A 93,940-nucleotide genomic window follows, 5' to 3' on the forward strand; every position below is an offset into this window, starting at 1 on the left:
ACCGACCACGCGCCGGGTTCCACCTGGTTCGCCGCACCGGAACCGTGGGTGGACGGCTGGCTGACCAAGACGGACCTGAAGGTGGCCGCCGCCGGGAGCTCGGTGAGGGAGCTCGACTGCATCGGCAGGGAACGACGGCTCACCGCCCGCGAAGGCAAGGTCAAGGTCCGGCTGGACGGCGCCCCGCGTATCTACTTCGGTCTGACGGCGACCCCTGACCAACTGCCCTGAGGCCGAACTCTCCCCTGCCCTGGGGTGCAGAGAGCGCCGGCCATCCGCGACCTGCGCCTGTGCCGTTGATCCCGAACTCCCGCGCCACCGACGCGACCGTCCAGCCCCATGCGGACGGCTTCTTCCTTGAACTCCTGCGAGAACTGGACGGAATCCATCCCGAACGCGCAGTGGATCAGACGTGACGCGGATATTGCCTGCCGCTGCGCGTCGCTAGGCTCATCCGCGCCTCATACCGTGAGGCGGAAATCGACGCAGGATGTGCACGACGTCCGCGATCAGGGCCGGACACGTTGTCTCCACCGCGCGGCGGACCCGCCCTTCCGAGCGAGGCGACACGGGCGGTTCCTCTGAGACCGAGTCGCTCCTCTCCTGCGGGCGAGATCGCTTGACACACCTCTGTCCGGCCAATTGGGTAGGTCCAGCCACGGGAGCTGGGGGATCAAGACCATGAATGAATTGAGATCACAGAGCTTGGGAAGCCTCCCGAGTCCATCGGCACCGGCCTTGATATTCAAAGGCGACGTAGAGGAAATGCGAGCGCAGGTCTCGCAGAACTTCTCGCCGCACGGTCTCAAGGTCATCAAAAGCCATTCGAACGGTGGCCGGTACAGGCTTCTGCACCGCGGGAACATCGTCCTGCACACACTGGCGTACGGGGCCGAAATCCGGGTCGAAGTACCAGCGCTGCCCGACTTCTACAACATTCACGTGCCGTTGACCGGTGGTGGAAGATTGACGGTCGGCCGCCAGGACGTTGCCGCACCACTTACCATCATCGGCCCTCGGCAGCGCATCGACATGAACTGGAGCGTCGATCACGATGTCATGATCATCCAGATTCCTGAGGTGCTTGTCGATCGCCTCCTTGAGGATCGGCTCGGTGACGCCCCGAAAAAAGATATGCACTTCGAGCCGCAAGTCGTCGATGAGAGCCCTCTGGGTCGAGCACTCACCGCACTTTCCCTCCCCGCTACGGCAGGAATACCGTTCCCCTTTGCAGCCTCATCTCTCGCCGAACACCATTTCGAGCAGTTTTTGCTGCACACCATGCTCGGCTCACAGCCCCATACCTACTCTGCCGACCTCGACGGGCCCAGTGCCCCGTCGACCTCCGCAGCGCTTCGACGCGCACGCCACTTCTGCGAAGAACACGCCGCTGAGCCGATCACTCTAGGAGACATCGCCACTGCGGCCAGGGTGAGCGTCCGTACCCTTCAGGCGGGCTTCCGCGAACACCTGCAGACAACACCCATGGCCTATCTGCGCAATGTACGGCTGGCCCGGGCGCACGCCGATCTTGTCCACATGGCAGAGACAGGCAGCCAGACCACTGTTACAGAGGTGGCGCTCCGCTGGGGTTTCGTGCATCTGAGCCGGTTCGCCTCCCTCTACCGCCAGACCTACGGTCACGCGCCTTCCGCCACACGTCGAGGACGATAGTGAAGGCGATGCTTGAGGCTGCGAGACGCGTCCGACCGGTTGAAGGGTGAGGGCGTCGTCCGCCATGAGGTCCTGGTGCTCGCCACTGTTCGCGCGGGCTCCGCGCGATGACGATCGTCCGGTATCCGGATCGCGCCGCAGGCCGTTCGCTTACCGGATAGTCCGGCATTCCACCTCTCCGTACGATCCACTGCAGGAGACCGAGAGACACGAGCATCAGGAGGAAAAGTGCGCAAGAGCGTTCTCGCCCTGGCCGCGACTTTGGCGTTCACCGGGGCTGGACTCGCGTTCGCCGCCGCTCCGGCGAGCGCCGAGAACCGCGACTTCTCAGTCGGGAACCGCGACTTCTCAGTCGGGAACCGCGACTTCTCAGTCGGGAACCGCGACTTCTCGGTCGGGAACCGGGATTTCTGAATAGGCAACAGCGAAGCTCCGGTCGCCGACCAGGGATGACGGCCGGCGAGCCCCACGGCTCGCCGCGCTCACGCAGCTCGAGTTGGTCAGCCCGCCAGAGTCCGGCCTCGGTCAGCGGTACCGGCACGCCGTGCCGCAGCCGTCCGCTGCGGGCTCGCTCACAGTAGGCACGGTTGAAGGCGGCGTACGACAGGTCCGGTTCGGCGCCCTGACCGGGCGGACCTGAGCTGGGCTTTGGCGGCTCTTGCGGTGCCAGGTGGCCTGCGGAACCTCAGCCGCCTGGCACGCCTTGCGCCGTCGGGGCCGCCGTCCGGGCCGCTGGAGGAACCTCCAGCACATCACCGACGACCCCAACGCAATCGGCGGCCCGAAAGCCGTCGCTGGGTCTCCAGTAGCCACAGCGCTCCCACTTGCTCATCGGCCGGCATTATGCCGCGTCTGTTCAGATGCATATGGGTCAGGCTGCGGACCACGCCGATATTGTCGGCCAAATCTGAGAGGCTGTCCGCCGTGCGGGTTTCGTACAACCCTCGAATGTGCGTGAGCCAGGGCGCTTGCCCCTCCGTCAGCAAGTTCATGAGCTCCTTGCGGGCCTCATGCGCACCTCGTCGTGACACCTTCCGAGCCGGCAGCCCCGCGCTCATACGGGTCAGCACCTCAGTGACGACATCAGTAGGAGCGCGCAAAGAGCCGAGATAGAGATGGGTCAAGGCGGCCGCCAGCAGGGCCCTGTCCTGTTGTGACTGCCGGAGCGGCCGGAGGCAGGCGAGTGCGGATCTGCTGTCTTCGCAGAAGGAGCGTTCGCAGGCGGCCAGGCCTTCAGCACCCCCATATCGGCGGGTCTCCGGGCGGTAGGGCTCAATGGAGAAGGTGGTCACGAGGTCCTTTCCGGCCAGTACCCGAAGCACCTGACTCATTTCGATGACATTCGTGTCTTCGCTCCGGATCCTGATTCGGAGATGCCGGACGGGATCGTCGTACCGGACGAAGAACCACTGCGCCTTCCGGCGCTCAAGATGGTTACCGAGGACACGGATCACCTCGTCCTCGTCATCGGGATCAGCGACGATGTGGAAGGCCCACCACCGGTCGCCAGGAAGGTGCACGACCGGCTCGGTCACCTGGGAGACGTCCGCCGGTATGCGGGGATGTTCCGTGTTGACCATGGTGGCGACGAATTCGACGGGGCGGTCAGCCATCTCGCTGACAAAGGACTCCTCGACCCATTCGCGTCCACGGCGCCTTTCGTCCGCGAGGAGGTCCCGGTGCAGGGGGTTTTCAAGGTCGAGCAGAAGCCGGGTATCGCCTTCCCCGACATGCACGTACCTGGGCATCGCCGGACCGCCGAGCGCTGCGTCGATCCGCCACCTGGCCGGGGAGATGATCAGATCGCCGATCTCCACCCGCGGCAGTGCACTGTTCGTCGCGGGCAGGGCACCCCAGTCCCAGCCGGGTACGGCAGTGCCGAAGGTGGACACCCGATGGGCGAAATCCAGTAGTGGGGGCGCATCGCCGGTATTGGCCAGGTGGTGGGTACGTGCGACGACCTTGCGCCCGTCAGTCCGCGACCGCAGGTACGGCACGCCATCCGAGACACCGACCACCAGGTCGGCGGGTCGTGTCACGGGCCGTTCCGCGGTTGAGGGAGCCGACGACCAGGCGAGCAGCCCTTCGTAGGGAGAACAGCCGGTGGCGAGGTTGCGCAAAGCGTCCTGCCAATAGTCGATGGCCAGGAAAAGCGCCTCCGAGCCCTCATGACGCACCGCCGCCGCGACATGTTCCTCAACACGCGGGTCCAGTCCGGCGAAGCGTGAAAAGGCCCGGCCGCCGGGGCCGGCCAATCCTCGTGGCCCCAGCACCCAGCCCGGGTCCCGTGGATCGCCAGTCTTGGTTCGTTGGACGAAGACGTCGTACGACACGGCAGCCCGGCTCAGCACAGGCAGGGTGGCGACGTCCTTCGGAACGATCGAGACCCTGTTCGCTGCCGCACGCCGGATCAGGGCAGCCCGGAGCGCTGTCAGCCGCGGGGAATCGGCCACGCCTGGTGCCGGTGGCCCTTCCTCGTCCAGCACTCGCTCAAGGGGGACCTCCTCATGCCCGGAACGTCGTGCGAACCTCTCTGCGAAGTCGGCGATCCACCGGTCCGGCTCTTGCGCCATGGCCAACCGCAGGAGGATCGGCATGGCCGCGAGCAAGGCGTGCTTCAGGGCGTTCGGCGCTCGGCCGTCCACGGACATGGCCAGATCCATGGCCAGGCACGCGCGGGCATCCCGCCACTCAAAGACCTCAGTCGCCTTCTTGACCGCGTCGATCCCCTCCCCGAGAGGATATTGCTCGAGCTGACGCAGCAGGGGAACCCGATAGCCCAACTCATGTGGCGCAGGCCGACGTGCAGAGCTCACCAGCAGCCCGGCCTCCCGCAGCCGGCCGACAAAAGCGCGAGGATCGAGGATCCCTGGGTCCGTGATGTGAACCAGTTCGGCAACAGAGTCGATGTCACGTGGCTCGGTGCAGTAGCCGCAGATCGTGTCGACGACGGGCAGCCGTCGTACCGAACGCATGGTCACGTTGTTACCGGGCGGTGCGAACAGGATCCGCCGAGCGGTCACCCGCCGGCTCGGGTTCACCTCGACCGTGGCAGCGGTGCTGTCAGCGAGACGGCACGCCACGGTGGCGTCCAACCTGACCCTCTTGGTGAAGGCGCGGGGGCGGATCTCGCCCTGGCCCGCGCCCCAGGTGGTGAAGCCCGTGGCGGCGAACAGACCGAAGGGCGTGGGACGATGGCTCATACGGTTGACGTACTTGAGGAAGGTCCGCTGCATGCGCTGCCGGGCCTCGGGATCAGGCTGCCAGGCTCCCGACGCATAGAGATCCAGGCGGCTCGCGAAGCGCGGGTTGGCCACCCAGACAGCCTCGGCCAGGACGGCGTTCGACCACAGCCGGATGATGGGATCCCCCTCGTGACTGTGGTCCGGCAGGTCGTACGGCAGGACGGGCATGCGGACCATCACGAGCGGCAGCGCCGACCACGCTTCCTGCTCAGGCATTCGGCGTGTGCTCCAGGCTGCTGCCGGTGTCCCAGACACGCCACAGCCTTGCGTAAATGTCGTCGCGGCGGAGCAGCTCGTCATGGGAGCCCACTTCAGCGATACGGCCGCCCGACATGGCGATGATCAGGTCCGCCTGGGCGGCCGTGTCCAGCTTGTGAGCGATCTGGATGACCGTGTGGCCATGAAGTGAGCGGCGGAGCACGTCGTCCAGCCGCCGCTGCGTCGTTCTGGGGAGCGCGGAGGTGGCCTCGTCGAGAATGAGGATCGCCGGGGGATTCAGCAGGATTCGAGCCAAGGCGAGTTGCTGCGACTCCGCTGGAGTCGGGACATACGCCTCTTCTCCCAGCTCGGCGTCGATGCCTCCGTCCAACTGCGAGATCCAGGACATCGCGCCGGTGGCCTCCAAAGCGGCGGTCACCTGCTCGTCGGTGGCTGCAGGCATGAACAGGCGTAGGTTGGCCGCGGCGCTCCGTTTGAAGACGTGGTCCTCCTGAGTGACCAGCGCGATGTGACGGCGCAGAACGTTTGGCGGAAAACTGGCGATGTCGGTGCCGCCGACAAGTATGCGTCCCTGTGACGCGGGCTGGACTCCGGCCATGAGCAGAGCCAGGGTGGTTTTGCCTGCCCCCGACGGGCCCACGATGGCCGTTCTCGTGCCGTGTCCGATGCGCAGGTGGGCGTCTTCGACCACGGGATGGCCCGGCTTGTACGCGAAGGTCACGCCTTCCACCACTACCGATCGGTCGACCGGTTCGGGGCCGGACTTCTCGATCTCCCACGGTGTCTCGGGCACTCCGACGATTCTGGCCAGCCCGGCTGAGCCGCTCTGAAACTCGTCGAACCAGTCGGCGAGGTCGTCGAGCGGCCCGATCAGGGCTTGCGTGTAGAGGACAACGGTTGTCACCTCACCGACGTCCGCCAGCCCGATGCCGACCATCCACGCCCCGACGCCGGCGGTGACGACCAAGGGCAGGAAATAGCCGATCTGTACGAGGGGAAACCACCGGGCCGACAGATCAACAGGGGTGACAGAAGCGTCCCTGGCCTCGGCCACGCCGGAAGCGATCAGTCGACCACGCCGGCCGCCAAGGTCGAACGCCTCTACCACCTGTGCGCCCTGCGCGGTCTCCAGCACCAGGGTCGACAGCCGTGACTGGGCGGCGAGTTCGTCCTGGTAGGCCTTCCGGAGCCGCTTGGCGTACCTGCGGGTCGCCACCACGATGATCGGAACACCGACCAGCACCGTCCAGCCCAGGAGAGGGTTGGCCACGAAGGAAGCAGTGACCGTGAGCACCAGCGTGAGCAGCGCGGCCACCGTCTCCGGCAACCCGGATCTCACGACCTCATGGATGACCTCCATGTCGTTGGTGGACCGGGAGAGGATCTCACCCGTTCCCACGCTCTCGACCCGCTGCAACGGCATCCGCAGTACGCGGCTGACGAACGTCTCGCGCAGGTCGGCGAACACTCTCTCGCCCAGCCTGAAGGCCGACTTCCTGGCGAAGAACACCAGGACGCCCTGGAGCAGGACACACGCCGCGATTCCCGCGACGGCGAGGTCAAGGGGAAATCCTGGCGACCTGTGCGCGATGCTGCCGACGACATCGCCAAGGAGCATCGGCGGTACCAGCCCGACCGCTACCGCCACAAGGTAGAGGCAGACGACGGCGCCCAGGGTGCCGCGGTTGGACCTCAGCAGCCGCAGGACTTCGGCGCGGATCCTCGCGTTGTCGGCTGTCGGCAGGGTGGCGTCAGACATCCTGGATCTCCCGTGCGACTACGGCTCGGTAGGTCTTGCAGGTCGTCAGCAGCTGACGGTGGGTCCCGCTGACGAGGTCGCGTCCCAGGTAGAGCACCCGATCGGCGAGCTCCAGGAACGCCGGGCTCCGGGTCAGCACCACGGTGCCCGACTTCTGCCGGAAGGAGCGCAGGCGCGACGCGACCTCCTGCTCGGTGGCGCTGTCCAGCGCCTCTGTCGGCCGTACCATGACCAGATAGGGGCTCTGACGTGCGAGAGCGGAGGCGAGGGCCAGCCGTTGGCGCTGACCGCCCGACAGATTGCGTGCACGCGGTCCCACCGTCAGGTCCAGGCCTTCGGAGCTCATGGTCAGCAGGTCGTCGCAGACGGCTGTGCGCAGGGCCTCCAGCACTTCGTCATCACTGAGGCCACCGGCCGATTCGACGGCCTCACGGATGGTTCCGGAGAAGAGGAACGGCTGCGCGCCGTGATAGAGCACCGTCTTGCGTACGTCGGAGCGAGGGGCTTCGGCCAGTGCGGTGCCGCCGATCGAGGCTCGCCAGGCGGGATCATCGGCTCGCAGCCCCGCCAGGTGTTCCGCGATCCGCGTCTCGTCGGCCGGCGATTCGGGAACGACGACGACCAGCTCTCCCGGTCGGACCACGATCCCCGTGCGAGGTGTGGTCAGTTCACCCGTGAGCACGCCCGGTTCGTCTACGGGAAGCTGCTCCCGGTCGGGGCCTCCCAGGCAGGCGTTGTAATTCTCTGTCGCGACCAATGCCCCGGCCCGGGTCCTCACGAAGTCTGCGACCGATCCAACGGGCTCGACCAGGAACACCGCCGCGGCACAGAACGCGACCAGTGCGCCTGGTTCGATCTCGCCGCTCAGCGCCAGTCGTCCGCCGGCCCAGGTGACCAGGATGAGCAGCAGGTTCGGCAGGAAGACAGCGGAGGCCGACAACAGCGCTTGGGTGCCCCCCACCGCGACGCCCGCTCGGAGTGTCTGCTTCGACACGACTCGGTAGTGCTCCTCGAAGGTGGCCTGCGCCCCGAGACCACGGAGCACCCGCAGCCCTCCCGCGAGGTCGACCCCCAGCTCGTTCAGCGTGCCGAGGAGTTTCCTGTGGGCCCGCTGCCGGCCCTCCAGCGGCACCGCGATCCTTGTGGTGAGGAGGGAGACGAGCACGACGCCCAGCAGGACGGCCCCGCCGAGCGCCGGGGACTCCGCGAGCAGGTACGTGGCGATCACCGCCATCGCGGCGATCGAACCGAGCAGCCGTGCGATGGCATTCGGGAAGCCTCCGATCGCGTCGGTGTCGGAGTTGACCGAGGTGCCCAGCTCGCCCGTGGAGCCCTGCACGCCTCTGGTGACCCGATCGCCCAGACGGGCCTTCAAGTCGAATGACACCCGGATCTTCAACTTGGCCGCCACGACATAACGGGTGATCGATGCCGCGATGGTGACCGCCGCCAGCGTCGCCAGGAGCGCAATCGAGCCCACCAGGCCGGAGGTCGGGTCGATCAGAATCGCGAGAATTCTGCCCAGCGACCATGGGATCAACGCTTCCGCGCCCCACTGCACCATGGCCAGCCCGACGAGAAGGCCGACTGTCCTCTTGTTCTCCCGAATGGGGTCCGACAGCGCAAGGTGGTTCACGGCTGCTCCTCGGCATCCGCCTCAGGGGGTAGGAGGGGGATCTCCTTCACGTCCGGATAAAGCGCTCGCAGGGCATCCATTCCAGCGACGCGGCCGATCTCGGCGAGGATGTCGGCTGCGGCGTCGAGGAACGGTCCCCTTCGTGATCCCGCGGCGAATTTGAGCAGACCGCGCGGCCGGCTGACACGCGGGATGACCGCGTCGAACCGGTGCGATCGGAAACCGAAGCTCGCGCCGTGGACGAGCCGGATTCCTCGGGTGGCGGCCGCGTGGCGCAGCACACCCAGGACGAACCCATGGTTGGCGACGCTGTCCTCGGCGCTGTCCTCGGCCAATTCGATGATGACGAACGGGGCGTCGCGGATGATGTCGTTCTCCGAGGCGAGCGAGGGATGAACCACCGAGCTGAACACGCCGCTGACCGTTGCCAGCCTCTCGGCGACATACCGATTGTTGGCGTACACCTGGCCCGCGTGCCGTCGATGCCAGGCCGGGCGGAACAGGAAGGGAGCGTCCAGCGCCGCGATATCGGCGGCGCTCGGCCCGGCGCCGGTCACCCCACGTACCAGCCGCAGCACCTTCGCCAGTTCGCCCGCCCGCGGCACCCCACCGACCATCCCTTGGTGATGGAGGACATTGGCGACGCCGAGATTGGCCAGTTCCAGCCCCTGCTGGTCGAGTTTGAGCGCCGAGCGCACCTCGATGAACGTGACAGCGTCACGACCCGCCATCGCTTCCAGCACCTGCCGCATCGGCCAGGCCGGGGAGATCAGCGTGGTATCCGCGATCACCACCCGGGGGCGAGCCGGATCTTCCGCCCAGGCGCGCAGCCACCGCCGCAGCGGCAGAACATCCAGAGTGCGGCTGTAACGAACCGGCTCGACAAGGAGGACGTCGGCGCCGGAAAACGATGCCGGGTCCGTCAACGCCGACGGCGGGATCTTCTCGTGAGAGACGGCGGAAGACGCAAGATACTCCAGGAGGAGATCGGTTTCGAAGTAGTCACCCCAGTATGCGATTTTCAACGGGTGTGCCTCGGTCGGATGCATCATATGAATGAGCGATTGCAGCACATGGGTGAGTGCGGCCATTCCGCTGGAGAAAGCCACGCTCTCCAGCGCCCATCCGGTGGGAACATGCTCCGCCACGGCAGCAGCCAGCCGTGCCTCCAGGTGAGAAGCCGTCATGTTCCGTTCATAGCTGTGGTCGAGCTCGCACCCGCTGGGCAGTACCGTCCGGAGCATCGTGTCGGGCGAGCGGAATCTCTGCTCGCTCATCGCGTGAGCGCGTCTCAGCAATAGCGACCTGAGTGTCTCCGCGGCTCGGTCGAGCTCGTGCTCGGCCAAGAGGCCCCGAGTGACGTCGACGCCCGCGAGCCGGTGGTGAAGCGACCGCCAGTCCGGCAGATCCTCGTAAGGCAGCTCCATTATCTCCCGGACAAGCTCGGCGAGCAGGTTCTGCTCAACCACCAAGAAATCATCCATCAATCCTGCTCGATGATAAAGAGGCGTGCCCTGCCGCCGTGGCGGCAGGGCACGCCGGAAGGAGTCAGTTGGTCTTCGGCTTGTTCATCGCCAGGATCGTGAGGTCGTCGCGGATCTCACGGATCTCGGTGCCGACCACGGGGGTCTCCCGGATGTCGAGCGATTCCACATCGGCGAACAAGTCGGCCAGATCCCGTTCGAGCAGCTCAATCGCATTCATTTGGCTCCCCTTTCTTGGCTAACCCGTGGCGGACGCCGCGGGTCGTCTGTAAGCGGACGAGGCGTAACTCCCTTCATGGCCGGCAAGCGCGGAGCCGTCGGGCAGAACGACGGCTCCGAGAGCGTCGTGCGCCCTGTCCAGCCAGTGGAGGAAGGCCAGCCCGTCCTCGCCGAGTTCGGTCCGGGCGCCATCGCCGTGCAGGCCTCGCCTGAACTCACGCGCCCGCGCCCATGCGACCGCGGTTCTGTGCAGAATCTCCGGGTCCGGTTCGACATAAGAGCGACGGCGGGTCAGCAACGCCAGGTAGAGCAGAGTTTGGTGCACGTACACGTGGTAGGCGCTGATGGCGCGATCGGCGCTGAACTGGCGGACCCTCAGTTCGTCCCCGCTCCAGGGAATGGGAGTGGTGTGACTCTCCGCGTCCACGTAGCCTGGCCGGAAGATCGTGCGGGCAAGCCCGATGTCGAAGAGCTTCTGGTGGAGCGATTCATGCAGGATCGACTCGGCTGCATCGTAGACATTCCGCAGCGCGGACACATTGACGAAAATCAGCTTGGGCGTCTGGGCGAAGTGCCCGCTGATGATCGCTCCGGTGATCGGCACGAGACCGTAGGCGCACCGCAGGACGTCGGGAGCGACCACGGGCAGAGCTTCGGCGAGCAGGTCCATCGCGTGGTCAGCGGCCCGCTCCAGGTCGTCTCCGACCTCAACGGCTGCCACCAGAAGGTTTTCGCCGTCCGCGACGGTTTGCGCGTTCCAACGGGACAGGACCTCCTCGCCGGCGCACGTGCCCCGCATGGCGCGGCATACGCGAGGACGGAAATGCCTGGACCGCGACTCGTCGACGGTGAGCTGCCCGTCGCTGCCGCTTGCGATGATCAGGAAATCGTTGATGGCCGCGTGAGCGGCTTCCGTCCGCCCGGCTTGGAATTCGCGGAGCGCGATATCCAGAGCACCCCGGCGCAGGGCCTCAAGCTGAGGGGCCGCACAGGCGTTGAGCGCCTCCCGATCGAGCTGCATCACATCGGCGCACAGTCTGCCGAGCCCTCGGTAATAAACGTCGGCCGTCTGGTCGGCGTTGTCGCCATCGCCGAACATTCCTGTGCCCAGGCGGCTCTCCACCTCCGAAACCGTTGTCTCCGCCTCGACGGCCGATTGATGCACTGGGGTCGACGACACGGTATTACCCTTCCAGGGAAATCAGATCGTGGGCCGCGAGTTGGCGTAGTTGCTCGTTCACCAGGGCAATGCACTGATCGATGTTTACTGCGGGCATGATGTGAGAAACGCGCTGCGCTGTCGCCGCCACGGTCTGACCGTCGCAGATCTCCAGCAAATAGAGCTTGAATCTGTCGACGATCAATGTCGCGACGGGTTTGCGAACGAATATGAAGGCGCCCGTCAGATCGGCGAAGCGTTCCAACTCCCAGCCCATGGTCCGGCGAATAACAGAATCGGCCATGTGATTCCCGAAGGTCGCGGTTCGTCTCCGGCTACTGACCATAGCAATGTCGTCGATTGGCTGACAAGAGGATTTTCTGTTATCCACTCGGGCTTGTGAGTGGTCCATGCCGGGTTTGGATTGGACGCTCCTATTTTCATGGGATCATAAATATTGTGCGATATTGCTTATGGTTTGACCCGGATCTTTGTGATCAGGTCAGGCCTGAATCGGTCTTGATGTGCGGAGGGGGCTCGCTGTCCGCGTCATCAGGACGCCGGTCCGTGCGCCGCGAGCCAACGCGACAGCCGAGCGTTGGGTCGGCGCCGATCGGCTGCTGATCTATGGTGCAAGCCGGCTTCGCCGAGTTCCGCAGGCGTACGGGCGGCATGACACCCCAGGCCCGCCGCGTCGTCGTGAACCAGGCGACCCCGTCACGCGCCAGGCGGTCGCGCACCCGCGCCCACCCCGGCGGACCCGCGCCCTCCTCGCCCTACCGCGTGTCGTGCTCCGCCACCGGATCAGCGATGCCGACCGACCCGAGTGATGAGTTGTCGCGCTCGTACCCGTCACACCTACGACGGGACACGACGAGGCGGAAGGATGACGTGATGAGTGCGGACACGCGGCTGGAGGAGCTGGGCGTGAGCGGGCTGGGTGTGAGCGGTCTGGGCGAGGTCGACGAGCCGGCGTTCTCGGGGCTGGCGGAGCGGCACCGGCGGGAGCTGCACGTGCACTGCTACCGGATGCTCGGGTCGTTCGAGGACGCCGAGGACACCGTGCAGGAGACGTTCCTCCGTGCCTGGCGGCGGCGGGAGACCTTCGAGGGGCGGTCGACGTTCCGGGCCTGGCTGTACCGGATCGCCACCAACGCCTGCCTGGACCTGCTCGCCAAGTGCCGCCCGGAGCCTGCGACCGGCGGCGAGGTGCCGTGGCTGCAGCCCTACCCGGACCGGCTGCTCGACGAGCTGCCCGCGGGCGACGCGGACGAGCCGGAGGCCGTCGCCGTCGCGCGGGAGACGATCGAGCTGGCGTACCTGGTCGCAGTCCAGCACCTCGCGCCGCGCCCGCGGGCCGTGCTGATCCTGCGGGACGTGCTCGGCTGGCCGGCGAAGGACGTCGCGGAGCTCCTCGGGGACTCCGTCAACTCCGTGAACAGCGCGCTTCAGCGGGCCCGCGCCGGCATGCGGGAGCACCTGCCCGCCGAGCGGCAGGACTGGACCGGCGGCGAGGAGGACGCCGGGACGCGCGAGCTGGTGCGCCGCTATACCGACGCCAGCGTGGCCACGGACATCGACGGGCTCGCCGCACTGCTGCGTGACGACGTCCGCTGCTCGATGCCACCCACGCCGGGCCTGTACGTCGGCCGCGACGCGGTGGTGAACGACTGGGTCGAGAGCGGCTTCGAGGACATGAAGCACCTGCGCGCCGTCCTCACCTCCGTGAACCGGCAGCCCGCCGTCGCCTTCTACCTCTGGCGGAAGCGGGAGGGCGCGTACCTGCCGCTGACGATCGACGTCCTGCGCGTCACCGGCGGGGCGATCACCGAGATCGTCACGTTCCACGACGACCGGTTCCCGCGGCTCGGGCTGCCGGAGCGCCTGCCGGCGGACGGCACGGAGTAGTCCCGGTGCGGACGCTCGCGCTGCGCGGTGGCGCGCGTGTCGCGGTGGTCGCGGAGGAGTGGTACGACGCGTTCGGCGTCGTCACCCGCGGTCGGGTGCAGCTGGAGCTGCGCGACGGCGAGCCCGGGCCGGTCCTCGGACGCGGCGCCGGGTTCTGGCTCCGCGGCACCGGCGTCCGCGCCCTGCGGAACCCCGGCCGTCGCACGGCGAGGGTGCGCATCGTCATCCCCGGGGCCGGGACCGTCACGCCAGTTACCGAATGATGGAGGAACGACATGAACAGCATGAATGACACCGGGGACGTCGCAGGCCCGGCATCGGGCCGGACCAGCCGCACCCACCGACTCCGCGGGCTCGCCGGCACCGGCTTCGTCGCTGCGCTCGCAGCGATGGTGGCCACCACCCTCGCCGCCGCGCTCGCCCAGGCCGTTGGCGTCGGTTTCGAGGTCCCCGATGGTGGCGAGACGATCCCGTTGGCCGGGTTCGCCGTGGTGACCGGCTTCTTCTCGGTCGCGGGCATCGTCATTGCCGTCGCTCTGCTTCGCTGGAGCGCTCGCCCCGCCGAGCGGTTCGTGTGGACGGCGGTGTCGCTGACCGCGATCTCGTTGGTCCCGCCCTTCCTCTCCGGGGCGAACACCGCCACCATCACCGCCCTCCTCGGGCTACACCTCGTCCCTGCGACGGTGATGATCCCCATCCTGGCGCGCAGCCTCCGCACCCGGACCGATTGACGATCCCGCAACGGGACAACGCGCGGCGCGAGCGCCTTGGCGGACGTGGGACGACAAGAAGAGGAGGTATCACCTCCGGTGGCTGCAGCCGGGGCAGAGCTCCAAGACGTACTTCAAGGACGTGGACGCGTTAATGATCGACCATCACTGCGCCGTCAAATGGGGGACCCCCGCGGGGGTTGACACGACGCGCACCGGTGCCCAGGAGCTCACGGTTTGGCTGTTCCGTTGAGGGCCTTGCGGAGCAGGGTGGCCAGTTGGTCCTGTTCGCGGGAGCTCAGATTGGCGGTGGCGGAACGGGCGAACTCGAAGGACTCCTCGAAGGCGGCGTAGAGGGCGGTTCCGTCGGGGGTTCGGACGATCTGCCGGGAGCGGCGGTCGTCGGGGTGGGGGTGCCGGCGGACGAGATCGCGCGCCTCGAGCCTGCTGATGATCTGGGTGATGTTGGATGCGTCGCAGCCGAGTTCGTCGGCCAGTTCCCGCATCCCGATCTGCCGGGTGAGCCGCCCGAGCACACAGGCCTGCGCCACGCTCAGGCCGTGCTCCAGGGCGGCGGTTTCGTAGGCGCGGTCGTAGGCATCGACGAAGTCGAACATCGCCCGTTCGGCATCGGTCGAGGCGGTGACGGGCCCCGTGGGTACGGCCATAGGGCCACTCTACCAAGAACTTGATGCAATCAAGTATGTATGTCAGGGTAGATGCTTGAGTGAATCAAGTATCTACGGGAAGGGCATTCCGATGACGGTCACCAGGAGGGGACGGGCCCGGGCGTGGCACCTGACACGACGGCCGCAAGCGCAGGCGTCAGCAGACGACTTCGCGCTGGTCGAAGCCCGGATTCCCGAATTGGGGCCCGGACAGGTCCTGGTACGCAACACACACCTGTCGGTGGACCCGTACATGCGTGGCCGGATGGACGACCGCCCGTCCTACATCCCTCCGTTCCCGCTGAACGCGCCGCTGGAGGGGGGAGCGGTCGGCGTGGTCGTCGAGTCCCGCGCGGACGGCGTCAAGCCGGGCCAGGTGGTCGAGCACTTCCTGGGGCTGCGCGAGGCCACCGTGACCGATGCGGCCGGGGTCGTCCCGATCGACACCGGCGACCTGCCCGCCGAAACCTATCTCGGCGTGCTCGGTGTGACGGGCCTGACCGCATGGCTGGGCATCACCCAGGTGGCGTCGGTGCGATCCGGCGACACGGTGTTCGTCACGGGAGCGGCCGGGGCGGTCGGGAGCATCGCCGGTCAGATCGCCAGGCTGCGGGGAGCCAAGCGGGTGATCGGCAGCGCGGGATCGTCCGCCAAGGTACGCCATCTGGTGGACGACCTCGGTTTCGACACCGCCTTCGACTATCACGACGGTGCGGCCGGTGAGCACCTTGCACAGGCCGCGCCGGACGGCATCGACGTGGTGTTCGACAACGTCGGCGGTGCTCAGCTGGAGGCCGCGATCGACCGGCTGCGGGTCGGCGCCCGGCTGGCCCTGTGCGGGATGGCCAGCCAGTACGACGGCCGGGAGCCGCACGGCCTGCCGAACCTGTACCAGCTGGTCACCAAACGGGCGACCGCGCGCGGCTTCCTGGTCACCGATCACCAGGACCAGATGCCCGCCTTCCGCGCCGAGGTGGGTTCCTGGGTGCGCTCGGGTGAGATCGTCCACCGGCAGACGGTGCTGGACGGCATCGAGCGGGTGCCCGAAGCCCTGTTGAGCCTGCTGCACGGCGGAGCACCCACGATCGGCAAGGCCGTCGTCCGGCTTGAGGAGCAGGCATGACCCGTACAGTGCTGGTGACCGGAGCCCGAGGCAAGACAGGACGCGAGGTGACCGCCCGGCTACGCCGCTCCGGGATCCTCGTCCGCGCCGGGTCGTCGCAGCCCGCCAGGACGCCGGTCACCGGGACCGATCCGGTCCGGTTCGACTGGCACGACCAGGAGACCTGGCGCGAGGCGGCCACAGCCGTGGACGCGATCTACCTGATGCGCCCCGACCTTCCCGCCGCCCCCGAACTCGTCGCCGGCCTGATCGAGGTGAACCCGGACGCGCACGTCGTCCTCCTGTCCGAGCAGGGAGCCGAAACCCTCTCGCCGGACCACTGGGCGCGCCGGGTCGAGGACGCGGTGGTCACCCGGGCCGCTTCCTGGACACTGCTCCGTCCGTCCTGGTTCCACCAGGTCCTGACCGACCCTCGGTTCTACCGCGACGCCATACGGGACGACCACGTCCTGAGCCTGCCCTCGGGGGGTGCCCCGATCGCGTGGGTGGACGCACGCGACATCGCGGACATCGCCGTGGCCGTCCTCGGCGCGCCGGAGGAGCATCACGACCAGGCGTACACGATCACCGGTCCGGAGCCGGTGCCGGTCGCGTCCGTCGCGCAGGAGCTCTCCGCGCGCCTCGGCCACCGGATCCGTGTCGAGGACCCCGACCCGCAGGCGACCCTCCACGGCCTCGACCCCTGGACAGCGGACATTCTCGACGACCTCTACCGCCGCGTCCGACACGGTGGCTTCGGCGATCTCTCGGCGGCCGTGAAGCAGATCACCGGACGTGAGCCCACGTCGATACGCGAGTTCATCGACGCCCACCTCGACGGATGGAGGACAAGCCCGATGCCGGTCCCATAGCCGCGCGCCGGTCGGGGCTGGCACCAAGAACTCGGCGCCTGACAACGGGCTCGTCGTGATCAGGCGGCCTCAGGGGACACGACAACGGCCCCCCTCGCGCCGCGAGACGGCGTATTCGAGGGGCCGGCGCGTCCCTGCACCGCGGGCCTGGTCAGGCGCGCCGGTCTCGCGGGGGCTGGGCCGCTGATCGCCCAAGGTCGCGGTCCGTGTCGGCTGCACCGTCTACTGGCAAGGCCGATCGCAAGCCGCCATCAGCCGGCATGAAAGCGATCCGCCATACACAAGGCGTGCCCCACTCGACCACTGGTGCGAGGAGACTCCCATGCGTCGCGCGAAATTCACCGCTCTGATCGGCGCCGCGATTCTGGCGGCAGGACTCGTTCCCCTTACGGCGACGCCCGCCAACGCCATGCCCGCCGAATGGTTCCATCTCCGGGGCACCACGAAGGACAAGACCGCTCCCTTCGCCCTTCGCGCCATGGACGTGCAATGGGCCCCCGACGGCAAGATCACTGGATTGGTCCGGTTGAACGCGAGCACGTTCGCCAAGGATTCGCAGCTATGGAAGGTGAGATTTCCCAGTACCGGAAAAATTGGCGAGGTCAAACTCGAGAACAAACTGACGGGACGATGCATCCTGTTCGGCGGCGGGCGCATGCAGGACGGCGGGGGCACCGCGGCGGGCCTGGGGCCGTGCAGTAGCAACACCGTCTGGATGGCCATCCCGATGGGCCCCAACAGGTACGCCTTCCGCTCCCGCGCCAACGCCCCGGCCCACCCGATGTGTCTGAGCAAGAGCACGACGGGAAATCCGGAGTTCCTCAGACTCAAGGACTGCAGCGACAACCGCTTCACGCCCGAGATGGTCTGGGAGACGTACATACGGGGCTGACTGCCGTATCTCTCCGGCCGTCACCGCGACGACTACAGCAGACTGCTCCAGTACGACCAGAACCGGATGCCGATCAACGTGAGGACGGCCAGGTACCAGACCGTAAGCGTCACCGTGTGGTATTCAGTCAGCTTGCGCCTCGGCCCGCTCGACGCGCCACTGAGGTTGTGCAAGCTGACGTACCAGAAGATCGGCATGGTCACCGCCCAGACAACCATGCAGTACGGGCAGAGCGCGCCGATGACGTAGAGGCTCTGGAAGATCAACCAGTGGATGAAAACCGCCCCGGCGGTCACGCCGGCCTGCAGCCCGAGCCAGAACCAGCGGCGTGGACGTGCACCCGCCAGGAGTGCCGCCCCTACGGTGGTGACAACGGCGAACCCGGCCATGCCCAGCAGCGGGTTGGGAAAGCCGAACAGCTCTGCCTGTGGCGTACGCATGATCGAGCCGCAGGACAGGACCGGGTTGATGCTGCAGCTGGGCACGTAGGCCGGGTTCTTCAACAGCGCGATCTTCTCGACCGTCAGCACGAACGACGCCACGAACCCGATCAAGCCGCCGACCAGCAGAAGCCGAGGCAGGAGCCGGGGGAACGGATCGGTGGCCGCCCGCGGCTCGTCGAGCTTACTTGGCGAGCGCAGCATCGATGGCCGCCTTGAACTCGTCGGATGAGCGCGGTTCGATCTTCTTCTCGTTCAGGAAGAACGTGGGGGTGCCCTGGACTCCCAGAGCCTGCCCGTCGGCTGCGTCCTTCTTCACCCGGGCCAGCGTGGCCGGGTCGTCGTAGGCCTTGTCCCAGGCTGCCATGTCCAATCCCAGACGCTGAGCGAGCTGGCGGAAGAAAGGATCGGCCGCCACCTTCTTCTCAGCCCACTGGCTCTGGGTCTCGTACATCTGCTGGTACATGGGCTCGAACTTGCCCTGCTGAGCGGCCGCCTCGACCGCGCGGGCGGCCCGTTCGGCGTTGAAGTGACTGGCGATCGGGAAGTATCGCGCCACGAAGGTGACCTTCCCGGCGTACTGCTTCCGGATCTCCTCCACGGTCGGGAAGTACGCCTTGCACGCCTCACACTCGAAATCGAGGAACTCCACGAGCGTGACCTTGCCGTCAGGGGCGGTCTGCAGCTTGTGGCTGTCCTTGCGGACGAACTGGGTCTCACCTGCCGCCGGCTGCCCCGCCTGCTCGCCGGCGGCCTCCAGCCGGTTGATCAACACGAACGCGGCCACGACCATGACGAACACGCCGATCACCACGAGCGAGACCTTGAGATTGCGGCGGCGAGCGTCCTGCCGTCTACCCTCCTCCCGGGCTGCCTCTACCTTGGCGCGCCGGGTCTCGGTCCGCTCTTGCTCTCGCGACACCTGCGACTCCTCCCAACCACGTCCGATCGGCCCGGGGCGGCCGAAGTTCTACGCAGTGTAGAAGATGCGGGGATGCTCTCGGCATAAATCGCTTTGGGCTGCTGCTGGCTCGGCGTCAGCCGGGGCTTCGACGGTGATGGAAGCTCGATGGTCGGGCGGCGTCCGCTGCGGTCGGCTCACGACCTTATGGACGAGAGTTTCTCGCCGTACCGGTGGTATGGCGCGCAAGATGAGGTCAGACCTTCTCCTGATGGACAAGGTCCGACGGGCAGGGGAGTGCCGCTACTTCTTCTCTTGGAGGGTGACGGTGACCTCGTTGAGCTTGCCGTCCCTCATGTACGTGATCTTGACCTGTTGGCCCGGTTTGAAACCTCTCACCTGCCCCACCACTGTTTCCCCTGCGTCAACCGTCGTGTCGCCGATCTTGGTGATCAGGTCTCCCTGCTTCAGGCCCGCCTTGTCCGCCGGGCTCCCCGCGGTGATCTGCCCGATCAGGGCGCCGGGGACGTCGCCGGTCGCGTCGGTGACGCTCACGCCGAGGAAAGCATGGGTGACCTTGCCGTTGCCGATGAGCTGCTCGGAGACCTGCTTGGCGGTGTTGACCGGGATGGCGAAGCCGACGCCGCCGCCCGCGGCGTTCGAGGCGATCGCGGTGTTGATGCCGATCAGCTCGCCGGTGGCGTTCACCAGCGCGCCGCCGGAGTTGCCGGGGTTGATGGCGGCGTCGGTCTGGATGGCGCCGCCGATCGTGGTCCCAGCGCTCTGCGGCTGCTCCTGGCCCAAGCCCGGCGGGATCTGCTGCCGCTGGTCAGGACCGGTGGTGAGGGTACGGTCGAGCGCGCTGACGATGCCCGCCGTAACCGATCCGTCCAGCCCGAGCGGGCTTCCGATGGCCAGCACCGGGTCGCCGACCTTGAGCGTGGCGCTGTCACCGAGGGTGGCCTTGGCCAGCCCGGAGACGCCTGCGGCCCTGATGACGGCGAGGTCGGTGGCCGGGTCGGTGCCGACCACGCTGGCCTTGGCTGTCTTGCCGTCGCTGAACTTGACGGTCATCTGCCCGCCGCCCTGGCCGGCCCCTTCGACCACGTGATTGTTGGTGAGGATGAGCCCGTCCGGCGACAGCACCACGCCGGAGCCCTCGCCGCTCTGGCCCTGGATCATCACGACGGTCGGCTGCACCTTGGCCGCGACCTCGGCCACCGTGAGCTGGTCGGCGGCCGACTTGAAGACAGGACTCGGCGCGCCGGCGGTGGCCACCGGCTCGGGCCGGAACGCGTTGGCGACGACGGCGCCCACAACGCCGCCGCCGATGGCCATGGCGGCCAAGGCCAGCGCGGCGACGGCCCTTCGACCGACACCGAAACCGGGCTCATTCACGGGAGGCGGCGGCGGTGGCGGCTGCTCCATGACGATCGTGTCACGTCGGGGGAAGCCTCCGGCCACCGGCGGCGCACTGCCGAACTGACTCCACCCGCCGGTCCCCTGCTGATGGGGCTCGCTCACGTTCATCCGTCATCTCCTTGAGTCCCGATGCTCTCGAAGGGTGTCAGGAGCCGCATAAGAGGCGGTTAAGCCGATGATCCAGGTGAGACAGAGCCTCGGTAGCCGGTTACCAGCCGAGTTCGTCGCAGCCGGTGTGGTTGGCGGGTTCGACCTGGAGGGTGGCGTGGGCGACGCCATGGCGGCGCAGCAGCACGTCACGGGCCTGGTCCAGGACGGCGTGGTTACCGTTCTGGTCGATGGTGACGAGGTGGGCGGTGGCGACGTTCATGCCGGAGGTGAGGGTCCACAGGTGCAGGTCGTGGACGTCGCGTACACCGTCGATGGCGGCCAGGTCCTGCGCGACGGCGGTGGCGTCCATGCCCTCGGGTACGTGCTGGCCGAGCACGGCGAAGACCTGGCGGCCGAGCGAGATGGCGCGTACGGCGACGAAGACGCCGATGGCCAGGGCGACGACGGTGTCCCAGAACGTCTGGCCGGTGGCGGAGACGAGCCCGCCCGCGATGATGACGCCGACGGATCCGGCCGTGTCGGCGACGACCTCCAGGTAGGCGCCCTTGACGTTGAGGCTCTCGCCGGCGCCTGCGCGCAGCAGGAGCAGGGCGATGAGGTTGACGACCAGGCCGATGGCGCCGACGACGAGCATCGGGCCGGAGGAGACTTCGGCGGGTCCGCCGATCCGGCCGACGGCTTCGGCGACCACGTAGAGGGCGACCCCGAGCATCAGCACGACGGCCAGCAGGGACGCGAACACCTCGGCCCGGTACGAGCCATAGCTGCGGCGGCCTGTGGTGTCCGGCCGGGTGGCGATCCTGGTGGCGACCAGGGCCGCGCCGAGGGTGACGACGTCGGCGGCCATGTGCCCGGCGTCGGACATCAGTGCCAGCGAGCCGGAGATCAGGCCGTAGGCGAGTTCGACGACGAAGAAGGAGCCGATGAGTGCGAAGGAGACCGCCAGGCGCCAGCGGTGCCGGCTTCCCGCGTGCCCATGACCGTGTCCGGCGCCCATCAGGTGTTCCCGTCGCGTTCGGGGTGGATGGCGTCGGTGTGCTCGGTGTGGGCGAGAGCCAGGTCGAGCAGCATCCGTACGTGCGGGTCTTCCAGCCGGTAGTAGGCCATCCGGCCGGAACGGCGGGCGGCGACGATGCGGTGCGCGCGCAGCAGTCGCAGCGCGTGGGACACCGCGGACTCGCTCTGGCCGGTCACCGCGGCCAGGTCGCACACGCACAACTCGCCGTCCAGCAGGGCCACCAGCAGCCTCAACCGGTTCGGATCCGACAGCAGCCCGAAGATGTCCGCGGTGTCAGTGAGGTCCTCGGCGGCCGGCATCCGCTCGCAGACGGCGGACACCCTGTCTGCGTCGACCACCTTGACAGCACAGCCGTCCATCTTCAATATACGTTCATCTGAAGATTCGTTCATATAATCAAGATATGGCGTTGCCTGGATGCCGTGTCAAGAGCGTCCGCTTTGTCGGCTGATGTCGTGTAGGGCGACGTGACTACTATCGGGGGAACACGGCGGTGACGAGGCCGGCCCTGAGCGCGCTGGTGGCGCTGGCCATGACCCTTCTCGCCATCATGCTGCTCTCCCATGGGGTGCCTTCCGCGGATGATCCGTACGCTCCCGCGACTGCCGTGGCCGCGGACGAGACGGGCCACTGCGACCACTTCCCGACCTCGGAGGAGAAGTTCGGCCACGCCTGGGCCCTTGACCGCCAGCGGGCCGGCTGGCCCCTCGATGCGACGAGCCCGTCGGACGCCATGGTGCCGGAACCTGCGGCGCCGGCGCTCACCACCGCGGCGGAGGCCGAGGACCCGCCGTACGGGCTGCGCAGACAACCCAGCGGTGCGCTGCTCCAGGTGTTCCGCTGCTGATCGGGGTCGCCCGAGCGCGCGGAGCGGCCCCGTCTCGTACGACGCTGCCCGTCGCTCGGTCCGTGAACGTACGACCCCAACGGCACTGAACGCGCCGCATGGCGCGCAGGAGACATCTGACATGCAGTCCTTCATCGATCACGCACGAGCTTGTTCACCGGAGCCCAGCCGGGCGAGCTGTTCGAGCTGCGCACGGCCGGCGTTTCAGTGGTCGGCGTGGTTGTCGCTGACGGTCATCTCGTCGCGTGGCTGGGCGTGGTGGGTGGGGCCGTGGGGGTCGGCGCAGTGCGGTTCGAGGGGGCGTGGGGTGCCGTTGTCGTCGAAGGTGTGGCTGTCGGGTGTGGCGTGGTCGACCTGCAGGGTGGTGTGTTCGATGCCGTGGCTGTGGCGGAGGAGTTCTTCGACGGCCAGGCGGGCGGCGTGGCAGTCGGCGCCGGGGGTGACCAGGATGTGTGCCGAGAGGGCGGCGTATCCGGAGGTGACCTCCCAGATGTGGAGGTCGTGTACTTCGACGATGGTGTCGAGGGCGGCGATCTGGCGGCCGATCTGGGCGGGGTTCATGTCGGCCGGAGCGGCTTCCATGAAGACGCGTCCGGCGTCGCGGACGAGGCCCCATCCGGCTTTGAGCATGAGGGCGGCGACGATCAGGGCGGCGATGGCGTCGGCGCGGGTCCAGTCGGTGAGCCAGACGACGAGGCCGGCCAGGGTGGTGGCGATGAAGGCGTAGAGGTCGTTGAGGACGTGCTGGAAGGCGCCTTCGACGTTCAAGCTGGAACGGTTGGCCTTGGACAGCAGCCAGGTGGCGGCCACGTTGACGACGATGCCGGCCAATCCGGTGAACACCACGAACAGGCCCTCGACCTGGGGAGGCTCGATCAGACGGCGGATGCCCTCGAAGCTGAAGTAGGCCGCGAGCAGCAGCAGGGTGATGCCGTTGACCTGGGCTGAGATGATCTCGGCGCGTTTCAGCCCGTAGGTGAAGCCGCCGCGCGGTGGTCGGGCCGCGATGCGCATCGCGATCAGGGCCAGCACGATCGCCATCGCGTCGGTGAGCATGTGGCCGGCATCGGAGATCAGCGCCAGTGACTGGGCGATCACGCCGATCACGACCTCGACGGCCATGAAGCCGACGATCAATGCCAGCGCGCCGCCCAGATACCGGCGATCGGCATCCGCGCTGACCCCGTGCCCATGACCGTGACCGTGACCGTGACCGTGGACGTGGTCCTGTGGCTGGTCGTGCTCGTGATGTTCAGACATCTGCGGAGCTCCTCGGGGGGTGGGTGACGTGGGCGATGGCCAGTTGCAGGAGGTTGCGTACGTGGGCGTCGGTCAACCGGTAGTAAGCCGGCCGTCCGGCGCGGCGCGCCCGTACGATCCGATGGCCGCGCAACATCCGCAGCGCATGTGAGACCGCCGAGGTGTTGCGCCCGACGACGGCGGCCAGGTCTCGCACGCACAGCTCACCGGCTGCGGTGAGCGCCGCCGGCAACCGGATCCGGCCGGGATCGGCCAGTAGTGCCAGCAGGTGCCCCGCATCCTGCGCGATCGTCGATGAGGGCAGGACACAGCGGATCGCCTCGAGACGTTCGGCATCAACACCTGATGGGATGTTCATATATACAGATGCTCCCTGTCGTGGCGCGCCGGGTCAAGGCCTGTAGGGAGATCGCGCCGACGGGATTTCTACTCATGAATATCTGATCAGATGTTTAAACGCACTGTAATGAGTCAACTACATTGCGTAGAAGTTGCAGGCTGGACGGTCAGGGTCCGGCCTGTGCTGTACCAGGTTCACGCAACCCCCTACAGCCACGCGCACAGGAAGGGCTCACACAATGAGAAGTGTCCACACCGCCACCGCCACCGCCACCGCGATGATGGCCGTGACCGCTGGATGCCTGGCGCTGACCGGGCTGCCGGCCCAGGCCGCACCCCGGCGGAACGCGCGCGTCCTCGGGCACCTCCGCTCCGGTGATCGTGCCATCGCCGGATCCTGCGCCGGCAAGCGCGGCTGGCTGCGAGTCACCACCCCCGCCGGGGTACGCGGCTGGGCCTGGAACGGCTATCTGCGCAAGAGCACCACCGTCAGCCTGCGCTCCACCAAGTAGCGCTTCAACCACCGGCACGGGACCCGCATCCAGGCGGCACCAAGGCCTGGACTGCGGCCCGGGGCACTGCCACGACGAGCACGACGCCGCCCCGCACCAGCCGGTGATGCCGGCCTGCCGCCTGGCGGTCACACCGTTACCCCGCTCCCGCGGCTGATCCGTGGTCCTGGCGACAGGCGTCCATGGGCGGTGTTGCCAGGACCACTCCCGCCGCCCTGTCGAGTCATGGCTACGAGCCGACGGCGAAAGGTTTCACAGTCACCATGCATGCCGAGCACGACGAACACGACCACGGTCCTCACCTTCCGCACGGCCACGCAGCCCCCGACGGCGCCACCTCACCATCGCTTCAGGCGGTCATGTCCGGCCAGTTCGCCGTGCTGACCGCCGCCGCGGTGCACCACCAGGTCTTCACCGTGGTGCGGTTGCGCGGCGGCTACGACCTGGCCGAAGTGGATGCCTTCCTGTCCCGTGTGGAGACCACCCTCAGCCTGCTCTGGGGAGACAACGCCCAGCTGCGTGAGCGCCTGGCCGCCAACGCCGTCGCCCCGCCGGATGCGTCCGCCGGGGCGGAGGTGCTGGCCGCGGCGCACCGAAGTGCCGAGAAAACCATCACGGCCGCCCAGCGCGAAGCCCGCCAGATCATCGCCGCCGCCCACGCCGAAGCCGAGCAGAGGCGGCGCGAGGCCGCGGCGGCCGCCGACACGCTGACCCAGGCCGCCCGCCAGGCCATCGACGAACAGATCGACCGGCTCACGCTGGCCGTCACCGACCAGAGCAGGCACCTGGAGCACACCCTGCAGGGCCGGCTCGACGAGCTGCGTACCGTACTGGAAGATCTCACCACGCCCAGCCACGGCGTGCACGAAGCCTCACCCGCGCGGGCGGCCATGGCACCGCCCAGCACCGCCGGCAGCCTCCTCGGCCCCTGACAGACGTTCCGGGCGGAGGCCGTCCCACTCGATCTTGATGTACCGGTGCCGGCGCCCACCGCCGCCGCGGCACCGTGCGATCGCCGCAATGCCCGTACTTCGCAGGAAAGGCCGTGCCATGTTCGTGCCGCCCGGGGGACCGGCGCCCCTGCACACCCTGGCCCTGTACGACCTGGGCCCGAAAGATCCTCTGGACGTCGCCCTGCCGGCCTGGACCACGTGGGTTGCCGTCGTCCTGGTCGCGCTGTCCACGCTGGCCGGCGCCCACCTGGCCCGCCGCAACAGCGCGAAGATCAGCATCTGGCTGGCCATCGCCTCGGCTCTGATGCTCATCACCGCCCTGGTCGACCTGCTGCCCGACGCCTGGCAGGAAGCCGACGCCACCGGCGTGCCGATCTGGGTGGTGGGCCTGGCCGGGCTGTTCGGGTTCGCCGTCATCACCTTCTTCACCCGCAAAGGCTGCGGCCACAGCCACGACTCCGGCGCCGCCGCCGGGGGACGTCACGCGCCGGGCCTGCACCGCCGGATCAAGGAAGCGGTCAGCGCCGCGGTCTACGGCGGGGTCGGCACCGCCGCCGCGCTGTCCCTGCACCGCATGATCGAGGGCGCCACCCTGGCGCTGGTCTCCTCCGCCGTCGTGGTGGCCGCCCTGGTGATCCACTCGGCCAGCGAAGGGCTGGCCCTGACCGCCCTGCTCGACCTCGCCCGCAAGCCGGCGGTCCCCTGGCTGGCCCTGTCCTGCCTGGCCCCGGCCGCCGGTGTCGTCCTCGCCACCGTGGCGCCCCTGCCCGCCCAGAGCGTGCCGATCCTGCTCGGCATGGTCACCGGTGTGCTGCTGCGCACCGCGGTCATCGGGCTCACCATCGCCCGCGACAGCCGACGCCTGTCCCGGCGCCACCTCGTCATCGCCGCCACCGTCGTGGCGGGCGTCGGCGGCCTGCTGATCACCACACAAACCGTGCTCGCCGGCGGGTTGCCCCAGCCGATGGTCGCCGCCCCCGTCCCTCACTCCCGTGCACCCGGCCCGCCCACCGCACCGATCCGGCAGATGACGACGACCCAGCTACGCGCCGCCATCTCCGGCGGGCAACTCAGCCTCGAACAACTGCTCGCCCGCCGCGACCCGGCCACCATCAGCGCCGATGCCGCCACCCTGCTGCGCGCCCTGCCCGAGCACAGCCCCGAGCAGATCACCCAGACACTGCGCCAGGCCAAGATCGGCACCGGGACCGCCATCGGCGACCTCACCCTGCGCCAGCGCCATCTCCTGCTCAGCGCGCTGAGCGACGAGCCGGAGTCGCAGCATCGGTGAGGTGGGCAGCACGGCAGCCCGGTCCTACGACCAGCGCCCGTCCACTTCAGCTCACACACCACGATGCGGCAGGAGAGTGATGATGCAACTCGGCACTCTGGAGCGATCGATCATGCAAGCCCTGTGGGAGCATCCCGGGGGCGTCTTCGCCAACCACCTGGCGGCCATCCTGCCCTCCCAGCCGGCCACCACGACCGTGCTGACCGTCCTGGTACGCCTGTCACACAAAGGCATGGTCGCCCGCGAGCGCATCGGCCGCGCCCACCTCTACAAGGCCACCGCCACCAAGGACGCCTTCGCCGCCGAGGCCGCATGCCGCCCTCAACGAGGCCGGCGACCTGGAGGCGGCCGTGCAACGCTTCGTCGGCACCGTCACCCCGCAGGTGGCGGCAGCCTTGCTCGAAGCTCTCGGTGAACGCGACGGGTCCACGCCATGATCGCCTGGCTGGTTCCCCCTGGGCTCGCGCTTCTGCCGGTGGCGCTCGGTGACCGGGCCGCCCGCGCGCTGGCCGGCGCGCCCTGGACACATCGCTGTCCCCGTGCCGCACTCGTGCTCTGGCAGGCGGCCGGACTGGCGGCCGGACTGGGCGCGATCGGCCTCGGGCTGGTGGCCGCGGTCGCCCCTCTGGCCGCCGTCTTCCCCCACGGCGTGCACACCCTGGCCCGCCACCTCGTCACCGGCCACGGCCTCGACGGCCTCGGCCCACCGCAACTGCTCGCCCTGCTGCTGTCGACGGCCCTGCTGACCTGGCTGCTGGCGCACACCATCCACGCCACCACCCGCACCGCACACGAGCGGCGCCGCCAACGGCTGCTGATCGACATCGTCGCCGACCATCACCCCGACCATGACGTCTACGTCCTGCCCAGCAGCAAGAAGGTCGCCTACTGCGTGCCAGGCAGACACCGTCGCATCGTCGTAAGCCAGGGCACCCTGGACCTGCTCACCACCAGCGAGCTGCAGGCCGTGCTGTGCCATGAGCACGCCCACGCCCGTGGCCGCCACGACCTGGCGCTGCTGCCCTTCCTCGCCCTCACCCACGCCTTCCCCCGGCTGACCGCCGCGCACACCGCCTGCCGCGCGGTGGCCGTACTCCTGGAGATGATCGCCGACGACCACGCCCGCCAAGCCCACGGCGAGCTGCCGCTGGCCCGCGCCCTTGTCCGGATGGCCAGCCACGACGACGGTCCACAACCCGCCACCTTCGCCCTGACCGACATGGGCGCCGCCGAACGCCTCCAGCGCCTGCTGACGCAGCGCGAGCACACCCCATGGGTGCCCGCCACCGCCTACGCCATGGCCATGCTGCTGCTAAGCGGTCCGCTCGCGGTGCTACTGGCCCCGCTCATCTTCATCACCACCTGACAGGCCCGCCCGTCACCGTGAACACAGGCGCATACCGGCCGCTCAGCCCTTCGACCGGCGCTGGTGGCGGCGCGCCGGGTGGTGGCCGCCGCGCGGGTGGCGGATCCGGGCGGGCCGACGCCGTCGCCGGCGTCTTCCTCCCGAGGCCAGAAATGGGGCGATGCCCTGCGCCGGTAAGGTGGGATCGTGCCTGTCCGGTGGGATGCGTCATGAGCGGGAGAAACGCGGTCGCCGCGGTGCTGCCGAAACTTGTGCTCGTGGCCGCCGTGCTGCTGGGCGTCGGGCTCAGCTACGCCACCGGGCACTTCTGCGCGGCCTCCCATACCGCGGTCAGCGCCTGCGCCTCCGCGCCGGGTGCCGATCATCCTGGCATGAGCGCAGGCCACGCGTCGTCCGTCGGCGCCGATCACGGTCCTGTGGTGTTGTGCCTGGTTGCGCTGGCCGCGGTGGTCGTCGTGTTCGTGCTGGCCCTGTTCGGCCTCGGCCGGCCGAATGCCATCGGCGGCTCGGGCACGCATCGCCCGAGGGAACTGCCCGCGGTGCGCGGGTCGCCACTGCCGTACGCGCTCTCCCTCCGACGCGTCGCGGTTCTGCGGACATAGGAGTCCTCTGGGCCGGGCTGAGCCCGGCGTCAAGGATTCCCGTCCGTTTCGAACCGTGAGCGATTCATGACATCCATCGATCGACGGTTCTTCCTGCGTGCCGGCATGGCCGCCGTGGGAGGAGCCGTGTTGTCAGCGTGCTCGTCGAGCGAGAGCACCGCTTTTGTCCAACCTGGTGGGGCGCAGGTGCGGGCCGCCGAAGCCGCCCGGCGCCCTGGCTCCGTACGGGAGTTTCGGCTCCTCGCCCATGAGGGGCGGGCCGACCTCGGCGGGCCGACCGTGCGGACCTGGCTGTACGGCGATCGCCTGCCCGGCCAGGCGATCCGTGTCGCCAAGGGGGAGGTGGTCCGGGCCAGGCTCGTCAACCGGCTGCCGAAGGAGACGACCGTGCACTGGCACGGCCTGGCGTTGCGCAACGACGCCGACGGCGTGCCGGGCGTGACCCAACAGCCCGTTCCGTCCGGCGGCGAGCACCTCTACGAGTTCACCGCCGCCCATCCGGGGACCTACTGGTTCCATCCGCACCATGGCACGCAGCTCGACCGCGGCCTTTACGCGCCGCTGATCGTCGAGGACCCGGCCGAGCCGCTCGGCTACGACGAGGAATGGGTCGTCGTCCTGGATGACTGGATGGACGGCGTGACCGGCACCCCTGACGACGTGCTGGCGGAGCTGACCGCGATGGCGGGCATGACGACCGGTGGCGGCGGGCACGACGGCCACGGCGGCATGGCCATGCCCACGCCCACGCCCGCGCCGACCGCGTCGGCGAAGTGGCCGCACATGATGATGAACGCCGAGAGCGACCTGCTCGGCGGAGACGCCGGCGACGTCTACTACCCGCATTTCCTGATCAACGGGCGGGTGGCCGCCGCTCCGGAGACGTTCGCCGCCAAGCCGGGTGCCCGGGTGCGCATCAGGTTGATCAACGCGGGTGGCGACACCGCGTTCCGGGTGGCGCTGGGCGGCCACCGGCTGACCGTCACCCACGCCGACGGCTTCCCGGTGGAACCGGTGGAGACCGACGCGCTGCTGCTCGGCATGGGCGAACGCTACGACGTGCTGGTCACCCTCAAGGACGGCGCCTTTCCCCTGGTCGCGCTGGCGGAAGGCAAGCGGGGCCTGGCCCGTGCCCTGGTCCGCACCGCGAAGAGCGCCAGAACCCCGCAGGCGGATGCCCGGCCTGACGAGCTGAACAGCCGCATCGTCGGCTATGACCAGCTGAAACCCGCGCAGGACGTACGGCTGCCGCAGCGGGCCGCAGACCGGACGATCACCCTGAACCTCACCGGAAGCATGGCCAAGTACGACTGGGCCATCAACGGCAGGAAATACGACCCGAAGGTCATCGAGCCGATCAGGTCCGGGGAGCGGGTCAGGCTGTCGTTCGTCAATCAGAGCCTGATGTGGCACCCCATGCACCTGCACGGCCACACCTTCGCCCTGGCGCGGACCGGCCTCAGGAAGGACACCGCGATCGTGCTCCCGGGCGCGACCCTCGACGTCGACTTCGACGCCGACAACCCCGGCCTGTGGATGATCCACTGCCACAACGTCTACCACGCCGAGGCCGGGATGATGAGCCTGCTCGGCTACCAGGCCTGAAAGGACACGCGCGATGATCAAGAAACTGGGACTGGCGCTTGCCCTGGCCATCGGTCTGACGGCGTGCGGTGCCGGCGAACCGGCCGCCACCCCTTCCGCCCGGCCCTCCGACGTGGGGGTCGGGCACGTTCACGGCCTGGGGGTGGACCCCGCGACCGGCAAGACGTACGTCGCGGGCCACTTCGGCCTGTTCACCCTGGAGAACGGGAAGCTGGCCAGGGTGGGGGACCGGGACGCCGACCACATGGGTTTCACGGTCGCCGGCCCGAAGACCTTCTACGCCAGCGGGCACCCCGCCGCGGATGATGTCACCGCCGGCGAGCCGCCGCACCTCGGGCTGATCCGCTCCACCGACTCCGGTCTCACCTGGGAGCAGGTGGCGCTGGCGGGCAAGGCCGACTTCCACGCCCTGCAGGTCGCGGGGAAGACGGCCTACGGGTACGACAGCCAGACCGGCCAGATCTGGCGCGGGCAGGGGGCCGACCTCAAGCCGGCCGCCCGGCTTGACCTGCTCGACCTCGCCGCCGGAGCCGACGCGCCCGATCGCCTCTACGCCACGACGCCCGATGGCGTGAAGGTCAGCGGCGACTCCGGCAGGTCCTTCGAAGCGCTGAAGGGAGCCCCGCTGCTGTCGTTCCTGGACGTGGTCGGCAAGGATCGGCTGGTCGGCGTTGACCCGGGCGGCCAGGTGCAGGTCAGCGCCGACCGAGGAGCGACCTGGCAGCCGGCCGGGCGCCTGCCCATGCAGGCCGTCGCCTTCACCGCCGTATCCGCCGAGCGTCTCCTGGCCGCCGCCATGGACGGCACGGTCTACGAGTCGATGAACGGTGGCAAGGACTTCACGACCGTTCACCAGCCCTGACGAGGGGCGACGCTGCCCCGGATGCGATGTCAGCGGGCCGGCCGGGTCTTGTGGCAGGGAGATCAGCTGAGCGACCCTGCCGCAGGCCTGGCCGACGCCGCTCAGGCGCCTCGGCGGTCGTCTCCTCATCTCGCCACAGCGCGGGGCGTGGCGGGTGAGGGTGCCGGGGGTTCCGGCAGTTGGTCATGGTCCACCAGGCCGGTGGATTCCAGGTAGGTCATGTGGCGCATGACGAAGTTCATGCCTTCTCCGGCGAACTTCCTGATCTCGGAGTTACGGGTGCCCGCCCGCACCGCGGCCAGGGTGCTGAAGACCTTGCCGTGGGCGGCGCGCAGCAGGTTCGCGTAGTCCCGGTCGAAGGCGGGGCCGCTCTCCGCCGCCAGTTGGGCCATCCAGCTCTGCTGGTCGGCATTGGGTTCGTCGGGCAGCGCGACGCCCAGCTTCCTCGCGGTCTGGCGGGTCATCAGGTCCAGCTTCGCGTGTTCGTTCATGATCTGCCTGCCGACCTCCTTGACACGCTGGGACTTGGCGCGGGTTGCGGCGTACTCGCCTACGGGCATCTCCCACAGGCCCGCCTGCCGAACCTTGACGAGCAGATCACGGTCGGCTGCTGTGAGGGGGCCTGATGACGTCTGCGTGGCCGCGGTGGCGGCGGGATCGCTGTCCGGAGGCCGTTGTCGCCGATCTGCTCGCCGCCCGGTGCCCACGTGAGCGGCGGCTGTGCTCACCCCCTTGGCTTGGCGGAAACACGAGGATGGTGATGTTCGTCATCGTCGGCGTACCTCCACTTGACGCTTGTGGTTCCTTCGGAGGTACGCGAGCCTGACCCAACAAGTTCGACAACATGTAGAAGTTGTCATGAATGGTGCTGGCCGGCGTTGGCGCGCTACGGCTCTCCCTCGTACAGCGGCAGGACGACAACGAACCGGGCGCCGGGCCAGTGGTCGGCGACGGCCAGGGTGCCACGGTGAGCCATGGCGATCTCGCGGGACAGGGACAGGCCGAGGCCGCTGCCCTCCTTGTCCTTGGCCCGTGCGTCGTCCAGGCGGGTGAAGCGTTCGAAGATCCGCTCTCTGTCCTGCGGTGGGATGCCGTCGCCGTCGTCCGCCACGGTGACGATCACCTTGCGGTCCGCCACCTCGACCGAGAGGTCGATCCTGGTGGCGGCGTGCCGGGTGGCGTTGTCCAGGAGGTTCGTCAGCATGCGGTCGAGCTGGATCGGCGAGCCGTACACCGGGGCAGGCCTGCATGGGTTGATGACGATGAGAGCTCTGGAGCCTTCTCGGCGACGTACCTGCTCTTGGGCCACCCGGCACATGTCCACCACGCGGCGCTGCACGACCGCGTGGGCGTCCAGGCGGGCCAGCATCATGAGCTCGTCGATGATGCCGGTGAGGCGGTCGGCGGCGGCCAGCGCCTGCGTGCCCGTGGCCCGCCAGTCTGTTTCGTCCGGGTAGGCGCTGGCGACCTCCAGCTGGGTGTGCAGGGATGAAAGGGGGCTGCGCAGCTCGTGAGAGGCGTCGGCCACGAAGCGGCGCTGGGACTCGGCGGAGCGTTCGAGGCGGTCGAGCGTATGGTTCGTGGCGGCAGCCAGGTCGGCGATCTCGTCGCCGGTGTCGGGTACGGGTACGCGCCTGCTGAGGTCCTGGCCGGTGATCTCGGTCAGCTCCGCGCGGATGCGCTCGACCGGGCGCAGGGCGAGCCCGACCACCGCCCGCGTCGTCGCGCCGACGATCACCAGCGCCAGCGGCGTGCCCAGGAACACCAGCGCGTGAAGCCACGCCAGCGCCCGGTTGAGCTCGGCGAGCGAGGCCGCACCGTACACCGTGGCACGACCCTGCGGCATGTGCACAGGCCTGGCTACCACGAGGTACTCACCCCCGTCTTCTCCCTGGACGGGCGGCAGCCGACGCTCGGAGATGTGGATCTTCTCGCGCTTGTCCGCCTGGACGGTCATCACGGGCGAGGCCGCGTGCGGATCGGGGGAGGCGGCAAGCACTTTGCCGTCCTCGGAGACGACCTGCAGGAGATGCACGTGCGACGGCGTTTCCAGCTTCGCCGGAAGGCGGCTGGCTCGGGTTTGGTCGGCGACTTTGTGTACGGCCAGTTCCACCCTGGTATGCACGAGTTCGCGCAGGTAGGGCGGCACGGTGGCGAGGGTGATGGTGGACGTGACGGTGCAGACCAGCGCTGCTATCAAGATCGCGAGCGTGGTCACGCGCGCTCGGATCGAGCGCGGAAACAGTCGTGCCGCCATCCGATCCCCCGTGTCACTATCTGTGACACGTACCCGGAGAGGGGATTCGCAACAATAATGACCATTAATCTTTGCATATGCCGGATGACCGTTTGGTAGGGAAGGCTCCAGGAAAAGGGCGATTCGTGCATTTGGCCATCCCGGGATCGAGATTGTGCTGACGCCCAAAGGACCTTCTCTGTTGTGTAGATAATCCTTGCTGTTGACTGAACTGCGGGCATGGTGCCGGGCGTATCTCCCATCGATCGCTTGTGGGAGGGCTCGGCATGTCAGGTCCGTCGCGAGGTGTCATCGGCACTCTGGCCGCGCTCGTTCTGGTCGCCGGGTGCGGTTCGGAGGCCCGGCCCGAGGCTGCGGCGAGCCCGACGCCCGGCCTCTATCAGGAGGCCGCCCTGAGCGCCGAGGAACTCGCCGCGAAGGTCGGGTGCGAGCCTGCCATGCGGACCAAGGCGGCCGAGTTGCGCGAGGGGGTGTGCAGGACGGCTGACGGCAACTACGTGGTCACCAGCTTCACCACGGAGCAGGGCAGGCGGGACTGGCTGGACTACGCGCAGATGTACGGCGGCTCCCACCTCGTCGGACGCCGCTGGGTCGTCTCGGCCGCGCCAGCCGTTCTGGAGACGTTGCGCAGGACCTTGGGTGGCGAGCTGCAGACAGGCCGCAGCGCCGCTCCGTCCGGTGCTTGAGATCGGCCGCGCTCACTTCGGTGGGCGCCGGTACAGCCACGTCAGGCGCGGTCGAGGAACCACTTGAAGACGGTACGGGTCTGCGGCAGGCACAGCATGATGGTCAGGGTGAAGCAGCTCGTCGACCCAGGGGCGATCCGACGGCCACGGGAACGCGGGCCTGCCGGACACCGTCTCGTTCGAGGTCATGAAGCCGGACGCGCCGTTCCCTCGTCCTTTCCGGCCTCGGCGGGAGGCGCGTCCTGGCGGCCTTCGGCGGACCTGGCGCGGCTTTCGGAGCGCACCAGGGAGACGACGCCGGCGATGAATGCTCCGCCGACCACGAGGGGAGGCGTGAGGGCGGACACGATCTCGAACAAGGGATTTCTCACTTTCAGGCGTTTGGATTCGGCGGCGGGGCCCGCGACGCCATGTTGACGCCGACCAGGTTGAACAGCAGGGCGATTTCCGGTTGCGGCTCAGCCGAACATCGCGATCACGGTTACCGCCATGATCACGATCAGGGTCACGACGGCGCCGATGGCGAGGGCGATCTTCACGTTGGTCGTCATCTTCGGCTCACCGTTCCTGGGAACGCCTGTTCAGCCCGGCCAGGTAGTCGTTGTAGGCGGCCAGTTCCGCCTCGCCGCGGCGGTCGGCACGGCGGTCCAGCCGTCTGGATCGGCGGTGGTCGCTGAGCGCCCACTGGGCGGCGATGGTGATGACCACGATCATGGTGGGGATCTCGCCGAACGCCCATGCCATGCCCCCGGCGACGCTCTGGTCCTGCAGCACGCTCGCTCCCCAGGGGCGGGTCAGCTGGTCGTACCAGGACGAGGCGATCGACTTGCCCATCATCATCATCGAGATGCCGAAGAACGCGTGGAAGGGCATGGTCATCATGAGCGTGCCGAGCTTGGCGATGTACGGCAGGCGGCGCGGCGCCGGGTCCACCCCGATGACCACCCAGAAGAACAGCGTGCCGGACAGCAGGAAGTGCGTGTTCATGAGGATGTGGCCGACCGGCTGGCGCATGGCGGTCTCGAACAGCGAGGTGTAGTACAGCGCGTACGAGCCGCTGACGAAGACGACCAACGCGAATGCCGGGTGCGAGACGATCTCGGCGACGCGGCTGTGCAGTGCCGAGACGATCCACTCGCGTGGGCCGCGGTCGCCGCGCCGGGCGGCCGGTCTCAGCGCTCTGAGGGCCAGCGTCACCGGGGCGCCCAGGACCAGGAAGATCGGCGCCAGCATGGCCAGGCCCATGTGCTGGATCATGTGCATGCTGAAGAGCACGGGCGCGTACGTGGCGATCCCGCTCTGCGTGAGAACGACGATGAGAACGAGCCCGACCGCCCAGGCGATCGAGCGCCCCAGGGGCCAGGAGTCGCCTCGGCAGCGCAGGCGGACGACCCCCGCAGCGTATCCGGCGGCGCCGGCGAAGGTCAGCAGGGCGAAGAAGAGGTCCAGGCGCCACAGCGAGGCCAGGCGGGCCGTGGTGAGCTCGGGCGGCATCGCGTATCCCAGCAGGTCGCGAACCAGGTCGACGGGCAGCACGGTGGGCGGCGGCGAGGTCCGCGACAGGGCCACCGCCAGCCCGATGGCGGCGGCCATGACCACGACCTCGCCGGCCGCGAGCCGGATGAAGGCCCGTGGCCGGCCGGCGCTCAGGGCTGCCAGTGTGTGGCGGCGGTGCAGCCATCCGACTCCTCCGAGGATGACCAGGGTGGCCGCCTTGGCGAGGATGAGCAGCCCGTACGAAGAGGAGAACAGCTGCCCGATCTCGGTGAGGCGGGCCGCGGAGCCGGCCACGCCGCTGACCGCCACCCCTGCCAGGCACCACAGCGCCAGGCGGGAAAATCGTCCCGTGGCGAGCGCCAGATCGGCCCCGCCGCGCAGGGCGTGCACGGTGACCGCGGCCAGGCCGCCGACCCACAACGCCAGAGCCACCAGGTGCAGCCCCAGCCCGGTGATCGCCATCGAGTGGTTGGGGGAGCTGGCCGAGTGGCCGGTCAGTACGGGCGGAAGCAGCGTGAGCAGCGCGACGGCGAGCAGTCCGGCGGCGCCATGCGCGCTCGCCACCCCTCTGGCATATCCCGCGACGCAGCCCGACAGGATCAGCACCAGCAGCAGCATGGTGCCCTGCGGGATGGTGGTGACGAAGCTGACGATCACTGTGCCGCTCAGCCCCGTGACGGGCACCGCCAGGAGATCCGACAGCGTGAACAGCATGGTCAGCGCGGTCATCCCGGCCCAGGAAAGGGCGGCCCACGACGCCATGCGCGCGTATCCCCGCGCCTCGGGGGACAGCAGTCCCTTGGTGGAGGGGAGCAGGACGGTCGCCATGAGGAGCAGGCCCACCGTCGTCACGGCGGACAGGTCGGCGCCGAGCCTGGCGACCGGCAGTCCCCAGCGCGTGACGGTTCCGGCGTCGGGGAGTCCGGCGATCTCGACAGTGGTGGCGGCGCCGCCCACCACCAGGCCGGCGGCCAGGGCGGCCCCGGCGACGGCCGTCGCGGCGAGGAGCAGCCGGGATATGCGCGCGGTCAAACGAGTACTCCTTGAGGCAGGATTGTTCAGCCGGAGGCCGAGGGCGCGACTCCGCGCCGCACCTGCAAACTTCTACGTCAAGTAGAACTTCTATCGCATGTCGAATACAGAGGTTGTAAGAGTTCGCTATCGCATCGAGATGTGCACGTGGTCCTGGTGGTTGGCGGTGATGCCGCCGCGGTCGGACATGCTTCTCCAGCTGGAGCCCTGCCAGATGCGCTGCTTGTAGATCACGTACTTGATGCCCAGGCGGGAGGTGTTCTTGATCGCCCATGCCGCCAGGGCGTCGCCCTGGGCCGACTGGGCGGGGGAGGGCCACGTGCCGCCTCGCGTGATCATGAAGTCGCAGGCGCGTCCCTGCGGATGCTCGCCACCGTCCTGAAGCGAGCGGAAACACCCGATGCTGGGCAGCGTGAACCGGCGTTTCACCTGATCTCGCACCATCCGGGTGCGAGGGGTGATGTTGTCGGCGCCCGACGGCAGCTCCGGCACCCAGCTGCCGTCGGACCTGCGCACTCCCGGCGCGACCATGAGGCGGTCGATCCGGTCGGTGATCTGGGCGATGAGCTTGTCGGCCTTCTGTCGTTCCGCGCGCAGCCGGGTTCCGCGATCGCGCAGCTCACGCGTTCTCGCGGTGGCGGCCTCCTCGGCGCGTCGGCGAGCGTCGCGGGCGGTGGCGTACCGGCTGATGATCGCCTGCTGGTTCTGCACCTGCACCTGCAGGACCGCGGCCGCATGGAGAGCGGCGTGCGGTTCCTGGGCTCCCATCGGGACGCTCTGGCTCACCTGCGGACTCTGGTAGGCGAGCGCCACCAGTTCGGCGAGCTGCTCGCGGGTGGCGTCATAGTCGCCCTGCGCGGTCTTCAGCCGGGTCGCGGCCTCCTTCTCCGCGCGCCGGGCGGTGGCCAGGGCGGCCAGGTTGGCGTTGTAGCCGGCGGCGGCGCGGTCGAAGTCCTTCTGGAGCCGGCTCAGCTGCTTGCGTAGTTGCTCGGCGGTGGGCTTGGGCTCCGCGTGCGCCGGGAGCATGGCGAGCGTGGCGACAGTGAGGAACGAGGCGACCGTGCTATATGCGACCCTCAGCCATCCAGCCGTCACGCCTGCTCCCTCTCCAGCTTCTTCTATGCTCCGTAGAAGTATGGGGGAGTCTATGGGGCGAACCGGTGCTCAGGGGACGATTCCTTCGTACTTGAACCACCCGCGGTGACGACGCGTAGCTCTTGATGATCGGCGGACCGCGGGAGGGGACCAGGCCTGATGGGGCAGCTCGCTCAAGTCACATCCTCCACCGGCCCAAGGGGCGGTGCCGGGCGGCCGAGGAGGGTCTCCGGCCACCCGGAGGGCAGGCGCTCGACACGCCTGATCGTCCTGGTGTGCGGGGTGGTGGTCCTTCTGGCGATCGTCGCGGGGATCACGCTCTACCTGCTCCCCGGAAAAGACCCTTTGACGGTCACCGGGCCTTTCGGCGAGCAGCCGCAGGTGGCCTTCGCCGAGGGAGGGCAGCCGGGCGAGGACCTCAAGGCCGAGACCGTGATCGCGGGCAGAGGCGTGGCGGTGGCCCAGGGAGATCTGGCCGTCGTCCAGTTCGCCAGTTACACCTGGACCGGTACCTCTCACCGGGAGCTCGACAACAGCCATGACCGCGGCAAACCGGCGGTGATGCGGATCGGAGAGCTCATCCCCGGCCTGAACAAGAGCCTTCTCGGTAAGACGGTCGGCAGCCGGGTGGTGATGTCGATTCCTCCCAAGGACGGCTACGGCGCCGGCGGTAACGCGGAGACCGGGGTGACCGGCACGGACACGCTCATCTACGTTGTCGACCTGCTCGCCACGTATCCGAAGACCGCCTCCGCGCGTGGTCGCGCGCGCCCGGCCGGCCCGGCTCTTCCTCAGGTGACGGCAGGGCCGGCGGGTGGGGCTCCGGCGGTGGCGATCCCGGCGACGGATCCACCTGCCGAACTGCGGGCGGAGGCCTTGATCGAGGGAGACGGCCCGGCGATCCGCGCCGATCAGATGCTGGTCACCCACTATCAGGGGCAGATCTGGCGCAACGGCAAGGTCTTCGACTCCTCCTGGAACAGAGGAGAGGTGGCGCCGCTGTCATCGCTGACCGGCACGATTCCCGGCATCCTCGAAGGGCTGACCGGCAAGAAGGTCGGCAGCCGGGTGCTGCTGGTCATCCCACCCAAGGACGGGTACGGCAAGAAGGGCCCGGAGGCGGCGGGGATCAAGGACGACGACACTCTGGTCTTCGTCATCGACATCCTGGGCGCGTACTGACAACCCTCGGCAGGCACCCTGCAGCGCTGCCGAGCCGAACTGGGCTCGGCCGATGTCCGGCCAGCAGGTCCAAGGGCCGGCGGCACGCCATTCTCCTCGGCTGTTGAGGTCATTGACGTTCGGCGTGATGTTCGTAAGTCGTGATCGAAATGTACCGGTTGGGGGATCATGTCCGACCGTACGCTTCGACGGACGGGGAACAACGGGGAGGCATGCATGTCGTTCATGACGCGGATGGCGGCGGCGTTCAAGGGGGAGGTCAGGGCAGACGAGCTCGAGGCCTATCGCCGGGCGGGCGGGCTCGTCTACACCGAACTCGAGCGGGCCGAGGCGCTGCGCGCCCGGTTGGCCGTCGAAGGAGTGAACCTGTGGCACGGCCCGCAGGCCGCCGCCGGGCAGCTGCTGTGCACCTGGAACGCGTTCGTCCTGCAGGCCATCGGGGAGCACCTGCTCGACGCGGACTACGCCGCCGACCCGAGCACCGTCGGCTACGTGCCGCAGGTCACCGCTCTGCAGGTCGACGCCTGCTTCGCTCAGGTGGAGGGCTGGGTGTCACGGGCGCGCCAGGCCGCGGGCAACTCCCGCTACCTCGTGGAGAAAGAGGTGCTGCTCCCCGCCGACCTGCCCGAATGGGCCGAGGCCAGCCCGTGCCCGCTGCCGCACCTGCACGGCATGCTCGCCGCCTCGCGCGCCATCCGCCGCCACGCCGAGGTCGCGCTCGGCGTCTTCGAGCAGACCGTCGCCGACGCCGACAGGCACCGCTACGCACTGGAACGGCTGCGCCAGCTGGCCGCCGAGGCGGCGACGGCCGCCGACTACGCCGAAGGGCTGCTGGACGCCGACCCGGCGCCGCGCATGCACGAGGCCATCGAGCAGCGCCTGCAGCGCGCTCTGGAGATCTACTACCACCTCGGCCAACTCATCGCGATGCCCGGACTGATCGGCGGCTACAGGGGCCCCGGCGTACGGCAGGTCGTCCCGCCCGCCAACCTGAAAGTCGCCGACGTCCGCGACTTCGACCCCTGGTGCCTGACCGACCCGCAGAAGCGGAGCTTCTGGCAGGCCGATCCGCGGGCACGCCAGGCGATCAAGGAGATGTGGGAGTACGACCCAGCCCCCGCCCTCACCCTGCGCATCCAGGCCGAGATCGACGCCGCCCGGGAGAGCGGCGCAATCACCTTCGCCATCGACGCCCAGGGGAAACCGTTCGGCTGCTACTACTGCTGCCCCTGGTCCGCGATCTATCTGGTGCGCCGTCCGGTCGTCGTCGGCGGCCGCGCACTGCGTGCGATGCAGCAGTTCACGCTGGAGGTGTCGGCCGAGGACATGCCGAAGGGCGGCCCGTTCAAGCGCGAGATCATCGTCTCCTCCTTCAGGCCGACCAACCGGATCGACTACTGCGACCCGGACGGCCTGCACGGCGACTGAACCACCGAAGAGTCCGCCTCGCGCCGCGCATCGACCGCATCAGGCTCATGCGCGCGAGTTGGGACGCCCTACACGGTGATGCACACCACGGGAGCGATCAGCACGGCCACCGGCCCGCTGAGCAGCAGACCGGCTGCCGAGTAAGCCGCCGCAGGCACCCAATGAGACTGACGGCGCTCGCCGAGCAGCCGCTGCAGCCGTTCGACGACGCCCGCGTCCGCCAGGCCGAACGAGGCCAGGCCAGGGCCGGGCCCGCAGGTCGCCATGCGGACGAGCGCGCGGGCCAGCGGCAACTCGCCGTGCGCCCGGCTGGCGTGATCGTCGGCGATCATCTCCAGCAGTACGGCCACCGTCTGCCGTGCGGTCCGGGCGCAGGCCAGCCACGGGAACGCGTGCTCCAGCGCGACAAAGGGGAGCAGCGCCAGGTCGTGGTGGCCTCGGGCGTGTGCGCGCTCGTGCTCGAGAACCGTCTGGAGCTCCTGGCCGGTCAGCGAGTCCAGGGTGCCCTGGCTGAGCACGATGCGCCGATGCCTGCCGGGCACGCAGTAGGCGACGTGTTCGGCGACCGGCAGCACGTAGACGTCGTGGGCCGGGGAATGGTCGGCCACCACGTCGACCAGCAGGCGCTGGCGGCGGCGTTCGCGGATCGTCTTGGTGGTGGTGCGTACGGTGTGGATGAGCAGCCAGCTCATCAGGCCCGCCGACCAGGTCAGGGCCAGCAGGTGCATCGGCCCGAGTCCGTCGAGGCCGTGGCCGCTGACGATCTGGCGCGCCAGCGTGTGCGCCCCGTGCGGGAAGACCGCGGCCAGCGGCGCGACGGCGGCTACCAGCCCGAGACCGACCGCGCCCAGGCCGGCGGCGACTCCGATCGCCTGCCACAGCGCGAGCGCCGCGCGGGGGCAGCGGTGCGTCCAGGCCGCCCCGGCCAGCCTGCGCGCGGCCTGGTCGCCCAGCGCCAGCGGCAGCAGGGCGATTCCGGCCGCGATCAGCCAGGCGATCACGGCGCGGATCCGTCCCGCTCGCCCAGCGCCTCGCGCAAGGCGCTGGCCACCTCCGGCGTCACCGTGCCGACGAAGCGCTGCACGGCCGCCGCGACGTCACCGGCCTCGTCCAGGGCGGCGCGCATGGCCTCGGCGACGAAGGCGTCCTTGTCCGCGGTGGCCTTGTAGAGGTGTGCTCGCCCGATGCGTTCGCGGGAGACCATGCCCTTGTTCGAGAGCCGCATCAGGACGGTCAGCACCGTCGTGGTGGCGGGCTGGGACGGCAGGCCGGCTGCGAGGACGTGGGCGAACATGCCGTCCGGATGCTCCCACAGAGCTTCCATGACCGATCGCTCCAGATTGCCCAGCTGCACCGTGGCCCTCCTGCCGTGTTCTACTCCAGGTAGAAGGCTACCGTCCCCATGCCGTCCGTCGACGGGCAATCAAACAAGTGCCGCGTCGCGCCGGCAGCCAGGCGTGCAGCGGTCGGCGCCGCCGGTCGGCACGCGGGATCGGTGGCGCAGGCTTCTTCGTCCTCGTGATGCTGTGCGGTCATCGATGACTCCTCTCTCGGCGTATCAGCGGCTGCACAGGGTGACCGCCCAGCTCGAATAGCTGAGGCTGCGGTCGGTGATGATGCGGTCGACGCCATAGCCGGCCAGGCGCCGCCAGGCGGTGGGGGTGTTGGGAGTCCAGGCGTAAACGTGCACCCCGGCGGCGTGGTAGCTGTCCACCCACGAGCGGGACAGCTGGTCGTATCGGACGGAGACGAAGTCGTAGTGCTCGGCCTGGGCAGGGGGCGGCGTCGTGCTGGCCAGCAGCCCCTGGGCGACCGGCAGGAAGGAGACGCGGCTCAGCGCGGTGGGCAGGAACGAGGTCAGCGCGGTCCAGTCGTAGGCGCGATAGCGGTGATAGACGGCGGTGAGAGTGCGAGCGTCGGCGTCGTCCGGGACGCTCTTCAGCTCGATCAGCACCAGGTCGACGCGGCCGCGCAGCGCGTCCAGCACTTGCGCCAAGGCAGGTGGCGCGAGGCCGTCGCCACCGCGCAACGTGCGCAGCCGCGCCATGGACGAGGTGGCCACCAGACCGCTGCCGTTCGTGGTGCGATCCAGCGTGGCGTCGTGCATGAGGACGGGTTGGTGATCCCTGGTGAAGCGTATGTCTATCTCCACCTGCCGGGCATGGGCCGCCAGCGCCTGCCGTAGCGACGTGAGGGTGTTCTCCGACCCGGAGGGGGGATAGCCGCGGTGGGCGATCACTCCGGGTGCACGGCACTGCCCCGCCGCCCGGGCGGCGTCAGCCGGGACCGCCGTAGTGACGATCTGTATGACCGCGGTGAACGTGGCCACGAGGGCACGGCACCGCCCGTGTGCCAGGGGCGGGTGCCGTGGAAGCGGTGCCTCGAGGGTGCCGTCCCCGGTCGGCGGACGCCGGGGGCGGGGTGAGAGGCTCATCCGGCGCCGTTCCGGAGGCTGCCGACCACGGGTTTTGTGAGCGCGTAGCGGCACGACACGGTCGGAGGCTGGCGGGTGGGTACGGGGGTGGCGTCGGCCGGCAGGCTCGAAAGTGCCGGCCATCCGGTCGTCGCGGCCATCGCCAGTGCGGAGTTGCGGACGGTTCTCATGCGCTGCCCTTCCCGTGCACTTCTACGGAAAGTAGTTGACTCATTACGTTGAGTTTAAACATATGATTGAGTGTTCATATGTAGAAGGAAAGGCATGCGGGAAGTGTTGACGCGGAGCGCCTCGGCATGACCTGGCCATCACCCGTCATTCACCGTCGTCCAAGGAGCTCAGCGCATGTCTGATCGACACAGGCACCCGGAACAAGGGGTCGGACGGAACCACGGCCATGGCCACGGGCACGGCCACGGACATGCCGTCGATGCGCAGGCCGACCGGCGCTATCTGAGCGGCGCACTCGCTCTGATCGTCGGCTTCATGGCCGTCGAGGTCGTGATCGGCGTGATCGCCCAGTCACTGGCGCTGATCTCCGATGCCGGTCACATGCTCACCGACGCGATGGCGATCGTGCTGGCCCTGATCGCGATGCGCATCGCGGCCCGACCACCGCGCGGCGGCTTCACCTACGGGCTGAAACGCGCCGAGATCATCTCAGCCCAGGTCAACGGCATCACCCTGCTCCTGCTCGCGGCCTACTTCAGCTTCGAGGGCATCCGCCGTCTGATCGAGCCTCCCCAGGTCGAGGGCCTGTTCGTGGTGTTCACCGGATTGGCCGGCCTCGTCGTCTGGCTCACCGACTGGACCCGCGCCGACGCCATCGCCGCCCTGATCGTCGCCGCCCTGATGCTCAAGGCAGGTTGGGGCCTGGTCCGCGACGCCGGACGGGTGTTCATGGAAGCCGCTCCGGCCGGAGTGAACCCCACCCGGGTCGGCCGCCAGATCGCCGCCCTCGACACCGTGGTCGAGGTGCACGACCTCCACATCTGGGAGGTGACATCCGGATATGCCGCCCTGTCGGCCCACGTGCTGGTCACCCCGGGGGCCGACTGCCACGCCACGCGCCTCGCGGTCGAGAGCCTGCTGCAGGACCGGCACGGCATCGTGCACACCACCCTGCAGGTCGACCACGCCTCGCCCGGCAGCCACGCCTTCGACGACGACGGCGCCCTACGTCGGCTCGTACAGCACTGCGCCGACCCGCACGGCCCCACCCATCACGCCCGCCGACCTGATGAGACGGCCGGTGGTGACGATGGCGCGGCCGAGCCTGCGGCGCCGGCTTCCACCTGTCATGACCCGAACGTTCGGACATGAACTCCGTACTCGGGGGACACGCCACCGCGGCCCACCACCGCCCCGCGCAGGAGCCGCGGGCTCGGCCGTGACCGGTTGGCCAGGCTTGTTCCTGCGCGGCGTGTCATTGACATTTGTCGCAATGCCGACAAACTATTCATGTGAACGGTTCTTCAGATGATGGTGTGTTGGCAATAGACGGCTGCATGGTCAAGGTGGTCGACGGTGAACGGGTGGCCGCCGTGTACGAGCGGATGCCGGCCGCCGACGACCTCACTGACACCGCGGACATCTTCGGGCTGCTGTCGGATCCGAACCGGTTGAGGCTGCTGGTGGCCCTGCTGGACGGCGAGTTGTGCGTGTGCGACCTGGCCGCGGTGACCGGCCAGAGCGAGTCGGCCGTCTCCCATGCGTTGCGACTGCTGCGCGCGCACCGCATCGTCGCCGCCCGCCGTTCCGGCCGGATGGCCTACTACCGGCTGGAAGACCCGCACGTACGGATGCTGCTCGACCTGGCTCTCGCCCACACCGAGCACACCGACGCCATCCACCCCGAACGCGACGGGAACGCGTGATCGGCACCGGAGGGACAACCACTCCGGATCGAACCCGCGACCTGCCGCACCAGCCGGCACCTTCCCAAGGGGACGGGGCGGGGTCGTCCGTCTGACGGCCCCGCCTTCGTCCCTGGGCGGACGGAGCGGGCGGCGGAAGCGGCCGCTACCCCGCGTAGGTCTCGAACTCGGCGACCTTCGGCGTGCCCGCCGAGCTGGTGATCCTGAAGGTGATCTTGCTCAGTGAGGTCGGCGTGAAGGTGATGGCGCCCGCGCCGCTGCCGGACTTCAGGACCGCTCCGGTGCCGGCGTTGATGAGCTGCCAGGCTCCGATGCCGCCTTCGGAGCCTGACGCCTCACGGATGACGACCCTGGAGACCGTGGTGGCGGAGCCCCACTTGATCGAGATGTCACCGGTCGAGCCGGCCGGCGACCAGAAGGTGCTCATGTTGCCGTCCCGCACGTTGCCGTAGCTGGTCCCGTCGGCCTTGCTGGAGCCGTCGGAGCCGGCTCCGAGGCTGAGGTTGGGCCCGCCGGGCGAAGGGGTGGGTGACGGCGTGGGGCTGACGGTCGGCGTCGGTGTGGCCGTCGGTGTCTGCGGCGTGCAGCTGCCGTTCGACTCCTGCAGCCCCTTGTTGGCGCCGGCCGTCTGGAGGACGAGGCCCGGCACGCAGCTCGCCCCGTCGAGGCTGTAGGAGTAGGGGATGCTGACGGTGGTGTTGGATTGCGGGTTGGGTCCGGCGGGGTTGTTCTCGCTGCCCGGGGCGGACCAGGTCACGTTGTCGAAGATGTTGCCGCCGACCTGCCAGTAGCCGGCCTCGCTGGTGTAGAAGGTGCCCAGGACGTCCTTGGAGTTCTTGAAGTAGTTGTTCTCCACTTTGGCGCGGGCTCCGGCCCGGGAGTTGATACCCGACTCGTGGAGGCTCACGTAGGAGTTGTTGTAGATGTGGGCGATGCCGCCACGCAGCAGGGGTGTGCGGGAGTCGATGTTCTCGTACAGGTTGTGGTGGAAGGTGATGTAGCCGTTCGAGCGGTCGCTCTCGCTGGATCCGATGAGCCCGCCGCGGCCGGAGTTGCGCAGGATGCTGTAGGACAGGGTCACGTACTGGGTGTCGTTCTTCATGTCGAAGAGGCCGTCGAAGCCCTCTGCCTCCCCGCCCGAGGCCTCCAGGGTGACGTGATCGACCCAGACGTTGCGGACGCTGCTCTCCATGCCGATGGCGTCACCGCCGTTGGACGTGGGCGAGCCCGACTTCTTGACGTTGCGGACGGTCACGTTGCGGATGATGATGTTGCGGGCTTCGCGGATGTGGATGCCCAGCTGGTCGAAGACGGCCCCGCTGCCGACCCCGATGATCGTGACGTTGCTGATCTGCTTGAGTTCGATCACGTCGGCGGCGGTGTTGCAGCTTCCGCCCGAGACCTTGGTGGTGTTGCCGTGGTTGATGGTCCCTGAGACCTCGATGATGATCGGGGTGCTGCTGCTGGCCCGATTGCACAGGGCCGTGTGAATCGCGGTCCCCGTGGTGGCCCTCACCGTCTGCCCGCCCGCGCCACCGGTGGTTCCGCCGTTGACGCTCGCGTAGCCGCTGGCGCCGCCGGCCGCCGCTGATGCCTGCAGCATCGGCAAGGCCACACCGGCCGCGGCCGCGATGGCCACCGCGGCCAGCACCACCTGGAGTCGCAACGCGACTGCTCGTCTCATCCTCGGTTCACCTTCTCCTTCGAACAACGGGTGCGATCTTCTCTGCGCGGTCGCCGCCGCGGCATCGGGCTTGTTGCAGGGTCAGGCCGGCCGCTGGGGTCTGGTTCCGGCCTCCGACGAGAGGGCGGAGGCCGGCGGCCGCTCACATGAACGAACACCTCCGCGTTGGGGATGACCCACACCGTAGGAAAGCGCTTTCCGGGTGTCAATGCGGCGTGAAACTTTCAAGTCGCCACCCGGTGGCGCCTCACGAAGCTCTCGGCCGGCTGCGTCTGGCCCAGGAGCGGTGGGGGTTGAAGGCGCGTAGAACCGGCACAATCCGCATCGGTCAGGACCTCGTCGACGGTGCCGGGCAGGCCACGCTCCGCCTTACGGATCCTCAACGGATCCTCAACCAGTCGCGGCCTACCTTCATCAGCGCAAGGCCCGATCGACAGCGGAAGGGGCAGCGTCATGGCTTCGGCCACCAGAAGGCTCATCGCCTCCATCGGCATCACGGGCGCTTGATCCCGCGATCGTGCCCATATTCGCGCCCGGACCTCCGTACACGCAGCGGACCGAACGTCCCGCGCCGGCAGAGCGAGAGTTCCAGGCGGTCCCTCGTCCCTCTTTTACGCAGCGGAAGGTGTTACGCGATGGAAGGTCGCCGGCCGCAGGTCACGATCACTACGACGGCCGCCGTGGTGGGCGAGCGGCGGTGGCGGGCCCGGCTGTTGTGGCTGTCCATGGTGCTCGCGCCGGTCGTGGTGTCGGTGGCCGCCAACCAAGTGCTCAACGACGGCGTGTGGAGCGGCTCCTGGCTCGCCGGCACCATCGTGGCGGCGGTGGTGGCCGGGCTGGTCGTCGAACGGGCCGGGCGCGTACTCGCCCCCGCCTCCGGGACCGTCACCGAGACCATGCGGGAGCTCGCCCAGCTGGTCCACGAGCGGTGGAGCGACGAGGTGGTGACGCGTTCCCTCGGCGATCCGCCGATCCCGGTCTCCTGGCACATGACCCGCCGAACCAAGCTCATGGATCACCCGCATCTGATCGCCGACCGTGAGCCGGCGCTGTCGGGCCGATCGGACGACATCGCCGCGCTCGCCGTCGCCTTCCGCGCGCTGCGCCGTCGCCGCCTGGTCATCACCGGAGGCCGGGGCACAGGCAAGACCACCCTGGCCATCCAATTGATGCTGGAACTGATCCGCACGCGTGCTGACAACGACCCGGTTCCGGTGCTCCTGCCCGTCGCCGACTGGGACATCGAGGCCCACCCTCGGTTTCAGGATTGGGTGGCCGAGCGCGTGCGCACCGACTACGCCGCCTTGCGCACGCCGGGTAACCAGCAGGACGGCGCCGACATTCTGGCGGCCCGTGGCTCAATTCTGGCCATTCTCGACGGTCTCGACGAACTGCCCGAGCCCGCCCGCGCCAAGGTGATCGAGAAATTGTCCGACACGCTCATGGAACGCGATCAGGTGATCATCACGTCGCGTACCACCGAGTACGGCGACGCGGTCACCGCCGCGCGGCGCCCGCTCAAGGCCGCCGCCGTCATCGCGCCCAAGGCGCTGCTCCCCGACATCGTGGCGAACTACCTGAGCGCCGCGTTGCCCGCGCTTTCCTCGTCCTCGGCGTGGACCAAAGTCTTAAGCGCCCTCAGGGAGGGCTCCGCGCCGGCTCTGGCCGATGTCACCTCCACCGCCTTGGGCCTATGGCTGGTCCGGGCCGTCTACATCGACCAGCCGGACGCCGATCCGGCTCCGTTGGCGACCGAGTACGCCGACGACACGCGGGCCCTGCGCGCTCACCTGCTCGACAATGTCCTTGGTGCGCTGCTGAACGCACGCACCACGATCCGGCCTATGACATGGGATCCGGCCGGCATCACCGAATGGACAAAGCGGCTGGCACGCCTGCAGGCCGAATCCGGCGGTCATGACCTGGCCTGGTGGCGGCTGACCGACCAGGCACTGCCCGCCTCACGAACGCGGCGCGCACTCGCCCGTACCTGGATCGGCGGGTTGACCGGTCTGGTGTTCGCACTCCCGGCCGCGTTGACCGCCATGCTGACCTATGGGCCGGTCTTCGGCTCGGCCTTCGGCATCTTCTTCGGCCTGTCGGCGGTGCAGGCCGCCCGCACCCCCGACTTCGCTCCGCTACGCGTACGGCAACGGCTGCAGGACTTCACCCGCGGTCTGTTGTCCGACGTGCGAATGATCTTCGTCATCATGCCGGTCGGCCTCGGCCTGCCGGCGGTGGGCTACAACGCGTGGGTGCACGGCTGGAAGATGGGGCTGGCCACCCTGTTCTCAGCGCTTGGCATCGGCTGGGTGACGGTGCGGGTGTCGCGGCAGCAGGACAAGAAGCCCGCCCAGCCAGACGAGAATCGACTCCCGCCGTTCACCGCCGCCGTCACCCCGCAATCCACCTGGCGGGTCAACCGAAGCCTCGTGGGTCTGCAATTGATGAACGCACTTCTCCTGGGGGCGATCGTCGGCTTCGCAGTCGATTTCATGAACGAGGCGTCCATCGTGCCGCCTCACCCGTCCGCGGCCGTGGACATGGGGATGGGCATCATCTGCGGCATAGCATTCGGTCTGGTGACCAAACGCCAGCACATGTGGCTGATGTCCACCATCGCCCTGGCGCACCTTGGGCCATCGGGCCGGCTGCCGTTCCGCTTGATGCGCTTCCTGCACGATCTGCACCACCTGGGTGTCCTGCGGACCGTGGGGCCCTTCTACCAGTTCCGCCACGCCGAACTACAAGATCATCTAGCTGCCTCCAGCTTCACGCCGGGACATATGCGCGGCGTCGCCCCCTGATACGCTGTCAGGCATGATCCAGAAGTTCATCCGGCTTCGTAACAGCTGAAGCGGTCTGCCCGCCGGTCGTTCAGCGGCCGGCGCCAGTTGAGGCGATCCCGCAGACAGGTGCCGTGGCACAAGCGGCGCACCACCCGGGTTTCGCCCGCAGCCGACCGCCTGCTTCATTTCAGGGCTTGTCCTGCCGTGTTCTCGCCCGGCAGCCGCACGCCCGCCTTCGGCAACCCAGGCACGTTCGCCGTGCCTTCCATCGAAACGGACTGTTCTTCATGAGATCAAACTCCAACCGCTCGTCGTCGCCTACGTTCGTGCTGGTCCACGGCTCCGGCGCCAGTTCCTTCATGTGGGCTCCCGTCCAGCGCGAGCTGGCGTTGCTCGGTCACCGCAGCTTCGCCGTCGATCTGCCGGGACATGGCCTCGACGCGCAGTACCCGCTCGCCTACCAGGCCCCCCAGGACCTCGACACGTGGGCGGTCGAACCGTCCACGCTGGCCGGGGTCACCCTGCAGCACAACGTCGACGCAGTCGTCGACGTGGTCCGACGCGTGGCGGAGCACGGGCCCGTGGTGCTGGTGGCGGCCAGCCTCGGCGGCGTGACCATCACCGGCGTGGGCAACGCGATCCCCGAGCTGGTGAACCGGCTCGTCTACATCTCCGCCTGGTCGTGCGTGCAGCGCTCCAACCCGATCGAGTACATGCAGGAGCCCGAGTTCGCCGGCAACCTGATGGGCCCGCTGGCCGCGTTCAACGTCGGCGACCCCGCTCAGCTCGGTGTCGGCCGGGCCAATTACCGCACCGCGGATGTGGAACTGCTCGACGCGCTCAAGGCCGCGACCATGGCGGACGTCAGCGACGAGCGGTTCCGGGCCTTCCTCAACATCCTGCAGCCGGACGAATCGATCGCGGTGATGACGGCCGACGCCCGCGTCCAGGCCGGCACCTGGGGCACGATCGCCCGCACCTACATCCGCCTCACCGGCGACCGATCCCTCCCGATCGCCATGCAGGACCGGCTGATCGCCGAAGCGGACGCCCTGACGCCCGGCAACCCGTACGACGTGCACACGCTGGACACGTCACACGTGGGGTTCCTGTTCAGGGCCGATGAGGTGGCCGCCATTCTGGACAAGGCCGCAATCTAGCAAGGCCTGAGCTGCCCGAGCGGGCTCAATCACGCAGCAGGGCGCACAGCTCGTCTGTCGCGTCATCGAGCGAACCGGCGCCGTCGACCACCAGGTCGGCGGACTCCGGCGGCTCGTAGGCTTGGCCGAGGCCGGTCAGGTTCGGCAGCGTGCCGGCCTTCGCCTGGGCGTACAGGCCCTTCGGGTCCCGGCGCGCGCACACCTCGGCCGGGGTGTCCACCCAGACCTCGGCGAAGTCGCCCGGCTGGAACAGGCTCTTGGCCACCGCCCGATCCGTACGGAACGGCGAGACCAGCGCGACGATCACGATCAGCCCGGCGTCCAGCAGGATGCGGGCCAGTTCGGCGACCCGGCGCACGTTCTCCGCGCGATCCTCCGGGGTGAACCCGAGGTCCTTGTTCAGCCCGCTTCGGACGTTGTCGCCGTCGAGCACGTACGTGTGCAGCCCCATGGCGTGGAGCCGCCGCTCCAGCGCGTTGGCGATCGTCGACTTGCCGGCGCCCGGCAGGCCGGTCAGCCACAGCACCTTGGCCCGCTGCCCCTTCAGCCGCTGCCTGGCGTCGCGGTCGACGGTGTAGGCGTGTGGAACGACGTTGCGGCCCCGCCGCAGCGCGTGCCGGACCATGCCGGCCGCCACGGTCTCCTTGCTGACCCGGTCCACGAGCAGGAAGCTGCCCGTGTCCCGGCACGTCCGGTAGCCGTCCAGGCAGATCGGGGTGTCGGTGGTCAGTTCGACCGTGCCGATGTCGTTGAGGCCGAGCGTACGCGCGGCGAACTGCTTGCCGGACACCACGTCCATCCGGCCGCGCACGGTCGTGACCACGGCGGGCACGGTCCGCGACCCGGCCAGCAGCAGGTAGGAGCGGCCGTGCCGCACCGGCTCCTCGGCGGTCCAGACCAGCGTGGCGGAGTACGCCGAGGCCGGGGAGAGCCCGTCGCCGAGGGCGGCCGGCGTGGTCAGCAGGTCGCCGCGACGGACGTCGACGTCACCGGCCAGCGTCACCGTCACCGGGGTGCCGGGGGAGGCCCCGTAGAGGTCGCCGCCGCCGGGGCCGAGCACCCGGTCGATCCTCGACTCCATGCCGCTGCCGGCGACCGCGACGGTGTCGCCCGGTCGGACCGGGCCGCCGACCACCGTGCCCGCGAAACCGCGGAAGTCGTCCGCCCGGATCACGTACTGGACGGGCAGCCGGTAGCCGTCGGCGCCGTCCGGTCGCGGCGGGCCTGGCGGCTCCCAGGCGGACAGCGCGCCGAGCAGCGTCGGCCCGTCGTACCAGGGGAGGTTCGGCGACGGGTCGACGACGTTGTCCCCATCGAGTGCGCTGGCCGGGATCACGCTCGCCGCCATGTCGAGGCCGTTCGCCGCCGACAGCACCTCGCTCGCGAGCTGCTCGAACGCCGCCCGGTCGTAGCCCACCGCGTCGAGCTTGTTGACCACCGCGATGACGGCCCGCACGCCCATCAGCGCGCAGATCGCCAGGTGCCGATGGGTCTGCTCGCGGACCCCTTTGGTGGCGTCGACGAGTAACACGGCGACGTCCGCGGTGGAGGCCGCGACCGCCATGTTGCGGGTGTACTGCTCGTGTCCCGGCGCGTCGGCGATGATCACCCGGCGCCCGGACGGCAGGTCCAGGAAGAGGTGGGCGACGTCGATGGTGATGCCCTGCTCGTGCTCCGCCTCCAACCCGTCGGTCAGCAGCGAATAGTCGACCGCTCCGGCCGGAATCGTGGAACCGCCGCGCCTGGTCCGCCGCGCGTAGTCGAGCCGGTCCTCGGTGGCGCTGCCGGTGTTGGCGAGCAGCCGACCGATGAGGGTGGACTTGCCGTCGTCGACCGAGCCACAGGCGACCACTCGAAGCACCGAAATCATCAGAAATATCCCTCCGACTTCTTGCTCTCAATGGATGTGCCGCCCTCGCCGTCGATGAGCCGACCGGCGCGTTCGGACCTCCGGTCGAGCCGCATCTCGTCGATGACCTCGTCGAGGTTCTCGGCCTTCGACTCGACGGCCGCGGTCAGCGGGTAGCAGCCGAGGGTGCGGAAGCGTACCTGGCGCAGCAGCGGACGTTCGCCGGGCGACAGCGGGAAGCGCTCGTCGTCCACCATGATCAGCGATCCGTTCCGCTCGACGACCGGGCGTGGTGCGCTGAAGTACAGCGGCACCACGGGGATGCCCTCCCGCCTGATGTAGCGCCAGACGTCCAGCTCCGTCCAGTTCGACAGCGGGAACACCCGCATCGACTGGCCGTCGGCCAGCTCGGTGTTCGCCCACCACCAGAACTCCGGACGCTGCGAGCGCGGCTCCCAGCGATGGCCGGGCTCGCGCAGCGAGAAGATCCTTTCCTTCGCCCGCGACCGCTCCTCGTCGCGCCGCGCGCCGCCGATCGCCGCGTCGAACCCGCTGTCGTCGAGTGCCTGGCGCAGCGCGACGGTCTTCATGATCCGCGTGTACTCGTGCGCGCCGTGGGTGAACGGCGTGACCCGCTCCGGGTTGGTGTGCACCCGCAGGTCGAGCTCCAGCCGCCTGGCCGTGTCATCCCGGAAGGCGATCATCTCGCGGAACTTCCAGCGGGTGTCGATGTGCAGCACGGGAAACGGCATCCGGCCGGGCGCGAACGCCTTGGTCGCCAGGTGCAGCAGCACCGAGGAGTCCTTGCCGATCGAATACAGCAACACCGGCCGGCGAAAGGCCCCGGCGACCTCGCGCAGCACGTGGATCGCCTCGGCTTCGAGCATGTCCAGGACGTCTTCTTCGGCCACGTATCGGCCCTCCGTCGTCGCTAACCGTTCTTCGGTGGTCCGGCCGCCGGTCGCGGTGTCGAGCGACCTCAAGGGCGGCCGGCGGATCGGTCTCCTGATCCCCGCGGCCATGCCCTTCTATAGTAACCTATAAAAGCGTTATATCGGTTATTCGAGCCAGATCGGCGGTGCGGCGATGAATACCCTGACGGTCAAGGAGCTGTCCGAGAAGACCTGGGACGACTTCGAGGCGGTGCTCGGGACGAACGGAGGTGCCCGCGGGTGCTGGTGCATGCACTGGCGGCTGTCCATCGCGGAGTGGACGGAAGGAAAGGGCGAGGGAAACAAGCAGGCCATGAGACGTCTCGCCCGGCGCGAGCCGGTGCCCGGCGTCGTCGTCTACGAGAACGACACGCCGGTGGCATGGTGCTCGCTCGGGCCGCGTTCGTCGTTCCCGAGACTTGAGCGTTCGCCGCTGCTCGCGAACATCGACGACGAGCCCGTCTGCGCGATCACGTGCGTCTTCGTGCAGAGAAAACATCGCGGCTCCGGGCTGCTGCCGAACATTCTCGAAGCGGTCTGCGAGTACGCGGGCTCCGCGGGTTACACGACCGCCGAGGGCTATCCGATCGAACCTCGCGACGGCAAACGCGCGGGCGCGGACACGGCGATGACCGGGATAGCCAGCGCCTTCCTCGGCGCCGGATTCTCCGAGGTGGCCCGCCCGCGTGGCGATCGGCCGATCATGCGGCGCAAGCTCCGCGCCGCCGGATGAGGCGAGAAGCGATCAGTGGTGCGTTCGGCCCTGACGGTGGCGGCGCGCCTTCTCGCGATTGCCGCAGATGTTCATGCTGCACCAGCGGCGGCGTCCACCCCGCGAGGAATCCAGGAACAGCCAACCGCATCTCCCGCAGGCCCTGATCCGGTCGCGCGGAAGGGTGAACAGTGCCTGGACCACCAGCAAGGACAAGGCCGCGGGGATCGCTCCCGGCGCCGTCCAGTCCACGGTGAAGCGGTCGAGCGCGGCATCGATCTGCTGGACCTGCTCGGCCCGCACGCCCGTACCGGCCCGTTCGAGAAGCGCGCCGAAAGGTTCGGCCGGCACCGCCTCGCCGTGCGCGACCGCGCTGAACACGGCCCACGCCTGTTCGCGAACGGCCTGAACCTCCGGCACGAGGCCGCTCGCGGACGCCTCCGTCAAGGACGGCACCTCCTCGAACAGTCCCGCGGACGCGCACCACGTCAAGACGTCCGAGGGTGCTTTCAGCAGTTCTCCGTCCTCGGCCGGGTGTGTGCGATCGAAGACGGTGTTCGTGAGGTCCAGGACCGGGTGGCCGCCGATGAAGTGGGCGTCCTGCCAGGGTGACCGGGCCTTGGAAGCGAAAGTAACCATTATAAGTAGTATATATGGTTCTTGCTCGCAGGCCAGGGCACACCGGGAGTCCGACCTACGTGACCTCTCCCTTGAAGCGTTTCCGGAGAAGGACGGTCGCGATGACCGCCGCGACCGCGAACCCGACCGAGCACCAGAGAGACCAGCGCCAGCCCGCGAGGACGGCATCGGTTCCACCGGTGACCCTGGCGAAGTGGGCCGCCACCGACGTCACGACTCCGACGCCCACGGCCAGCCCCAGCTGCTGGGAGACGTTGATCAGAGCGCCGGCCGTGGCCCGTCGCCCCTCGTCGGCGCCGTTCGTGCCGGCGATGCTGGTCGTGATCAGCGCGAGGATGTGGCCGAAGGCGTTCACCGAGGTGCCGATCAGGACGAGAGCGAGTCCGTAACCTTCCGGCAGGCCCACCATGATCAGGATGCCGAACGTCTCGATGACGATTCCGGAAAGGAGAACGCGGTAAAGCCCGAAGCGCTCGACCAGCCTGCCCGCGTAGATTCCGGTGACGATCGCGATCGCGCCCGAGACCGCGAACGTCAAGCCGGTCGTGAGCGCGCCCAGACCGAGATGCGTCTGAAGGTAGAGGGTGAGAATGAACAGCATTCCGCCGTAGGAGCAGATCAGCAGGACGTTGACCAGGTTGGCCGCGCCGATGGCGGAGGTGCGGAAGATGGAGATCGGCACGAGGGCGCTGTCCCTCCGCGACTCCACCCAGACGAACAGGGCCACGGCAGGCGCCGCGATCCCGGCGGAGAGCAGGATCGGAGCCGACAGCCAGCCGTACTTCTCCCCGTCGGTGAGGGCGAACACCAGCGCGACCATGCCCGTGGTCGCCAAGGCGACCCCGATGAGATCGAGATGGCGGGATGCGTGCGTATCCCGGCTCTCATCGAGATAGGCCCTCGCGAGCAGACCGGCGACCAGGACGACGGGCACGTTGATCAGGAAGACGGACCGCCAGCCGGCGTACTCGGTGAGAACGCCCCCGAGCACCATGCCGGAGACGAACCCCGCCGACAGCGCCGACCCGTAGATGCCGAGAGCGCGTTCGCGTTGCGCTCCTTCCGGGACGGCCGCCTGGAGCAACCCCAGACCCGCCGGGGCGATGAACGCGGCGGCGACCCCCTGCAAGGCGCGGCCCGCGATGAGAGCCGCCGGCGACCAGGCGAGGCCCGCAAGGAGCGAAGCGAGAACGAAGCCGGCCATGCTCCAGATGAACACCCGCTTTCTCCCGAACAGATCGGCGATCCTTCCCCCGAGGAGGAGGAAGCCGCAGAAAGCGAGGGGATAGGCGGAAAGAACCCAGGCGATGCCGCCTCCGGTGAATTCCATGCCCTCGCGAATGCTCGGGGCGGCGACGTTGATGATCGAATAGTCAAGGGCGACCAGGAACTGGGTGCCGCAGATGACGGTGAGCTGCCAGAACTGCCGGGACTGGAATCTGCTCTCCACCCTTCCAGTCGCGTGCGACGATGCTTGGCTCATTTCACATCCCTTTCGCGGGAGTCGGGTCGAGGAACATCCGGTGAAGGTGCGTCACCGCGTCGAGTACGTCGTGCTCGGCGCAGGTGATGGAGATCCGCCGGGCATGGACGGTCATGTCCCGCACCGCGACGCCATGGGCCTTGAGCGTGTCGAGAAGGAGCCCCACCTGGGGATGGCGGGTACGGAACCCGCGGCCCACCAACGACACCTTCCCCACGGGCCCGGACCAGCGGCACCCGGTGAAGGCGTCGCGCAGGTCGGCGAGCACCCCGTCGACCTGGTCCCGGTCGGCGGCGTGCACGACGAACCGCAGCGAACACGGGGTGTCGGCGAAGCCGAGCAGGTCCACGTGCAGCAGCGGATCGGCCAGCGCGGCCGCGATCGCGGTCAGGGCGGCGGGGTCGACTCCGTCGAGCCGGCAGCGGAGCTGACCGGTGCGGTGGGCGACGCCGACGGCGGTGAACCGCTCGCCGTCGAGCGGCGCGGCCGAGCGCAGGCCGGTCACCCAGGTGCCGGCCGTCTCGGTCGTGCTGGATCGGACGTGAACGGGGACGCGATGGGTGCTGGCGTACTGCACGCTGGAGTGCGCGAGCACCGTGGCGCCGCCGGCGGCCAGCTCGGCCATGTCCTCGTAGGAGAGATGGTCCAGTTTGCGGGCGTCGGCGATGAGTCGCGGATCGGCGGTGAACACGCCCTCGACGTCGGTGAATATCTCGCACGCCTCGGCCCGCAGCGCCGCGGCCAGGGCCACGGCGGTGGTGTCGGAGCCGCCTCGGCTCAGCGTGGTGAGCTCGCCGCTGTCCGCGGCGATGCCCTGGAAACCGGTCACCACAGGGACATGGCCGGTCGCGACGCATTCGCGGATCCGCACCGGGTCGACGCTGACGATGCGTGCGCAGCCGTGCACTCCGTCGGTGATGATGCCGCCGTCACGCGCGCTGAACGACCGGGCAGGCACGCCCAGTTCGTGCAGCGCCAGGGCGAGCGCGGCCGCGGAGGCCTGCTCACCGGTGCTGAGCAGGAGGTCCAGCTCCCGGGCGTGTGGCGTGGCCGTGAGGTTACGCGCCAGGTCGAGCATGGTGTCGGTGGCGCTGCCCATCGCGGAGACCACGGCGACCACGGACCCGTCCGCGGCGGCTATGCGCTTCGCCGCGTGACTGATCTTGCTCACGTCACCCAGTGATGTTCCGCCGTACTTCTGTATCACCAGGTCCATCGGTCTACTCCTGCGCCACGTCGTCTTCCGCAGGCTTCCCGGCCGCCGTCATCACGTCCCCCGGCTTTCGCGGCGCAGCTGGGACGGCGTGCCGAGCCGCACCGATTCGGCCGCCGCCCGCCTGTAGTACAACTGCGCGTCGTTGTCGGACCGCATGCCCGCGGCGCCGTGGATCTGCATGGTCCGCGTCGTGACGGTGCGGGCCAGATCCGAGGCCGCCGCGAGGTTGGCCGCCGCGTGCGCGGCCGCGTCGCGGTCGTGCACCAGCAGGCGCGTCGCGTCGATGTGCATCGACAGCTCGCTGAGCCGGAACGCCAGCCCCTGGAACTTGCCGATGGGCTGGCCGAACTGGCGGCGCGTCCTGGCGTGGTCGACGGCGTGATCGAGCGCCGCCTGGGCAAGGCCCACCAGGTACGCCGCCTGGCGCACCCGCGCGCCGGCCAGCGCCGCCTCCCACTCGGCGGCGGAGCCGGCCCAGGCGGCCACGGGCGTGCCCGCGAACTCGACCTCGTACGCCTCGCCGCGGCTCGTCTCCTCGTACCGCCGCATCGTGATCGACGGATGGCCCGCACGTACGAGCGCCAGGCGCAGCCCGGCGACGTCGTCGACGCCGCCCACGACGAAGTGGTCCACTTCCGCCGCGAACCCGACGAAAGCCCGTCGCGCGGAGATCGCCCCGTCCTGATCGGACCACGGCTCGGCCGCGACCGCCAGCGCCACCGGCGCCTGGCCGAGGTCGCCGTCCCGCAGCAGCTCCCGAGCGGTGAGGGTGTCGAGCAGCGGCCCCTGATACAGCACCGAGCCGAGCAGTTCGGCCAGCCGTACGGTGTCGGAGGCGCGGAGCGCGCCGAGCCCGACCAGCCCCTCCCACACCATCGCGCGGATCTCGCGACTGTCGTCGCCTCCGCCCTCAGCGCGCGGCCGATCGGCCATCCGCCGCACCAGCGGCGCCAGATCCTCGTCGAAGAAGTCGGCGATCGCCGTGGTCTCCACCGCGGTCATGACGGCAACCCCAATTTCGATGTCGCGACAAAGAACAGCATGATCTCCGAAGAACCCTGGGCGAGCGTGAGCCCCGGAGCCTCCCGGAGCGCGGCGTCGAAGACGCCCTCGGCGATCGCGTCGGGATCGCGTGCGTCCAGCAGCGCTCGCGGCCCGAGTAGCTCGACCGCCGCCACCGACACTTCCTTGGCCGTCTCCGACGTGTACCACTTGGCGGTCGCCGAGTGCACCTCGTCGGGCCGCCCGTCGTGCAGGTTGGCCACGCACCGCCAGGCCAGCAGCCGCGCCGCGCGTACCCGCGTCTCCAACTGCACCAGCCGCTGCTCGCACCCGGGCGGCGCGTGCTCGCGCAGCGCGGCCAGCGTGCGCTCCGCCTTGGCGGAGTGGTCCAGCCCGGTGCGCTCCAGCGGAAGCACCTTGCCGAGCACCTGCCACCCGTCGTCGACCTCGCCGAGCACGTCCTCGCGCCCGACCCGGATCCCGTCGAGCGTGACCAGGTCGAACCGCTCCTCGGACAGGTTCCACACCGGCTCGATGACCACGCCCATGCTCTGCAGCGGGACCAGGAACAGCGTGATCCCGAAGAAGTTCACCGGGCCGGTCGACGTGCGGGCCGCGCACAGCGCGAAATCACTGTGCTGCGCCTTCATGTTGTAGATCTTCCGGCCGTACAGGCGCCAGCCGTCGCCGTCCGGCTCGGCGCGCGTGGCCAGCGACGCCAGGTCGGATCCGACCTCCGGCTCGCTGAACAGCACGTTGGCCGTGATCTCGCCGCGCGCGAGGCCCGGCAGGAGCCGTTCCTTCTGCTCCTGCGTGCCGAACAGGTGGATGGCCATCCCGACGATGTCGATGCCCAGGGAGTGCACGTTGTCGGGCACGCCGTGGCGGATCATCTCCTCGGTGAGGATCGCCTTCTCGACGATCGTGGCGTCCGCTCCGCCGTAACGCTCGGGCCAGTTGACCGCGAGCCAGCCGAGCTTGCCCAGCCGCTGGTGCACGTCGAGCAGCCCGCTCTCCTGTCCGTACGGCATCCGCCGGGACTGTGCGATCTCGGCGCGCACCGCGTCCTCGCACAGCAGCCTGCAGACCTCTTCCCGGAAGCCGTCCTGCTCCGGCGTGAAGGCCGGCATCATCGGACACTCACCTCGCTCAGTCTGTCGCGCATGGCTTCCGCCAGCGCTTCGATGTGTGGGGATTGCAGCATGGTGTAGTGGTCGCCCCGCACCACCTGGATCTCATCGGCGTAGGCCCGCCATCGGTCGAGCCGTCCTGGCTCCGAGTCCGCGGCGGACAGCAGCACCACCCGGCTGTCCACCCGCGACGGACGGAAGGCCAGGAGCGCGCGCACGTTCGCGGCGAACACCGGGAACCGCTCGGCCAGCTCGGCCTCGTCCGGCTCGGCGCCCATCGCCGCGACGTCGGCGGCGAACCACGCGCTCAGCTCGTCGTCGCCGGGACGGGATGGCGCGCCGTCCGGGATGGCGGTGTCGAGCACGAACGTCAGCGCGACATCGCCGTCCTGGCGCGCCATTTCGAGCGCCACCGCCCCGCCGACCGACCAGCCGCCCACGTGTAGCGGCCCGTCGGGCTGGACCTCGCGGACCGCGGCCAGATAGGTGGCCGCGAGGCCGGGCAGCCGCCGTTCCCCGATCGTGCCGCCGTGCAGGCCCGGATCCTCCAGCGCGTAGACGGGCCGGTCGTCGCCCAGCAGCGCGGCCAGCGCGGCGTAGGGCGCCACCGATCCGCCCGCCGCGTGCACGAGGAACAGCGGTGGCTTCGCGCCCGCGGGGCTGAGCGGCACCAGCGGGGACATCGTCCGGCCCTCCTGCGGGGCGGAAGCGAGGGCTTCCTCCCGTTTGTGCCGTAACCGTCGTTGCAGCAGCGCGTGTCGTTTCTCCTCCACCGTGGAGGGAGGCGGACCGGCCATCAGCCCGACTCCTTCAGCAGCCGATCGAGCTCGTCCTCGGGCAGGTCGGCGACCTGGGCCTCCAGCCGCGCCACCTCGTCCTCGCCCAGCAGCGCGCGCTGCGCATCGTCGATCTGGGCGGCGAACTGGCTGAGCAGCGGGTAGCTGAACAGCCGCCGCGGGTCGAGCGTCACCTGGAAGGTGTCGCGCACCCGCGAGATCATCTGCGTCACCTGCAGGGAGTTGCCGCCGAGGACGAAGAAGTTGTCCTGCGCTCCGATGCGGCCGGCGTCGAGGCTCAGCAGGCCCTGCCAGATCTCGGCCAGCCGGCGCTGCGTCTCGGTGGTCAGCTCGACCTGTCCCGCCTCGCCGTCGGGGCGAGGATCGGGCAACCGCGCGTGGTCCACCTTTCCGGTCGAGGTCAGCGGGAGCTGCTCCAGCTGTACGTAGTCGGTGGGCACCATGTGCAGGGGCAGCCGCCCGGCCAGGTGTTCGCGCAGCGCGTCCGGCTCGAACCCGCCGACCACGTACGCGGCCAGCCAGGCCGACGTCGTGCCCGCGTCGCGCACCGTCACGACGCACTGCTGCACGCCGTCGAAGCTCTCGATGGCGTGCTCGATCTCGCCGAGCTCCACGCGCAGCCCGCGCAGCTTCACCTGGCGGTCGACCCGGCCCAGGAACTCCAGATCGCCGTCGGCGTTCCAGCGCACCAGGTCGCCGGTGGCGTACATGCGCTCGCCCGGGGTGACGGCGAACGGGTCGGGCAGGAACTTCTCGGCGGTCTGGTCGGGCCGGCCGAGGTAGCCGATGGCCAGACCGGCGCCCGCCATGAACAGCTCCCCGGGAACGCCGACCGGCACGGGCCGCAGCCCCTTGTCCAGGACGTAGGCCCGCTGATTGGCCATCGCCCGGCCGATCGGCGGCGGCCCGTCCAGCGGCTCCGGCGGGCACAGGTAGTCCACGCACGTCACCGTGACCTCCGTCGGCCCGTATCCGTTGTGGAACTCGCGCCCCGGCTTGCGCCACCGGTTGACCAGATCGGGGCCGAACGGCTCCATACCGATGAAGCACACCCGCAGATCGTCCAGAGCGGACGGATCGAGCAGCCCCAGCACGGCCGGCGGGATGTCCACCATCGTCACCCGCTCGCGGGCCAGCAGCCGCTGCAACGCTTCGGGGTCGAGCAGTTCGGAGCGCGGCGCGCCGACGATGGTCCCGCCGGCGGTCAGCGTCGAGAACACGTCCGACACGCTCACGTCGAAGGCGGGGTTGGAGAACTGCAGGATCCGGTCGTCCGGCGTCACCGAGAACATCCGCCGGAAGGTGGTGCAGAAGTTCACCACCGCCCGGTGGGGGACCATGACCCCCTTGGGGGTGCCGGTCGAGCCCGAGGTGTAGATGACGTACGCCGTGTCCTCCCGCGCCACGTGCACCGAAGGCGGCGATGCCGGCCGACCGTCGAGCGCGTCCGTGTCCAGCAGGATCCGCCCCACGTCCGCGGGCACACGGTCGGCGAGATCCGACGTCGTCACCACCGCCGCCACGTCGGCGTCGCCGAGCTGGTAGGCCAGCCGCTCCGGCGGATACTGCGGGTCGAGCGGCAGCCACGCCCCGCCCGCCTTGAGCACGCCGAGTTCGGCGGCCGGCAGATCGAAGCCGCGATCGAGCAGTACCCCGACCACGCGCCCGGGCGTCACCTTGAACTCCTCGACGAGCGCGTGCGCCAGCCGGCTGGACCGCTCGTCCAGCTGCGCGTAGGTCAGGTCCTCGTCCGCGAAACGCATCGCGACCGCGTCGGGCGTCTCGGTCACACGCGCCGCGAACAGCTCGTGCAGCAGGCGCTCGTCGTGCTCGCCGGGCGCGGGATTCCATTCGGTGAGTACGCGCAGATATTCGCTGCTGGGCATGATGTCCAGCGCGTCCACCCGGGCGTCCGGCCTGGACAGAGCGTCGGACATGACCGTGGCGAAGTGTTCCACCAGCCGCTCGATGCGCTCGTGGTCGAACAGCTCGGAGGAGTATTCGATCCACACGCCCAAGCCGCCGTCCGGCAGGTCGTTGATCTGGAACGTGATGTCGAACCGGGTCGTCTCCGGCTGCGGGGTCAGCATCTCGACCTCTACGCCGGGCAGGCGCCAGCGCGCGATCATCGGCTCGGGCAGCAGCGTGAACAGGTGCGCGACCAGCGGATTCCGCCCCGGCAGCCGCTCCGGTTTGAGCTCCTCCACCAGGCGGCCGAACGGCACGTCCTGGTGGGCCATCGCCTCGAGGATGTTGTCGTTGGCGGCGTGCACCAGGTCGCGGAACACGGGGTTGCCCTCGAGATCGCCGCGGACCACCACCGTGTTGGCGAAGAACCCCATCATGGGTTCGATCTCCGAGCGCGTCCGCCCGGAAAGGACCGAGCCGAGCGCGATGTCCTGCTGGCCGGTGTAGCGGTTCACCAGGACCTGGTATCCGGCCATCGTCAGGGCGAGCAGGGAGACGCCCTCGGCCTTGGCCAGATTGCGGATCCCGCGTGCGAGGTCGTCGGGCAGGCGGGTCTCGTAGATACGGCCAGCGCCGGTGGGTGCCGACGGGCGCTGCCGGTCGGTACGCCACTCCAGCGGTTCCATCCCGTCCACTGCGGAGTGCCAGTAATCGATCTGCTTGGCCGGCTCCTCGCTGAGCAGCCAGAGTCGCTGCCACGCCGCGAAGTCGGCGGGCTGAAGGGTCAGCTCGGGGAACTCCGCGCCCTGCGGATCCGCGTAGCGGGCCGTCAGCTCCTCGGCGAACTGGCGCGAGGACCATCCGTCGATGACGATGTGATGCCAGACGATGGACAGCACGTGGTCCTCAGGGCCCAGGCGCAGCAGGGCGAACCGGTACGGCGGGCTGTTGCGCAGGTCGAACTCCTCGCGCACCTGCCCGTCGATCCAGTCCTGGACGGATTCCTCGGTCCCGTCGGTCACCGGCAGGTCCCACGTCTCGGGCGGCGGATCGACGGTCTGGAAGGGCACGCCGTGCTCGTCGCCGAACCGGGTGCGCAAGCTCTCGTGCCGCGCGACTATCCCGCGCAGCGCCTCGGAGAGGGCGGCCACGTCGAGCGGCCCGCGCACGCGCATCGCGAACGGCACGTTGTAGACCGGTGCGCCCGCGACCATCTGGTGCAGGAACCACAGGAACCGCTGCTGCTCGGCGATGGCCATCTTGCCCGTACGCGGGACGGCGACGATCCGCTCCCGCTCGGCCTTCTCCGCCACGCGCTGGCGGACCTTCATCTCCAGCAACGCGCGCCTGATGTCGGCGACGTTGCGTTCCTTCGGGGCAGACATGATCTCGGGTTCCTCCTTCACCGTCGCACGCTCAGCGGGCGCAGATCGGTCCACACCTGCGCGATGTGGGCCAGGCAATCGCTCTTGCCGCCCTCGGCTCCGGCCTCGCGCCAGCCGGTCGGAATCTCCCGGCCGGCGGGCCAGATCGAGTACTGGTCCTCGTGGTTGATCACCACGACGAATTTCTCTTCCATTCGCTTACCTTTCTTGAGGTACGAAGGCGGGAATGTCGGTCAGCTCGCTGAGGTAGCGATCGAGCGTCCTGAGCCCGTCCGCCGTCGGCCGCGCCAGCGAGACCGCGTGCCGGCTGAACCGCCGGGCGTCGAAGTGCCGGGAGCTGTCGGTGAACAGCTGGTCGAACTCGACCGGCGCCGCGTCACAGTCGCCGGCCGGGGGCGGCAGCAGCAGGCGCAGCCCGGCGAGCCTCTCGTCGGGCTCGGCGACGGCCTCCAGGCGATCGTGAAACTGCGCGTAGCCGACCCGGTCGAGCCCGCACCGGTCGGCGAGCACGCCGAACGCCTCGGCGAAGCGCAGCCTCGCCGGCCACAGCACGTGCATCGCGCCGTCGGGCACCTTGATGTCGCCGGTCGCGGCGCGTGCCACGAACTGGCCGACGACGTCCACCGGCGTCACGTCGGTCTCTGCTTCGGTCGGGAACACGCATCCGGTGCGCGCGCACGCGTACAACAGGTTGTGTGCCAGCGAATCCGGGTTGGCCACGCCTATCGCCTGGTGCGGCCAGATCTCGCCGAGGCGGTACACCACCGAGCTGACGCCCTGCCGGTGCGCGTCGGCGAGCAGGCTCTCCGCGACGTACTTCGATCTGTTGTAGCCGTCCGCGGCGACCTGGTCCGTCTCCGGGATCTGGTCCTCGGTGATGCGCGGGGCGGCCCTCCCGGCGGGCGGGAAGATGCTCAGGGTGGACAGGGCGTGCACGCGGGCGCCGCCTGAGGCGAGTTTGATGAGCTCCTGCACGCCGAGCACGTTGGCCGGGCGGTGGTCCAGATAGCCGGACAGGAAGTTCACCGCGCCCGCGGCGTTGACGACCCCGGACACGGCCGACGCGATCGCGTCGAATCGCCGCTGCGGCAGGCCGAGCAGCTCGCTGCCCAGGTCGCCGGGGACGACCTCGACCCGTCCGGTCTTGAGCGCCATGGGGAGCAGCTGCCAGGCGGAGGTCAGCCCGTACTGATCGAGGACCTCGGTCAGCCGCCGGGCACCGTCAGGGGGATCGGAGCACCGCACCAGGCAGATCAGCTCGGCGTTGGAGTGCATCAGCAACTCGGCGAAGATGTGCGCCCCGACGAACCCGGTCGCGCCGGTGAGCAGCAGCGTCTGCGGCGGGCGCCACGCCAGGTCGTGCTTGATGTAGGCAAGTTCGGCGCTGTCGTCGTCGATGCCCTTGGTCAGCCGCGCCGCCTGCGCGCGCACGGTCGAGGCGACGAGCAGATCCCTGGGGCGCACCGGCCTGCCCAGCCGCCGGCTGACCGCGGCGGTGAGCCGGTAGGCGATCAGCGAGGTGCCCCCGTAGTCGGAGAACGGGACGACCACCGAGACCTGTTCTTGCTCGAGGACTTCGCGCCACGCCGAGCAGACCAGCTCCTCCATCGGGTTGGCCGGCGGCTCGACGTGCTCTTCCGGGTCCGCCTGCCACGCGGACTCGGCCACGATGAGCGCGGCCAGTGCCTTGCGGTCCGCTTTGCCGTTGCGGTTGAGTGGAAGCGCTTCCAGCACCACGACTTTATGAGGGACCTGCTCGGCCGGCAGCTTCTCCGCCGCGTACCCGCGAAGCTCCTCCGCGGACGGCGAGTCGTCCGGCGAGCGCGGCGTGACGCAGCAGACCAGAGTGGATCGGGGCGCCTCACCGAGCACGACCGCCACCGCGCTGCCCACGAGCGGATGCTCGGCCAGGGCCGAGGCGACGTCGCCGAGCTCCACCCGCACCCCGCCGAGCTTGACCTGCTCGTCGAGCCGGCCGATGAAGTACAGCAGCCCGTCCTCGCCGACCCGCGCCAGGTCACCTGTCCGGTAGAGCTTCTTGCCCGGGATCTGGGGGAACGGGTTGGCCACGAACACCCGCGCGGTGCGCTCGGGATCGTCGAGGTAGCCCGCGCCGATGCACTCACCGCCGAGGTACAGCTCGCCGGGCGTGTTCACGGGGACGGGCCTGAGGTCGTCGTCGAGCACGATCGCGGCGGTGTTGTCGATGGCGCGACCGAGGGGGATCCGGTCCACGTCGGCGTCCGTGACCTCGTGGAACACCGACCCGATCGAGCACTCCGTCGGCCCGAACGTGTTGGTGACCTTGAGCTCGGGCAGCAGCGCGCGCAGCCGGTGCACCACGCCGGGGCCGGCCGCCTCTCCGCCGATCAGCATGCGCCGCAGGCTCGACGTCGCCTCCCGCAGATCCTCGCGCGCCTCCAGCAGCGACACGAACGCCGCGAGCACGGACGGCACGAAATCGGTCATCGTGACGCCGTGGCGGCCGATGGTCATCGCGGTCTCCTCAAGGTCGAGGATCCCGTCGCGGTGCGGCAGCACGACCTGCCCGCCGGACACCAGCGGCCACAACACCTGCCACATCGAGGAGTCGAACGTGGACCGGCTGTTCTGCAGCGTCACGTGATCGGCGCCGTCACCGAAGCGGCGCGACATCGTGGTCAACCTGTTGACCAGGCCGCGGTGGTGGTTGAGCGCGCATTTGGGCGTGCCGGTGGAGCCGGAGGTGTAGAACCCGTAAATCAGGTCTTCGGGTCGAGGTTCACGGCCGGCCGGCGGGGGTGTGCGGTCAGCCGGATCGTACGGCCGCTCCGCGCAGTCGACGATCACCGTCGGGAGGGACGAGTTCAGTTCGGCGACGGTCTCGACAGTCGACGGCGACGCCACGACGGCGGGCGGCGACAGCTCGGCCATGATCGCGTTGAGCCGGTCGATCGGCCAGGCCGGATCCAGCGGCACGAAGGCCGAGCCTGTTTTCAGCACCCCGAAGAGCGAGATCGGGAATTCGGGCCCGTCCGCGGCCAGCACGGGTATCAATTGCCGGGCCGGAACGCCGTTGCGGATCAGTCGATTGGCCGTGACGTCGGCCGCGGCATCGAGATCGGCATAGCTCATCGTGGTGTCCCGGTAGCGGACGGCGGGACGGTCCGGTGCGTTCTCTCTTTGCACGCGGAACAGGTCTAGGACCGTGCTTTGCCGGGGGAACGCATTCCGCGGTCCCAGGGATAAGTGAATGGCGGTCAGGGCTTGTTCGCTCAGGTGCGTCTGCTGATGGCGTGGCATCGTGCTCCCATAGTCGCGACCGGCAACAGATCCTCGGGTCAGGCAGATCGGTCACTATTCAGGTCTGTGAGTTTCAGGTAGCCAGGGCCGGGCCCTCGGAGGTTTTTCGGCGGCCGTTAACAGGTGGCTACGTATCACGCGAATTGCCAGATCCCGGCGAATGCGCGCTGATATGCCGTCGCATTACCGCGTCAGCGGCCTCGCCGGCATCGGCCGGCTGATCAGGCGTCGGAACCGGCCGGCTCGGCCGTGGCGACGCGCGCGGCGGTCCGCGGCCCGTACTGCACCGGCGCCGTCACGCCTTCCGGTGATGGCTCGGGAAAAGCGGCGGCCCCTTCGCGATCAGCGCGACAACGTGCCGAAACATGGGGGATGAGCTGGGGAATCGTGAAGCTGAGTGAACACGCGTTCCTCCCTCCACCGGACGTGGGTAACCGGTATTTGGCAGCTAATGGGTTACTGCTCATACTGGAACACGTGGCGAGGATTCGCAACCCCGGGGCGCCGCCACGGCCGGCGCAACCCGCCGCGCAGGGTGTTATGGCCTGCGGAAATGAGAGATTGCCCGAGAGGCATACCCGGCCTTACCCGGGCCGGCGCCCGCCAATCCACGGAAGCGTTCTCCGCGACGGGCTGTGCAACTCGAAGGACATTCTTCGAGGACATATCCGCTGGCCGCATCGGTATGACAGGTCAATTTCTAGATCATTGACGTGCCGGGTGTGAATACGCGCGGTCCGTGGGTAGGGTCGGTGGCGGTCGGCGTATAGAGTGCCGACATCGCCCCCGTCCACCAGCGTAAGGGGAAGGCTGTGCGGCAGGCCAATGGCAACGCACGCGTCGGATTATTCCAATCGGGCGGACTTTCCGCCCTCGCCGTCGGAGTCTGGCTTCACGAACGGTCCACTCCGACGAGGCACTATATCGCCGACATTGGTCAATCGGAGCGCGCGGAGATGGACGCGCTTGCCTCTTCGCTGCGAAGATCCGGGGACGAAGTAGTCGTCATGGATCTACGATCATCGATCGCCGCCGTGGCGTCGGATCTGCTGCGGTACCGGGCCCGCCACGACGGCGGCTACTGGAACACGACCGGTGCGGCGCGCTTCGTGCTCGTCAGCGAGCTCGCGCCGCGGATGCGGGCCGACGGATGCCGGACGTTCACGCACGGCTGCGTCGGCGGGGGCAACGACCAGCGCCGCTTCGCGCGTTACGGCGCCCAGGTCGCACCGGAGCTGTCCCTCATCGAGCCGTGGACGAATCCGCAGGCGCTCGAACGGTTCCCCGATCGCGAGGCCATGCTCGCGGCCGTCGCCGAGCACGGGCTGCATCTCGACCCGGGCAGCGGCGCCGAGCGGTCCACCGATGCCAACCTCGCCGGCATCTCGCACGAGTCGGCCGAGCTGGAAGACCTGGAGACGCCGGTCACCCGGCTCCAGCCGCGGTGGAGCAACTGGCCCGGGCAGAGCCCGGCCGAGCCCGAGACCGTCACAGTCACCTTCCTCGACGGACGGGTCGCCGACGTCAACGGCAGCGGCCCCGACCCGGTCGAGTGGATGACGCTGGCCAACGAGATCGGCGCGCGGCACGGTATCTGGCTCCGCGACGTGGTCGAGCGGCGCATCATCGGCACGGTCTGCCGGGGCATCTACGAGGCGCCCGGCCTGGAGCTGCTCGAACGCGCGTGGACCCGCATCCTGCAGGCCAGCCTCGATGCGGCGGGCCGCGAACTCTACGATCGGCTGGCCGCCGTCCTGGGCGCCGCCATGTATGAGGCGCGCTGGCTCGAGCCCGCCGCGCATGCCGCGCGAGACGGGATCGACCGGCTCGTCGGCGAGGTCGGCGGCAGCGTGACCCTGTCCGTCCACCGGGGCCTCGTCCAGGTCGAGCGGATGAAGGCCGCCGGCCCTGTGGCGCAGCAGACGCGGTTCGGTTCGGGCGGCAACCGCTGGAGCTAGGAAGTCGCCGTTCAGGCGTGAAAGGAGGAAGTGATGCGTGAGCGTCGATTCGGCCGGTTGGGCTGGATGGTCGGCGACGTGGGTTACGGGATGTGGGGCATAGCCGGCGGCGAGGGCGGATGGACCGGCGCCGACGACGAGACCGGCGACACCGCGCTGGACGAAGCCGTGCGGCTCGGGTGCGACTACTTCGACACCGCCTGGATCTACGGCCGCGGGCACAGCGAAAGGATGCTCGGGCAGCTGGTCAGGCGGCACCCGGACCGCCGCCTCCACATCGCGACCAAGCCGCCGCCGAAGGATCGCACCTGGCCGTCCACCCGCGACTCCAAACTGTCCGAGGTGTACCCGCCGGACCATCTCTGGGAATACCTGCACCGCAGCCTCGAAGGGCTGGGCACGCCGTCCGTCGACCTGTTCCAGTTCCATGTCTGGGAGGACGACTGGGCGCACGACGCGGCCTGGCAGGACACCGTCATCCAGATGAAGGAACGCGGGCTGATCAAAGGCGTCGGCATCAGCGTCAACCGATGGGAACCCTGGAACGTCCTGCGGACCCTGAACACCGGGCTGATCGACGCGGTGCAGGTCATCTACAACATCTTCGACCAGGCCCCCGAGGACGAACTGTTCCCGGCATGCCGCGAGCTGGACGTCGCGGTGATCGCACGGGTGCCCTTCGACGAAGGCACCCTCACCGGCACCCTCACCCGCCAGTCCCGCTGGCCCGAAGGCGACTGGCGCAACACCTACTTCGTACCCGAGAACCTCGTCGCGAGCGTGGAGCGGGCCGAGCGGCTGGCGCGGATCGTGCCCGAGGGCATGACCATGCCCGAACTCGCCCTGCGCTTCATCCTCCAGAACCCCGACGTCGCCACCGTGATCCCCGGCATGCGCAACCTCACGCACGTACGGACCAACATCGCCACCAGCGACGCCGAACCACTGAGCGAAGAGCTGATGGCGCAGTTGCGCGAACACCGCTGGGACCGCCGGCCCACGGCGTGGTCGCAATGAGCGCCGCGCCGAAGCCCATCCTGCTGTGGGCCGTGCCCCGATCGCGCTCCACCGCGTTCCTGCGCATCATGCTCGAGCGCGGCGATCTCGAGGTGGTCCACGAGCCGTTCTCGTATTTGCAGGTGGACGGTCACTTCGAGCTCACGGGCCGGCGCGTCACGTCGGCGGTCGAGCTGCTCGACGCGATGCTCGAGGTCAACGCCAAGGGGCGCCGGGTGTTCGCCAAGGACACCTCCGACTACACGTACGCGCCGCTGCTCGAAGACGGGCGCCTGTTCAGCGACGTCATCAACACGTTCATGATCCGGGAGCCGCGGAGCGCGATAGCCTCGCACTACGCCATCAACCCCGAGGCCACCCAGGACGAGTACGGGTTCGAATACCTGCACGCCATCTTCGACGCCGTGCGGTCGGCCACCGGCGAGGTCCCCCTGGTGATCGACGGCGACGATCTCGTGGCCGATCCGGAGGCGACGGTCCGGGCATACTGCGAGCGGGTCGGGCTCGAGTTCATGCCCGAGGCGATGCGCTGGGATCCCGGTCGACAGGCGAACTGGCAGCGTACGGACCGGTGGCACGCGGAGGTGGCCGAGAGCAGCGGGCTGGTGGCCAAGGCGCCCGGGCGGCGCGAGACGCCCGACACCAACGAGCACCTGCGCCGCATCGCCGAGCACCACCAACCGTTCTACGACGCGCTCGCCCGCCACCGCGTCTGTCCCCGCCGATAGCGTCGTCCGGCACGTGCCGGTGATCCGTTTGGCGGGTGGCGGCCGCACGCTGATCCTGGCCGACGCCTTCCCCGACGCCCTGGACCGGGCCGTCGCCGCCCTGCGCGCCGAAGGGTACGACGCCAAGGGGCACCTCACCGACGTCTCCGACGCCCGATCGGTGACCGAGCTCGCCGCCGCGGCGGCCGCCGGGGGACGCGTCGCCGCGGTCGTCCACACCGCCGGCGTCTCCGCGGCCACCTCGACGGTACAGAAGATCATGCAGGTGGACCTGGCCGGCACCGCGCACGTCATCGACGCGTTCGAGACGGTGGCCACGAGGGGGACCTCGCTGGTCTGCGTGGCCAGCATGGCGGGCCACTACGCGAGCCTGAGCCACGAGGACGAGCGGGCCCTCGCCACCGCGCCCACCGGCGACCTGCTCTCGCTCGACGTGATCGCCACGGTGGGGGAGGACGCGACGGCCGCGTACATCCTCGCCAAACGCGGCAACCAGGTCCGCGCCCAGGCCGCGGCCCTGGCGTGGAACCGGCGCGGCGCCCGCGTCAACACGGTCAGCCCCGGGGTGATCTCCACCGCGATGGCCAGGTCCGAAGCGGAGTCCTCCTCCGGCCACCACATGATGGCGATGCTGGACGCCTGCGGCGCCGGCCGAACCGGCACGCCCGCCGAGATCGCCGACGTGGTGGCCTTCCTGACCGGGCCGGGTGACGCTACGGTCCGGGTGGCGGGCCTCCTTGGGGGTCAGGAACTCGTCCGCTCGGCCGGGCCGCCGAGCTGAGCATGGGCGGCTGATCGGCTGCGTCGCCGGTACTCGGTGGGTGTCAGCCCGACCAGCGCACGGAAGCGGCGGGCGAAGTACGTCGGGTCGTCCCAGCCGACGGCGGCGCCGACCCGGGCGGTCGGCAGGGTCGAGTGTGCCAGCAACGTGGCGGCGCGCTCGGCCCGCAGCCGGGCCAGGAAGCCGAGCGGCGTCAGCCCGACGTACTGCCTGAACAGCCGTCCGAGATAGGCGGGATCCAGGTTGACCGACCGGGCCAGCTCGTCCAGCCGCCACGGATCGGCGGGCGCTGCCTCGAGCCGGGCGATGACGGCGGCGACGGCGGGATGGACGGTGGACTCGAGTGGCTGCCACTCGGGGTCGCGGCCGTCGGCCAGGACACCGAGCACGGTGACCAGCCGGCCCAGCACCCGGCCCGGCCGGCGCCGCTCGGCGGCGAGGTCCCGTTCGAGCAGGCCGATCTCCGCGATGGCCTCTTCGGCGGCGGCCGGATCGACGGTCGTGACCGCCACGCCGTGCGTGCCGGAGGCCACCGGGTCGGTCCACAGCATCCGGCGCAGCATCGGGATGTCGTACAGCGCCGCCAGTTCGCCCCGTAGCGCCTGGGCGGACAGGCAGCAGTTCGCGACGGTCAGGTCGGTGCAGTCGCAGAAGCCGTGCCACGCGCCGGGGCGGAGCACGACGACCTGCCCGCGCCGCAGCGGGTGCCCGCCCCGGCTGGTCATGTGCCGGCCGTGGCCGGTTCCGATCACGGCGATCTCGAGGAAGTCGTGCGCGTGCGGCTCGATGTCGGGGTTCAGGTGGTGGACACCTGCCAGGACCGGGCCTCCGGCGAACAGCGCGTGCTCGTGCAGCATGGCAGGCATGTCGGGATCGTACGACTAATCGCCGGGATCGGCCTAGCCCGTGGCGGCACGTCTCGACGAGGCTTGCGGTATCCCAACAGCAAGAAACCCTGGAGGTCAGCGATGGCAACGACCACGACCGAGCAGTTCGTCAGCGACGTCGGCGCCGATGGCCGGGTGCCGGACGAGCTGGTGGCGGCCTACAGCGAAAACGGTTTCGTCCGAGTGCGGGGCGTGCTCGAGCCCGGCCAGGTCGAGCGTTTCCGGGCCGGCGCCGAGGCGTTCCTGGAGGCGCACCGCGCGGAGAGCCTGGAGAAGCAGGGCACCTTCAGCCAGCTCGTCAACGTCTGGCAACGCGACCAGACGCTGCGGGAGCTCACGTTCGACCCGCGGATCGGCCGGATCGCCGAACAGCTCGCCGGGTTCTCGCTGCGGCTCTGGCACGACCAGATGCTGGTCAAGGAGCCGCACAACAACGCCGCCACGGAGTTCCACCAGGATCGTCCGTACTGGCCGCACACGGGGGACCGGCTTCCGCTGTCGGCGTGGATAGCGCTGGTGGACGTTCCTCCGGAGCGGGGCTGCATGACCTTCCTGCCCGGCACCCAGGATCGCGACGGCCTGCGTCCGCAGGACCTCCACGAAGAGGAGGACCTGTTCGAGGCGGACCCGTCCCTGCGCTGGATCCCCCGCGTCACCGTGCCGCTCCGCGCGGGCGACTGCACCTTCCACAGCGGCTACACCGGCCACATGGCGCTGCCCAACCGTACCGACCAGGCCCGGCTCGCGCACGTCACCATCTACATGGACGAGGCGACCCGCTACAGCGGGGCCGGGCACGTCGTGACCGATCCTCTCGGACTCGCCGCGGGCGAGCGGCTGGACGGTGGCACCTTCCCCCGCCCCTGGGCCTAGCCGACCGGTCCCTTCGGACCGCCAGGAGAGGCAGCGGCTCTCCGCGACAATCGGGAGGGCCGCTGCGCCTGAGCCCGGGATTGCGCTTTGGTCGCCGGGCGTCACACTGGTCGTCATGATGCGATCTTGCGCGGTCCTGGTCCTCATGGGACTGGTGGCCGGTACCGCACTGATCTCCTTCATCGTGTGGCCGGGCTGGGCGACGGTGCTGCCGTTCGCCGTGATCATCGGTCTCGGCTGGCTCCTGCCGCCGATCTGGAAGTGGTGGCGGATACGCAAGCTCGCCGCCACGGCCGACTCCCTGCGCGCCCCGTCCCAGGCCGACCCCGAGCGCTACCTGCCTCAGCTGGCCACCGCCCTGGACCAGCATGCCAGGGCCCTGCTCGGCGCGGGCCGGGTCGAACAGGCACTGAAGGCGAGCGCCGAACGGATCGGGCATCATCGCAGCCTGCTGGACAGCGCCCCCGACCGCCGCCGCGAGCGTCTCGACGGCTTCGCCGAGGCACTTGACGCACACCGGGGCATGCTCCAGCTGGCCGGACGGCCCCAGGAGGCCCTTGAGGTGAACGCCGAGGCCCTGCGGATCCGCAGGGAGGGCCTCGGCCAGTGGCGCGGGGGCCCCGACTACGAGCGTGACGTGGCCATGACCCTTGCCACCCGCGCAAGCCTGCTCAGCCTCGCTGCGCGGCACGACGAGGCCCTGGTGGCGAGCCAGGAGGCCCTGACGGCGTTACGTACGATCAGCGCGCGCGACGACCACCGCTACCTGCCCGCCCTGGCCGGCGTCCTGGACATCCGCGCCACCTGCGAGCTTGCCGCCGGTCGAGAGCAGGACGCACTCGCGGACGCGCAGGAGGCGGTCGAATGCTGCGAGCGGCTGATCAACCTGTACCGCGGTGAGTATCTCCACCTCCTGGCACGCGTCAGCGGCACCCACGCGAAGATCCTTTGCCGGACGGATCCTGACGAAGCGATCTCCAGCAGTGGGCGGATGGTCCAGGTGACGCAGTCAGCGGCCAGGCAGGACGCCCTGGCCTACACCCCGGCGCTGCTCTCGGCGCTCACGGCACACGCGCTCGTGCTGAGCGCCGCCGGCCGGCCGCGCGACGGCCGCCGCATCGCGCGCAAGGCGCTTGCCCTGTCCCGCCGCGCGGTCCCAGAGCTGCTCGTTCAGACGCGCCAGCAGCTGGCCGGCCCTGGTGCAGCCATTCCTTGACACGGCGCCCAGTAGATAGAGGCCGGCGAGACAACGAGACGATCAACGTCGAGTCAGGCGGCGAGGGCGATCGATAGGGTCGCCCCGGCCGGCCGCCGGCGGAGCGGCGGCCCGACAGTCCTGGGACAGGAGCGCCAATGAGCTGGACCTACGCGGGGCACTACCGGAATCATCCGGACGGCGCCGAGTCTCCCACCGCCTTCGCCGGTCGCGCCGTCGTCGATTTCGGGGGCGACGAACCGGACGGCCCGCAGTCCGACGAGGCCGTGGCCTGGAGGATCAGCATCGGCCCCCAGGCGGATGACGATTCAGGCGAAGAATGGGAAGTGCTGGCCGAGTTCGAGGGCGATCGCACCCATCCGATCTTCCGGGCGGTTTTCGAGGGTTTCCTCGACACGGTGCCGCCCGCCTCCGTCGAGGCGCTGGTGGTCGGGCGCTGGGGGCCTGAGCTGGAGGAGGACGAGGCGCCGATCCAGATCCTGTGCGAGGCGGCCGAACGGTTGACCGGGCTGAGGGCCATGTTCGTCGGCGAGCAGGCCGGCCTCGACCAGTGGTACGACGCCCACGTGGAGGAGCTGCTCGCCGCATATCCGCGGCTTGAGACGCTACGGGTGCGCGGCGGCATGGGCGACAGCACCGGCCTTCGCCGTCCGCTCACGCATGCGTCACTGCGACATCTGGCGATCGAGTCCGGCGCCCTGTCCCGCGAAACGGTGGTCGCGATCGCGGAGTCGGACCTTCCGGCCCTGGAGCACCTTGAGCTGTGGCTGGGCGACGAGCTCCATGGCGGGCCGACGATCGCCGATCTCGCGCCGATCCTCTCGGGCGCGCGGTGGCCGCGGCTGCGGTATCTGGGCCTGCGCAACGCCGAACTCGCGGATGAGACAGCCGCGGCGGTGGCGACGGCGCCGGTGGTGGCCAGGTTGGAGGTGCTGGACCTGTCGCTGGGCACGCTCAGTGACACCGGCGCGGAGGCGCTACTGACCGGTCAGCCGCTGACACACCTGCACAGACTCGACCTGCACCATCATTTCCTCTCCCCGCCGGCGCAGGCCCGCCTGATCAGTGAACTGCCCGGCATCGTCGACGTCTCCGACGGGCAGGGCGGCGACGCACCGCACCGGTACACAGCGGGCAACCGCCTATGAGATGGTGATCATCGGCCGCGCGGTCACGGGCATGCCGTCTCACGTGGAGATGGGCTGGGGGCGCCTGCCCAGTCCGGGAGCGGTTCACATCGCCTTCTCCACTCCTGCGGCAGGTGAGCGTTCTCGGCAACCGCGACGATGCCGCCGACGATCGCGCAGGTGGTGTCGACGTCCCCGCCGGCCGCCGCGGTGGTCCACATGGCCGCTTCGAAATCATGGCGTTCGCGAGCCGCCACCCAGAGGGTGAACGGGACCGTGTCGTGAGCGCTGACCTGTCGCCCGTTCCCGAGCATCCGGGCGGCGAGTACGGGGTCGCTGATGGTGAGGAGTTGCCGCGCCTCGGCGATACCGTCGTGGACCATGCTCGCGGGCACGTGCTCTCTGACCCGATCGAGGAAACGCCCGGGTGGGAGGCCGGGTTCGTTGACGGTCACGGCCGTGGCCACGGCAACGGCGATGGCGCCGGCCACCGCTTCCGGATGAGTGTGGGTGACCTGTGCCGACAGGACGGCCTGCCGGACCACCTGTGGCAGGTCGTCGGCGAACCAGCCGCCGAGCGGCGCCACGCGCATCGCGGCACCGTTGCCCCACGAGCCCTTGCCGTCGAAGAGCTCCGCGGAAAGCGTCCGCCAGTCGCCTCCTTCGCGGACCAGCCGAAGCATCCGGTTCGTCGCCGGGCCGTATCCGCGGTCGAAGTTATGACGGTGGGCGAAGCTCGCGGCGAGCTTGTCCTGATCGATGGCGCCGTGATCGGCCAGGACGCGATAGACGGAGCACGCCATCTCGGTGTCATCCGTCCACTGCCACGGGCCGGGTGGAAGGAGGCGGGAGGAGAGTGCGTGGTGGTTGGCGGGAACGAAGAACTGGGAACCGAAGGCGTCGCCGAGGGCCAAGCCGAGGAGAGAGGCGGTGGCCCGCGCAAGGAGTTGGACTGACATCACTCACATTGTGGGGTAAGTCAGCTCTCTCTACGCCGAGGGCTTCCCCGGCCGCGTAAACGCTGATCGGCATACCCGATGAGGGCCATCGGACGGTGGCCGGCCTGTCGTCGCACATTCGCCTGGCCGGGTGGCCGTCGTTCACCTTCCTCTACGTGTCGCCGCCCACGATGTCCGGGTGGGCGGAGCGAGGCATGCGCTCGCCTCATCAGGTGGAGGTGGAAAATCATGGCTTCAGCCGTTGTCGAGAGTGCTCAGCGCGTGCGCAGGCCCTGGTACCGGCAGCTGTACACGTGGGTGCTCGCCGGAATGGCCGCAGGCGTGATCGTCGGCCTGGTGGCACCTGGCTTCGCGACGTCGTTGGAGGTTCTGGGGGACACGTTCGTCGGGCTGTTGACGATGCTGCTGGGACCGATCGTCTTCTGCATGGTCGTCAGCGGCATCGCTGCCGTGAATCGGCTCCGGCACGTCGGCGCGATCGCGTTGCGTTCGATCGCGTACTTCGAGATCGTGACCACGCTGGCGCTGCTGCTCGGGCTCCTCGCCGTGAACCTGGTGCGCCCGGGTGACGGCCTGGCGGTGGACCCCGCCCAGCTTCAGCTCACCGACGAGGTGAGCGCGCGGGTTGACGCGGCGTCAGAGATGTCGTGGACCGACTACGTGCTGCAGATCTTCCCGAAGAACATCGTGGCGAGCTTCGCCGAAGGCGCGATTCTTCAGATTCTGTTCTTCGCCGTTCTGTTCGGCGTCGCCCTGGCCGTCCTCGGCGATCGGGCTCGGCCCGTGGCCCGGGCGGTCGATCGGATCGGCGAGGTCCTGTTCACGATCGTGCGACTCGTTACGTATGCCGCCCCCGTCGGCGTGTTCGGCGCGATGGCGTACACCGTGGGCCACTTCGGGGTGGCGACCATCGGCGCGCTGCTGAAGCTGATCGGCACCTTCTACGGCACCTCGATCGTGTTCGTGGTCGTCGTCCTCGGCGGCATCCTGCTGCTGGTACGGCTGAACCCGCTGCACACTTTCCGGTACTTCAAGGACGAGATCCTGCTGGCGCTGGGCGCGTCCTCCTCGGAAGCCGCGATCCCCGGTATCGTCGCCAAACTCACCCGCCTCGGCGTCGACAAGGGGACGGCGGGCATCACCGTCAGCGCGGGCTATTCGTTCAACCTCGACGGCACATGCATCTATCTCACGCTGACCAGCATGTTCATCGCCCAGGCGCTGGGGATCGACCTCGATCTCGGCCGGCAGCTGCTGCTCCTCGCGGTGATGTTGTTGTCGTCGAAGGGAACCGCGGGCGTGACCGGAGGCGGCTTCGTGATGCTGTCCACGACGGTGTCGGCGACGTCCGTCATCCCGGTCTCGGGTGTCATGCTCGTTTTCGGGATCGACCGATTCATGTCCGAGTGCCGCGCCGTCGTGAACTCGCTCGGCAACGCGGTGGCAGGTCTGGTGATCGCGCGCTGGCAAGGCGAGATCTCGTCGTCCGCCGCCAACGCCATCATGTCCGGGAAGTCCGCGCCTCCCGTCCCGCTGACATCCGAGCCGGAGAAGGTCAGCGGCCGATGACCGGCAAACTCAGCCTCCAACGGGTTCAGGTATTCGTGGCGATTGCCGATCACCGCGGTATCTCGGCGGCCGCGAGAGCGCTCGGCGTCGCGCAGTCGACCGTCTCGTCTCACCTTCAGCAGCTCGAAGGCGAGGTCGGTGCGGTGCTGGTCGACCGTTCCGCGCCGTCGCTCCGGCTCACCGAGGCCGGTGAGAAGCTCCTTGAGTACGGCCGTGGTCTGCTCGCCCTCGCGGACGAGGCGCTGGATCAGATCACGCGTGTACGACGGGCGCCGGTGGCCGGTGTCCTGGCCATCGGAGGCACGACCACTGCGACGGAGCGCCTGCTTCCACGGCTCCTGCGTTCCTTTCTGGACCGCTACCCGGACGTCGAGCTGGAACTCCACGTCGCGAACTCCTCGCTCATCACCCAGAAGGTGCTCTCCGGCGAGCTGCCTCTCGCGCTCGTCGCCGCTCAGAGCGAGCAGCCCTCTCTCAGCGCGACGGCAGCGGGAAGCGAGGAGCAGGTGGTCATCGTGGCCGGCGATCACCCGCTCGCCGGGCAGCGGGTGGAGCCGCGCCTGTTGCGCGGCACCCGCATCCTGCTCCGAGAGGAGGGGGCCACCACGCGCCAGTACCAGGTTGACATGGCGCGGAGGTGGGGAATCCCACGCACCCATGCCGGCACGATCGCCGGCACGAGCGCGATCGTCGCCGCGGTGGCCCAGGGCCTCGGCCTGGCCTGCCTGCCCAGGGCCGTCGCCGAGGAGGCCCTGCTGCTCGGCCGGGTCGCCGAGGTCCATCTCGACCCGGCGCCTCCCGAACGCCCGATCCAGCTGATCAGGCTGGCGGCACGACCGCCGACGCTGGTCGAAGAGCTCTTCATCGAAAGCGTCCGTGAAGAAAGGACACCATGACCACCATCACCGTGAACGATCGCCCGTACACCGTCCCGGATCACCCCGTCGTCGTCATCACCGTCGACGGTGGTGACCCGCGATACTTCCGGGACGGGCTGAGCCGCGGCATCATGCCCCGTCTCCAGCGGATGCTCGACGATGGCGGCGTCTTCTCCGTCGGAGCGTCAGAGATGCCGAGCTTGACCAACCCGAACAACATCTCCATCGTCACCGGCGTTCCGCCTGCCATCCACGGCATCCCCGGGAACTACTGCCGGCTGCCCGACGGCTCACTGGAACTGCTCAATGATCCTCGATTTCTTCGCGCGCCGAGCATCCACGCCGAGTTCGCCGCCCGCGGGATCCCGACCCTGGCCGTCACGACCAAGGACAAGCTCCGGCGCCTGCTCGGAAACGGCGGCGTGCCGAGCGTCAGCGTCGAACGCGCACCAGGCGCCGCACTGCCCGAGTACGGGATCGACGACATCGAGGAGCTCGTCGGAACACCTGCTCCCGACGTCTACGACCCCTCCGCCAGCCACTACGCGATGCGCATCGGCCTCGCCCTGCTTCAGCGGGTTCCCGGGCTGCGCCTCATCTACGTCTCCCTCACGGACCGGGTCCAGCATGCCGCAGCACCCGGGGACGAACTCGCCGACCGGTTCTTCGTCGAGTTCGACGCCTTGCTCGGCGCGTACCTGGACGCCGGGTGCACCGTGGGGATCACCGCCGATCATGGAATGAACGCCAAGCACCACGATGCCGGCACCGCTCGGGTGCACTATCTCGGCGACCTCCTCACCGAAGCGGGCGTCCCGTTCGAGGAGATCGTGCTGCCCATCACCGACCCCTACCCCAAGCATCACGGGGCGCTCGGGGGCTTCGCCTGGCTGCATCTGGCTCCCGAGCATCGCGGGGCCGCTGTGCGTGCCCTCGCGGCACTGCCCGGTGTCGAAGAGGTCTGGGAACGTGAGGACGCGGCGACGATCTACGAGCTTCCGGTGGACCGCATCGGCGACCTCGGTCTCGCGGCCGCGGCCGACACCGCGCTCGGCCGCCATGCGGTCGATCACGATCTCTCCCAGCTCCATGGAGGTCTCCGATCCCATGGCAGCAGGCACGAGCAGCTCGTTCCGCTGATCCTCAGCCGCCCCGTCAGGGGGCCGCTGGCGAAGCGGCTGCACGCCGGTGTGCTGAGGAATCGGGACATCCACGATCTGACGCTCAACAACACCGTGTAGACGGCACGGTCCGTCTGAAGCCGGGGTGGAACGACGCCGGCCGGAGGTGACGAATGCCACCGCGCCTCCTTGGGTGCGGCCGCGCGAACCGGCCCTATCTTTGTACTGACTGGTCAGTATAAAGAATGGAGTCATGATGATCGTTGCGGAAGGGTTGGCGATCGAGGGGGTGTACCCGGAGGTCTCGCTGAAGGCCGGGGCCGGCACGCTCACGGTGGTCGCGGGTTCGGCGGGAAGCGGGCGGACGAGCCTCCTGCTGACGCTGGCCGGGCGGATGAAGCCCACCAAAGGCGCGCTGAACGTCGCCGGGCACGCCGGGCGCCGCGCCATCCGCAAAGCCGTGGCGTTGGCGCTGATCGACGGGGTGACGGATCTGGACCGGTCGCTGACGGTCGGGGAGCACCTGCGGGAGCGGCGGCGCCGGCCGTACCAGGAGATTCTTGAGCGGGTCGGGCTGGCGGGCCAGGAGCGAACGCTGGTGCGGGAGCTGGATCGCGAGCAACGCGTGCGGCTGGGCCTCGCGCTGGCGCTGCTGGACGAGCCCGAGGTGATCGTCGCCGACAACGTGGACGCGGGCCTGCCGGCCGACCGGCAGCAGGCGCTGTGGAACCTGCTGCGGAGCCTCGGCCGCACGGTGGTGGCCTCGTGCGTGACGCCGCCCGCCCGCTACGACGAACTGGTGGAGCTGTCATGAAGGGCATGTTGCGGTCGCGGCTGACGAGAGCGGCGCTGGCGGCGGTGGTGGTGCTGCCGCTCCTGTACGCGGGCCTGTACCTGTGGTCGTTCTGGGACCCGCAGGGCAATCTGGACCGCGTGCCGGTCGCGCTGGTCGTCGAGGACCGGCCTGCCGAAGCCGCGGGCAAGACTCTGCACGCGGGCCGCGACCTGGCCGGCGAGCTGCGGAAGCGAGACGTCTTCGGCTGGCACGAGACCACCGCGAGGCAGGCGGCCGACGGGGTCGCGGACGGCACGTTCTACCTGTCGCTGACCGTGCCCGCCGACTTCAGCGCCAAGCTGGCCTCACCCGCCGACGATGCCGCCGCACCGAGCCCGGCGCGGCTCGGGCTGCGCGTGGACACGGGCCGCAGCTACATCATGGGCAGCATCTCGGACGCGGTGTTCAACGAGGTACGGGCGGCGGCCGAGCGCACGGCGATCCACGACTACTTCGACAACGTCTTCGTCTCGATCGGCGACATCCACGACAAGACGGCGGAGGCCGCCGAGGGCGCGGACAAGCTGCACGACGGCGTCGTGCGGCTCGGTGACGGCGTCTCCCGGCTCAGCGACGGCCTGGGCACGGCCGAGAACGGCGCCCGGCAGCTCTCCGCCGGCCTGAGCACCGCCAACACCGCCACGGGCAGGCTGCGTGACGGCTCGGCCCAGGTCACGCAGGGCCTCACGCAGGCGCAGCAGGCCATCGGGCAACTGCGCGACGGCCTGAACCAGCTCCACGAGAAAGGAACCGCTCCGCTCAGTTCCGGAGCGAAGGAGGCATACCAGCAGGTTCACGCTCAGACCCGCACGGTCAACCAGCTCGCCGACACGTACGTCCCCGTGCTGGACGAATGGGGCCCCAAGATCTCCAGAGCCGCCGAGGCGGTTGCCGACGCCGCCGACAAGGTCGCCGACGGCGGGTCGTCAACCGGCACAGCACAGTCGAGCGCGGCGGACACCCACGCGGGAAGCGCGGCCGACAGCGCCAGGGAGGCGAGCTCGCAGGCGCAGGCCGCGCTCGACCGCCTCGGCGCGGACGCCGACCCCGAGGTACGCGGCCTGCTGAGGAACGCGGCAGCCGCCGCGCGCCGGGCCGCCACTCAGGCGGACCAGGCCCAGGACGCCGCCCGGACGAGCGCCGGCAGCGGCGCGGGAACCCGGATCGACGGTGTCGCGGACCTGAGGAACCAGGCGCGGGAGCTGGCCGAGCAGGCTCGCAAGATCGCGGCTGTGGCCCCTCAGCTCGGGTCCAAGCTGGACCAGGCCAGAAACCGGCTCAACGCCCTGGACACGGGCCTGGGCAAGCTGGCCGATGGCGCCGCGAAGGTGAACTCCGGCCTGGGCACGGCCGCCACCGGCGCGAACCGGCTCTACCAGGGTGCGACCAAGCTGACCGACGGTTCGCGCCAGGTCACGAACGGCATCGGACGTCTGGGCGGCGGGCTGGTCAGGCTGAGCGACGGCGCGAGCGAACTGAGCACCGGCGTGGACCGGCTCCACGACGGCGCGGGCCAGGCGGACAAGGGCGCGGCCAAGCTCGCCGCAGGATCGAAGGAGCTGGCAGGCGGGCTCGGCGACGGCGCCGCCCGGATCCCCGACTACGACGGCAAGCAGCGCGACGACCGCGCGGACGTGATGAGCGACCCGGTCCGGCTGGCCAAGACCGTCGACAACGAGGTGCCCAACTACGGCACCGGCTTCGCGCCGTTCTTCCTGCCGCTGGCGCTCTGGGTCGGTGCGATGATCGCGTACATGGTGCTGAAGCCGCTGAACCAGCGGCGGCTGGCGGGCACGACGGGCGCGGTGCGGATCGCGCTGGCGGGCTGGCTGCCGGCGGTGGTGCTCGGGGCGGCGCAGGTGGGCGTGCTGGTGGCGGTTCTGCGGCTCGGGCTCGGGCTGGAGGCCGCGAGCTGGGCCGGGCTCGCCGGGCTGCTGCTGCTCGCGACCGCCGCGTTCATGGCGGTCGTGCAGGCGGTGAACGCGCTGCTCGGCCCGCCCGGACGGGTGGTCGCGCTGGCGCTGCTGATGCTGCAGCTCACCTCGGCGGCCGGTACGTATCCCATCGAGACGTCGCCCGGGTTCTTCCAGACGATCTCGCCGTGGCTGCCGATGAGCTGGGTGGTGTCGGCGCTGCGCAGGCTGATCAGCGGTGGCGATCTCACCGTGGTGTGGCAGGCTTGCGGCGTGCTGTCGGCTTTCCTCGTACTCGGGCTCGCGCTCACCACGCTCGCCGTGGAGCGCGGCCGCATCTGGTCCGTCAAGCGCCTGCACCCGGAGCTGGCGCTGTGAGCGAGAGCACCGCCAGGCGCGGGAGCAGGCAGGACACCCGGAAGAAGGTGTTCAGGGCGGCTGTGGAGCTGATCGCCGAGCACGGGTACGCGGCCACCACGGTCGACGCCATCGCCGAGCGGGCCGGGGTGGCCAAGGGCACCGTGTTCTACAACTTCGGCAGCAAGGAGGGACTGTTCGAGGCGCTGCTGGAGCACTCGATCGACATGCTCGCCGAGGCGCTGGCCGGTTCCGACACCGGGGAGAGCGCGCTGGACGCGCTCGACTCGGTGGTGCTCGGCCAGCTCAGGTTCTTCGAGGAGCACGGGGCCTTCGCCCGGGTGCTGCTGGCCGAGATGTGGCGGACGGCGTGGCAGGAGGCGGTGGGGCGGCTGCGCCGGAGCGCGCTCGGCGTGTACGCGGACGTGCTGCGCAGGGCCGCCGCGAACGGCGAGGTCCGGGCCGACCTGGACGTGGAGACGGCGGCGACGGCCGTGTTCGGCATGGTGCTGACGGTCGCCATCGAGCGCCGCGCCCTGTATCCGGACCGGCCGCTGGAGCGCACTCACGCGACCCTGGTCGAGCTCCTGCACGGCCGCATCAAGTAGTCCCTACCTGGCGAATACACCTGCGCCGAGTTCGCGGCCCCGGCCTCGCGAACGCCCCGAGGCGTGGACCGGCCGCTCAGAGATTCGGGCTTCCGGCGTGGTCCGGTCGCTCAGGGATTCGAGCCTCCGGCGCGGGGCTGGTCGCTCAGGGATTCGGCCCTCCGGCGCGGGCTGGTCACTCAAGGATTCGGGCCTCCGGCGCGGGGTCGGCCGCTCAGGGATTCCGGTCCTCGGGGACTGTCGGCAAGGCCGGGATGTCCGCAACCGAGATGATCTGTCTTCCGCCGATGAAGCTCCCCGCGACGAACACTCCCGCGTCGTGGGCGTGACGCCCGCGGTGGCTGGCGGAGGCGTCTTCGATCAGCCACGGCGTCAGGTCGAGCTCGAACGCCCCGAGCGCGGTCGCCAGCACGCAGTTTTCCGTGGCGATCCCGCACAGGTAGATGTCCCGCCACCCGCGTCCGGCGATCAGCGCCGCTCCGCCGGCGTCGGCGAACAGGTTGTAACCCTTCTTGTCGATGACGGCCGTCGCCTGCCGCGCGTGCGCCCGCAGCTCGTCGACGATCTCGATCTGCGGCGGCTCCATGCATTCTGTCCAGCCGAGCAGCCGCTCGTACGGCGAGCCCGGATGGTTGACGTAGCGGGTGAACACCACGTCGTTCCCCGCCGACCGCCACCGGGCGACAAGGTCCGCGATGACGGGGACGATATGGGCAGAAACATCGCGAACGAAGTAGTTCTGCATGTCGATGACCACGAGCACGGACTCGCCGGAACGTACCGTCACGCCACTAGGTTCGGACGTGATGCCCCGGACGCGCCATCACCCGCGCGGCTCGACGGCAGTGTCGTACTCGCCGACCTTCATCGGGAGGCGGCCCGTCAGGCGCGGCGGATCGTGATGTCGCCGTCGTGGCTGCGGGCGCGGATCTCGACCGTCTCGTCGAACCCGTCCGGGCTCTCGCGGGCGTCGAGGGAGTTGAGCAGCCTGCCGTTGGCCGTGCTCACGTCGAGGAACGCCGCCGTGCCCTGCCGGATGCCGACCTCGAGGTCGCCGGTCGTGCTCGTCAGGACGACCGAGCCGCGCGCGACCTCGCCGATCCGCACGCTGCCGTGCACGTTCTTCGCCTCGACGCCGCCGTGGGCGCGCTCGACCTGCATGTCGCCGCTGGTGCCGATCAGCCGCAGGTCGCCCGTCACCTCGCCGATGTAGCACTCCCCGTCGTCGTTCCTGATCGACGCGGGGCCGTCCACCTCCTGGATCCTGATCTCGCCGGACGCGCTGGAGACCTCGGCCCGGCCGGTGGCGCGCTCGACGCCGATCTCGCCGCTGTCGCTGGTCAGCTGGATCGCGCCGGCCTCGTCGAGCCGGATGTCGCCGTGGTCCGTCTGCAGCCGGCAGTCTCCCAACCGGCCCGTGCAGTGGAACTCGCCCGACGTCGTCGAGCCCTGTACGTGCGAGCCCGACGGCAGCTCGATCGTCACGCGGACCGACTCCCCCCAGTCGCCGAACAGGCCGGCCAGGGCTGACAGGCCCCATCCCTGGCGCCGCGGGCCTGCTCCGGCGCCCGCATACCGGGACTGGGCGGGCTCCTGCTGGGCGCTTTTGACGACCAGCTTGCCGGCCGCGTAGCCGATCTGGACCGCGGCAGCCCCTCCCTCGCCGTCGTCAGGCCGGGCGTCGACCACCGTGGTGGTGCGGTCGCTCGCGATGATCCTGACCTCGGCGCCGGGCAGGTCGATGCTGACCGAGATCGGCTCGGGTGTGTCGAATGTCGGCATGAAACCCTCCTCGTGGTTGCGTACGTCCGGGCCTCAGCCGACCCAGCCGGTGTAGCTGCGCCCGCTCGCCGAGCCGCGCCCCGCCGTCCGGCGGCCGCCGGGCTCCAACGTGGCCGCGACGGCACGCACCAGCCAGGTGTTGACCGACAGGCCCTCCCGGCGGGCGGCCTCCTCGACCTGCACCTTCAGGTGCTCAGGGAGCCGGAGGCTGAAGCGGGCCGTGCCGCCTTCCTGGATCTCCACGGGCTGGACGCCCGCGCCGGACGGCCCGCCGTCGTCATCGGGGGCGTCCGGCGCGGACGGGTGCTGCGCCGGGGATCGGGTCAGGACGAAGTCGGGATCGCCGCGGCGCAGGCGGACCTCCACCGAACCCGGCGCCAGCTCGCGCGTGATCTCGTCGGCGGCCGCCGACAGGACCTCCAGCAGGATCAGCCGGACGGATGACTCGAGAGGTGAGACAAGTCGCTCGGCGAGGGCGCGCGCGTCCTCGCCGCCTGCTTCCGCGGCGATCGCGAGGTCCCTGTGTAGCCTGTCGACGTACGGCTTGAGATCCATGGCGCCATTATGGCGCCAAAGTGACGCCAACGCCAGCGTCGCCGCGTCACGTCCGGCCGGGAATGCTCCCGAGGGCGTCGCGCAGCCGGCTCTTCTGGATCTTGTTCGAGCCGGTGCGAGGCAGGTCGTCCACGATGTCGAGGTGCACGGGGAGCTTGTACCTGGCCAGCCGCTCGGTCAGGAACGCCCGCAGCTCGCCGATGGTCAGACCGCGGCCGGGGACGGTGATCACGAATGCCCGGCCGACCTCTCCCCACGTGGCGTCCGGCACGCCGATCACCGCGACCTCGGCGACCGAGGGGTGCTCGTAGACGGCCGCCTCGACCTCGGCCGGGTAGACGTTCTCGCCGCCGGAGATGTACATGTCCTTGACCCGGTCGACGATGTGGAAGTGCCCGTCGGGGTCCACGTACGCGATGTCGCCGGAGTGGAACCACCGGCCCTCGGAGAAGGCCCGCGCGGTGGCGGCGGGGTCGTCCCAGTAGCCGGGGGTCACGTTCGGGCCCTGGATGATCACTTCGCCGGGTTCGCCGGGGGCGGTGTCGGTCAGGTCGGGGCGGACGCAGCGGACATTGGTGAAGAAGACCGGGACCCCGGCGGATCCGGCCTTGCGTTCGCTCTCGCCCGCCTCCAGGAACGTGGCGCCCGGCGCCGTCTCTGTGAGGCCGTAACCCTGGCAGAAGGTCAGGCCGCGTTCCTGGTAGGTGTGGATCAGCGCGGGCGGGACCGCCGCGCCGCCCGCCATCAGGCAGCGTACGGACGACAGGTCGGCGTCCGCCCAGCGGGGCGACCGCGCGAGCGCGGCGAACATCGTGGTCACGCCGAACATCCAGGTGACGCGATGCCCGGCGATGAGGTCGAAGCAGGCGTCCACGCTCCAGGACGGCATGATGACCGAACATCCGCCCTTGAGGAACGTGGGCAGCAGGCACTGGTTGAGCGCCGCCACGTGGAACAGCGGCGCGCTGACCAGCGTCACCTCGTCGGCGGCGACGTCCACCCCGACCAGGAGGTTGTAGCAGTTCCAGATCAGGTTGCCGTGGGTCAGCGTGGCGCCCTTGGGGCGGCCCGTGGTGCCGGAGGTGTACAGGACGCAAGCCGCGTCGTCGAGGCCGACCGGCACGTCGATGGGCGCGGGGTCACCGGCGGCGAGCCACTCCTCGTAGTCCGCGCCCAGAGCCACCACGGTGCGTACGGCCTGCCCGAAGGCGTGCTCGGGGGCGTGGACGAGCACGGTCGCCCCGCTGTGGGCCAGCAGGTGGTCGATCTCCGGCGCGGCGAGCCGGAAGTTCAGCGGCACGAAGATGCCGCCGAGCATGTGCGTGGCGAACATCGTCTCCACGAACGCCGGGTGGTTCTGCCCCAGGTAGGCCACCCGGTCCCCTTTGCGCACCCCGGCCGCGCGCAACTGCCCGGCCAGCCGGGTGGTGCGGTCGAACACCTCCGCGTACGTCGTCGCGCGGTCACGGAAGACGAAGGCGGTGCGGTCCGGCGACATCGCGGCCCGCCTGGCCGGCCACCCGCCGAGCCCTGCGTTCAACACCGTCCCGTCACCTCTCAGGCGTAGTGGCGGTAGACGGCACGGGCGACGCAGGCGGGCTTGCCGACGCCGTCGATCTCGACCGCGAAGTCGCAGAGCATCTGCACGCCGTCGCCGGGCACGTCCTCGACCTCGGCGACCTTCGCGGCCAGGCGGACCTTGGCGCCCACGCGCACCGGGGCGGGGAAGCGGACCTTCTCCAGCCCGTAGTTGATGCTCATCTTCACGCCCTGGATGCCGAGCACCTCGTTGAACAGCGGGATGACCAGGGCCAGGGTGAGATAGCCGTGGGCGATGGTGCCGCCGAAGGGGCCGTCCGCGGCCCGCCGGGTGTCCACGTGGATCCATTGGTGGTCGTTCGTGGCGTCCGCGAAGGTGTTCACGCGCTCCTGGGTGATCTCCAGCCAGGAGCTGTGGCCCAGGTCGCGGCCGGCCAGGGCCTTGATCTCCGCGAGTCCGTCAACCGTGATCATGAGGTCTCCTTGTCGAGGCCGAGCAGGCGGGCGGCGTTGTCCTTGAGGATCTTGGGGCGGACCTCGGGCTTGATGTCGAGCTTGGCGAAGTCGGCCAGCCAGCGGTCCGGGGTGATGATGGGGTAGTCGGAGCCGAAGAGCACCTTGTCCTTGAGCAGGCTGTTGGCATACCGGACGAGCTGGGGCGGGAAGTACTTCGGCGACCATCCGGACAGGTCGATGTGGACGTACGGCTTGTGCGTGGCGACGGCGAGCGCCTCGTCCTGCCAGGGGAACGACGGGTGGGCCAGGATGACGCGCAGCTCGGGGAAGTCCACGGCCACGTCGTCGACCAGCATCGGATTGGAGTACTTGAGCCGGATGCCGCCCCCGCCGGGCACTCCCGCGCCGATGCCGGTCTGTCCGGTGTGGAAGAGGGCGGGCACGCCCAGCTCCTCGATGACCTCGTACAAGGGGTAGGCCATCGGGTCGTTCGGGGCGAACCCCTGGATGCTGGGGTGGAACTTGAAGCCGCGCACCCCGTGCCGCTCCACCAGGCGGCGGGCCTCCCGCGCCCCCGCCCTGCCCTTGTGCGGGTCGACGCTGGCGAAGGGGATCAGCACGTCGGCGTGTTCGGCGCAGCTCTCGGCGATCTCCTCGTTGGCGATGCGCGGGTGGCCGGTGGCGTGCTCGGCGTCCACGGTGAACACCACCGCGGCCATCTTCCGTTCCCGGTAATAGGCCGCCATCTGGGGGATGGCAGGGCGCTCGTGCGAGCCGAAGTACTGCTCGGACGCGCCGAACAGCACCGGGCTCAGCGAGCCGTGGCCGTCCTTGGAGATCTCGGCATGGGTGTGGACGTCGATCGCGACCAGCTCGTCGAGGTTCACCGTCCGGCTCCCTTGGGGGCGGGGATGCCGTAGGTCTCGGGTTCGGCGCCGACGCCCGTGTGCCACTGCCCGGCGATGGCCTCGGCGCTCCAGCCGCCGTCGGCGTACGCCACCGCCTTCTCCTTCGGGTGCGCCCACAGGGCCAGCCGGTCCCCGCCGACGCCGATCGCCTGTCCGGTGACGCCCTTGGATTCGTCCGAGGCCAGGTACGTGATCAGCCCGGTCACGTCCTCCACCGTGCCCAGCCCCTCGTCCCTGCGCAGCCAGCCGGGCAGCGGCTCCCCGGTGCGCTCGGACTCCTCGATGACCGGTGCGAACGCCGGGATGGTCTTGGTCATCTCGGTGGCCGCGACCGGGATCACCGCGTTGACCGTGATGTCGGCCTTGGCCAGCTCCATCGCCCAGGTACGGGCCATCGCGACGATGCCGGCCTTGGCCGCGGCGTAGTTGGTCTGGCCGAAGTTGCCGCGCTGGCCGGCCGGCGAGCCGACGAGGATCAGCCGCCCGCCCGTCCCCTGCTCGCGCATCCGCACCGCCGCCGCGCGGGCGCACGTGAACGTGCCCCGCAGGTGCACGTTCACGACGTCGTCGAAGTCCTCGTCGGACATCTTCCACAGCACCCGGTCGCGCAGGATGCCCGCGTTCGTGATCAGCACGTCGAGGCGGCCGAGCTCCCGTACGCTCGCCCCGATCAGGTGGTCGGCCGCCGCCGTGCCGCCGACCGCGGCGGCCACGCCGACGGCCCGCCCGCCCGCCGCGGTGATCTTCGCCACCGCGGCGTCCACCGCCTCCTGATCGACGTCGTTCACCACCACCGCGGCGCCCGCCGCGGCCAGGGCCTTGGCATAGGCCAGGCCGAGGCCGCGCCCGCTGCCGGTGACGATCGCCACTTTGCCGGTCAGATCCATGTGGGACACCTCTCAGAACGTGATCACGGGGTCGATCGCCTTGCCCTGCGCGGCGCGATCGATGTCGTCGAACGGGTAGCGGCCGGCCGGCTTCCACACCGGCGGCCCGTCGGCTTCCGCACTGGCGGCTGGCTGGCTTCTGCACCGGCGGCCGACCAGCTTCCACACCGGCCACCGGCCGGCTTCTGCACCGGCGGCCGACCAGCTTCCGTACCGGCAGCCGGCCAGCTTCCACACCGGCAACCGGCCGGCTTCTGCACCGGCGGCCGACCAGCTTCTGCACCGGCGGCTGACCGGCTTCCGTACCGGCAACCGGCCGGCTTCCGTACCGGTGGCTGACTGGCTTCCGCACCGGCAGCCGGCCGACACGGACGAGCGGGACCAAGGCGGGAATCGCGGCCCGCGTCTCGGCCGCACCGGGCGTCGGGGAAAGCCGGCCCGCGCCGAGGATTCGGAAGAGCCAGCCGGCGCCCAGGACTTGGGAGAGCCAGCCGGTACCCAGGACTTGGGGGAGCCGGCCGGCGCCGAGGGTCAGGCCGGTCACGCGCCCGCCCCCGGCAGCATGGCGTCCACATCGGGGGCCGGCTCGGTACCGGACCTCACGCGCCTGCCCCGGCAGCGTGGCGTCGAGGTCGAGGACCGGCTCGGTGCCGACGACGGTGCGCCGACCAGGACGAACGTGCCCCGGGCAGCCGTCACGGTCTCGTCCGCCACGGCCACGGCGGCGGCCACCTGACCGGTGGACGGGTCCATCACGGTGGCCCGGCCGCTCCTGGCCGCGTCGACGCCAGTCATATCCGCCACGGCCACGGCCACCCCTGGCCTTCCTCGGGCTCGGGCTCGGGCTCGGGCTCGGGCTCGGGCTCGGGCTCGGGTTCGCTCATGGTCGCGCTTCTCCCTCACGGATACCGCCCGTGGCAGGGCCGCGGAGTGGCCCCGGCCACACGACGGAAAGGCCGGGTACGCCGCGGACAAGCCGCCTTAAATTGACAGGAAACCTGTCGATGGGCAGTCTTGTTGCCAACAGGTTTCCTGTCAATGGCCTAGCCTGGATCTCCCCGACGACGACTCAGGAGCAGGTGATGACCGCAACGGCGGAACAGCAAGCGGGAACGGCCGCGGACAAGGCACCGCCGTCGCTGCTCTACATGGTCAAACAGGTGGAGCTCGTCGTCCGCGCACGCCTCGACGACCTGGTGCGGCCGGCCGGCATCACGGTGACGCAGTACACCGCGCTCACCGTGCTGGAGCGGCACGACGGGCTGTCGGCCGCGCAGCTGGCCCGCGACTCGTTCGTCACCGCCCAGTCCGTGGCCGACCTGGTGCGCGCCCTGGAGGAACGCGGGCTCATCCGGCGCGAGCGCAACCCGGCCAACCGCCGCGAGCTGCACATCCTCCTCACCGACGCGGGGCGTGAACTCCTGGCCCGCCTCGCCGAGCCCGTACGCGAGCTCGAGGAGCTCATGATCGCCGACCTGTCCGCGCGCCAGGTCGGCCAGCTCCGCCACGCCCTTTCCAAGGCGTGGCGGGCCCTTTTGTGAAGCTCTTCGACGACGGTCACACGGCGGCGATGGCGTCAACCGTAGGTCTGACCTGAAACCCAGACCTCAGGTGGACGCGGTGGGACGCGTCCCTCCTCAACAATGGCCGGGTGACGTTGGGCATGTCCTTCCCGGAGATCGTCGTGGTGCTGGCCGCCGCGCTGCTGGTGCTCGCTCGCCGGCTCCCGTCGTCCCGTGCCCGCCGGCCGGTCACGATGGGCGCGTCGGCCGTTGTGCTGCTTTCAGCGACGGCGCTGCTCCTGGCCGGGGTGCGTTGGCAGTTCGTGCCGGTTCTCGCGGGAGCGGCCATCCTGCTGTCGTTCAGTCTTCCCGTGCTGCTGGGCCGAGCCGCGTGGCGGGCTCCGTGGTGGCTGGCGTTGCCGGGCTGGGCGGCGTGCGCCGGCCTCCTCACCGCGGGTCCAGTGGCGGCGTGGGCGTTTCCGGTGCCCGATTTCCCCGAGCCGTCGGGCAGGTTCCCGGTCGGCACCCTCGTGCTGCAGTGGACCGATCCGGCGCGTCCGGAGCCCGCGACCCCCGACCCGGATGACCGGCGCACGGTGGTCGTCCAGTTCTGGTACCCGGCGCAGGGGAGCGCCACGGGCACCGCGCGGTCTGTGTATCTCGGCCGTACGGAGCGGAGGCGCGCGTCGTCTCCGGTGCCGCGGCGGACTACCTCGGAGTGCCCGGCTTCCTGCTCGACGGCGCCTCGACCGCCCGCACCCGCTCGGTGCCGGGTGCCGCCGTGGCCAGGGCGGGAGGACGGTTCCCCGTGGTGCTGTTCTCGCCGGGGCTCGGGGGAGTGCGTACCCAGAACACCGCGTGGGCGGAGGAGCTGGCCAGTCTCGGCTATGTCGTGGTGGCCCTCGACCACCCGTACGACTCCGCCGCCGTCGTCCTCGCCGACGGCCGGACGGTCCGCACCCGGGTCGCCGCGACCGGCGACGAGCGAGAGGACGAGCGGCGGGCGGCCGGCTGGACGGCGGTGCGCGCCACCGACCTCAGCTTCGTCCTGACCCAGCTGGGCCGCCTCGACCGAGGTGAGATCGCGGGCCCGGCGACCGGCAGCTTCGACCGAGGTGAGATCGCGGGCCCGTTGACCGGCAGCTTCGACCGAGGTGAGATCGCGGGCCCGTTGACCGGCAGCCTCGGCCGAGGTGAGATCGCTAGCCCGTTGACCGGTCGCCTCGACACCGCTCGGGCCGCGGTGACCGGCCACTCGATCGGCGGAGCCGCCGCGTTGCTGGCGGCCCGTCAGGATCCCCGGTTCGCGGCGGTCATCGACCTGGACGGCGCTCCCCACGACCCCGAGCCGCGGCCCTTCCGCCAACCGGTGCTCGCACTCACCCACCCGGTGGACCCGGCGGACAACCCGACCTACATTCCCCGCCTCTCGCAGGTGCTCGACCTCAGCACCGCCACGAGCTACCGGCTCACCGTCCCTGGGACGGCGCACCTGACTTTCACAGACGCGCCGTTCTACCTTCCGCCCGTGCCCGCACTGGCAGGGTCGCTGGGCCGCACAGCCGGGCTGCGCCTCACAACCGCTACCAGCGCCGCGTTCCTCGACGCGACCTTACGCGGCAAACCGGGCGATCTCACCGCGCAGCTGTCACCGTACGGCGACCTCACCGTCCACCACGCGGACAGCAAGGTACGACCCGGCCGGTGAATGGGCAGCGCTGGACCGTCACCATGTGGGCACCGAGGTGCGATCCAGCGGGTGAATGGGCAGCGCTGGACCGTCACCATGTGGGCACCGAGGTGCGATCCAGCGGGTGAACGAGCAGCGCTGGACCGTCACCATGTGGGCACCGAGGTGCGATCCGGCAGGTGAATGGGCAGCGCTGGACCGACCATCTCGCGGACAGCGAGGTACAAACCGGCGAGTGAACGGGCAACACTGGACCGACTACCACGCGGACAGCGAGGTACGATCCGGCGGATGAACGGGCAGCGCTGGACCGACTACCTCTACGAGCGGCACCCGCCGGTCCAGCTGCGCGCGTGGGCACGCGAGCTGGCCTACTTCCGCTTCTGCCGCGCGTACGGCGGGCACGCCAACGACGGCGACCAGCTGCTGGCCGGGCTGCGCATCGAGACGCAGGACGACCTCGTGCGGACGCTGTCCGCGCTCGGCGTGCCCGTGACGTGGCTCGGCCCCGGCGACCCGCGGCCGGTCCCCGGCATCGCCTACACCGCGGCCGAGTTCGCCCGATTCCCGGTCGCCATGCCGCTCTTTCCCGGGATCGGGCAGCCGGGGCACGTGGAGATCGCCGGACAACGCGCCCATGTCTGGTCGCACGGGGATCGGCTGGACGTCAGCGTGGCCGACACCGCCGATCCCTACAGCGTCACGGAGGCTGCGGTCGCTTCGGCCAAGGCGATCGAGGCGCTGCTGGCTCCGATCGCGGACCAGGTCGTGGACCCGCCGCAGGACGACAGGAACTGCGTATGCCCCCGCTACTACCCGGACCTCTGGCCCGATCGGCAAGGGTGACGCAACGCCGAGACGCGCCCCGATGCCGGACCGGTCAACTGGCGATCAGGGCCGCGCCGGTGAGTCGGTCGGCTGGCGGTGCGGGTCGCGGTCGGGTGGTGGTGGGGGTGGTGCTGCCGGGCCCGGTCGGCTGGCGGTGTGGGTCGGGCTGTCGGGCCCGGTCGGGTGGTGGTGCAGGTCGTGCCGTTGGGTTGGTCGGCTGGTGGTGGGGGTCGCGTCGGTGGGCCGGTTGAGTGGTGCGGGTGGCGCCGTGGGGTTGGTCGGGTGGTGGTGCTGTCGGATCCGGTCGGGTGGTGGTGCGGGTCGGGCTGTCGGGCTTGGTCGGGTGGTGGTGCGGGTCGGGCTGTCGGGCTTGGTCGGGTGGTGGTGCGGGTCGGGCTGTCGGGCTTGGTCGGGTGGTGGTGCGGGTCGGGCTT

The 93,940-nt window shown here is 69.6% G+C and carries 88 protein-coding genes (1 of these 88 cut by a window edge); 42 read left to right on the forward strand and 46 right to left on the reverse strand.

The genetic code is table 11. The features are described from left to right. From AB0J87_RS12060 to AB0J87_RS12070, 3 genes are all read left to right on the forward strand, one after another. Positions 1–231 carry the final stretch of a hypothetical protein gene (locus AB0J87_RS12060; RefSeq protein WP_363964533.1) on the forward strand. It extends 2,058 nt beyond the left edge of the window, so only the last 231 of its 2,289 coding nucleotides appear in the window; its start codon lies off the left edge, out of view; it ends in the stop codon at positions 229–231. 450 nt (positions 232–681) lie between these two features. After that, complete coding sequence (locus AB0J87_RS12065) at positions 682–1,674, forward strand: AraC family transcriptional regulator (RefSeq protein WP_363964535.1); 993 nt, start codon at positions 682–684, stop codon at positions 1,672–1,674. Positions 1,675–1,902: 228 nt separating this feature from the next. Next, complete coding sequence (locus AB0J87_RS12070; RefSeq protein ID WP_350734895.1) at positions 1,903–2,088, forward strand: hypothetical protein; 186 nt, start codon at positions 1,903–1,905, stop codon at positions 2,086–2,088. A 338-nt stretch (positions 2,089–2,426) separates the two neighbouring features. Here AB0J87_RS12070 and AB0J87_RS12075 read toward each other — a convergent pair whose 3' ends face one another. The 7 genes from AB0J87_RS12075 to AB0J87_RS12105 all read right to left on the reverse strand — a co-directional run bounded on the left by AB0J87_RS12075 (position 2,427) and on the right by AB0J87_RS12105 (position 11,699). Beyond that, positions 2,427–5,135, reverse strand: a complete 2,709-nt coding sequence (locus AB0J87_RS12075) for a thiopeptide-type bacteriocin biosynthesis protein (RefSeq protein WP_363964537.1) — start codon at positions 5,133–5,135, stop codon at positions 2,427–2,429. Continuing rightward, complete coding sequence (locus AB0J87_RS12080) at positions 5,128–6,897, reverse strand: ABC transporter ATP-binding protein (RefSeq protein ID WP_363964539.1); 1,770 nt, start codon at positions 6,895–6,897, stop codon at positions 5,128–5,130. The genes AB0J87_RS12075 and AB0J87_RS12080 overlap by 8 nt, the downstream gene beginning before the upstream one ends. Beyond that, entirely contained in the window at positions 6,890–8,533 is a 1,644-nt protein-coding gene (locus AB0J87_RS12085; protein ID WP_363964541.1) for an ABC transporter ATP-binding protein, read from the reverse strand. The genes AB0J87_RS12080 and AB0J87_RS12085 overlap by 8 nt, the downstream gene beginning before the upstream one ends. Beyond that, positions 8,530–10,017, reverse strand: a complete 1,488-nt coding sequence (locus tag AB0J87_RS12090) for a hypothetical protein (RefSeq protein ID WP_363964543.1) — start codon at positions 10,015–10,017, stop codon at positions 8,530–8,532. Before AB0J87_RS12090 ends, AB0J87_RS12085 begins: the two co-directional genes overlap by 4 nt. 64 nt (positions 10,018–10,081) lie before the next feature. Next, positions 10,082–10,237, reverse strand: coding sequence for a hypothetical protein (locus tag AB0J87_RS12095; protein WP_355192567.1), 156 nt, complete (start codon positions 10,235–10,237; stop codon positions 10,082–10,084). A gap of 18 nt (positions 10,238–10,255) precedes the next feature. Further along, a complete protein-coding gene (locus AB0J87_RS12100; RefSeq protein ID WP_363964545.1) occupies positions 10,256–11,416 on the reverse strand; it encodes a hypothetical protein in 1,161 nt (386 codons plus the stop codon). A gap of 4 nt (positions 11,417–11,420) precedes the next feature. Then, the gene (locus AB0J87_RS12105; RefSeq protein WP_350734907.1) at positions 11,421–11,699 is read right to left on the reverse strand and encodes a hypothetical protein; all 279 of its coding nucleotides are present in this window, start codon (positions 11,697–11,699) and stop codon (positions 11,421–11,423) included. 590 nt (positions 11,700–12,289) lie between these two features. Between AB0J87_RS12105 and AB0J87_RS12110 the strand changes: the two genes are divergently transcribed. Genes AB0J87_RS12110 through AB0J87_RS12120 form a run of 3 tightly spaced genes read left to right on the forward strand, consistent with a single transcriptional unit; the run spans position 12,290 to position 14,034 of the window. Then, entirely contained in the window at positions 12,290–13,303 is a 1,014-nt protein-coding gene (locus tag AB0J87_RS12110; protein ID WP_363964547.1) for an RNA polymerase subunit sigma-70, read from the forward strand. Positions 13,304–13,308: 5 nt separating this feature from the next. Beyond that, on the forward strand, positions 13,309–13,566 hold the full coding sequence (locus tag AB0J87_RS12115; RefSeq protein WP_363964549.1) for a hypothetical protein: 258 nt from the start codon (positions 13,309–13,311) through the stop codon (positions 13,564–13,566). A 12-nt stretch (positions 13,567–13,578) separates the two neighbouring features. Next, positions 13,579–14,034, forward strand: a complete 456-nt coding sequence (locus AB0J87_RS12120) for a DUF6069 family protein (protein ID WP_363964551.1) — start codon at positions 13,579–13,581, stop codon at positions 14,032–14,034. 209 nt (positions 14,035–14,243) lie between these two features. On the opposite strand, the gene AB0J87_RS12125 is transcribed toward AB0J87_RS12120, so the two are convergent. Continuing rightward, a complete protein-coding gene (locus tag AB0J87_RS12125) occupies positions 14,244–14,681 on the reverse strand; it encodes a MarR family winged helix-turn-helix transcriptional regulator (protein ID WP_350734908.1) in 438 nt (145 codons plus the stop codon). Positions 14,682–14,736: 55 nt separating this feature from the next. Between AB0J87_RS12125 and AB0J87_RS12130 the strand changes: the two genes are divergently transcribed. The 3 genes from AB0J87_RS12130 to AB0J87_RS12140 all read left to right on the forward strand — a co-directional run bounded on the left by AB0J87_RS12130 (position 14,737) and on the right by AB0J87_RS12140 (position 17,547). Then, positions 14,737–15,804, forward strand: a complete 1,068-nt coding sequence (locus tag AB0J87_RS12130) for an NADP-dependent oxidoreductase (protein ID WP_363964554.1) — start codon at positions 14,737–14,739, stop codon at positions 15,802–15,804. Then, a complete protein-coding gene (locus AB0J87_RS12135; protein ID WP_363964556.1) occupies positions 15,801–16,655 on the forward strand; it encodes an NAD(P)H-binding protein in 855 nt (284 codons plus the stop codon). Before AB0J87_RS12130 ends, AB0J87_RS12135 begins: the two co-directional genes overlap by 4 nt. A gap of 322 nt (positions 16,656–16,977) precedes the next feature. Then, positions 16,978–17,547 carry a hypothetical protein gene (locus AB0J87_RS12140; RefSeq protein WP_363964558.1) on the forward strand — a complete coding sequence of 190 codons (570 nt, stop codon included), beginning with the start codon at positions 16,978–16,980 and terminating at the stop codon, positions 17,545–17,547. Between the two features lie 32 nt (positions 17,548–17,579). Here AB0J87_RS12140 and AB0J87_RS12145 read toward each other — a convergent pair whose 3' ends face one another. The 5 genes from AB0J87_RS12145 to AB0J87_RS12165 form a co-directional block, all read right to left on the reverse strand. After that, positions 17,580–18,191 (reverse strand): vitamin K epoxide reductase family protein, encoded by a 612-nt coding sequence (locus AB0J87_RS12145; RefSeq protein ID WP_363964560.1) that lies wholly within the window; start codon positions 18,189–18,191, stop codon positions 17,580–17,582. Further along, positions 18,172–18,909, reverse strand: coding sequence for a thioredoxin domain-containing protein (locus AB0J87_RS12150; protein WP_363964562.1), 738 nt, complete (start codon positions 18,907–18,909; stop codon positions 18,172–18,174). Before AB0J87_RS12150 ends, AB0J87_RS12145 begins: the two co-directional genes overlap by 20 nt. 282 nt (positions 18,910–19,191) lie before the next feature. Next, entirely contained in the window at positions 19,192–20,418 is a 1,227-nt protein-coding gene (locus tag AB0J87_RS12155; RefSeq protein WP_363964564.1) for a trypsin-like peptidase domain-containing protein, read from the reverse strand. A 100-nt stretch (positions 20,419–20,518) separates the two neighbouring features. Next, a complete protein-coding gene (locus AB0J87_RS12160; RefSeq protein WP_363964566.1) occupies positions 20,519–21,418 on the reverse strand; it encodes a cation diffusion facilitator family transporter in 900 nt (299 codons plus the stop codon). Continuing rightward, positions 21,418–21,777, reverse strand: coding sequence for a metalloregulator ArsR/SmtB family transcription factor (locus tag AB0J87_RS12165; RefSeq protein ID WP_363964568.1), 360 nt, complete (start codon positions 21,775–21,777; stop codon positions 21,418–21,420). The genes AB0J87_RS12160 and AB0J87_RS12165 overlap by 1 nt, the downstream gene beginning before the upstream one ends. Before the next feature lie 155 nt (positions 21,778–21,932). On the opposite strand from AB0J87_RS12165, the gene AB0J87_RS12170 reads away from it, so the two are divergent. Continuing rightward, the gene (locus tag AB0J87_RS12170) at positions 21,933–22,286 is read left to right on the forward strand and encodes a hypothetical protein (protein ID WP_363964570.1); all 354 of its coding nucleotides are present in this window, start codon (positions 21,933–21,935) and stop codon (positions 22,284–22,286) included. A gap of 204 nt (positions 22,287–22,490) precedes the next feature. On the opposite strand, the gene AB0J87_RS12175 is transcribed toward AB0J87_RS12170, so the two are convergent. Next, on the reverse strand, positions 22,491–23,546 hold the full coding sequence (locus AB0J87_RS12175) for a cation diffusion facilitator family transporter (protein WP_363964572.1): 1,056 nt from the start codon (positions 23,544–23,546) through the stop codon (positions 22,491–22,493). Then, on the reverse strand, positions 23,539–23,904 hold the full coding sequence (locus AB0J87_RS12180; RefSeq protein WP_363964574.1) for a metalloregulator ArsR/SmtB family transcription factor: 366 nt from the start codon (positions 23,902–23,904) through the stop codon (positions 23,539–23,541). The genes AB0J87_RS12175 and AB0J87_RS12180 overlap by 8 nt, the downstream gene beginning before the upstream one ends. 220 nt (positions 23,905–24,124) lie before the next feature. Here AB0J87_RS12180 and AB0J87_RS12185 point away from each other — a divergent pair, with 220 nt between their 5' ends. The 8 genes from AB0J87_RS12185 (at position 24,125) to AB0J87_RS12220 (ending at position 31,076) form a co-directional block, all read left to right on the forward strand. Continuing rightward, entirely contained in the window at positions 24,125–24,397 is a 273-nt protein-coding gene (locus AB0J87_RS12185) for an SH3 domain-containing protein (RefSeq protein WP_363964576.1), read from the forward strand. Positions 24,398–24,756: 359 nt separating this feature from the next. Continuing rightward, positions 24,757–25,329 carry a DivIVA domain-containing protein gene (locus tag AB0J87_RS12190; RefSeq protein WP_363964578.1) on the forward strand — a complete coding sequence of 191 codons (573 nt, stop codon included), beginning with the start codon at positions 24,757–24,759 and terminating at the stop codon, positions 25,327–25,329. A 118-nt stretch (positions 25,330–25,447) separates the two neighbouring features. Next, positions 25,448–26,641, forward strand: a complete 1,194-nt coding sequence (locus AB0J87_RS12195) for a hypothetical protein (RefSeq protein ID WP_363964580.1) — start codon at positions 25,448–25,450, stop codon at positions 26,639–26,641. 79 nt (positions 26,642–26,720) lie between these two features. Then, positions 26,721–27,056: a BlaI/MecI/CopY family transcriptional regulator gene (locus AB0J87_RS12200; RefSeq protein ID WP_363964582.1), complete on the forward strand. Its 336-nt coding sequence runs from the start codon at positions 26,721–26,723 to the stop codon at positions 27,054–27,056. Between the two features lie 18 nt (positions 27,057–27,074). Further along, positions 27,075–28,007 (forward strand): M56 family metallopeptidase, encoded by a 933-nt coding sequence (locus tag AB0J87_RS12205; protein ID WP_363964584.1) that lies wholly within the window; start codon positions 27,075–27,077, stop codon positions 28,005–28,007. A 209-nt stretch (positions 28,008–28,216) separates the two neighbouring features. Then, positions 28,217–28,609: a hypothetical protein gene (locus tag AB0J87_RS12210; protein WP_363964586.1), complete on the forward strand. Its 393-nt coding sequence runs from the start codon at positions 28,217–28,219 to the stop codon at positions 28,607–28,609. A 66-nt stretch (positions 28,610–28,675) separates the two neighbouring features. Continuing rightward, positions 28,676–30,214, forward strand: a complete 1,539-nt coding sequence (locus AB0J87_RS12215) for a multicopper oxidase family protein (RefSeq protein ID WP_363964587.1) — start codon at positions 28,676–28,678, stop codon at positions 30,212–30,214. A 13-nt stretch (positions 30,215–30,227) separates the two neighbouring features. Then, positions 30,228–31,076 carry a F510_1955 family glycosylhydrolase gene (locus AB0J87_RS12220; protein ID WP_363964589.1) on the forward strand — a complete coding sequence of 283 codons (849 nt, stop codon included), beginning with the start codon at positions 30,228–30,230 and terminating at the stop codon, positions 31,074–31,076. 125 nt (positions 31,077–31,201) lie between these two features. Here the strand turns inward: AB0J87_RS12220 and AB0J87_RS12225 are convergent, their stop codons facing one another. Both AB0J87_RS12225 and AB0J87_RS12230 read right to left on the reverse strand, forming a co-directional pair. Continuing rightward, entirely contained in the window at positions 31,202–31,804 is a 603-nt protein-coding gene (locus tag AB0J87_RS12225; protein WP_363964591.1) for a DUF4142 domain-containing protein, read from the reverse strand. 158 nt (positions 31,805–31,962) lie between these two features. Next, on the reverse strand, positions 31,963–33,294 hold the full coding sequence (locus AB0J87_RS12230) for an ATP-binding protein (RefSeq protein WP_363964593.1): 1,332 nt from the start codon (positions 33,292–33,294) through the stop codon (positions 31,963–31,965). A gap of 305 nt (positions 33,295–33,599) precedes the next feature. On the opposite strand from AB0J87_RS12230, the gene AB0J87_RS12235 reads away from it, so the two are divergent. Further along, positions 33,600–34,019: a hypothetical protein gene (locus AB0J87_RS12235; protein WP_363964595.1), complete on the forward strand. Its 420-nt coding sequence runs from the start codon at positions 33,600–33,602 to the stop codon at positions 34,017–34,019. Between the two features lie 558 nt (positions 34,020–34,577). Here the strand turns inward: AB0J87_RS12235 and AB0J87_RS12240 are convergent. Continuing rightward, positions 34,578–36,548, reverse strand: coding sequence for a cytochrome c oxidase assembly protein (locus AB0J87_RS12240; protein WP_363964597.1), 1,971 nt, complete (start codon positions 36,546–36,548; stop codon positions 34,578–34,580). Positions 36,549–36,674: 126 nt separating this feature from the next. After that, positions 36,675–37,643, reverse strand: coding sequence for a hypothetical protein (locus AB0J87_RS12245; protein ID WP_363964599.1), 969 nt, complete (start codon positions 37,641–37,643; stop codon positions 36,675–36,677). 282 nt (positions 37,644–37,925) lie between these two features. Between AB0J87_RS12245 and AB0J87_RS12250 the strand changes: the two genes are divergently transcribed. Further along, positions 37,926–38,825, forward strand: coding sequence for an FKBP-type peptidyl-prolyl cis-trans isomerase (locus AB0J87_RS12250; protein ID WP_363964601.1), 900 nt, complete (start codon positions 37,926–37,928; stop codon positions 38,823–38,825). 216 nt (positions 38,826–39,041) lie between these two features. Next, complete coding sequence (locus AB0J87_RS12255) at positions 39,042–40,253, forward strand: hypothetical protein (protein WP_363964603.1); 1,212 nt, start codon at positions 39,042–39,044, stop codon at positions 40,251–40,253. Positions 40,254–40,321: 68 nt separating this feature from the next. Here AB0J87_RS12255 and AB0J87_RS12260 read toward each other — a convergent pair whose 3' ends face one another. The 4 genes from AB0J87_RS12260 to AB0J87_RS12275 are packed head-to-tail and all read right to left on the reverse strand — an operon-like array spanning position 40,322 to position 42,582. Further along, entirely contained in the window at positions 40,322–41,254 is a 933-nt protein-coding gene (locus AB0J87_RS12260) for a M56 family metallopeptidase (RefSeq protein WP_363964605.1), read from the reverse strand. Next, positions 41,251–41,607 carry a BlaI/MecI/CopY family transcriptional regulator gene (locus tag AB0J87_RS12265; RefSeq protein WP_363964607.1) on the reverse strand — a complete coding sequence of 119 codons (357 nt, stop codon included), beginning with the start codon at positions 41,605–41,607 and terminating at the stop codon, positions 41,251–41,253. Before AB0J87_RS12265 ends, AB0J87_RS12260 begins: the two co-directional genes overlap by 4 nt. Positions 41,608–41,627: 20 nt before the next feature. After that, positions 41,628–41,789 carry a hypothetical protein gene (locus tag AB0J87_RS12270; protein WP_363964609.1) on the reverse strand — a complete coding sequence of 54 codons (162 nt, stop codon included), beginning with the start codon at positions 41,787–41,789 and terminating at the stop codon, positions 41,628–41,630. 22 nt (positions 41,790–41,811) lie between these two features. Then, positions 41,812–42,582: a glycerophosphodiester phosphodiesterase gene (locus AB0J87_RS12275; protein ID WP_350734940.1), complete on the reverse strand. Its 771-nt coding sequence runs from the start codon at positions 42,580–42,582 to the stop codon at positions 41,812–41,814. Between the two features lie 450 nt (positions 42,583–43,032). Here AB0J87_RS12275 and AB0J87_RS12280 point away from each other — a divergent pair, with 450 nt between their 5' ends. Together AB0J87_RS12280 and AB0J87_RS12285 are read left to right on the forward strand one after the other, a co-directional pair. Continuing rightward, the gene (locus AB0J87_RS12280) at positions 43,033–44,010 is read left to right on the forward strand and encodes a cation diffusion facilitator family transporter (protein WP_363964611.1); all 978 of its coding nucleotides are present in this window, start codon (positions 43,033–43,035) and stop codon (positions 44,008–44,010) included. A 167-nt stretch (positions 44,011–44,177) separates the two neighbouring features. Further along, positions 44,178–44,564, forward strand: coding sequence for a metalloregulator ArsR/SmtB family transcription factor (locus tag AB0J87_RS12285; RefSeq protein WP_363964613.1), 387 nt, complete (start codon positions 44,178–44,180; stop codon positions 44,562–44,564). 145 nt (positions 44,565–44,709) lie between these two features. Here AB0J87_RS12285 and AB0J87_RS12290 read toward each other — a convergent pair whose 3' ends face one another. Next, on the reverse strand, positions 44,710–46,248 hold the full coding sequence (locus AB0J87_RS12290; RefSeq protein ID WP_363964615.1) for a pectate lyase: 1,539 nt from the start codon (positions 46,246–46,248) through the stop codon (positions 44,710–44,712). 635 nt (positions 46,249–46,883) lie between these two features. Between AB0J87_RS12290 and AB0J87_RS12295 the strand changes: the two genes are divergently transcribed. Next, positions 46,884–49,055 (forward strand): NACHT domain-containing protein, encoded by a 2,172-nt coding sequence (locus tag AB0J87_RS12295; RefSeq protein WP_363964617.1) that lies wholly within the window; start codon positions 46,884–46,886, stop codon positions 49,053–49,055. Between the two features lie 269 nt (positions 49,056–49,324). Beyond that, entirely contained in the window at positions 49,325–50,197 is an 873-nt protein-coding gene (locus tag AB0J87_RS12300; protein ID WP_363964618.1) for an alpha/beta fold hydrolase, read from the forward strand. 25 nt (positions 50,198–50,222) lie between these two features. Here AB0J87_RS12300 and cysC read toward each other — a convergent pair whose 3' ends face one another. Together cysC and cysD are read right to left on the reverse strand one after the other, a co-directional pair. Further along, positions 50,223–52,067: an adenylyl-sulfate kinase gene (cysC, locus tag AB0J87_RS12305; RefSeq protein WP_363964620.1), complete on the reverse strand. Its 1,845-nt coding sequence runs from the start codon at positions 52,065–52,067 to the stop codon at positions 50,223–50,225. Then, entirely contained in the window at positions 52,067–52,957 is an 891-nt protein-coding gene (cysD, locus tag AB0J87_RS12310) for a sulfate adenylyltransferase subunit CysD (RefSeq protein WP_350734951.1), read from the reverse strand. The genes cysC and cysD overlap by 1 nt, the downstream gene beginning before the upstream one ends. 175 nt (positions 52,958–53,132) lie before the next feature. Here cysD and AB0J87_RS12315 point away from each other — a divergent pair, with 175 nt between their 5' ends. Further along, on the forward strand, positions 53,133–53,711 hold the full coding sequence (locus tag AB0J87_RS12315) for a GNAT family N-acetyltransferase (protein WP_363964622.1): 579 nt from the start codon (positions 53,133–53,135) through the stop codon (positions 53,709–53,711). A 12-nt stretch (positions 53,712–53,723) separates the two neighbouring features. Here AB0J87_RS12315 and AB0J87_RS12320 read toward each other — a convergent pair whose 3' ends face one another. From AB0J87_RS12320 to AB0J87_RS12360, 9 genes are read right to left on the reverse strand one after another with little or no spacing between them, the layout of a single operon-like run. Next, the gene (locus AB0J87_RS12320) at positions 53,724–54,329 is read right to left on the reverse strand and encodes a CGNR zinc finger domain-containing protein (RefSeq protein ID WP_363964623.1); all 606 of its coding nucleotides are present in this window, start codon (positions 54,327–54,329) and stop codon (positions 53,724–53,726) included. A 55-nt stretch (positions 54,330–54,384) separates the two neighbouring features. Beyond that, entirely contained in the window at positions 54,385–55,779 is a 1,395-nt protein-coding gene (locus AB0J87_RS12325) for an MFS transporter (protein WP_363964625.1), read from the reverse strand. Positions 55,780–55,813: 34 nt separating this feature from the next. Further along, the gene (locus tag AB0J87_RS12330; protein ID WP_363964627.1) at positions 55,814–57,028 is read right to left on the reverse strand and encodes an aspartate kinase; all 1,215 of its coding nucleotides are present in this window, start codon (positions 57,026–57,028) and stop codon (positions 55,814–55,816) included. Positions 57,029–57,079: 51 nt separating this feature from the next. Beyond that, positions 57,080–58,030, reverse strand: a complete 951-nt coding sequence (locus AB0J87_RS12335) for an acyl-CoA dehydrogenase family protein (protein ID WP_363964629.1) — start codon at positions 58,028–58,030, stop codon at positions 57,080–57,082. Then, positions 58,027–59,163 carry an acyl-CoA dehydrogenase family protein gene (locus AB0J87_RS12340; RefSeq protein WP_363964631.1) on the reverse strand — a complete coding sequence of 379 codons (1,137 nt, stop codon included), beginning with the start codon at positions 59,161–59,163 and terminating at the stop codon, positions 58,027–58,029. The genes AB0J87_RS12335 and AB0J87_RS12340 overlap by 4 nt, the downstream gene beginning before the upstream one ends. Next, positions 59,160–59,957 carry an alpha/beta fold hydrolase gene (locus AB0J87_RS12345; protein WP_363964633.1) on the reverse strand — a complete coding sequence of 266 codons (798 nt, stop codon included), beginning with the start codon at positions 59,955–59,957 and terminating at the stop codon, positions 59,160–59,162. The genes AB0J87_RS12340 and AB0J87_RS12345 overlap by 4 nt, the downstream gene beginning before the upstream one ends. Beyond that, positions 59,957–63,250, reverse strand: coding sequence for an amino acid adenylation domain-containing protein (locus AB0J87_RS12350; protein WP_363964634.1), 3,294 nt, complete (start codon positions 63,248–63,250; stop codon positions 59,957–59,959). The genes AB0J87_RS12345 and AB0J87_RS12350 overlap by 1 nt, the downstream gene beginning before the upstream one ends. A 17-nt stretch (positions 63,251–63,267) precedes the next feature. Next, the gene (locus tag AB0J87_RS12355) at positions 63,268–63,444 is read right to left on the reverse strand and encodes an MbtH family NRPS accessory protein (protein WP_350734967.1); all 177 of its coding nucleotides are present in this window, start codon (positions 63,442–63,444) and stop codon (positions 63,268–63,270) included. Between the two features lie 4 nt (positions 63,445–63,448). Continuing rightward, positions 63,449–66,418, reverse strand: a complete 2,970-nt coding sequence (locus AB0J87_RS12360; protein WP_363964636.1) for an amino acid adenylation domain-containing protein — start codon at positions 66,416–66,418, stop codon at positions 63,449–63,451. Positions 66,419–67,344: 926 nt separating this feature from the next. Here AB0J87_RS12360 and AB0J87_RS12365 point away from each other — a divergent pair. Genes AB0J87_RS12365 through AB0J87_RS12380 form a run of 4 tightly spaced genes read left to right on the forward strand, consistent with a single transcriptional unit; the run spans position 67,345 to position 71,016 of the window. Continuing rightward, positions 67,345–68,490, forward strand: a complete 1,146-nt coding sequence (locus AB0J87_RS12365) for an argininosuccinate synthase domain-containing protein (protein ID WP_363964638.1) — start codon at positions 67,345–67,347, stop codon at positions 68,488–68,490. 33 nt (positions 68,491–68,523) lie between these two features. Continuing rightward, positions 68,524–69,507, forward strand: a complete 984-nt coding sequence (locus AB0J87_RS12370; protein ID WP_363964640.1) for an aldo/keto reductase — start codon at positions 68,524–68,526, stop codon at positions 69,505–69,507. Next, positions 69,504–70,235, forward strand: coding sequence for a sulfotransferase family protein (locus AB0J87_RS12375; protein WP_363964642.1), 732 nt, complete (start codon positions 69,504–69,506; stop codon positions 70,233–70,235). Before AB0J87_RS12370 ends, AB0J87_RS12375 begins: the two co-directional genes overlap by 4 nt. 13 nt (positions 70,236–70,248) lie before the next feature. After that, positions 70,249–71,016: an SDR family oxidoreductase gene (locus AB0J87_RS12380; protein ID WP_363964644.1), complete on the forward strand. Its 768-nt coding sequence runs from the start codon at positions 70,249–70,251 to the stop codon at positions 71,014–71,016. Here AB0J87_RS12380 and AB0J87_RS12385 read toward each other — a convergent pair. Beyond that, a complete protein-coding gene (locus AB0J87_RS12385) occupies positions 70,980–71,882 on the reverse strand; it encodes a helix-turn-helix domain-containing protein (RefSeq protein WP_363964645.1) in 903 nt (300 codons plus the stop codon). The genes AB0J87_RS12380 and AB0J87_RS12385 overlap by 37 nt on opposite strands. Before the next feature lie 102 nt (positions 71,883–71,984). Between AB0J87_RS12385 and AB0J87_RS12390 the strand changes: the two genes are divergently transcribed. From AB0J87_RS12390 to AB0J87_RS12400, 3 genes are all read left to right on the forward strand, one after another. After that, the gene (locus AB0J87_RS12390) at positions 71,985–72,776 is read left to right on the forward strand and encodes a phytanoyl-CoA dioxygenase family protein (RefSeq protein WP_363964647.1); all 792 of its coding nucleotides are present in this window, start codon (positions 71,985–71,987) and stop codon (positions 72,774–72,776) included. 115 nt (positions 72,777–72,891) lie between these two features. Beyond that, on the forward strand, positions 72,892–73,992 hold the full coding sequence (locus tag AB0J87_RS12395; RefSeq protein ID WP_363964649.1) for a hypothetical protein: 1,101 nt from the start codon (positions 72,892–72,894) through the stop codon (positions 73,990–73,992). 137 nt (positions 73,993–74,129) lie between these two features. Next, entirely contained in the window at positions 74,130–75,140 is a 1,011-nt protein-coding gene (locus AB0J87_RS12400; RefSeq protein ID WP_363964651.1) for a leucine-rich repeat domain-containing protein, read from the forward strand. A 23-nt stretch (positions 75,141–75,163) separates the two neighbouring features. On the opposite strand, the gene AB0J87_RS12405 is transcribed toward AB0J87_RS12400, so the two are convergent. Next, positions 75,164–76,078, reverse strand: coding sequence for an ADP-ribosylglycohydrolase family protein (locus tag AB0J87_RS12405; RefSeq protein WP_363964653.1), 915 nt, complete (start codon positions 76,076–76,078; stop codon positions 75,164–75,166). Between the two features lie 228 nt (positions 76,079–76,306). On the opposite strand from AB0J87_RS12405, the gene AB0J87_RS12410 reads away from it, so the two are divergent. From AB0J87_RS12410 to AB0J87_RS12435, 6 genes are all read left to right on the forward strand, one after another. Continuing rightward, positions 76,307–77,647, forward strand: coding sequence for a cation:dicarboxylase symporter family transporter (locus tag AB0J87_RS12410; protein ID WP_363964655.1), 1,341 nt, complete (start codon positions 76,307–76,309; stop codon positions 77,645–77,647). Beyond that, complete coding sequence (locus AB0J87_RS12415) at positions 77,644–78,543, forward strand: LysR family transcriptional regulator (RefSeq protein ID WP_363964657.1); 900 nt, start codon at positions 77,644–77,646, stop codon at positions 78,541–78,543. The genes AB0J87_RS12410 and AB0J87_RS12415 overlap by 4 nt, the downstream gene beginning before the upstream one ends. Next, the gene (locus tag AB0J87_RS12420; RefSeq protein WP_363964659.1) at positions 78,540–79,766 is read left to right on the forward strand and encodes an alkaline phosphatase family protein; all 1,227 of its coding nucleotides are present in this window, start codon (positions 78,540–78,542) and stop codon (positions 79,764–79,766) included. The genes AB0J87_RS12415 and AB0J87_RS12420 overlap by 4 nt, the downstream gene beginning before the upstream one ends. Before the next feature lie 133 nt (positions 79,767–79,899). After that, on the forward strand, positions 79,900–80,460 hold the full coding sequence (locus tag AB0J87_RS12425; protein WP_363964661.1) for an ATP-binding cassette domain-containing protein: 561 nt from the start codon (positions 79,900–79,902) through the stop codon (positions 80,458–80,460). Then, positions 80,457–82,772, forward strand: coding sequence for a YhgE/Pip domain-containing protein (locus tag AB0J87_RS12430; protein WP_363964663.1), 2,316 nt, complete (start codon positions 80,457–80,459; stop codon positions 82,770–82,772). The genes AB0J87_RS12425 and AB0J87_RS12430 overlap by 4 nt, the downstream gene beginning before the upstream one ends. Beyond that, entirely contained in the window at positions 82,769–83,359 is a 591-nt protein-coding gene (locus AB0J87_RS12435; RefSeq protein ID WP_363964664.1) for a TetR/AcrR family transcriptional regulator, read from the forward strand. The genes AB0J87_RS12430 and AB0J87_RS12435 overlap by 4 nt, the downstream gene beginning before the upstream one ends. A 214-nt stretch (positions 83,360–83,573) precedes the next feature. Here the strand turns inward: AB0J87_RS12435 and AB0J87_RS12440 are convergent, their stop codons facing one another. The 9 genes from AB0J87_RS12440 to AB0J87_RS12480 form a co-directional block, all read right to left on the reverse strand. Next, the gene (locus AB0J87_RS12440) at positions 83,574–84,146 is read right to left on the reverse strand and encodes a cysteine hydrolase (protein ID WP_363964666.1); all 573 of its coding nucleotides are present in this window, start codon (positions 84,144–84,146) and stop codon (positions 83,574–83,576) included. 95 nt (positions 84,147–84,241) lie between these two features. Continuing rightward, entirely contained in the window at positions 84,242–85,141 is a 900-nt protein-coding gene (locus AB0J87_RS12445) for a DUF4097 family beta strand repeat-containing protein (protein WP_363964668.1), read from the reverse strand. 33 nt (positions 85,142–85,174) lie between these two features. Next, positions 85,175–85,696, reverse strand: a complete 522-nt coding sequence (locus AB0J87_RS12450) for a hypothetical protein (protein ID WP_363964670.1) — start codon at positions 85,694–85,696, stop codon at positions 85,175–85,177. 46 nt (positions 85,697–85,742) lie between these two features. After that, entirely contained in the window at positions 85,743–87,239 is a 1,497-nt protein-coding gene (locus tag AB0J87_RS12455) for a long-chain fatty acid--CoA ligase (RefSeq protein WP_363964672.1), read from the reverse strand. Between the two features lie 14 nt (positions 87,240–87,253). Then, a complete protein-coding gene (locus AB0J87_RS12460) occupies positions 87,254–87,709 on the reverse strand; it encodes a MaoC family dehydratase (RefSeq protein ID WP_350735003.1) in 456 nt (151 codons plus the stop codon). Then, complete coding sequence (locus tag AB0J87_RS12465; protein WP_363964674.1) at positions 87,706–88,578, reverse strand: amidohydrolase family protein; 873 nt, start codon at positions 88,576–88,578, stop codon at positions 87,706–87,708. Before AB0J87_RS12465 ends, AB0J87_RS12460 begins: the two co-directional genes overlap by 4 nt. Continuing rightward, a complete protein-coding gene (locus tag AB0J87_RS12470; protein WP_363964676.1) occupies positions 88,575–89,486 on the reverse strand; it encodes an SDR family NAD(P)-dependent oxidoreductase in 912 nt (303 codons plus the stop codon). The genes AB0J87_RS12465 and AB0J87_RS12470 overlap by 4 nt, the downstream gene beginning before the upstream one ends. A 12-nt stretch (positions 89,487–89,498) precedes the next feature. Beyond that, on the reverse strand, positions 89,499–89,729 hold the full coding sequence (locus tag AB0J87_RS12475) for a hypothetical protein (protein ID WP_363964678.1): 231 nt from the start codon (positions 89,727–89,729) through the stop codon (positions 89,499–89,501). Positions 89,730–90,026: 297 nt separating this feature from the next. Beyond that, complete coding sequence (locus AB0J87_RS12480; RefSeq protein ID WP_363964680.1) at positions 90,027–90,281, reverse strand: hypothetical protein; 255 nt, start codon at positions 90,279–90,281, stop codon at positions 90,027–90,029. Between the two features lie 287 nt (positions 90,282–90,568). On the opposite strand from AB0J87_RS12480, the gene AB0J87_RS12485 reads away from it, so the two are divergent. The 3 genes from AB0J87_RS12485 (at position 90,569) to AB0J87_RS12495 (ending at position 93,524) form a co-directional block, all read left to right on the forward strand. Next, a complete protein-coding gene (locus AB0J87_RS12485; protein WP_350735013.1) occupies positions 90,569–91,027 on the forward strand; it encodes a MarR family transcriptional regulator in 459 nt (152 codons plus the stop codon). Between the two features lie 679 nt (positions 91,028–91,706). Continuing rightward, positions 91,707–92,696, forward strand: a complete 990-nt coding sequence (locus AB0J87_RS12490; RefSeq protein WP_363964682.1) for a hypothetical protein — start codon at positions 91,707–91,709, stop codon at positions 92,694–92,696. Between the two features lie 273 nt (positions 92,697–92,969). Beyond that, entirely contained in the window at positions 92,970–93,524 is a 555-nt protein-coding gene (locus AB0J87_RS12495) for a hypothetical protein (protein WP_363964684.1), read from the forward strand. Positions 93,525–93,940: the final 416 nt, after the last annotated feature.

Origin of the sequence: Nonomuraea sp. NPDC049625 (assembly GCF_040675285.1) — a bacterium.
GTDB classification, from domain to species: domain Bacteria; phylum Actinomycetota; class Actinomycetes; order Streptosporangiales; family Streptosporangiaceae; genus Nonomuraea; species Nonomuraea angiospora_A.

What these genes read in the sequence shown, in the direction of transcription:
- AB0J87_RS12145 (WP_363964560.1), bottom strand. Translation starts at nt 18,191, where the DNA reads ATGCTGCGCTCGCCAAGTAAGCTCGACGAGCCGCGGGCGGCCACCGAT.
- AB0J87_RS12095 (WP_355192567.1), bottom strand. Translation starts at nt 10,237, where the DNA reads ATGAATGCGATTGAGCTGCTCGAACGGGATCTGGCCGACTTGTTCGCC.
- AB0J87_RS12480 (WP_363964680.1), bottom strand. Translation starts at nt 90,281, where the DNA reads ATGACTGGCGTCGACGCGGCCAGGAGCGGCCGGGCCACCGTGATGGAC.
- AB0J87_RS12375 (WP_363964642.1), top strand. Translation starts at nt 69,504, where the DNA reads ATGAGCGCCGCGCCGAAGCCCATCCTGCTGTGGGCCGTGCCCCGATCG.
- AB0J87_RS12160 (WP_363964566.1), bottom strand. Translation starts at nt 21,418, where the DNA reads ATGGGCGCCGGACACGGTCATGGGCACGCGGGAAGCCGGCACCGCTGG.
- AB0J87_RS12350 (WP_363964634.1), bottom strand. Translation starts at nt 63,250, where the DNA reads ATGTCTGCCCCGAAGGAACGCAACGTCGCCGACATCAGGCGCGCGTTG.
- AB0J87_RS12340 (WP_363964631.1), bottom strand. Translation starts at nt 59,163, where the DNA reads ATGATGCCGGCCTTCACGCCGGAGCAGGACGGCTTCCGGGAAGAGGTC.
- AB0J87_RS12135 (WP_363964556.1), top strand. Translation starts at nt 15,801, where the DNA reads ATGACCCGTACAGTGCTGGTGACCGGAGCCCGAGGCAAGACAGGACGC.
- AB0J87_RS12355 (WP_350734967.1), bottom strand. Translation starts at nt 63,444, where the DNA reads ATGGAAGAGAAATTCGTCGTGGTGATCAACCACGAGGACCAGTACTCG.
- AB0J87_RS12255 (WP_363964603.1), top strand. Translation starts at nt 39,042, where the DNA reads ATGTCGTTCATGACGCGGATGGCGGCGGCGTTCAAGGGGGAGGTCAGG.
- AB0J87_RS12445 (WP_363964668.1), bottom strand. Translation starts at nt 85,141, where the DNA reads ATGCCGACATTCGACACACCCGAGCCGATCTCGGTCAGCATCGACCTG.
- AB0J87_RS12200 (WP_363964582.1), top strand. Translation starts at nt 26,721, where the DNA reads ATGATGCAACTCGGCACTCTGGAGCGATCGATCATGCAAGCCCTGTGG.
- AB0J87_RS12075 (WP_363964537.1), bottom strand. Translation starts at nt 5,135, where the DNA reads ATGCCTGAGCAGGAAGCGTGGTCGGCGCTGCCGCTCGTGATGGTCCGC.
- AB0J87_RS12180 (WP_363964574.1), bottom strand. Translation starts at nt 23,904, where the DNA reads ATGAACATCCCATCAGGTGTTGATGCCGAACGTCTCGAGGCGATCCGC.
- AB0J87_RS12155 (WP_363964564.1), bottom strand. Translation starts at nt 20,418, where the DNA reads ATGAACGTGAGCGAGCCCCATCAGCAGGGGACCGGCGGGTGGAGTCAG.
- AB0J87_RS12410 (WP_363964655.1), top strand. Translation starts at nt 76,307, where the DNA reads ATGGCTTCAGCCGTTGTCGAGAGTGCTCAGCGCGTGCGCAGGCCCTGG.
- AB0J87_RS12125 (WP_350734908.1), bottom strand. Translation starts at nt 14,681, where the DNA reads ATGGCCGTACCCACGGGGCCCGTCACCGCCTCGACCGATGCCGAACGG.
- AB0J87_RS12290 (WP_363964615.1), bottom strand. Translation starts at nt 46,248, where the DNA reads ATGAGACGAGCAGTCGCGTTGCGACTCCAGGTGGTGCTGGCCGCGGTG.
- AB0J87_RS12315 (WP_363964622.1), top strand. Translation starts at nt 53,133, where the DNA reads ATGAATACCCTGACGGTCAAGGAGCTGTCCGAGAAGACCTGGGACGAC.
- AB0J87_RS12330 (WP_363964627.1), bottom strand. Translation starts at nt 57,028, where the DNA reads ATGGACCTGGTGATACAGAAGTACGGCGGAACATCACTGGGTGACGTG.
- AB0J87_RS12495 (WP_363964684.1), top strand. Translation starts at nt 92,970, where the DNA reads ATGAACGGGCAGCGCTGGACCGACTACCTCTACGAGCGGCACCCGCCG.
- AB0J87_RS12300 (WP_363964618.1), top strand. Translation starts at nt 49,325, where the DNA reads ATGAGATCAAACTCCAACCGCTCGTCGTCGCCTACGTTCGTGCTGGTC.
- AB0J87_RS12320 (WP_363964623.1), bottom strand. Translation starts at nt 54,329, where the DNA reads ATGGTTACTTTCGCTTCCAAGGCCCGGTCACCCTGGCAGGACGCCCAC.
- AB0J87_RS12345 (WP_363964633.1), bottom strand. Translation starts at nt 59,957, where the DNA reads ATGGCCGGTCCGCCTCCCTCCACGGTGGAGGAGAAACGACACGCGCTG.
- AB0J87_RS12400 (WP_363964651.1), top strand. Translation starts at nt 74,130, where the DNA reads ATGAGCTGGACCTACGCGGGGCACTACCGGAATCATCCGGACGGCGCC.
- AB0J87_RS12080 (WP_363964539.1), bottom strand. Translation starts at nt 6,897, where the DNA reads ATGTCTGACGCCACCCTGCCGACAGCCGACAACGCGAGGATCCGCGCC.
- AB0J87_RS12110 (WP_363964547.1), top strand. Translation starts at nt 12,290, where the DNA reads ATGAGTGCGGACACGCGGCTGGAGGAGCTGGGCGTGAGCGGGCTGGGT.
- AB0J87_RS12185 (WP_363964576.1), top strand. Translation starts at nt 24,125, where the DNA reads ATGAGAAGTGTCCACACCGCCACCGCCACCGCCACCGCGATGATGGCC.
- AB0J87_RS12065 (WP_363964535.1), top strand. Translation starts at nt 682, where the DNA reads ATGAATGAATTGAGATCACAGAGCTTGGGAAGCCTCCCGAGTCCATCG.
- AB0J87_RS12235 (WP_363964595.1), top strand. Translation starts at nt 33,600, where the DNA reads ATGTCAGGTCCGTCGCGAGGTGTCATCGGCACTCTGGCCGCGCTCGTT.
- AB0J87_RS12205 (WP_363964584.1), top strand. Translation starts at nt 27,075, where the DNA reads ATGATCGCCTGGCTGGTTCCCCCTGGGCTCGCGCTTCTGCCGGTGGCG.
- AB0J87_RS12460 (WP_350735003.1), bottom strand. Translation starts at nt 87,709, where the DNA reads ATGATCACGGTTGACGGACTCGCGGAGATCAAGGCCCTGGCCGGCCGC.
- AB0J87_RS12175 (WP_363964572.1), bottom strand. Translation starts at nt 23,546, where the DNA reads ATGTCTGAACATCACGAGCACGACCAGCCACAGGACCACGTCCACGGT.
- AB0J87_RS12090 (WP_363964543.1), bottom strand. Translation starts at nt 10,017, where the DNA reads ATGGATGATTTCTTGGTGGTTGAGCAGAACCTGCTCGCCGAGCTTGTC.
- AB0J87_RS12195 (WP_363964580.1), top strand. Translation starts at nt 25,448, where the DNA reads ATGTTCGTGCCGCCCGGGGGACCGGCGCCCCTGCACACCCTGGCCCTG.
- AB0J87_RS12385 (WP_363964645.1), bottom strand. Translation starts at nt 71,882, where the DNA reads ATGCCTGCCATGCTGCACGAGCACGCGCTGTTCGCCGGAGGCCCGGTC.
- AB0J87_RS12335 (WP_363964629.1), bottom strand. Translation starts at nt 58,030, where the DNA reads ATGACCGCGGTGGAGACCACGGCGATCGCCGACTTCTTCGACGAGGAT.
- AB0J87_RS12105 (WP_350734907.1), bottom strand. Translation starts at nt 11,699, where the DNA reads ATGGCCGATTCTGTTATTCGCCGGACCATGGGCTGGGAGTTGGAACGC.
- AB0J87_RS12450 (WP_363964670.1), bottom strand. Translation starts at nt 85,696, where the DNA reads ATGGATCTCAAGCCGTACGTCGACAGGCTACACAGGGACCTCGCGATC.
- AB0J87_RS12390 (WP_363964647.1), top strand. Translation starts at nt 71,985, where the DNA reads ATGGCAACGACCACGACCGAGCAGTTCGTCAGCGACGTCGGCGCCGAT.
- AB0J87_RS12395 (WP_363964649.1), top strand. Translation starts at nt 72,892, where the DNA reads ATGATGCGATCTTGCGCGGTCCTGGTCCTCATGGGACTGGTGGCCGGT.
- AB0J87_RS12485 (WP_350735013.1), top strand. Translation starts at nt 90,569, where the DNA reads ATGACCGCAACGGCGGAACAGCAAGCGGGAACGGCCGCGGACAAGGCA.
- AB0J87_RS12415 (WP_363964657.1), top strand. Translation starts at nt 77,644, where the DNA reads ATGACCGGCAAACTCAGCCTCCAACGGGTTCAGGTATTCGTGGCGATT.
- cysC (WP_363964620.1), bottom strand. Translation starts at nt 52,067, where the DNA reads ATGATTTCGGTGCTTCGAGTGGTCGCCTGTGGCTCGGTCGACGACGGC.
- AB0J87_RS12220 (WP_363964589.1), top strand. Translation starts at nt 30,228, where the DNA reads ATGATCAAGAAACTGGGACTGGCGCTTGCCCTGGCCATCGGTCTGACG.
- AB0J87_RS12140 (WP_363964558.1), top strand. Translation starts at nt 16,978, where the DNA reads ATGCGTCGCGCGAAATTCACCGCTCTGATCGGCGCCGCGATTCTGGCG.
- AB0J87_RS12280 (WP_363964611.1), top strand. Translation starts at nt 43,033, where the DNA reads ATGTCTGATCGACACAGGCACCCGGAACAAGGGGTCGGACGGAACCAC.
- AB0J87_RS12425 (WP_363964661.1), top strand. Translation starts at nt 79,900, where the DNA reads ATGATGATCGTTGCGGAAGGGTTGGCGATCGAGGGGGTGTACCCGGAG.
- AB0J87_RS12470 (WP_363964676.1), bottom strand. Translation starts at nt 89,486, where the DNA reads ATGGATCTGACCGGCAAAGTGGCGATCGTCACCGGCAGCGGGCGCGGC.
- AB0J87_RS12120 (WP_363964551.1), top strand. Translation starts at nt 13,579, where the DNA reads ATGAACAGCATGAATGACACCGGGGACGTCGCAGGCCCGGCATCGGGC.
- AB0J87_RS12215 (WP_363964587.1), top strand. Translation starts at nt 28,676, where the DNA reads ATGACATCCATCGATCGACGGTTCTTCCTGCGTGCCGGCATGGCCGCC.
- AB0J87_RS12430 (WP_363964663.1), top strand. Translation starts at nt 80,457, where the DNA reads ATGAAGGGCATGTTGCGGTCGCGGCTGACGAGAGCGGCGCTGGCGGCG.
- AB0J87_RS12270 (WP_363964609.1), bottom strand. Translation starts at nt 41,789, where the DNA reads ATGACCGCACAGCATCACGAGGACGAAGAAGCCTGCGCCACCGATCCC.
- AB0J87_RS12370 (WP_363964640.1), top strand. Translation starts at nt 68,524, where the DNA reads ATGCGTGAGCGTCGATTCGGCCGGTTGGGCTGGATGGTCGGCGACGTG.
- AB0J87_RS12295 (WP_363964617.1), top strand. Translation starts at nt 46,884, where the DNA reads ATGGAAGGTCGCCGGCCGCAGGTCACGATCACTACGACGGCCGCCGTG.
- AB0J87_RS12405 (WP_363964653.1), bottom strand. Translation starts at nt 76,078, where the DNA reads ATGTCAGTCCAACTCCTTGCGCGGGCCACCGCCTCTCTCCTCGGCTTG.
- AB0J87_RS12190 (WP_363964578.1), top strand. Translation starts at nt 24,757, where the DNA reads ATGTCCGGCCAGTTCGCCGTGCTGACCGCCGCCGCGGTGCACCACCAG.
- AB0J87_RS12420 (WP_363964659.1), top strand. Translation starts at nt 78,540, where the DNA reads ATGACCACCATCACCGTGAACGATCGCCCGTACACCGTCCCGGATCAC.
- AB0J87_RS12210 (WP_363964586.1), top strand. Translation starts at nt 28,217, where the DNA reads ATGAGCGGGAGAAACGCGGTCGCCGCGGTGCTGCCGAAACTTGTGCTC.